General features: G+C 53.3%; 77 protein-coding genes. 48 read left to right on the top strand and 29 right to left on the bottom strand.

What is annotated here, in order from left to right:
• Positions 1-2: 2 nt before the first annotated feature.
• Entirely contained in the window at positions 3-260 is a 258-nt protein-coding gene (locus tag B880_RS26200; protein ID WP_157060591.1) for a zinc ribbon domain-containing protein, read from the top strand.
• 49 nt (positions 261-309) lie between these two features.
• Here B880_RS26200 and B880_RS25275 read toward each other — a convergent pair whose 3' ends face one another.
• Positions 310-498 carry a helix-turn-helix domain-containing protein gene (locus B880_RS25275; protein WP_036646437.1) on the bottom strand — a complete coding sequence of 63 codons (189 nt, stop codon included), beginning with the start codon at positions 496-498 and terminating at the stop codon, positions 310-312.
• Between the two features lie 63 nt (positions 499-561).
• Between B880_RS25275 and B880_RS25270 the strand changes: the two genes are divergently transcribed.
• The 7 genes from B880_RS25270 (at position 562) to B880_RS0119455 (ending at position 8,340) form a co-directional block, all read left to right on the top strand.
• Complete coding sequence (locus B880_RS25270) at positions 562-864, top strand: hypothetical protein (protein ID WP_017349139.1); 303 nt, start codon at positions 562-564, stop codon at positions 862-864.
• Between the two features lie 82 nt (positions 865-946).
• A complete protein-coding gene (eptA, locus tag B880_RS0119485) occupies positions 947-2,581 on the top strand; it encodes a phosphoethanolamine transferase EptA (protein ID WP_017349138.1) in 1,635 nt (544 codons plus the stop codon).
• Positions 2,582-2,765: 184 nt separating this feature from the next.
• Positions 2,766-3,089 carry a DUF1493 family protein gene (locus B880_RS0119480; protein WP_017349137.1) on the top strand — a complete coding sequence of 108 codons (324 nt, stop codon included), beginning with the start codon at positions 2,766-2,768 and terminating at the stop codon, positions 3,087-3,089.
• A 57-nt stretch (positions 3,090-3,146) separates the two neighbouring features.
• Positions 3,147-3,827, top strand: a complete 681-nt coding sequence (gene pmrA, locus B880_RS0119475) for a two-component system response regulator PmrA (protein WP_026042785.1) — start codon at positions 3,147-3,149, stop codon at positions 3,825-3,827.
• Positions 3,824-4,900, top strand: coding sequence for a two-component system sensor histidine kinase PmrB (gene pmrB / locus B880_RS0119470; protein WP_017349135.1), 1,077 nt, complete (start codon positions 3,824-3,826; stop codon positions 4,898-4,900). The genes pmrA and pmrB overlap by 4 nt, the downstream gene beginning before the upstream one ends.
• Positions 4,901-5,501: 601 nt before the next feature.
• A complete protein-coding gene (locus B880_RS0119460) occupies positions 5,502-6,833 on the top strand; it encodes an aspartate aminotransferase family protein (protein ID WP_017349133.1) in 1,332 nt (443 codons plus the stop codon).
• A gap of 10 nt (positions 6,834-6,843) precedes the next feature.
• On the top strand, positions 6,844-8,340 hold the full coding sequence (locus tag B880_RS0119455) for a CoA-acylating methylmalonate-semialdehyde dehydrogenase (RefSeq protein ID WP_017349132.1): 1,497 nt from the start codon (positions 6,844-6,846) through the stop codon (positions 8,338-8,340).
• Between the two features lie 41 nt (positions 8,341-8,381).
• On the opposite strand, the gene B880_RS0119450 is transcribed toward B880_RS0119455, so the two are convergent.
• Both B880_RS0119450 and B880_RS0119445 read right to left on the bottom strand, forming a co-directional pair.
• Positions 8,382-11,303 carry a dermonecrotic toxin domain-containing protein gene (locus tag B880_RS0119450; RefSeq protein ID WP_017349131.1) on the bottom strand — a complete coding sequence of 974 codons (2,922 nt, stop codon included), beginning with the start codon at positions 11,301-11,303 and terminating at the stop codon, positions 8,382-8,384.
• Between the two features lie 318 nt (positions 11,304-11,621).
• A complete protein-coding gene (locus B880_RS0119445) occupies positions 11,622-12,407 on the bottom strand; it encodes a DsbA family protein (protein ID WP_017349130.1) in 786 nt (261 codons plus the stop codon).
• 246 nt (positions 12,408-12,653) lie between these two features.
• Here B880_RS0119445 and B880_RS0119440 point away from each other — a divergent pair, with 246 nt between their 5' ends.
• From B880_RS0119440 to B880_RS0119400, 9 genes are all read left to right on the top strand, one after another.
• The gene (locus B880_RS0119440) at positions 12,654-13,445 is read left to right on the top strand and encodes an ATP-binding cassette domain-containing protein (protein ID WP_237761030.1); all 792 of its coding nucleotides are present in this window, start codon (positions 12,654-12,656) and stop codon (positions 13,443-13,445) included.
• Positions 13,445-14,233, top strand: a complete 789-nt coding sequence (locus B880_RS0119435; RefSeq protein ID WP_017349128.1) for an ATP-binding cassette domain-containing protein — start codon at positions 13,445-13,447, stop codon at positions 14,231-14,233. Before B880_RS0119440 ends, B880_RS0119435 begins: the two co-directional genes overlap by 1 nt.
• A gap of 74 nt (positions 14,234-14,307) precedes the next feature.
• Positions 14,308-15,813 carry an ABC transporter substrate-binding protein gene (locus tag B880_RS0119430; RefSeq protein WP_017349127.1) on the top strand — a complete coding sequence of 502 codons (1,506 nt, stop codon included), beginning with the start codon at positions 14,308-14,310 and terminating at the stop codon, positions 15,811-15,813.
• Between the two features lie 3 nt (positions 15,814-15,816).
• Positions 15,817-17,529, top strand: coding sequence for an ABC transporter permease subunit (locus B880_RS0119425; RefSeq protein ID WP_017349126.1), 1,713 nt, complete (start codon positions 15,817-15,819; stop codon positions 17,527-17,529).
• 304 nt (positions 17,530-17,833) lie between these two features.
• Positions 17,834-18,844 (top strand): 4-hydroxythreonine-4-phosphate dehydrogenase PdxA, encoded by a 1,011-nt coding sequence (gene pdxA / locus B880_RS0119420; RefSeq protein ID WP_017349125.1) that lies wholly within the window; start codon positions 17,834-17,836, stop codon positions 18,842-18,844.
• 34 nt (positions 18,845-18,878) lie between these two features.
• Entirely contained in the window at positions 18,879-20,597 is a 1,719-nt protein-coding gene (locus tag B880_RS0119415) for a four-carbon acid sugar kinase family protein (protein ID WP_017349124.1), read from the top strand.
• Positions 20,598-20,678: 81 nt separating this feature from the next.
• A complete protein-coding gene (locus B880_RS0119410; RefSeq protein WP_017349123.1) occupies positions 20,679-21,695 on the top strand; it encodes a 2-keto-3-deoxygluconate permease in 1,017 nt (338 codons plus the stop codon).
• Positions 21,692-22,048, top strand: a complete 357-nt coding sequence (locus B880_RS0119405; RefSeq protein WP_017349122.1) for a PTS glucitol/sorbitol transporter subunit IIA — start codon at positions 21,692-21,694, stop codon at positions 22,046-22,048. The genes B880_RS0119410 and B880_RS0119405 overlap by 4 nt, the downstream gene beginning before the upstream one ends.
• Positions 22,049-22,150: 102 nt before the next feature.
• Positions 22,151-23,017 (top strand): MurR/RpiR family transcriptional regulator, encoded by an 867-nt coding sequence (locus B880_RS0119400; RefSeq protein ID WP_017349121.1) that lies wholly within the window; start codon positions 22,151-22,153, stop codon positions 23,015-23,017.
• A gap of 42 nt (positions 23,018-23,059) precedes the next feature.
• Here B880_RS0119400 and B880_RS0119395 read toward each other — a convergent pair whose 3' ends face one another.
• A complete protein-coding gene (locus B880_RS0119395; protein ID WP_157060590.1) occupies positions 23,060-24,157 on the bottom strand; it encodes a glycosyltransferase in 1,098 nt (365 codons plus the stop codon).
• A 256-nt stretch (positions 24,158-24,413) separates the two neighbouring features.
• On the opposite strand from B880_RS0119395, the gene bla reads away from it, so the two are divergent.
• A complete protein-coding gene (bla, locus tag B880_RS0119390) occupies positions 24,414-25,247 on the top strand; it encodes a class A beta-lactamase (protein ID WP_051005717.1) in 834 nt (277 codons plus the stop codon).
• A 541-nt stretch (positions 25,248-25,788) separates the two neighbouring features.
• On the top strand, positions 25,789-26,478 hold the full coding sequence (locus B880_RS0119385) for an MBL fold metallo-hydrolase (protein ID WP_017349118.1): 690 nt from the start codon (positions 25,789-25,791) through the stop codon (positions 26,476-26,478).
• Here B880_RS0119385 and B880_RS0119380 read toward each other — a convergent pair whose 3' ends face one another.
• The 3 genes from B880_RS0119380 to pdxR all read right to left on the bottom strand — a co-directional run bounded on the left by B880_RS0119380 (position 26,479) and on the right by pdxR (position 29,399).
• Positions 26,479-26,763 (bottom strand): hypothetical protein, encoded by a 285-nt coding sequence (locus B880_RS0119380; RefSeq protein ID WP_017349117.1) that lies wholly within the window; start codon positions 26,761-26,763, stop codon positions 26,479-26,481.
• Between the two features lies 1 nt (position 26,764).
• Entirely contained in the window at positions 26,765-27,733 is a 969-nt protein-coding gene (locus B880_RS25265) for an Rpn family recombination-promoting nuclease/putative transposase (RefSeq protein WP_017349116.1), read from the bottom strand.
• Between the two features lie 154 nt (positions 27,734-27,887).
• Positions 27,888-29,399 (bottom strand): MocR-like pyridoxine biosynthesis transcription factor PdxR, encoded by a 1,512-nt coding sequence (pdxR, locus tag B880_RS0119370; RefSeq protein WP_017349115.1) that lies wholly within the window; start codon positions 29,397-29,399, stop codon positions 27,888-27,890.
• A gap of 109 nt (positions 29,400-29,508) precedes the next feature.
• On the opposite strand from pdxR, the gene gabT reads away from it, so the two are divergent.
• Positions 29,509-30,795, top strand: a complete 1,287-nt coding sequence (gabT, locus tag B880_RS0119365; RefSeq protein ID WP_017349114.1) for a 4-aminobutyrate--2-oxoglutarate transaminase — start codon at positions 29,509-29,511, stop codon at positions 30,793-30,795.
• A gap of 94 nt (positions 30,796-30,889) precedes the next feature.
• Positions 30,890-32,284: a GABA permease gene (gene gabP / locus B880_RS0119360; RefSeq protein ID WP_017349113.1), complete on the top strand. Its 1,395-nt coding sequence runs from the start codon at positions 30,890-30,892 to the stop codon at positions 32,282-32,284.
• 35 nt (positions 32,285-32,319) lie between these two features.
• On the opposite strand, the gene B880_RS0119355 is transcribed toward gabP, so the two are convergent.
• Positions 32,320-33,588 carry an OprD family outer membrane porin gene (locus B880_RS0119355; RefSeq protein ID WP_017349112.1) on the bottom strand — a complete coding sequence of 423 codons (1,269 nt, stop codon included), beginning with the start codon at positions 33,586-33,588 and terminating at the stop codon, positions 32,320-32,322.
• 252 nt (positions 33,589-33,840) lie between these two features.
• Here B880_RS0119355 and rluF point away from each other — a divergent pair, with 252 nt between their 5' ends.
• On the top strand, positions 33,841-34,713 hold the full coding sequence (gene rluF, locus B880_RS0119350) for a 23S rRNA pseudouridine(2604) synthase RluF (protein ID WP_017349111.1): 873 nt from the start codon (positions 33,841-33,843) through the stop codon (positions 34,711-34,713).
• A 12-nt stretch (positions 34,714-34,725) separates the two neighbouring features.
• Here rluF and ygbI read toward each other — a convergent pair whose 3' ends face one another.
• Positions 34,726-35,487: a DNA-binding transcriptional repressor YgbI gene (gene ygbI / locus B880_RS0119345; protein ID WP_026042780.1), complete on the bottom strand. Its 762-nt coding sequence runs from the start codon at positions 35,485-35,487 to the stop codon at positions 34,726-34,728.
• Between the two features lie 258 nt (positions 35,488-35,745).
• Between ygbI and ltnD the strand changes: the two genes are divergently transcribed.
• From ltnD to B880_RS0119320, 5 genes are all read left to right on the top strand, one after another.
• Complete coding sequence (gene ltnD / locus B880_RS0119340; protein ID WP_026042779.1) at positions 35,746-36,651, top strand: L-threonate dehydrogenase; 906 nt, start codon at positions 35,746-35,748, stop codon at positions 36,649-36,651.
• On the top strand, positions 36,648-37,913 hold the full coding sequence (gene otnK / locus B880_RS0119335; RefSeq protein WP_017349108.1) for a 3-oxo-tetronate kinase: 1,266 nt from the start codon (positions 36,648-36,650) through the stop codon (positions 37,911-37,913). Before ltnD ends, otnK begins: the two co-directional genes overlap by 4 nt.
• Complete coding sequence (gene otnC / locus B880_RS0119330) at positions 37,910-38,536, top strand: 3-oxo-tetronate 4-phosphate decarboxylase (protein ID WP_017349107.1); 627 nt, start codon at positions 37,910-37,912, stop codon at positions 38,534-38,536. The genes otnK and otnC overlap by 4 nt, the downstream gene beginning before the upstream one ends.
• Positions 38,536-39,321, top strand: coding sequence for an HPr family phosphocarrier protein (locus B880_RS0119325; protein WP_017349106.1), 786 nt, complete (start codon positions 38,536-38,538; stop codon positions 39,319-39,321). The genes otnC and B880_RS0119325 overlap by 1 nt, the downstream gene beginning before the upstream one ends.
• 115 nt (positions 39,322-39,436) lie before the next feature.
• On the top strand, positions 39,437-40,792 hold the full coding sequence (locus B880_RS0119320; protein ID WP_017349105.1) for a GntP family transporter: 1,356 nt from the start codon (positions 39,437-39,439) through the stop codon (positions 40,790-40,792).
• Between the two features lie 37 nt (positions 40,793-40,829).
• Here the strand turns inward: B880_RS0119320 and B880_RS0119315 are convergent, their stop codons facing one another.
• The 4 genes from B880_RS0119315 to B880_RS0119300 form a co-directional block, all read right to left on the bottom strand.
• Complete coding sequence (locus B880_RS0119315) at positions 40,830-42,452, bottom strand: gamma-glutamyltransferase family protein (protein WP_017349104.1); 1,623 nt, start codon at positions 42,450-42,452, stop codon at positions 40,830-40,832.
• A 118-nt stretch (positions 42,453-42,570) separates the two neighbouring features.
• Positions 42,571-43,443 (bottom strand): AEC family transporter, encoded by an 873-nt coding sequence (locus B880_RS0119310; protein WP_017349103.1) that lies wholly within the window; start codon positions 43,441-43,443, stop codon positions 42,571-42,573.
• A 78-nt stretch (positions 43,444-43,521) separates the two neighbouring features.
• Positions 43,522-44,976, bottom strand: a complete 1,455-nt coding sequence (locus tag B880_RS0119305; protein ID WP_017349102.1) for a Sapep family Mn(2+)-dependent dipeptidase — start codon at positions 44,974-44,976, stop codon at positions 43,522-43,524.
• Positions 44,977-45,062: 86 nt separating this feature from the next.
• Positions 45,063-46,265: an alpha-hydroxy acid oxidase gene (locus B880_RS0119300; RefSeq protein ID WP_017349101.1), complete on the bottom strand. Its 1,203-nt coding sequence runs from the start codon at positions 46,263-46,265 to the stop codon at positions 45,063-45,065.
• Positions 46,266-46,435: 170 nt separating this feature from the next.
• Between B880_RS0119300 and B880_RS0119295 the strand changes: the two genes are divergently transcribed.
• The gene (locus B880_RS0119295; RefSeq protein ID WP_017349100.1) at positions 46,436-46,744 is read left to right on the top strand and encodes a hypothetical protein; all 309 of its coding nucleotides are present in this window, start codon (positions 46,436-46,438) and stop codon (positions 46,742-46,744) included.
• A gap of 22 nt (positions 46,745-46,766) precedes the next feature.
• On the opposite strand, the gene B880_RS0119290 is transcribed toward B880_RS0119295, so the two are convergent.
• Positions 46,767-47,426, bottom strand: coding sequence for a DUF1345 domain-containing protein (locus B880_RS0119290; RefSeq protein ID WP_017349099.1), 660 nt, complete (start codon positions 47,424-47,426; stop codon positions 46,767-46,769).
• Between the two features lie 209 nt (positions 47,427-47,635).
• On the opposite strand from B880_RS0119290, the gene B880_RS0119285 reads away from it, so the two are divergent.
• Positions 47,636-48,529, top strand: a complete 894-nt coding sequence (locus B880_RS0119285; protein ID WP_017349098.1) for a LysR family transcriptional regulator — start codon at positions 47,636-47,638, stop codon at positions 48,527-48,529.
• 34 nt (positions 48,530-48,563) lie between these two features.
• Here the strand turns inward: B880_RS0119285 and B880_RS0119280 are convergent, their stop codons facing one another.
• Both B880_RS0119280 and B880_RS0119275 read right to left on the bottom strand, forming a co-directional pair.
• Positions 48,564-49,553, bottom strand: a complete 990-nt coding sequence (locus tag B880_RS0119280) for an aldo/keto reductase (protein WP_017349097.1) — start codon at positions 49,551-49,553, stop codon at positions 48,564-48,566.
• Between the two features lie 26 nt (positions 49,554-49,579).
• Complete coding sequence (locus B880_RS0119275; RefSeq protein ID WP_017349096.1) at positions 49,580-50,431, bottom strand: aldo/keto reductase; 852 nt, start codon at positions 50,429-50,431, stop codon at positions 49,580-49,582.
• A 340-nt stretch (positions 50,432-50,771) separates the two neighbouring features.
• Between B880_RS0119275 and atzF the strand changes: the two genes are divergently transcribed.
• The 8 genes from atzF to urtE all read left to right on the top strand — a co-directional run bounded on the left by atzF (position 50,772) and on the right by urtE (position 62,397).
• On the top strand, positions 50,772-52,568 hold the full coding sequence (gene atzF, locus B880_RS0119270) for an allophanate hydrolase (protein ID WP_017349095.1): 1,797 nt from the start codon (positions 50,772-50,774) through the stop codon (positions 52,566-52,568).
• A gap of 2 nt (positions 52,569-52,570) precedes the next feature.
• Positions 52,571-56,188 carry an urea carboxylase gene (gene uca, locus B880_RS0119265; protein ID WP_017349094.1) on the top strand — a complete coding sequence of 1,206 codons (3,618 nt, stop codon included), beginning with the start codon at positions 52,571-52,573 and terminating at the stop codon, positions 56,186-56,188.
• A 9-nt stretch (positions 56,189-56,197) separates the two neighbouring features.
• Positions 56,198-56,896, top strand: a complete 699-nt coding sequence (locus B880_RS0119260) for a GntR family transcriptional regulator (RefSeq protein ID WP_017349093.1) — start codon at positions 56,198-56,200, stop codon at positions 56,894-56,896.
• 28 nt (positions 56,897-56,924) lie between these two features.
• Entirely contained in the window at positions 56,925-58,193 is a 1,269-nt protein-coding gene (gene urtA, locus B880_RS0119255; protein WP_017349092.1) for an urea ABC transporter substrate-binding protein, read from the top strand.
• Positions 58,194-58,271: 78 nt separating this feature from the next.
• Positions 58,272-59,837 carry an urea ABC transporter permease subunit UrtB gene (urtB, locus tag B880_RS0119250; protein WP_017349091.1) on the top strand — a complete coding sequence of 522 codons (1,566 nt, stop codon included), beginning with the start codon at positions 58,272-58,274 and terminating at the stop codon, positions 59,835-59,837.
• Positions 59,837-60,913, top strand: coding sequence for an urea ABC transporter permease subunit UrtC (gene urtC / locus B880_RS0119245; RefSeq protein WP_017349090.1), 1,077 nt, complete (start codon positions 59,837-59,839; stop codon positions 60,911-60,913). Before urtB ends, urtC begins: the two co-directional genes overlap by 1 nt.
• Positions 60,906-61,697: an urea ABC transporter ATP-binding protein UrtD gene (urtD, locus tag B880_RS0119240; protein WP_017349089.1), complete on the top strand. Its 792-nt coding sequence runs from the start codon at positions 60,906-60,908 to the stop codon at positions 61,695-61,697. The genes urtC and urtD overlap by 8 nt, the downstream gene beginning before the upstream one ends.
• A 1-nt stretch (position 61,698) precedes the next feature.
• Entirely contained in the window at positions 61,699-62,397 is a 699-nt protein-coding gene (gene urtE, locus B880_RS0119235; protein WP_017349088.1) for an urea ABC transporter ATP-binding subunit UrtE, read from the top strand.
• Positions 62,398-62,438: 41 nt separating this feature from the next.
• Here the strand turns inward: urtE and hpaC are convergent, their stop codons facing one another.
• The 10 genes from hpaC to B880_RS0119185 all read right to left on the bottom strand — a co-directional run bounded on the left by hpaC (position 62,439) and on the right by B880_RS0119185 (position 72,927).
• Positions 62,439-62,948, bottom strand: a complete 510-nt coding sequence (gene hpaC, locus B880_RS0119230; RefSeq protein WP_017349087.1) for a 4-hydroxyphenylacetate 3-monooxygenase, reductase component — start codon at positions 62,946-62,948, stop codon at positions 62,439-62,441.
• An 11-nt stretch (positions 62,949-62,959) separates the two neighbouring features.
• A complete protein-coding gene (gene hpaB / locus B880_RS0119225) occupies positions 62,960-64,522 on the bottom strand; it encodes a 4-hydroxyphenylacetate 3-monooxygenase, oxygenase component (protein WP_017349086.1) in 1,563 nt (520 codons plus the stop codon).
• Positions 64,523-64,742: 220 nt separating this feature from the next.
• Positions 64,743-65,612: a 4-hydroxyphenylacetate catabolism regulatory protein HpaA gene (gene hpaA, locus B880_RS0119220; RefSeq protein WP_017349085.1), complete on the bottom strand. Its 870-nt coding sequence runs from the start codon at positions 65,610-65,612 to the stop codon at positions 64,743-64,745.
• On the bottom strand, positions 65,609-66,979 hold the full coding sequence (gene hpaX, locus B880_RS25260; protein ID WP_017349084.1) for a 4-hydroxyphenylacetate permease: 1,371 nt from the start codon (positions 66,977-66,979) through the stop codon (positions 65,609-65,611). The genes hpaA and hpaX overlap by 4 nt, the downstream gene beginning before the upstream one ends.
• Before the next feature lie 17 nt (positions 66,980-66,996).
• On the bottom strand, positions 66,997-67,794 hold the full coding sequence (hpaI, locus tag B880_RS0119210) for a 4-hydroxy-2-oxoheptanedioate aldolase (RefSeq protein WP_026042778.1): 798 nt from the start codon (positions 67,792-67,794) through the stop codon (positions 66,997-66,999).
• A 12-nt stretch (positions 67,795-67,806) separates the two neighbouring features.
• Positions 67,807-68,610 (bottom strand): 2-oxo-hept-4-ene-1,7-dioate hydratase, encoded by an 804-nt coding sequence (gene hpaH, locus B880_RS0119205; protein WP_017349082.1) that lies wholly within the window; start codon positions 68,608-68,610, stop codon positions 67,807-67,809.
• A gap of 17 nt (positions 68,611-68,627) precedes the next feature.
• Complete coding sequence (locus B880_RS0119200; protein WP_017349081.1) at positions 68,628-69,008, bottom strand: 5-carboxymethyl-2-hydroxymuconate Delta-isomerase; 381 nt, start codon at positions 69,006-69,008, stop codon at positions 68,628-68,630.
• A 52-nt stretch (positions 69,009-69,060) separates the two neighbouring features.
• Positions 69,061-70,131 carry a 3,4-dihydroxyphenylacetate 2,3-dioxygenase gene (hpaD, locus tag B880_RS0119195; protein ID WP_017349080.1) on the bottom strand — a complete coding sequence of 357 codons (1,071 nt, stop codon included), beginning with the start codon at positions 70,129-70,131 and terminating at the stop codon, positions 69,061-69,063.
• A gap of 61 nt (positions 70,132-70,192) precedes the next feature.
• On the bottom strand, positions 70,193-71,647 hold the full coding sequence (gene hpaE / locus B880_RS0119190; protein ID WP_017349079.1) for a 5-carboxymethyl-2-hydroxymuconate semialdehyde dehydrogenase: 1,455 nt from the start codon (positions 71,645-71,647) through the stop codon (positions 70,193-70,195).
• Positions 71,644-72,927, bottom strand: a complete 1,284-nt coding sequence (locus B880_RS0119185) for a fumarylacetoacetate hydrolase family protein (RefSeq protein WP_017349078.1) — start codon at positions 72,925-72,927, stop codon at positions 71,644-71,646. Before B880_RS0119185 ends, hpaE begins: the two co-directional genes overlap by 4 nt.
• A 344-nt stretch (positions 72,928-73,271) precedes the next feature.
• Here B880_RS0119185 and hpaR point away from each other — a divergent pair, with 344 nt between their 5' ends.
• Positions 73,272-73,724, top strand: coding sequence for a homoprotocatechuate degradation operon regulator HpaR (gene hpaR / locus B880_RS0119180; protein ID WP_017349077.1), 453 nt, complete (start codon positions 73,272-73,274; stop codon positions 73,722-73,724).
• Between the two features lie 177 nt (positions 73,725-73,901).
• Positions 73,902-75,521: an ABC transporter substrate-binding protein gene (locus B880_RS0119175; RefSeq protein WP_017349076.1), complete on the top strand. Its 1,620-nt coding sequence runs from the start codon at positions 73,902-73,904 to the stop codon at positions 75,519-75,521.
• 53 nt (positions 75,522-75,574) lie between these two features.
• Here B880_RS0119175 and B880_RS0119170 read toward each other — a convergent pair whose 3' ends face one another.
• Positions 75,575-76,777 (bottom strand): MFS transporter, encoded by a 1,203-nt coding sequence (locus B880_RS0119170; RefSeq protein ID WP_017349075.1) that lies wholly within the window; start codon positions 76,775-76,777, stop codon positions 75,575-75,577.
• Between the two features lie 103 nt (positions 76,778-76,880).
• On the opposite strand from B880_RS0119170, the gene B880_RS0119165 reads away from it, so the two are divergent.
• Complete coding sequence (locus B880_RS0119165; protein WP_017349074.1) at positions 76,881-77,786, top strand: LysR family transcriptional regulator; 906 nt, start codon at positions 76,881-76,883, stop codon at positions 77,784-77,786.
• Here the strand turns inward: B880_RS0119165 and B880_RS0119160 are convergent.
• A complete protein-coding gene (locus B880_RS0119160; RefSeq protein WP_017349073.1) occupies positions 77,783-78,049 on the bottom strand; it encodes a DksA/TraR family C4-type zinc finger protein in 267 nt (88 codons plus the stop codon). The genes B880_RS0119165 and B880_RS0119160 overlap by 4 nt on opposite strands.
• Before the next feature lie 67 nt (positions 78,050-78,116).
• Positions 78,117-79,796 (bottom strand): SgrR family transcriptional regulator, encoded by a 1,680-nt coding sequence (locus B880_RS0119155; RefSeq protein WP_017349072.1) that lies wholly within the window; start codon positions 79,794-79,796, stop codon positions 78,117-78,119.
• A 192-nt stretch (positions 79,797-79,988) separates the two neighbouring features.
• On the opposite strand from B880_RS0119155, the gene B880_RS0119150 reads away from it, so the two are divergent.
• From B880_RS0119150 to B880_RS0119115, 8 genes are all read left to right on the top strand, one after another.
• A complete protein-coding gene (locus B880_RS0119150; protein ID WP_017349071.1) occupies positions 79,989-80,693 on the top strand; it encodes a ribulose-phosphate 3-epimerase in 705 nt (234 codons plus the stop codon).
• A 44-nt stretch (positions 80,694-80,737) separates the two neighbouring features.
• Positions 80,738-82,675 carry a PTS fructose transporter subunit IIABC gene (locus B880_RS0119145; RefSeq protein WP_017349070.1) on the top strand — a complete coding sequence of 646 codons (1,938 nt, stop codon included), beginning with the start codon at positions 80,738-80,740 and terminating at the stop codon, positions 82,673-82,675.
• 27 nt (positions 82,676-82,702) lie between these two features.
• Positions 82,703-83,776 (top strand): Gfo/Idh/MocA family protein, encoded by a 1,074-nt coding sequence (locus B880_RS0119140; RefSeq protein WP_017349069.1) that lies wholly within the window; start codon positions 82,703-82,705, stop codon positions 83,774-83,776.
• A complete protein-coding gene (locus B880_RS0119135) occupies positions 83,776-84,618 on the top strand; it encodes a sugar phosphate isomerase/epimerase family protein (RefSeq protein WP_017349068.1) in 843 nt (280 codons plus the stop codon). Before B880_RS0119140 ends, B880_RS0119135 begins: the two co-directional genes overlap by 1 nt.
• Positions 84,615-85,409, top strand: a complete 795-nt coding sequence (locus B880_RS25680; RefSeq protein ID WP_017349067.1) for an alpha/beta hydrolase — start codon at positions 84,615-84,617, stop codon at positions 85,407-85,409. Before B880_RS0119135 ends, B880_RS25680 begins: the two co-directional genes overlap by 4 nt.
• A 177-nt stretch (positions 85,410-85,586) precedes the next feature.
• Complete coding sequence (locus B880_RS0119125; RefSeq protein WP_017349066.1) at positions 85,587-86,162, top strand: TetR/AcrR family transcriptional regulator; 576 nt, start codon at positions 85,587-85,589, stop codon at positions 86,160-86,162.
• A 693-nt stretch (positions 86,163-86,855) separates the two neighbouring features.
• Complete coding sequence (locus tag B880_RS0119120; RefSeq protein ID WP_017349065.1) at positions 86,856-87,332, top strand: nuclear transport factor 2 family protein; 477 nt, start codon at positions 86,856-86,858, stop codon at positions 87,330-87,332.
• Positions 87,333-87,541: 209 nt separating this feature from the next.
• Positions 87,542-88,549, top strand: coding sequence for an alpha/beta hydrolase (locus B880_RS0119115; RefSeq protein WP_017349064.1), 1,008 nt, complete (start codon positions 87,542-87,544; stop codon positions 88,547-88,549).
• The last annotated feature ends 119 nt before the right edge of the window (positions 88,550-88,668 follow it).

The raw sequence follows: 88,668 nt of genomic DNA, 5'->3' as shown, positions 1-88,668 counted from the left end.
CGATGCTCAAAACACAGCTGGAATACAAAGCGATAGCGCGGTCAGTGGTGTTTGAAGTGGTCAACGAAAGGTATTCCACCCAGGCGTGTTCGTGTTGCGGAGCCATCTCCGACAACAGTCCGAAAGGTAGAGCAGGCCTGCGAATAAGAGAATGGACTTGTTGTGAGTGCGGAATCACTCATGACCGCGACGTCAACGCCGCAAAGAACATACTCGCGGCAGGACATTGCCGTCTGGCTGCAGGAATCCCTGCACTTTAGGGCGGGGAGGATGTCAATCATATCAGCCAGTAGGGCTTTGCCATGCGCACTACAGTGGCAGGGAAATGCCGTACCCACCACTCAGTGAGGTAACCAGGCGATGGACTGTAGTTCGCGGCATAGCGGCAGCCCTGGCCAGCGCTGAAATAGATAAACCCTGTGGAAAATTCTCCAGAGTATGCAGGATCAGCGCCGTGCGGGCGATGACTTGCGAACTGGTTGGTTGGTCTTGTTGCATAAAGCCACACTCAATGCTGCTGTTTATCCACCTGGTGGACAGTATGGATAGATCACCGCGATTATGCAGCGTCATTTACCGCTGTTTATTTTCGGCGGTGTTATGCTCGGCTGTGGCTTTGGGTTTTCAATCCCGCTGGTCAATCATATGACCGTAGATTACAGCTCTGCGCCTCTGCGAGGGAAAAATCTGGCCCGGCTGGCGATGGCGATCTTCAGCGGGCAGTTCCTCGCAGCCTTTATGGTGTATATTCCGGGTGACAGTAGCCGGGTTTTCAGTGGCGCAGCGGTGCTGAGTCTGCTGGCGCTCATCGGCGTGATGCACTGGCAGCGAGTGAACAAGCGGGCAGCCAGCGACCTCCGTTAACCTGCCAACCTTAAGCTCCTTAAGGTTGTCTTAATCTGTACCGGGCAAGATAACGACCATTATTCATGATGGAAACTTGTCTATGTCCCGGATTACTTTGCGTCGACCTGCGCTTGGCCAGTTGCGCTTCTTAATGCTTTTCTCAGCGTATATCGCGCTGTTTCTTAATATTGCCTTTTATCGCCAGGCCGCTAGCCTGTTGCCGCTGCATCAGGGACACAGCTTGTTGGTCTTTCTTTCAATGCCGGTTGTGGCCTTTAGCGTCATCAATATTGTGGTGACGCTGGCTTCGTTTATTTGGCTGGATCGCCTGGTCATTGTGCTGTTTATTTTGGTCGCCGCCAGTGCGCAATATTTTATTCAAAACTATGGCATTGTGCTGGATCGCTCCATGATCAGTAACATTGTGGATACCACACCTGCTGAAAGTTGGGCATTGGTGACTCCGCAGATGTTACTGACGCTGGCATTTACTGCGGTAGTGAGCAGTCTGCTGGCCTGCTGGTTACAGGTAAATAGACCGGCTTCCGGCTGGCGTAGCTTGCGCAATCGCAGCCTCAGCGTGGTGCTTTCCTGCTGCGCGATCATTCTGGTGGCTTTGTTGTTCTACAAAGACTACGCCTCACTGTTCCGCAACAACAAAGAGCTGGTGAAATCTTTAAGCCCCTCTAACAGTATTACTGCCGTCTGGTCCTGGTATGTGCACCACCGGATGGATAACCTGCCACTGGTGCAAATTGGCCTTGATGCGCAGCAAAAACCCGCTTTCAGCAGCAATACCAAACCTAATCTGACGATTATGGTGTTGGGTGAAACCTCGCGCGCCAGTGATTTCTCTCTGGGTGGATACAATCGTGAGACTAATCCACGGTTGGCAAAAGATCAGGTGATCTATTTCCCTAATACTGCCTCCTGTGGCACGTCAACAGCGGTATCCGTACCTTGCATGTTCTCTAATATGCCACGCAGCCATTATGACGATGGTCTGGCCAGCCATGAGGAAGGGCTACTGGATATCGAACAGCGTGCCGGTATTCAGGTGTTATGGAATGAAAATGATGGCGGCTGTAAAGGCGTCTGTAACCGCGTACCGCACCAGGATATGAATGCACTGAACTTGCCGGGCATGTGTATTGAAGGTGAGTGCTATGACGAAGTGTTGTTCCACGGGCTGGAGCAATATATAGAAAGCCTGAAAGGGAACGCCGTGATTGTGATTCATACCATTGGTAGCCACGGCCCAACCTATAATCATCGCTATCAACCCGAGTTTGCGAAGTTTACCCCAACCTGTGAAACCAGTCAGATTCAGACCTGTTCGCAGCAACAACTGGTGAATACTTACGATAATACCGTGTTGTACGCCGATTATATTGTCGATAAGGCGATCAACCTACTGAAGGCGCATCAGAGCCAGTTCACCACCAGTCTGGTTTATCTCTCTGACCACGGTGAATCACTGGGTGAAGACGGCGTTTATCTGCACGGATTGCCTTACAGCATTGCCCCTGAAGCTCAGAAGCATGTACCGATGTTACTGTGGCTTTCGCCGGACTATCAGCAACGCTACGGTGTCAGCCAGACCTGCCTGGAGCAACGTGCAAAATCGGCGAATTTCTCCCAGGATAACCTGTTTTCCACTATGCTGGGCCTGACGGGCATTGCGACAAAGGAATATCGCCCGGCAGATGACATTCTTACCGGCTGTCGGAGTTAAGTTTCAGGTAAACAATGGCTTAATTCAGGATGCGAGGCTTGGGGAAACCTGGGCCTTATCATAAACTGCAAGCGTTTTTAGCGATAAATTAATTAGCGAAGGTCAGGGATAAAAATAGGGAGTTGTAGAATTCCGCCAAAAGCCTCTTGCGCCATCATCTTATGGTTCGACCTGAGGGAAAAAGATGAAATCTTTAGATGCGACGGTACTCAAATTTGTTAGAGATGAATTGCGTTGCAAAGAACTTGAAATCGATTCATCACTCAGCTCAGGTGAATTTCTCACCGTGCGTGAAGATGTGTATGAGCTGGTAGATAAATATGCCGAAGTTTTTGATGTTGACTGTAGTGCTATAAACTGGCGTCGCTATTTCCCTATACTTACATTGCCGTTTCTCCCAAACGTCATACTGCCTGAGCGTTTGCGCTCTGACAGACATGAGCCTGAAGCTTTTACAGTAGGAATGCTTATAGAATCAGCTAAAGCCGGACGCTGGATTTATGACTGAATAGACGTTATTTACGTGTTTTAAATGATGAATGGCCCGGCTGTCGGAGTACAGAGCATGAAAATATTAGTGGTTGAAGATGATGCCCTGCTGTTACAGGGCTTAACCCTGGCACTGAAAGGTGAAGGTTATGTTTGTGACGGTGTCACCACTGTGCGTGAGGCTGAAGCCGCCTTTCGCGAAGGCATGTATAGCCTGTTGGTGCTGGATTTAGGTTTGCCAGATGAGGACGGTTTACATTTTCTGCTGCGCTTGCGGCGGCAGAAAAATATGCATCCGGTGTTGATCCTTACTGCCCGTGATACGGTGCAGGAACGTATTGCCGGGTTGGATGCTGGGGCGGATGATTATCTGATCAAGCCATTCTCATTGGAGGAACTGCTGGCGCGCATTCGTGCGCTGATCCGTCGCCACGTAAATCAAGGGGATGAGCTGGTACAGGTCGGCAACCTGACGCTCAACATGACATTACGGCAAATTACATTAGCCGGACAGCGCCTGGATCTGACGCCAAAAGAGCACGCCATTCTGGCGCGGTTGATGCTTAAGGCCGGAAATCCAGTACACCGTGAAATCCTCTACAACGATATCTATAACTGGGAAACTGAACCCTCCACCAATACGCTGGAAGTACACATCCACAACCTGCGCGACAAAATCGGTAAATCAGCCATTCGAACCGTGCGTGGTTTTGGTTATGCGTTGGTTAATAGTGAGCAGCAGGACACCGTGTCATGAAACAACCGGCTAAAACGCGCAAAAGTACCACGCTGAGTTTTCGCCTGCTGTTGGCTATCGGCCTTATTTTGCTGTTCTGTCAGGTCATCAGCGTGTTTTGGCTCTGGCATGAAAGTAAAGAGCAGATTCAGTTCCTGGTGGATGCCGCTATCCAACATCGAAATGAGCATCGACACGTTGAGAAGGAGATTCATGAAGCGGTGGCGAGCCTGGCGGTGCCCAGCCTGGTGATGATTACGCTGGCGCTGGTACTCTGTTTGCAGGCCGTCAAATGGATCACCCGTCCTTTGTCCCACTTACAACAAGAGCTGGAAAACCGCAGCGATGACAATATCGAACCGGTGCGTTATCACAGCGCTATCCGGGAAATTGATGCCGTCACCCATTCCATCAACCAACTTGTTGGCCGCTTAACCAGCAACCTGGAACGTGAACGCCTGTTCACGGCTGATGTTGCGCATGAATTACGTACCCCGATTGCCGGGCTGCGCTTGCATCTCGAGCTGATTGAGAAATCGCATAATATCAGTATGAAGCCGCTGATTGATCGGCTTGACCATATGATGAACAGTGTCGCTCAGTTACTGCATCTGGCACGGGTAGGACAATCCTTTACCGCCGGAGAGTATCAGAGTGTGGCACTGGTTGAAGGCGTAGTGTTGCCTATGCAGGATGAACTGAAAATGCTGCTCGCACCACGCTTACAGCAGCTCCAGTTAGTGACGGAGAGTGAACCAACTGTAAAAGGAGATGAAACCTTAATTCGCATGTTACTGCGTAATCTGGTGGAAAATGCATCACGCTACAGTCCAAAAGGCTCCATCATTACGGTGACCATCAAGAATGAGCGCCAGGCAGAGTTGATCGTGGAAGATCAGGGGCCGGGTATTGATGAAGCGAAAAGCGGTGAACTGAGTAAAGCCTTTGTCCGGATGGATCGGCGCTATGGGGGTATTGGTTTGGGTCTGAGTATTGTTAGTCGTATTGTCCAGCTGCATAAAGGGCGTTTCCATCTGCAAAACCGGCAACCGGGGCCCGGTTGCCGCGCATGGGTGGAGTTCTCGTCGGATTAGGTGGTGAACCACACCGCCAGAAATCCCACGACCGCCACTGCGCTTAGCAGTAGGGTAAACATCTCGCACAATTTATCTTCAGCTGTTGGTTTGAACATCGTTCAACTCTCCTCGGGGAACACCCACTGATTTTCTCAGGGTAAGATTAAGGAGACATTAAGACGCGGCTCAGTGATGCGCTGAGTAAGAAAAAATGTCCGGCTGTAATTTTTTTGTCATCTCTGTCGTGCCATGGCAGCCGGTATTTCAAGCCCCAACGCGCGTAGATTCTGGTTGCTGTGCTGAAACAGCGACCAGATCTCACTGTCCACATGACTGTTTATTCAGCAACCCAGCAAGTGCTGCTTTGTTCAAGAGATATAATTTTCTTATTTTCACAATGTGAAATCGGTCAAATTACCTGTGCCAAAAGCAGTGTAATCCGCTGCCTCTCAGGCACTTATTCAGCATAAAAACATCCGCAGATCCAGGAGAGAACGACCGCATTATCGGCCAGGCTTATGGGTGAGTTTTTCTGTATCTAATGGTGTAATTATTGTGATTTAACTTACCTATGCTGTGGCGGCACACTGCATCCACACCTGTTGGAAGAGAGCCGACCATGTCTGATGCCATCAATACCGCTTCACTTAATCTGCAAGCACACTGGATGCCCTTCAGTGCTAACCGTAATTTTCAGCGTGACCCGCGTTTTATCGTGGCAGCAGAAGGCCGTTGGTTAACGGATGATAAAGGCCGCCAGATTTTTGACAGCCTTTCAGGATTGTGGACCTGTGGCGCGGGCCACACCCGCAGCGAAATTCAGGCCGCTGTGTCCAGACAACTCGGCACACTGGATTACTCACCCGGCTTCCAGTACGGACACCCGCTGTCGTTTGCGCTGGCAGACAAAATTGCCCAAAAGATGCCAGGCGATCTGAATCACGTCTTCTTCACCGGATCGGGTTCTGAATCTGCGGATACCGCAGTTAAAATGGCACGCGCTTACTGGCGTGCGAAGGGACAACCGGCGAAAACCAAATTCATTGGCCGCGCGCGCGGTTATCACGGCGTCAACATTGCAGGCACCAGCCTTGGCGGGATTGGCGGTAACCGTAAAATGTTTGGCCAGTTTATGGATGTTGACCATCTGCCACATACTTTACAGACGGATCTCCCTTTTACCCGCGGCATGGCCGAGACGGGCGGGGTTGCGCTGGCAAATGAGATGCTGAAGCTGATTGAACTGCATGATGCGTCCAACATCGCGGCTGTGATTGTTGAACCTCTCTCTGGCTCTGCGGGTGCGATCATCCCGCCACAGGGATATTTACAGCGCCTGCGCGAAATCTGCGATCAGCACAATATTTTGCTGATTTTTGATGAAGTGATCACGGGCTTTGGCCGCATGGGCCGCTGGACAGGAGCCGAGTATTTTGGCGTGACGCCGGATATCCTCAACTTCGCCAAGCAGATTACCAATGGGGCAATCCCGATGGGCGGTGTGGTCGCCAGCAGTGAGATCTATCACACCTTTATGTCTCAACCACTGCCAGAATACGCCGTGGAGTTTGGTCACGGTTATACCTATTCAGCCCACCCGGTGGCTTGTGCGGCAGCGTTGGCAACACTGGATCTGCTGGAGAAAGATGACCTGGTGACACAGTCTGCTGAACTCGCGCCGTACTTTGAAAACAGCCTGCACGCGCTGCGTAGCAGCCCGAATGTGGTGGATATTCGTAACTGCGGTCTGGTGGGTGCTATTCAAATCGCGCCGCGCGAAGGCGATGCCATTATCAGGCCATTTGAGGCCGGTATGGCGTTGTGGAAAGCGGGATTCTATGTGCGCTTCGGCGGCGATACGCTGCAGTTCGGTCCAATGTTTAATACCCAACCTGCTGAACTGGACCGCCTGTTTGATGCGGTAGGCGAAGCCCTTCACGCAACCGCTTAAGGAAACGATGATGACAGTAATCACACACTTAATTAACGGCGAAACACCGGCAGCAGCGGGGCGCAGCGTGCCGGTGTATAACCCGGCAACCGGTGAAGCCATTCGCCAGGTAGAGCTGGCAAGCCGTGCGACGGTCCAACAGGCGATTGATGCGGCTAAGGCCGCACTGCCAGCCTGGCGTGAGTTGCCACCGGCCAAACGTGCACAGGTGCTGTTCCGCTTCAAACAGCTGCTGGAAGAGAACGAAGAGCAGATTGTTACGCTGATCAGCGAAGAGCATGGTAAAACCCGCGAAGATGCCGCAGGCGAGCTAAAACGCGGTATTGAGAACGTGGAGTACGCCACGGCCGCACCAGAATTGCTGAAAGGCGAATTCAGCCGTAATGCCGGGCCAGGTATCGACTCCTGGAGTGACTTCCATGCCGTGGGTGTGGTGGCAGGCATCACCCCGTTCAACTTCCCGGCGATGGTACCGCTGTGGATGTATCCGCTGGCGATTGCCTGTGGCAACACGTTTATTCTGAAACCTTCTGAACGCGATCCAAGTTCCACCTTGCTGATTGCCTCACTGTTCCAGCAAGCGGGCTTGCCGAAAGGCGTGCTGAATGTGGTGAATGGCGACAAAGAAGCGGTTGATGCGCTGCTGGAAAGCCCGGATGTCAAAGCGATTAGCTTCGTAGGTTCGACCCCAGTGGCGGAATATATCTACAGTGAAGGCACAAAGCGTGGTAAACGCGTGCAGGCCTTGGGTGGTGCAAAAAATCACGCTGTGGTGATGCCAGATGCCGATCTGGATAATGCAGTGAATGCTCTGATGGGCGCAGCGTATGGTTCATGCGGTGAGCGTTGCATGGCCATTTCTGTGGCCGTGTGTATTGGTGATGCAGTGGCAGATGCGTTGATTGATAAGCTGGTGCCACGCATTCAGGCGTTAAAAATCGGTGCTGGCACAGAGTGCGGGCTGGACATGGGGCCTCTGGTCACTGCCGCACACCGTGACAAAGTCAGCGGTTATGTTGATGATGGCGTCAATGTCGGCGCAGAGTTAGTGGTTGATGGCCGAGCGTTGAAAATTTCAGGCCATGAGAACGGTTTTTTCCTCGGGGGCTGCTTGTTTGATCGGGTAACGCCGGAGATGCGGATTTATAAGGAAGAGATTTTTGGCCCGGTGTTGTGTGTGGTTAGAGCTAAATCACTGGAAGAGGCCATTGCGCTCATTAATGCGCATGAGTACGGAAACGGGACCTGTATCTTTACGCGTGATGGTGAAGCGGCACGGCAGTTTGGTAATGAAATTGAGGCAGGCATGGTGGGGGTTAACGTGCCATTACCGGTTCCGGTTGCCTTCCACAGTTTTGGCGGTTGGAAGCGCTCTCTCTTTGGTGATCTTCATGCTTATGGCCCGGACGGTGTGCGATTCTACACGCGCCGCAAAACCATTACCCAGCGTTGGCCGAAAGCGCAAAGCCAGGAAGCCGCGCAGTTCGCGTTTCCCAGCCAGCGTTAAGGTTTGATGAAATCAGGCGAGCGGCTGCTCGCCTGATTCTGTCAGGCAATGCGGTTAAGTTCCATATGGGTCCTTTTTGCATTGGCCAGCTGTTTTATATTTCCGGCTTCAAGCGGATGCTCTTTTGCCCATTGCAACACGGCATCTTCACCACCCGCTTGCGCGATACGTGCATCCCGGCGTAATTTATCGGCCGCAATCACCGCATCTTTTGTCATCAAACCGTTCCCTTTCAGTCGCTCCGTTGGCGGGTCAGAAAGAATTTCAAAGTTCTGATTAAACGCACTATCGGCACCGCCGCGGCCTTCTAACAACATATCCTGATAGGCCAGCATGTTGAGGGTTTCTTTGCGAATGGCTTCATTTTGACCAGCTCCAGCAATGGTGGCCACATCCTCCGGGTAAGGGAAGTTGGACAGGTCTTTACCCAGCTGTGGTAACGGACCGGAGTATTTTGCGCTTTGGCGAGTGTAAATATCTTCGCTCGCTGACTGCAGAATAAACGAGCGTTGGCCTTTCGCCGTGCTAAAGCCATCCAGATCTTTCGCGGTTCCCCAAAATCCGACGTCATAGGAAGCCCCGCGATCGAGAGCAACCATCTGCCAATCGCCGGTTGTCGACTTCGCGAAGCCCACGTTCTGTCCCCAGGTGTTAACGGTATCCAGCTCGCCGATGACCTGGTCATTCATAACGTGAGCCAGCAGTTGACGTTGTAGCCTGTCGGGCAAAAGTTCGTTGACGACTTCGGTGCGCAGTTCCCGCATTCTGGCGATTGACTCTTTCAGGGCATCATCTTGTGAGGTGTACCATTGTGGATCGTTGGCTTTGAGTTCATCGAACTGTGTTTGCAGTTGGCGCAACTCGGTAATTTTCCCTTGCAGCGCGGTTTTTCCTTGAGCACTTAACTTGCTGACGGCTAACTGGTCCTCCACGAAGGTGCTGTCGACCAGAATCTCACCCAGCTCACGGAAATTGTTGAGCGCTTTGGTTGCGACAAAGCTTTCTTCTATGCCTGCCGCGGATGTTTTTGTGCCAATAAACGCTTCAGGGGTGACATTCTCATGTAAGGCCTGCAAGGCCGTTTGTCGGGTTGCTGCAACCTCTCTCTGCGCAAAGAAACGCAGTTCATCCGCGTCAGGCATGCCTACAAAAGCCAGTTGAAACTTAGTGCCAATTTCTTCTCCTTTCATCAGGTACGTTATCGGCTTTTTAACAAAGAAATTTTGCCCATCGGGAAGCGTCCAGATACTGCCAGCATTGGCGGTACTGGTTATGGTATCCGCCTGATTTACTGCGCCAGTTAAATCCAGTTTAGGGTTACGACTCTGCGGCATTGCCGGGCTGGACATTGGCTGCAACTCAATATCGTTAGCATCTTCAACTTTAAACTTATCGCCAATGGCATCATGATCGATATTGTCAAAATTCACCTCCCATAATTCAGGAATATCTCTGGAAACCGGGATTTCCGATCCGAGAGAGAACACACCGTCGATTAAGCCAGTCAGGGTTGTGGCAATCCCCTGTTTACGGTCGGCGGTCCTCGCATTGTCAGTCATATCGTGCAGGCCAATTGCCGTTTCAGCGCCCGCGTCGATAGCAGCAGGTATAGCAAACAGTTCGGGTCCCAGTACCGCTAAGGGCAACAGGATGTTTTCTGCTGTTTTGAGTTCGTCGAGGTAGATCGCTTCCTGTACTTGCGCATTCGAAGTGACCAGCATGTCAGCATTCGAAGCCTGATCGGCTTTAGCCTGTTTGACGATGTGAGTAAACACATCCTCATTTAACGGTTTATCTTTAGTCAGCAAATATTTATACGGTTTCGTTTGGGGCCGCCAGGACGTATCGCCTGTATCAATACCTTCTAATACCTTTTTTACCCCGGCATAAGTGTTGCCATCCTGCTGGTTGTATAGTGTCCAGTGTTGCAGCAACGCTTCACGTTTTTTGGCATCTTTAGCCTGGTCCACCAGCCACTGACAAAGTGCATTTTTACTGTCGAATTCATGTAACTGGTGGGTGACAGGGCTATATAGCACTTGTTTACCACGGCCCTGTGCCTGATTTGGATCGCTGAAAATCAGCAAGTTAGACGGATAACCATAGACATCAAGGGGGCGCACTGCACCTTTTAGTGGATTTCGGGGTTGTAAGTCTTTGAGCGACAGTGCGTGACCAGCGTCATCAGCGTGGATATTTGACAGCATCAGGTCGGGGGACGCTGACCTGGTCACTAAACGGTAACCCGCTTCACTCAGGTTACCACTGTTACGCGCATTATCTGCCGCCGTGATAAATACAGCTTTTGCGATGACACGAGAATCATTGCTGTATTTGTGCCAGAAATCAGCACAACTTTTTTTATAAGCTCGCGAAAAATCGCTTGCTTCGAGTTTATTCATGAACTCTGATGGTAATAACTGAACTTCATTCTTTGCATTGTAACCTTGGGTGCTATTTTTTCCCGTATGATAAATGCCGCTATACAGGTCCATACCAGAAATTTTACCAAACTCAACCTCACCGGGAAGAAAGTTCCGCATGACCACTTCTGTCAGGCTATAACTACTATCAGGGGGATTGTTATGTTGCCAGCCGGTGAAGGAACGCGAATCACTGACGCTATCAGAAAAACGGTTCAAATAAACGCTATCGGGATCAAGATTTGGTTTATTTAACTGAATTAATATCTTTTTAGCGTAGTCATGCGCGGCCTGCTGAAGACCTGTTTTCACACGTGCCTGTTCAATCCCAATGGTGAGTGCATAGAAGGTTTTAGCATCCTTGACCCTTTGTGTTCTCGGGCTGGGTATGCCAATGCTGCTGATTTTTTCGCTGACTTCATTGATAGTATCAGCTGCTGCATAGTGCAGATTACTGATGAGCGGCGTTACATTGGGTTGGAGGTTAAGTGAATTAGGCAACGGGACAATTGAAAATGCAGTAGATGGAATTGTTGGCATAAATTTCCTGGTTGTTTTTTCGCGATCGCAGTTCTTGCCTCATTTATGGCTGTGAGGCTAAAGGTTTATTGTCGGACTGCTACCCACGCATTTAATTTTAGGTTTTATATTTTACTTTATTAAAAATAAAGGCCCAAGAGTTGACGGTGTCAAATCATATTGCCTGAGTTTAGTTTCGACTGTTTTTTGAAAGTTCGGGGGTATAAAAATTTTATTCTGAGATAAGTGATTGGATAAAAATAACTGTACAGAACATAAAGAGGATTCAATGATAAAACCTGCACCTAAGCGCAGGTTTTCAGACCGGAAATAAGGAAATTAGCCGCCAGCCGCTTTCTTAATGGCGGCTTCAATCGCTTGTTTGCTGGCAAGGCCAGGGAAAACGGTGGTGTTCTGGGCGTTTGCACCGGAAGTCGGTAATACAATCAAACCAGGCGTGCCGCTCAGCCCAATCTGTTGAGCCAGCTTATTGATCTCCACCAGCACGGGCTGGGTATCAGTGGCTTTACTGGCATCAAATTTCACCTTTTTAGCTGCCTGAGTAATATCATCCTGAGTCAGCTTGCCTTCATTGTGGCCGGTGGCATAGATACCGTTGTGGTAGGTGAGGTAAGCCTCAGCCCCTTTCTGCTGGTAAACCTGCAATCCGGTTTGCGCTGCGACTAATGAGTTTTCCCAACGATCGCCGAAGATTGGCCACTCTTTGAACACAAAGCGCGTTGTTGGACTCTCTTTCACCACCTGCTCCATCACGGGTGCAAGGCGACTACAGTAGATGCATTGATAATCAAAGAATTCAACCACAGCGACTTTCGCATTTGCCGGACCGTAGGTCGGGGTGTTTTTGTCGTTAACCAGCGCAGCCTGATTTTGAATAACGGCTTCTGTCATCGCGCCCATCTGCTGTTGTTCTTGCAACTGCTGCAATTTCTGGCTTGCCTGAAGCAACACTTCTGGGTGTGCCACCAGATAGTCAGAGGCGATTTGACCGATGCGGGCTTCCTGTTCTGGTGTGAAAGCCGGGGTGCTATCCGCAGCAACAGCCAGCATTGGCAGTAAAGCAGCACCGAGGGTAATTGCGAGAAGTTGTTGTCTCACCGACATAATTAAATCCTTGTGAATTGCAGTGGGTATAGCGAGAAAAATTCAACGTGCATTGTTAACTCATCTTAGGGGGATGTACAGCCTGGCGTTTGGTAACAGGGTTGATTAAGGCTTAAGAAAGTATGTCCTCAGGCTGTAAGACTTTACAAAACCAGGCAAGTGCGAAACGGTGTTGAAACATTTTGCATTACCCTGATTCATTTTGTTATGTTATCACATAACTTAACTCCGGTGGTGTACTGCGTTATGGCTGTTAAAACTCATCCTGTTCTTCCTTTGCTCAAGGTCCAGCAGCTATCTGTTGCGCTAAAGGGCGAAACCGTAATTCATAACCTGAGCTTTCAGCTGTATGCAGGAGAGAGGGTGTGTTTGCTCGGCGCTTCCGGGTCGGGAAAATCGTTAACCGCGCGTGCGATTGCCGGTTTCTTGCCTGCAACCGCCGTGAGCAAGGGTGAAATTTCCCTGCTGGATGAAGAGATACTCAACCGTAATGCCATGCAGCGCACCGCACGTAGCCGGGTGGCCTGCATGTCACAAGACAGCACCACGGCGCTAAATCCTCTGGTCAAAATTGGCCAGCAGTTTGCGTTAGTGCTGGCCACACGGGATAAAGCCGCTCTTCAGCAGACCCTACAAAAAATGAAGCTGGATGACATTCCTCATTTGCTGAGTCGTTATCCGGGGGAACTTTCCGGTGGGCAGCGGCAACGGGTTTGCCTCGCGTTTGCGCTGTTAAGTCGGGCAACGCTGCTGGTCGCTGATGAGCCCACAACGGCTCTCGATGTTTTGACGCAGCAACAGGTTCTACAGCAATTACAGCAGTTCACGCCACTCACACTGTTGTTCATCACCCATGATATAGCGATTGCTGCGCAGCTTTGCCAGCGTGGTCTGGTGATGCAGCAGGGGCGTATTGTCGAACAGGGCAGTATGCGGCAGTTACTTCACACGCCTCAGCATCCTTACACTCAGGCTCTGGTGGCATCCGCCCGCCGCAGTTGCCAGCGGTTACAGCCGCCAGTCGCGCTGGCGGGGTAATGACAATGCATAATGAACTTCCCTTCCTGCAGCTGGAAAACCTGCATTACCACCCACCGCGCCAGCATTACGGCTGTGCCTGTCCGGCCCTGTTTCAGGGGCTTTCGCTGGCGCTAGAACAACACCAGCGAGTCGGTTTGGTAGGGGGGTCTGGCTGCGGTAAAACCACCTTATTGCAGATTTTACTGGCGTTACAAGCGCCGCAAAGTGGCTCGTTACGTTGTGAGGGCCGTGAGATTAAGGTCCGGCCTCGCAGGGATCTCCAGCGCTACTGGCGGCGTGTGCAATACGTTCCACAGGATCCACTTAACGCGCTGGCACCTCGATTGAGCGTTGAACAATTGCTGGCAGAACCGCTGTTACGGCTTACAGGCATCAAGGCAAACCAGCATCATGTAAGTCAGACGCTTGATCAGGTTGAACTTAGCCTGCGCGTGCTGGAAAAACGTCCCGCTGAGCTCTCCGGCGGGCAGGCCCAGCGGGTGGCGTTGGCCAGAGCGTTGATCGTGGAACCTGATTTTTTACTCGCGGATGAACCGGTAAGCGGGCTGGACTTGCCGCTGCGTGAGGCCATGACGGCACTGCTGATACGCATCAGTGACAGCCGTAAGATGGGAATGCTGGTCGTTAGCCATGATATTACGCTGGCTGCCGATCTCTGTGACCGTCTGCTGGTAATGCAACAAGGCGAAATTATTGAAGATCGCCCGGTACAACAGGTGCTGAACCAACCGCATCAGGCTTATACCCGCCGACTGCTTCAGGCCGTCCCTCAACTCAACATTTAATCAAAAAATGGATGTTATTTTCCTCACCGCTGCATGCAGAGGCGGGGCTTTTACATCTCTACCAAGGGAAAAAGATGACTAAGACCGGTTATTTCGCCTCATTTGCTGCGCTAATGGGGGCTACATGGCTACTGACGGGCTGTTTTGATGACAGCAACCCGGCGGTGACCGATGTTCAAAACGATCGCATCCGGGTGGCGATGCTACAGCCGCCACGATCGGGGCTGACGCCACTCAGTGATGACGCTTTTAAGCTCTCCCGCTGGCGCACGGCGGAAACGCTGGTCACGTTGAACAGTGTCGGGGAGGCCCAACCCGCACTGGCGCTCAGTTGGCAGCAGATTACCGCCACGCGTTGGCAGGTAATTTTGCGGCAGGGCGTAAAGTTTCACGACGGGCAAGTGCTCAATGCAGCGGCGGTGGTGAATGCGCTGAAGGCGGCGAACAGTGCCGCTCCTAAGCCGCGTATTCTGGATGGGGTGAAGTGGCAAATGGCGACAGAGGGTGAATATACCTTGTCAATTACCACCCAGCAGCCAGACCCGCTGTTACCTCAGCGTCTCTCCAGCCCGCAGCTGGCGATTCTTTCCCCTCTGGCCTACGGCAGTGGTCATGGGGTTGATCCGGTGAATCATGGCAGCGGACCTTATGTATTGACCCATGTGGAAGGCACGAGCAGCGCAACCCTGGAGCGGTTTGCGGACTATTGGGGCGAAAAAGCTTCCGCCAGCGGGATTGATGTCAGTTTTGTGCCTGATGGCACCGCACGTGCAGCAGCATTGCGCAGCGGCAAGGCAGATATTGTGGAAGCGATTCCCGTCGCACAGGCTCCGCTGCTCGATCCTGAGCGGGTTCATGAAGTACCCATGCCGCGCACCAATACCCTGTATCTCAATACGCGCACCGGTATTACACAGGATCCGGCTATACGTGCGGCGATCCGCAGTGCCATCAATCGACAGCAAATTGTGGACAACGTCTATGAAAAACGCGCAGATATTGCCCAAGGATTGCTAGGGCCGGCGCTGCCTTGGGCAGCGGAACTGCGTACACCCCCGATCAATCGGGTACAACCCGCGGCTATTTCGGGCCAGCAAATTACGCTGGCAACCTTTAGCGATCGTACCGAGCTGCCTGAAGTCGCGGTCTATCTGGCACAGCAACTGACTGCTGCGGGTTTTAGCGTTAAGCAGGTGGTCCGCGAGTATTCGCAGATTGAGTCAGATGCGCTGGCGGGAAAATTTGATGCCTTTATCCTCTCCCGCGCCACCGTGCTGGATTCGGGCGATCCGCTGGCTTACCTGTACAGCGATTTCGCCTGCGATGGATCCTTTAACATTGCTCAGTTGTGTCAGCCAGCGATAGACGCGGCACTGAAGCAAGCCGCAGGGATCCCGGCGGGTCATGAACGCCGTGTGGCGATTATGCAGCTGGAAAATATGATTCTGGCGACAGATGCCGCCATTCCGATGCTGCATGAGCGCGTGATTCAGGGGGAGCGTCAGCGGGTTATCGCGGCTATCCGTGACCCGCGTGAGCGCAGTCTGATAGACAGTCAAACACGTATTCAGGCGGAGTAACTGATGTCAGCTATCGCCTGGTTATCCCGTGGGATTTCAGCTGTGGGCATTTTGCTGCTGATTGCATTGTTACCCTGGCTGTCGGGTCGCGATCCTGCATTAGCTTTGCTGCGTGCGCGTTCGGGGGAGCAGGAAGCCAGTGTGGAAACCCTGGCAGCCATTCGCACGGCATGGGGGCTGGATCAGGGGCCGTTCGCATTGTTATTGCAGTGGGCGCGCGGAATGCTCCGGGGGGATGCGGGCGTCTCCTGGGTCTCTGGCAAACCCGTGATGGCAGGGATGCTGCACGCGGGCAGTGTTTCACTTACCCTGATGTTTTGGTCACTGCTGGTGGCGGTTGCCGTCATACTCTTGCTGTCTCTGCCTGCGCTGTGGCGCGGTGTAGCGGGCCGACAGCCGGTGTCTGGCTCCGCTGTTGCGGTACTGCTGACGACTCTGCCTGAATTTCTTCTCGCAACCGTGTTGTTGCTGCTGTTTGCCGTCTGGCAGCCCTGGTTTTCCCCCTATGGCTGGCAATCTCCACGGGATGTGGTGCTGCCTGCACTGGCTTTGGGTTTACCCGCAGGGGGATATCTGGGGCGTCTGTACGCAGAGGCTATCGGCACGGCTTTCAGTGAGCGCTGGGTCATCACCTGGCGTATGGCGGGTGTAAGGCGCTGGGCAATTATCCGTGCAGTATGGCAACGGGGGCTCATCAGCTTGTTACCGGTGCTCGGTCAGGTGATCGTGGCCCTGGTGGGCGGGGCGATCGCCGTTGAGAAGGTCTTTGCGATACCCGGTATTGGGCGTGCCACATTAGGCGCGGCGATTGCTCAGGACCTGCCTGCATTGCAGTGTGGCATTCTGCTGCTGCTCTTATTCGCTATGTCAGTCAGCTGCGTTTGTCGCCTGATGCAATCGGTGTTGGCTGGCAGGGCGATGCGCAGCTTTAGCTTCTCCACACCCGAGTCCACCCAGCAGGCAAATCCCAGCTACTTGTTAGCAGGAATATCGCTGTTCCTGTTGGTTGCCCTACTGATGGCGGGTTTACCGCGTGACCCCTGGATGACCGCTTTCACGCGACTGGCGGCTCCTGACTGGGGATTGCCATTCGGCGCAGATGCTATGGGCCGGGATCTGTTGGCGCGTGTGGCCCATGGTACGCTGCACACTTGTCTACTGGCGCTCGGCGTGGCGCTGATTTGCCTGGTCACCGGTATGTTTGCAGGCATTTATCCTGGTGTGTTCAGCGGTCCGATGGAACTGGCTAACGCGCTACCCACCACGCTGGCGGGGATGATGGTGGTGGCGCTACTTGGGCCGGGAGAGAGTGGTGCTGTTCTGGCGGTGGTGCTGATAGCCTGGGCACCGTTGGCCGCACATAGCACTGCACTCGCCGCAGAAATTCGTGCACGACCCTGGCTCAGACTGCTGCCGTTAAGCGGGATTGGACCCATAAGGCGTGATTACTTCTATATTCTGCCAGCACTTGCAGGCCCACTGTTCAGACACGCCATGCTGCGTGTGCCCGGTATTGCACTGACGCTTACGTCACTGGGTTTCCTTGGCTTGGGGGCTGCACCACCGTCGCCGGAGTGGGGCCGAATACTGGCTGAAGGCATGCCGTATGTTGAGCGAGCCTGGTGGGGGGTATTGACCCCAGTGATCGCGATGACACTGCTGGCGTTGCTTGCAGTAAGCGGTGCCAGCCTGACATTCCGGCGATCATCAAAGTGAAGCCTCATCCCGCATAAGATGAAGCCGGAGCCACAGAAATGGCTTCGGCTTCATATCAAAAGTTCAAATATAATACAAATGAACGTTAGCGCTGATTCAGCCTCTCTCATCCCACATAGCCCTGTATATTCTCTGCCTATTCATCAATTAATCAAAACTATTGCCTCGGTCACAATTTGAATACGTGCTGGCTTTCTCCGTTGTAACTGTGATTTTGGTCACTTAATGGTGGGGTAAACATCCGTTATGCTAATGTTCATATGATTAACATGTGAACATTTGTTTGATCTAATCAGGAGTAATTATGACACTGGCAGAGAAGAAACCCGTAGTAGCAGTCACCATTGGCGACCCAGCAGGGATTGGTCCAGAAATTACACTCGCCACGTTGATGGACAAAGGTGTGTACGAGGAGTGCCAGCCATTCTTAATTGGTTCTGTACCGATTATCCAGCGGGCGATGAAAATTCTGAAATGTGATTTCCCGATCAACAAAATTTCAGAACCTGCCGAAGCAAAATTCACCTGGGGAACGTTGGATGTGCTGGAAACCGGCGACTATGACTGTGACAGCATCGAGTGGGGAAAAGTACAGCAGCTGGCCGGGAAAATGTCGCTGGACTATGTGATGAAATCCATAGAGCTGGGGATGGCAGGGAAGATTGACGCGGTGTCTACCGCCCCGATTCACAAAGAGGCAATCAAGCTGGCCGGATGTAAGTTGCCGGGCCATACCGAAATTTACCAGGTCGAAACGCGTTCTGATTATGGCTTAACCATGTTCCACGTGCAGAAACTGCGTGTGTTCTTTGTCAGCCGTCATATTTCACTCAAAGCGGCCTGTGACTATGCCAACAAAGAAAACGTATTGGCCTGCGTTCAGCAGATCCATCATGAGTTCAATGACCTGAACATCAAAAATCCGCTGATTGCTGTCGCAGCACTGAATCCACACGCTTCAGATAACGGCCTGTTTGGACATGAAGAACAGGACAACCTGATCCCGGCGGTGAAAGCCGCGCAGGAACTGGGCATTAATGCCATTGGCCCGATCCCGGCAGACTCGGTGTTCCACCTTGGCAAACAGGGCCGTTACGATGCCATCCTCTCGCTTTATCACGATCAAGGCCACATCGCCTGCAAAACGCTGGATTTCGAAAAATCGATCACGATTACCTTCGGTCTGCCATTTATGCGCAGCTCGGTCGATCACGGCACCGCTTTTGACATCGCCGGGACCGGCACCGCGGGCTCGGTCAGTATGCTGGAATCGACGCTGGTGGTTGCGCGTTACTGGAAGATGAAACAGCACTAAGCCCCCTCTCTGCCGCAGGTTAAAAGGAGTGTGTATGGATAACTATCTGTTGATCGGCAAAGGGGGTAAAGGTTGGGGCGGGCCACTCCGCATCAGCCTCAACCAGTCCAAAAAAATTGCCTATATCACGGGCGGGCAGCGTCCAGCCGTGGTAGATCGCCTGTGTGAGCTAACCGGATGGCCATCAGTCGATGTCTTCAGGCATGGCGAACCCGCGGCAGAAGAGATTGGCATTATGGTGATTGATTGTGGTGGCACATTGCGCTGTGGGCTCTATCCCAAACGCGGGATCCCCACGATCAATCTACACCCTACGGGGAAATCAGGCCCGTTAGCCGCCTTTATCCATGAAGATATCTACGTTTCGGGTGTCACCCCGGCCAGTATCGAGCGGGTTTATCCGCAGGGTGAGGGTGGCAAACTGGGGATCGTGGCAGATGATCTGACAGGGGCAACCACTGTCGGCGTCTTACTGGCACACAATGGGTTAAAAAGTGCTGCCTTCTTTGATAGCGACACTTTCGCGGCCAATGATGCTGTTTATCCGGCGATGGTGGTCAGCAGTGACAGCCGGCCTTTACCCAAAGCGGAGGCACAGCAACGGGTCACGGTAGCGGTACAAAACCTGAAGGCGCGCGGCGCACACTACTTCACGAAGAGAATCGATACCACGCTACGTGGTGGGATTGGCTATGAAATTGATGCCATGCTGGCTCAACTGCCGCAGGAGACACTGGCAATCGTGGTTCCGGCGATGCCGCAGTCGCGACGTATTCTGGTGGGAGGCTATTCCGTCATTGATTCGGTAGCTCTCTCTTGTACTGATGTGGCACGGGATGTGCGTACGCCTGTCACAGAGTCCTGGATACCGGGTTTGCTGGCGCGACAAACCCAATTCTCGGTCGGGCATATTGCGCTGGCGCAGGTATTACAGGGAGAAGCAGGAATCGTCCCGGCGTTACAGGCGCAGCAGCAGGCGGGCAACCGGGTAGTGGTGGTAGATGCGATTACGCTGGACGACATTGATGCCATTGCCTGTGCAGTGATCGGATTAAACTGGAATGTCCTGGCGGTGGATCCCGGCCCTTTTACCGAACGTCTGGCGGCAAAGCGTGGCCTGATGGGGCATTTACATTCCGTCTCACAGCAGGAAAACAGTGCACAGGCTGAATCCGGATCTATTTTGATTATTGCAGGCAGTGCGACTGCGGTGACACGAAAACAATTAAGCCATTTAATTGCTCACGATCGGCGTGTTTGTCATATTCCGGTTGATGCTGAATTATTAATTGACCGTCAACATGCCGCCGGAATTGAAATTGAACGCGTAGTAAAGTTTGCCCAGCAAAGTATGTTGCAAAATAAAAACGCCCTGTTTGTATTTGAATCTGCATTAACCGGGACACTGTTAGATTTACCCCATGAAGAAGAGAAATTTTCTCTTAACCCAGGCCAGGCCGCAGAAAATATCAATCACGGTTTGGCCAGTATTGTGCAGCAATTGCTGGCACTCACGGGTGATGAGATTAAAGGGCTGTATTTGACTGGCGGTGACACTATGGTCCATGTAGTCAAAGCGTTAGGTGCCAGTGGCATCGAGATGATTGACTACGTTATCCCGCAAACCGACATGGTGAAGATCATCGGTGGCCGCTATGACGGATTGATCTGTGTAGGCAAAGGAGGGCTTACCGGACCGGAAGATATTGTCAGCACTATTATTAGTCGTATTTATCGCGAAGCAGAGCAATAACCACACTCCAGCACCTATCTACGCGGCTGAAAAGTCGCGTAAGGGGATGCTTATGTCCAGTTTCTTCAGGCGAGCGAATCTATGAATATTAATATTCTCGAAAAAATGAATAAAGTGCCAGGTGGCTTAATTATTATTCCTCTGATGGCAGCCATACTGATTAATACCTTTTTCCCCCAGGCGTTGGCACTTGGCGGCCCAACGACGGCGTTATTTAAAGTCGGGTCCAGTGCCATGATGGGCATCTTCCTGTTGATCTGCGGTAGCTCAATTAATATTCGTCAGGCGGGATTACCCTTGTATAAAGGCTCGGTACTGCTGATCCTGAAATGTGTGGCGGGCGCCTTGGCGGTCTGGGCTGCGGGCTATTTCTTCGGCGCAGCGGGTTTCTTTGGCATCTCAACCATGGCACTCGTCGCCTGCCTCACCAGTTCAAACAGTTCATTGTATATTGCGCTGTGTAGCAATTACGGTGATGCCAGTGATGCGGGCGCTATCTCAGTCTTTTGCATCAAGGATGGCCCTTTTGTCACGATGGTGGTGCTTGGCGTCAGTGGATTAGCCAACATTCCTTTCGCTGCGCTGCTCTCCATGCTGGTGCCGTTAGTGATTGGTATGCTGTGGGGCAACCTCGATGAGCGTTTCAAAAGCTTGTGCAGTGCTGCGCAGCCGCTGGTGATCATTCTGATGTCGTTTGCGATTGGTGCCAATTCCAGCATTGGCACCGTCTTCACCGCCGGGCTTTCAGGTGTGGTGCTGGGGTTAATCTCAGCGGCAACCGGCGTGCTGTTCTATTTTATTTATAACCTGTTCCTGAAAAAGAAAACGGCACTGGGTGCTGCATTAGGGACTACGGCGGCGAACTCCGCTCTGACGCCTGCGATGGTTGCGCAGGCTGACCCTTCACTGGCCAGCTACGTAGACGCGGCTACGGCGCAGTTGGCGACAGCCAGCATTATCACCATGCTGCTGGCACCGCTGCTGGTCGGCTGGTTCGATAAGCGCCTGCGGGCTAAAGCGCCGCAACCCGAAATGGTTGTCAGAGAGAATCCCGGTTATCCTGTCTCTTCCCGTACCGTGGCGAATAAAAATAAATGAAGCAGCCCTTTGAGATCATCGCCGTGGGTCAGTATGTCGCCGAGTTTTTGCGTGAGGGGAAAGTGATACTTTTTTCCCAACCGCTCCCTCAGGATCTGGCTGATTATTGTGTGGTGATCAACAGGCTGCCTGATGGCGAAACATTATATCCGGGCCGGTCGTTACAGATCGGCCAGCAATGGAGAGAAATTAGCGCAGTGGGTGAGGTGGCAAATGCAAACTTCACCCGGTTAGGACATGTTACGTTGAGCTTTGACGGTGCTAACCAGGCAGAGTTACCCGGCACGGTGCATTTAACTGGCCCCGTGCCTGAATTTTTGCAGGTCGGCGATAAAATTCGCCTGTCCAGTTAACACCCGAGGATTTAAGCGGTGTTAACCACGCCGCAGCTTTGGTAAAGTCAGCATATTCCGCCGGTAAACACCTTACCGCCTTGTGCCGAGAACCTGTTTTGTATGAACCTTCGTGACAAAATTACCAGTCAGTTCAGCCAACTTTCGCCTCAACTTCAACATGCCGCTGAGTTTTCCCTGCAAAATGCCAATCAGTTGGTTGTGGAGTCGATGCGTACCTTTGCCGTGAGTGCAGGAGTACAGCCGGCTACGCTGATGCGTTTGGCACAGCGTCTCGGCTTCCCCGGCTGGGGGGATCTGAAAAATGCGTTCATTGATGAACTAGGGTTAAGAAATGATACATATGTATCAAGAGCGGAAAAACTGGTAAATAGTGAAACCAAACAAGACCTGTACCATGAGGTCTTTAATGCTCAAGCCAGTAACCTGGAACACACCAAAGTTGAGAACCATGCCGCGATGCAGCAGGCGGTTGAGTTGCTGGATAATGCGCGTCACGTTTATATCTGCGGTTACCGCGCCAGTTTTCCCATTGCCTGGTCACTGTTCTATGTTTACCGCCTGTTTAATCCCCGCGTCACGCTGATTGATGGCCTTGCCAGCGGCAGTGAAATTTACAGTCGTGAACTCACGGCAGATGACTGCGTGCTGATTGCCAGTTTCTCTCCCTATTCACGAGAAGTACTGAAGCTGGTGAATGCGGCAGTTAAAGCGGGCAGTAAAATTATTGCTATAACCGACTCACCCGTTTCGCCCGTGGCTCAGAAAGCCGCTTGTTCACTGTACTTCAATACGGACGGGCCCTCATTTTTCCCTTCGATTGTGTCAGGCATGGGGATTGCGGAATGTTTGTTAGCCCTGTTAGTAGCAAAACATGGCCAGCAGGCGGTGGCACGGATTGAGAATGCAGAACACTATCTCATCGATTCTGGAGCTTATGTTATTTCACGTAAGCAGCGCTCAGAGTAGCCTCTGAGCACTAAGGCACCGGGCGGTGTTGCCCGGTCCCGCTTAATTGAGAGCCAGGTACTGTTGGCAGACTTTTTGTGTCTCAAACTGGCTGAAATCGACAGCGGAAACGTCAGGCGGGTTTGTCACAACCTCACGAATCTTCTCTGCCAGCGCAGGTGCATTAGCCTCCGCCAGGCCACGCTCTAAATCACCCTTGAGCAACGCGACGGTCCCCGTTGCACTGCGCGTGCTGATCACGGGGGTGCCACATAACATGGCTTCCAGTGCGGCGTCACCGAACCCTTCTGTGTCTACACTTTGAACCAGCGCTTTTGCCTTACGCATCCACGGGTAGGGGTTAGCACAGTAGCCCTGGAAAATTATCCGGTCTTCAATGCCTAACGTCTGCGCCTGTGCTTTAAGCGTGCCCAATTGTGCAGTTTCACTTTCCCCTAATAGCACCAGCGGAAGCGTAACACCTGAAAGGGCATACGCTTCTAACAGACGATCGTGCCGCTTATTCTGATCAAGCCCCCCAACATGCAGCAGATATGCCTCTTCAGGGGGTGTGAATGGTTCATTCATCTGACTTTGAATTTCAGTGATGTTATAAGGATTACCAATTATCGCGCTGCGTGCCGGTTCAATTTGATAGGTCTGTTTAATATCGTCCAGGATTGATTGTGACACTGCGATAATATTACGCTGCTGATAAACACGCTGAATACTTTTTTTATTAATACGTCCTGAATAGCCTGAACGCGATAGATCAGACGAAATCGAGAGCATTTCATGCAGGCAAAACCAGACTTTATTTTGGTCCAGTGAACGGCAACGTGCCACGATCTTGTCGCTGTTATATAAATGTGAGATGACTAAATCATAATCACCTTCGAATTTCTGCGTTCGGCTAATAATCTCGTCCAGATGCTGCGCGCGACGTTTAGATTCATTAATGTTTAGCCATGACGAACGATGCTTGTCAGTAATTACCTGATAAACAACTCCCTCGGGGAGAGTATAGTGGCATACGCTGCGGAGTGAAAAAATGGCGACATGGTGTCCCAGAGCAACAAGGCCGCTGGCCAGCGTTAACACTGCCTTTTCCGCGCTACCTGTTGGTAAGCCGTCAACCAGCATAAGAATTCTTTTTTTCATACGTTCTCATTAATTGTTTATACCGGCAGTGAATTGCTGTCGTGCGTTATTACAATTTCGCCAGGTGATCAAAGAGTTAAATCATTGTAAATAAACCCCCAAACGTGATCTGTACGGGGGCGTTACTTGTCATTTTAATCTATTATATCGTTTTTTATGACACTAATACATGACGCATTTCTTTAGCTAATATTACAGAATAGGAAGCATAGAATTGAGAGTTGAAAATAAAGGTTATTTTCGTGTTTTTATCCTGATGCTAACGGCGCTTGCAGTGAGTGGTTCTCATGCGGAATCCCGCTCTGAGAAAATTCAGCAGCAGCTGCGCCAACTTGAAACGCAGTCGGGGGGAAGGTTGGGTGTAGTGCTGATTGACAGTGCGGATAACAGCCAAATTCGCTACCGCGCCAATGAACGATTCCCGATGTGCAGCACCAGCAAAGTCATGGCCGTGGCAGCATTACTCCAGCAAAGCGAAAAGAACAGCGCGGTGTTACAGCAGCGGTTGGCCATTAACGCCAGCGATTTGGTGAACTACAACCCCATCACCGAAAAGCAGGTTGGCAGCAGCATGACGCTGGCCGAGTTGAGCGCGGCAACATTGCAATACAGTGATAACGCAGCGATGAATCTGATACTTGACCATCTTGGGGGACCAGGAAAGGTCACCGCATTTGCACAAAAAACAGGTGACAGGGATTTTCGTCTCGATCGAAGAGAACCTGAGCTTAACAGCGCCATTCCAGGTGACCCGAGGGATACTACCACGCCTTTATCTATGGCTCAGAGCCTGCAAAAGCTTACCCTGTGTAAGGCACTTGCCGCTCCCCAGCGTGAGCAACTGGTACAGTGGATGAAGGGCAATACGACCGGGAGTCAGAGTATAGCCGCAGGGTTGCCCTCAGGCTGGCAAGTGGGCGATAAAACTGGCTCGTGTGATTACGGTGGGACTAACGATATTGCGGTGATCTGGCGTGAAAAAGGGGCTCCGTTGATCCTGACGACCTTCTTCGTACAACCTCAGCCTGATGCTAAAAGCCGTCGCGATGTACTGGCCGCAGCAGCGAAAATTGTGACTGCCCAATATTGATCGACAATCGCCGGGTACGTGCCCGGCTCCAGCTGCAACTTCTGGTTATGACCCTGGTAGTGGTTACCTGATGGTGCCAGATTTTGCAACTACGCCTTACTACAAGGGAAATTGTCATGACAATTACAGCAGAGTGGCTAAATAAACATCGATCCTTCCATAACAAAAACAATTAATTTCATTGGTTTTTTTAATTTTCATTGCTGATATTTTTTTGATTAAAATCAGGGTGTTGTGTTTAAATTAATAGCAATAACATAAATTTTTCATTAATTTTGATAATCTAACCTCATGAGTTTGATGTTTATCTGAACAAGATGATACCGTTTAAAGGGTTCTCCTCGGGTGCGAAGAACGGTGCTCAACGACAAGATGATAAAGCGGAGATGTGATATCTTCCCAGCCGCAGGGTAAAGCCTGCCGTTGTCAAACAGCGGCCTGCTAGCAGACATGGGTGAACAGTAAATTGGGCACGCCACAGCATAACTGCCTGTATGTGAGACATGCAGGTGATGAATTCTAAGAAAACAGGGAATCTATAATGACAGCCAGTGAGGATGCAGGAATCCAGGTCATCACGATAAAAGTGGCTCAGGGGAAATTTATTAACAACTGCTATCTGGTGATTAATTGTGCTAACCGGGCTGCGGTTATTATCGATCCTGCGTGGCAGTTAGACAAAATCCAACAGATTATGCAGCAGTGCCAGGTTGATTTGCAGGGGATTCTGGTGACTCACGCCCATGACGATCACATTAATCTGGCGCAGCCATTAGCGGATAGATACCACTGCCCAATTTGGCTCTCTCAGCAGGAAGCCGAACATTCGGGTTATTACGCCGAGCAGCTACAGCTTTTCAACGAGCAGGTGCTTGAAATCGGCGGCATGGCAATTCAAACGATCATCACCCCTGGTCACACGCCCGGCAGTAGCTGTTTTCAGATAGGTCACAACGTTTTCACTGGTGATACCCTGTTTGCCGAAGGGGTGGGGCTCTGCCCGGATCGGGAAGCGGCCACAACGTTGTTCAATAGCGTGCAACAACTCAAGCAGAGACTGGCTGCTGATGCGCTGATTTATCCTGGCCATACCTTTGTTAAGACACCAGGTCAGCGCATGGATCATTTGTATAAGATGAATATTTATCTGGCGCTGGATGAATGCGAAACCTTTGTGAATTTCCGCATGCGGCCCAATCAAGATAAATCCCGCTGGATGGCGTTTAGTTGATTACCGATCGTGCGCGGCCTGCGTACGATCGGCCACCATCCCCGCCAGACTGCGAGAATCAATACCCGTTAACCGAATGATACGGTCTTGCTCCTCACCTTCATCCAGCATTTTTTGGGCAATAGCCAGCATCAGATTCTGACTGCCGATTCGTTCACCTTTCATCAGGCCTAATTGTTCACCCTTCACCAGGCCTAATTGTTCACCTTTCACCAGACCTAATTCTTCACCCTTCATCAGGCCTAATTTCTCACCTTTGGCAATTAACTGCTCCGCTAATGTCATCTCAATGACCTTGATCAGTTGACAGACCAGCAGTCATCATTTCAGCCAGCCGGCACGAAGCAATACCCGTCAATCGAATAATACGGTCTTGCTCCTCACCTTCATCCAGCATTTTTTGGGCAATAGCGATCATGAGGTTCTCACTACCGATTCGTTCACCTTTCACCAGACCTAATTGTTCGCCTTTCACCAGGCCTAATTTCTCACCTTTGGCAATTAACTGCTCCGCTAATGTCATTAATGTCTCCTTCCGTTGTGGCAGTTTTTCTGCCAACGTTGCTAATACCGCATCGACGTCTTCGATACTGCTGGTGCTCAGCATGTACTGAATTAATCGACGAAAATGCGTAGCGGTGATGTGGTGGCGTTGCAAAATAGCGACAAAGTCATCCATTACCTGCATTAAATCCCGCTGTTGAACGTGTTTATGCAGAAACGTCAGTGCCGCCATTTTGCGCTGCGTCGCGATTTCCGCATCGGGCATTGTCGTTACATCGACCAGCGGAAAATCACGGTTATAGACTTTGGATGCCAGTTCCGGGTCCTCAAAACCGTCTAACCAGCGGTTCGTATAAGGGTACGGAGTACGTTTACCTGCGTAATAGAGAACAGGCACGACCAGCGGTAAACGGGTATTTCCGGCATCCAGGTGGCGTTGCATCACGGCCACTGCGTAACGCATTAATCTGAATGCCATATGCGGATCGGCAGTACTTTGATGTTCGATCAGCACATACACATATCCCATGCCGTATTGGGTGTTGAGGCTATACAAAACATCACTATTGCAAGCACGCAGGTTCTCTTCGATAAATGAACCTGATTCCAGTTTAAGGCTGTCTAACTGGCAAATTTTAAGAAACTCTGATGGCAGGTGTAGTTGAATAAAATCCCTGGCAATTTTGTCGCAGGAGAGTAGCTGCCGGAATATGGCATCATGCGGCGTTGAAGTAGTGGCGGGCGTATACATTTCTCTGCTCCTTGAGTGGACCAGCGAAAAGTAACACACGAATTTACTGGAATCATTTGGAATCTACAGGAAAGTCAATAACCAAGTCAAGTCTTGATTTTCGGCTTTCCTGTTTCATCAGGGTGTGGCGTCAAGTTTGGCGTGAATGCTGAATCTAGCGTGCAAAAACGGAAGTATTGCGTGGACGGATACCCGCATCCGCCAGGCAGGCTTTGAGAATACCAAAGGCGTCCTGGCACTGACGCTCATCGACACAGGCATAACCCATAAGCAGGCCGCGTCTTGACTGTGGCAGCATGTAGTATTGCGACAGTGCACGGACTTTAACCCCCCGCCGCAGTGCCGATGCGGCAATAGCCACATCATCGCAGCCGTCAGGCAGGTTCATCACCAGATGCAACCCGGCATCATGGTTAACCACCGGCAAAAATTCGGGTCCCAGATAGCGTTCAATCAATCCGTACAGAAAGCGTCTCCGCTGGCTGTACAGCAGTCGCATACGGCGAATATGCTCACTAAAGTGCCCAGCCTGGATAAACTCGGCCAGCGCGCGTTGTATTAACAGATGCCCACCGCGATAGAGCTCAGCCGCTGCAATCCGCATCGGTTCGACCAGATTCCTGGGGACCACCATGTAACCAATGCGCAGCGCGGGGTAGAGCGTCTTACTGAAGGTTCCCATGTAAATCACCGGCGCATCGGGTTCCAGGCCTTGCAGTGAAGGGTGAGGGTGACCGGAAAAACGGAACTCACTGTCATAATCATCTTCCACTACCAGGCTGTTATGGCGACGCGCCAGGGCCAGCAACTGCTGCCGCCTTTCAAGGCTCAGGTGGACACCGAGAGGATATTGATGTGACGGTGTCACAAATATCAGTTTTGGCGCTTTTGTCCGGGGTGGTAAATCAGCGATTAAGCCTTGCTCATCCACCGGAACGGCACGAATTTTCAACCCGTTGATGCGCAACAGGTTACGGGTTCCCCAATATCCCGGCTCTTCAATCCAGGCAGTATCTCCCTGATCGCTTAATACCCGTGAAATCAGGTCCACCGCCTGATGTATGCCTTCAGTGATGATGATTTGTTCGGCATCAGCGCGTACCGAGCGCGCAACACGTAAATAACCCGCCAGGGCATGGCGCAGGTCAGGGCAACCACCACCGCTGCTGTAAATCAGGCGATGGACATCCGGTTCACGGCTTAATCGCGCCTGAATCTGACTAAACAACTTGTGAGGAAACGCAGCCACATCCGGCGCTCCGGGAACAAACGCGCCCCATTGGTAGGGTGAGGCTGTGGCATGGCCCAGTAACGTTGCACCGCGGCGCGAAATCGTCGCCTGCTTGCTGGGTAACGTTTGCGTATCTTGAGGGGCTAATGGGCTTTGTAAGCACCCCTCTGGCAGCGCTTCGGCGATCCAGGTTCCGCTACCGGTACGTGCAATCACATAGCCTTGCGCCATTAAATTTTCATAAACGTTAATCACGGTATTGCGCGAAACTTTTAATTCACGTGCCAGTTCACGCGAAGCAGGAAGCCTGCTGCTGCGCGGAAAAATCCCTTCGATAATCGCGGATTGCATGCAGGTCAGCAGGCGCTGTTGCAGCGATCCTTCGGTTAAAAACTGTAAACGTTCTAAAACATGATCGGCGTAGAGAGTACGCAATTGGCTCCATCCTTCTGTACTGAATTGGCTCTGGCAAGTCACCTGGCCCCACGGCTAAATAACCGTGTTTACTGTGATTTGTAAAGACGCATCTGACTGAGGAAAGGGTATGAACGGAAAAAACGCGCAGCTACAACAACGTAAAAATGCAGCATTACCACGCGGCACTGGCAATCTTTGCCAGTGGTATGTGGAACGTGCTGAAAATGCAACGCTGTGGGATATCGAAGGGCGTCAATGGACTGATTTTGCCGGTGGGATTGCCGTATTAAATACCGGGCATCGCCATCCACGCATCGAAAAAGCAGTTGCAGAACAGCTCGCAAAATTTACCCACACGGCGTTCCAGGTCACTCCCTACGAGAGCTATGTGGCATTGGCTGAACGCATCAATGCCCGCGTACCGGTGGCCGGAACGGCCAAAACCGCCTTTTTCTCCACGGGTGCAGAAGCGGTAGAAAATGCTGTGAAAATTGCCCGTGCCGCCACGCGTCGCCACGGCATCATTACCTTCGGCAACGCTTTCCATGGCCGTACGTTCATGACGATGGCGATGACCGGCAAAGTCGCACCTTATAAACGCGATTTTGGTCCGATGCCGGCCTCTGTGTGGCATGCCCGTTATCCGAATGCGCTGCAAGGTATCAGCATTGATGATGCGCTCAACAGCTTACAGGACCTCTTTACCCAGGATATCGCCCCGCAAGATGTGGCCGCGATTGTGCTTGAGCCGGTTCAGGGGGAAGGTGGCTTCCATGTTGCACCGGTTGAGTTCTTTAATCGTCTGCGTGCGCTGGCCGATCAGCACGGCATTCTGTTGATTGCTGATGAAGTGCAAAGTGGTTTTGCTCGTACAGGCAAACTGTTTGCTATGGAACACTACCCGGTAAAAGTTGACCTGATCACCATGGCAAAAAGCCTGGCGGGGGGAATGCCGCTTTCAGCAGTAGCTGGACGTGCTGAGGTGATGGATGCGCCAGGCCCTGGTGGTTTGGGTGGCACCTACGCCGGTAACCCATTGGCGATTGCTGCCGCTCACGCGGTGTTGGATGTGATCGACGAAGAGCAGTTATGCCAGCGTGCGGTGCAATTAGGGGAGCAACTCACTGGTTTTCTGCACCATGCCAGTGAAAAGTACGCAGCCATCACTGATGTACGTGCACTGGGCTCAATGATTGCAGTGGAGTTCACCGAAGCCGCGCTCGCCACCGCCATTCAGCAAGAGGCGATGGAGCAGGGGCTACTGCTGCTGACCTGCGGGCCAAAAGGAAACGTGATTCGTTTCCTCTATCCGCTCACCATTCCTCAGGCACAGTTTGATCAGGCGCTGGAAATTCTGGCTCAGGTCATGGAAACCTGCGTGGCAAATCCACAGGTTGGCACTGTTTCTGCATAACACCCCGGCCCGCATGGTGCGGGCCAATTCCTCCTCTTCTGTGAAGACCAGGTGGCCAGCAGTACCGGCTAAGCATTGATGACAAGGAAAACAGATGACAACACATAAAGAGCGTGATGCGCTGGCCCAGAGCCTGAAACCACGCCATGTACGTATGCTTTCAATCGGCGGTGTTATTGGGGCCGGACTCTTTGTGGGTTCCGGGCATGCGATTGCGGAAGCCGGGCCTGCGGTACTCCTCGCCTACATCGCAGCGGGTGCGCTGGTCGTGCTGATTATGCGTATGCTGGCTGAGATGGCCGTGGCCTCACCGGATTCCGGTTCTTTCTCCACCTACGCAGAGAAGTCTCTGGGGCGTTGGGCAGGTTTTACGATAGGTTGGCTTTACTGGTGGTTCTGGGTATTGGTGATTCCACTTGAGGCGAATGCCGCTGGCACCATTCTTCATGCCTGGATCCCGCAAGTGGCAATCTGGCAGTTCACTTTACTCATTACCCTGTTTTTAACTATCAGTAATTTATTCAGCGTGAAGAACTACGGTGAATTCGAGTTCTGGCTGGCCATCGTCAAAGTCGTGGCCATCGTGGCCTTTATTTGTACTGCAGGGTTGGCCGTATTTGGCTTTATTCCGGGCAGTTCAACCAGCGGCGTTTCGCATTTGTTTGATACCCAAGGCTTTATGCCGAACGGTATTGGCGCTGTAGTGGCAGCTATTCTCACTACTATGTTCTCGTTTATGGGGACCGAAATTGTCACTATCGCAGCAGCAGAGTCAAAAAATCCGGGTGCACAGATTATTAAAGCGACCAACTCGGTGATTTGGCGTATTGCGCTGTTCTACCTGCTGTCGATTTTCCTCGTCGTGTCATTAGTACCGTGGAATTCGCCTTCACTGATCAAAGTCGGTTCATATCAAACCGCGCTGCAGCTGATGAACATCCCATATGCGCGTCAGATTGTTGACCTGGTGGTGTTAACGGCGGTGTGCAGTTGCCTGAACTCGGCCCTTTACACGTCATCGCGTATGCTTTACTCACTGGCGAAACGTGAAGATGCGCCTGCTGCGGCCGCACGTACCAGTCGTAGTGGTACCCCGTGGGTTGCCGTTCTGCTCTCTACAGCAGCGGCGTTCCTTGCCGTCATCGCTAACTACCTTGCGCCGGACGCAGTCTTCAATTTCTTACTGGCCAGCTCAGGGGCAATTGCACTGCTGGTGTATCTGGTGATTGCCATTTCTCACCTGGTACTGCGTAAGAAACGCGAAGCGGCGGGTGAAAAGATGGCGTTCCGTATGTGGCTGTTCCCTGGCCTGACGTGGGTCACAATTGCCTTTATTATCGGCGTGTTAGGGATCATGCTGTTTAATCCCGTACACCGGGTTGAGGTGCTGGCTACCGGGCTGTTAACGTTGATTGTGGTGGCGTTGAGTCGGGTGGTACATCGCAAGAAACAAGGGCAGCAGGATCGCGCGGCGGTTCGTAGCCACTGAGTGTGATAACGCGCCCCGATGGGGCGCGTTTTTTATCAGAAGTTGTATTGCAAGGTCACACGGTTCTGCCAGAAGCTGCTATCCGACGTCGACACGGTCTGCACGCCAAACTGATCGGTCAGGCTCAACCCTTTCAACACGCCATCAAAGCTGTACGTCCCGTACACCAGATACTCTGACTGATTGCTGCTGCTTGCGCCTGCGCTGGCAGTCAGATCCATGAACGAGTACTGCGCACCCAGAGAGAGGGTTTCGCTGGTGGTCCAGTTCAGGTTAGTGGAGTAGGCGTTGCCGCTGCCCAGGTCCTGGGTGCTGGTGAAGAATGGCTGAGCAAAGTACGGACCTGAAGAAATATTGTGCGCATAAGGGGTAACCAACGCGCCATTGCCGTAGGCATTGCTGTTTGCTGCGATATGGTCATAGTTCAGTGACCACTGGACGGCAGGCGACAGGTTCATGCTGAACTGCGCGCCGTAGCTGGTGCTGTTGACTTCACCGGCCAGGGCTTTGCCATCACTCACACCGCGAATGAACTGCACACCGATTTTAGGTTGCGCAGCGTTATCGGTCCATGACAGGAAGCTGTCAGCATAACCAATGCGGGTATAGTCGGTATAGGTTTCAGACCACAGCTGTCCGGTCAGCTTTTTATTATCCAATTGCACCGCACGACCTGCACCCAATGCCCACATGCCATTGGTTCTTTCATCGCCATAGGCGGTTGTGCGCAGGAACTGATCGTCACCCCATGGTTTATAGCGTGTGACTTTGGTGGCGTGCAGGAAGTTCTCTGCGTCACCGTAGTTGGCATCTACACCACGGAACAGGCTCGGGGTGATACGCCAGTCATAATCACCGACGAAAGGCAGGTTAAGATGTTGATCGCCAGCGGTAATGCGGAAATTCTGATAGTGCCAGCTCAGGTAAGCTTCGCCTACACCGGTCTCATTATCAGCCAGTTCGCTGACCAGGTGATCCTGGTTATGGGCGATACCGCGCTGGAAGATGCCACTCACACCAAGGCTAAATCCTTCATATTTAGCGGTAGAGTATTTGACGCTGCCACCGTAGCTGATGGTGTCCTGGCTCACGCCATGTGAGAAGTAGGCATTGTGCGTGGAGTAGTAAAGAGAACGCAGGCTGCCATGTACCGAGCCGCAGCTGAACATTTCAGTCAGTGAATCGACTGAATCGGCGTTGCAAGCTGCAGAAGAAGAGAAAGTCGCCGCCTGAGCCTGACCCAGTAAACACGCTTGAGAAATCACCCCTGCCAGCAACGTCAATGCGACGTTAAATTTTTTCATTTTCATTCCAGTCTTGCTTGGTGTTAAAAGCCTGTCTTAACAGACAGGAAAAATGCCCGGCGGAGCCAAGTGCAGAAATGCAATCGATTGCTTCACGCCTGAAGTTGGGCGGGGGGATAATAGTTATTTTCGCCCGCCAGTCAATAATTACGACCGGTACGGTTTTATTGGCGTGATGTCGTGTCTGCGACGTTAAAAAAGCGTTTTCGCCACATAATATTGCTGTATAGTCCGTTTTTTTTCGGAGGAATCATGCTGACTAACTCATCCATACGCCTGAACAAATATATCAGTGAGAGCGGTATCTGCTCACGTCGCGATGCCGATCGCTACATCGAACAAGGCAACGTATTTATTAACGGTAAACGTGCGACGGTCGGCGCGCAGGTGTTCGCTGGGGATGAGGTAAAAGTTAACGGTCAGCTGATTGAACCGCGCGATGAAGAAGATCTGGTCCTGATTGCTCTGAACAAGCCGGTGGGTATCATCACCACCATGGAAGAGGGCGAACGCGATAATATCAGTGACTTCGTGAATCACAGCAAACGCGTGTTCCCGATTGGCCGTCTGGATAAAGATTCGCAAGGGCTGATTTTCCTGACTAACCATGGCGATCTGGTGAATAAGATCCTGCGGGCCGGTAATAACCATGAAAAAGAGTACGTGGTCACGGTCGATAAGCCGATCACGCAGGAATTTATTCTGGGGATGGGCGCAGGCGTTCCTATGCTCGGGACAGTGACGAAAAAATGTAAGGTCAAGATGGAGTCGACCTTTGTTTTCCGCATCACCCTGGTACAGGGACTGAACCGTCAGATCCGTCGTATGACCAAGCATTTCGGCTATGAAGTGACCAGGCTGGAACGTACGCGCATCATGAACGTCAGCCTGAAAGGGATCCCGTTGGGCGAATGGCGTGATTTGACCGACGATGAGCTTATCGATCTGTTCAAACTGCTGGAAAGCTCCACCTCTGAAGATAAGCCGAAAAAGAAGACCCCAGCCAAAAGTGCGCCAGCGAAGAAACCGGCGGTAAAAAGCCCGGCTCAGGCAGATAAACCGGCTGCAAACGCAGGCAATCGTAAGCGTTTCACCCAACCTGGCCGTAAGAAGAAGGGACGTTAACCCGGTGGCGGGCTACTCCGCTAGCACCAGTTCCCATTTGCCTTTGCTTAAGGCGGTCTGCGCTGCGCCACTCAGACCGCTGTCCGTCACGATGGTGTCAAAGCTGTTTAGCGGTAGCGCCAGATAGGTCGCAATCTTGTTGTATTTCGAACTGTCGCTCAGTAAGACCCGCTTGCTGCTGACCTCACAGACGGTCTGTTTGACCGTCACTTTATCTTCATCGGGCGTAAACAGCCCGCGTGGACCCCAGCAGGAGGCGGAGATAAAGGCGATATCGATGGCCAGGTTACGTAAGCTGCGCGCGGTGCTCTCTCCTACGCAAGAACGGTTTTCACGGCACACCGTGCCGCCAGTGTGGATCACACGGCAGCGACTCTGCTCCATCAGTAGATTGACCACCATAAAGTCATTGGTCACCACCAATACATCCTCACGCTCCAGCAACTCGCGGGCCAGCGCCAGCGTGGTAGTCCCGGCATCAATATAGATGCAACTGTTGAGCGGGATATATTGCGCCGCGTAACGACCAATCGCATCTTTCTCCGCGTTATACAGCGACGTCTTTGCCAGATGTGAAGGCTCGCTGGCTAGCCGGTCGGCAGAACGTACGCCTCCCGATACCGAAAGCAATGAACCTTGCTCCTCCAGTTTTTGTACATCGCGTCTGATGGTCATATGCGAGACGCCGAGGCGATCGGTGAGTTCAGCAAAGCTCACTACACCACGCTCTGCCACCATGGCTAATATCTGTTGATGTCGTTCGACTGGAATCACGTATGCCTCTGCGCGCGTTATCAATTTTTCACATTGTAAAACAATCTTGCGCATACGCGTACAGAAAAAAGGGCCTTGTCAGAGATGAAATCGGCCGAAATGCCCGGTGAGACAGGCGGTGACGTGAAATGTGAATTTTTGTTATGTGTGTTCTTTTGTGTGAAAACTGTGATACCTGGCACATTTCGGCTGCGGATAAGCTGGCAGGATTAACAGTATCGAACAAATAATCACTTAATTTAACAGCGGAGGCCGACAGTGCCACTCTCAAATGTCTGTGTTATCGGTTTAGGTTCTATGGGAATGGGGGCTGCAACCTCTTGTATTCGCGCAGGTTTAAACACCTGGGGTGTAGACCTGAACCCGGTAGCGCTGGAAGCACTGCGTCAGGCTGGCGCGCGTGATGCGCAAACCTCAGCAGACAGCTTCGTTGATCAGTTGGATGCGGTGCTGCTGCTGGTGGTTAACGCCGCTCAGGTAAAAGGCATCCTGTTTGGTGACAACGGGTTAGCAGCGAAATTAAAGCCAGGCACGGTCGTGATGGTTTCTTCCACCATTTCCGCTCAGGATGCGCAGCAGATTGAACAGCAGCTGGCACAGCATCAGCTGCTGATGCTGGATGCCCCGGTTTCTGGTGGTGCGGCAAAAGCAGCAACCGGCGATATGACAGTGATGGCTTCCGGTAGTGATGCGGCCTTTGAACGCCTTCAGCCGGTGTTGGATGCGGTGGCGGCAAAAGTTTATCGCGTAGGAAGCGACATTGGCCTTGGCTCCACGGTAAAAATTATTCACCAACTGCTGGCAGGCGTGCATATTGCCGTGGGTGCCGAAGCGATGGCCCTCGCCGCGCGTGCTGGCATTCCGCTGGACACTATGTATGACGTGGTCACAAACGCCGCAGGTAACTCATGGATGTTTGAGAACCGTATGCGTCATGTGGTTGATGGCGATTACAGCCCGAAATCAGCGGTTGATATCTTTGTGAAAGACCTGAACCTGGTCGCGGAAACGGCGAAATCGCTGCATTTCCCGCTGCCACTGGCGTCTACCGCACTCAACATGTTTACCGAGGCCAGCAATGCCGGCCACGGCCGTGAAGATGACAGCGCTGTGATTAAGATTTTCAGCGGGATTACTTTGCCACAAGGCAAGGAGTCAGCATGACACGCTTAGGAGTCATTGCCGACGACTTTACCGGCGCGACCGACATCGCCAGCTTCCTGGTGCAAAACGGGCTATCCACCATCCAGTTCAACGGTGTGCCGCAGCAGCATGACACCCTGACGGCGGAAGCTATCGTCATTAGCCTGAAGTCGCGTTCTAATCCGGTCAATGAAGCGGTGGAGCAGTCGCTGGCAGCCTTACGTTGGTTGCAGGCACAAGGCTGTGACCGTTTTTACTTCAAATACTGCTCTACTTTCGACAGCACTGAAAAAGGCAACATTGGCCCGGTAACCGATGCGTTATTAGCGGAGCTGGGCGAGACGCAAACGGTGATCTGTCCGGCGTTGCCGGTGAATGGCCGTACTGTTTATCTCGGTCATCTGTTTGTCGGTGAACAGCTGCTGTCTGATTCGGGTATGCGTCACCACCCCGTGACGCCAATGACCGACAGCAACTTGCTGCGATTGATGGAGCGTCAGTCACAGGGTAAAGCCGGATTGATCGCGGCTCCGATCCTGGATCAAGGCGTGGAAGCCGTCCGCACCAGGCTTGCCGAGTTGAAAGCGCAGGGGATTAACTATGTCGCGCTGGATACGCTGAACGAACAGCACCTGTTGGTTCAGGGGGAAGCCCTGCGTGATATGCGCCTGGTTACGGGAGGATCGGGTCTGGCGATTGGTCTGGCGCGTCAATGGGCGCAACCTGGCAGCAATAGCCGGGCTGCTGAGAATGCTGGCCGTCCACAGGGTGCCCGCGCCGTGGTCATCTCTGGGTCTTGCTCCCAGATGACCAACAAACAGGTTAATGCCTATCGTCAACAGGCACCCGCTCATGAAGTGGATGTGGTGCGCTGCCTGGAGAATGCCTCCGCGTATGCTCAGGAACTGTGTGACTGGGTGGTTGCCAACAGCGACCAATCGTTGGCCCCGTTGTTGTTCGCTACCGCAGATGCCCAGCAATTGCAGCTGATCCAGCAGCAATACGGAGCCGAGCGTAGTAGTCATGCAGTTGAACAGTTATTTGCTGCAGTGACCCGCGAGTTGCAGGCAAGAGGCTGGCAGCGCTTTATCGTCGCCGGGGGAGAAACCTCTGGGGTGGTGGCGCAGAGTCTGGGCGTCACCGCTTTCCACATCGGCCCGACCATCTCTCCTGGGGTTCCCTGGGTGCGTGATATTCACCAGCCGCTGTCGCTGGCATTGAAATCGGGCAATTTTGGCGATGAGCAATTCTTCCGCCGCGCACAAACGGAGTTTTCACAGTGACCGAACAACAAGCTCGTCTGGAAATGGTGAAGCTCGGTGCCTCATTTTTTGATCGCGGCTATGCCACCGGCTCGGCAGGAAATCTGTCGCTGTTGCTGGAAGATGGCAATCTGTTAGCGACGCCAACCGGGTCTTGTCTTGGTGAGCTGGAAGCCGATCGCCTGTCCAAAGTGACACTACAGGGCGAATGGATTTCCGGCGATAAACCCTCGAAAGAGATCGCCTTTCACCGTGCGCTGTATCTGAACAATCCAGAATGCAAAGCGGTGGTGCATCTGCACAGCCACTATCTGACGGCGCTCTCCTGCCTGGAAGGGCTGGACACTGAAAACTGCATTCGTCCGTTTACCCCTTACGTGGTGATGCGCGTAGGCGATGTGCCTGTGGTGCCTTACTACAAGCCAGGTGATGACCGACTGGCGCAGGATCTGGCGCAGTTGGCCAGCCGCTACAGCGCCTTCTTGTTAGCGAATCATGGTCCGGTGGTCGTGGGTAAATCCCTGCGTGAAGCGGCCAACAATACGGAAGAGCTGGAGGAGACGGCGCGACTGATGTTCACCCTGGGTGACCGCGCGATTCGTTATCTCACCCCTGAAGAAGTTGCGGAATTAAGGAATTACTGATGCCAAAGTTTGCAGCCAATTTATCCATGATGTTCACGGAAGTGCCGTTTCTTGAACGTTTTGCCGCCGCAGCCGCAGCGGGTTTCACCGCGGTCGAATTTCTGTTTCCGTATGACTATCCCGCTACGCAGTTAAAACAGCTGCTGGATGACAATCAGCTGAAGCTGGTGCTGTTTAACACGGCACCGGGCAATGTTGCCGCTGGAGAGTGGGGGCTGGCGGCGACGCCTGGACGTGAAGCTGATGCCAGAGCGGATATCGATCGCGCCCTGGAATATGCGCTGGTATTAGGCGTACCGCAAGTTCACGTGATGGCTTCTGTGGTCCCCGAGGAGGCTTCGCGTGAGGCCTACGTAGAGACCTTTATCAGCAACATGCACTATGCGGCAGAACGCTTTGCACCGCATGGTATTGCACTGCTGCTTGAAGCGCTGAATCCGAAAACCAAACCGGGTTATCTCTATGCCAGCCAGTATCAGACGCTGGATATTGCCGCGCGTATCGACCGACCGAATGTGTTCACGCAGCTGGATCTGTTCCACGCCCAACTGGTGGATGGCAACCTCAGCCGTTTGATCCGCGATAACGCCGGTCGTTATCGCCACATCCAGATTGCCTCCGCGCCGGACCGTCACGAGCCTGATGAGGGCGAAATCAATTATCCATGGCTGTTTAAGCTGCTGGATGAAGTGGGCTACAGCGGCTGGATCGGCTGCGAATACATCCCACGCACCACCACGCTTGAGGGGCTCGGCTGGTTCCAGCCGTGGGCAAAAAAAGCCTGACCGAAAAGTGTGCTGATACCGGTGTTAACGCACCGGTCTGTTTGTAACCTCTGCCTACACCAGGGCGCTCTGTACCCGATTGATTATAAAACGATAACGATACCCGAGGTTTACCATGTCCACCGCGTTGCTATTAACCATCGCGACCGCCAGCATATTTATCCTGCTGTTGTTGGTCATTAAAGCAAAAGTCCATCCGTTTGTTTCGTTGTTAATTGTGAGTTTGTTAGTGGCCCTCGCCACTGGCATTCCGACTGATAAGATCATGGAAGTGATCATGAGTGGCATGGGTAATTTACTTGGCCATATCGCGATTATTATCGTGCTGGGGGCGATGCTGGGCGCAGTGATCGAAGCCTCCGGCGGCGCGGAATCACTGGCGCAGCGTTTCAGCAAGTCGCTGGGCATTAAGCGCACCATTGCGGCGCTGACGATGGCGGCATTTATTCTTGGCATTCCGGTGTTCTTTGAAGTGGGCTTTATCATCGTGATCCCACTGATTTACGGTTTCGCCAAAGTGGCACGCGTCTCGCCGATCAAGTTCGGTCTGCCAATGGCGGGCGTGATGCTGACGGTTCACGTGGCATTGCCGACGCACCCAGGGGCTGCCGCGGCCGCCGGGATCTTACATACCGATATGGGCTGGCTGATGCTGTTGGGCATTGCGGTATCGATTCCCGTGGGTGCTGTGGGTTACTACGTCGCTAAAGGAATGAACCGTCGTAATTATCAACTCTCGGTGGAAGTGCTGGAGAACCTGCAACTGGCGAAACCAGAAGGTGTGGTGGAGAAAGATCAGCCTAAACCACCGGGTGCGCTGACGATTGCTGGCCTGATCGTTATCCCGATTCTGTTGATTGTGCTGGGAACGGTTTCTCACTCGGTGTTAGCCGAAGACTCTGTACTGCGTAAAGTGATGACCGTCATTGGCACACCACCGATTGCTCTGCTGATTGCGCTGGCGCTGGCAGCATGGCTGTTGGGCGTGCGCCGTGGCTGGAGCAAAGACAAACTGGAAGATCTGACGGGTCGTGCGATCCCAGGTTCCGCCAGTGTGATTCTGGTTGCGGGTGCGGGCGGTGCCTTCGGTAAGGTGCTGGTGGAGTCTGGCGTGGGTAAAGCGCTGGCCGTCACGTTGGAAACGCTGCACCTGCCTCTGGTACCCGCTGCATTTATCCTCTCTCTGGCGCTGCGTGCTTCACAGGGGTCTGCAACGGTGGCCATTCTCACCACCAGCGGGCTGTTAACCTCAGCGGTGAGCGGTGTCAACGATATGGAGCGCGTGCTGGTGACGCTGGCGGCCTGTTTTGGTGGCCTCGGTCTGTCACATGTAAACGATGCTGGTTTCTGGGTAGTGACCCGTTACCTCGGCCTGTCTGTGGCCGATGGCCTGAAAACCTGGACCGTACTGACCACGATCATGGGCATTACCGGTTTTGCCCTGACCTGGCTACTGTGGGCGTTCCTCTAAGTGTTTTCCACGTCCCTGCCTGATGGCAGGGACGACGTTAAAATCCTACGGCCTGCCCGTCACGTCGGCTGTCACTGGCCGCAACATAGCCACGCTCAGGGTCCTGTGACAATCGCCAGATAAACTGCCCTGAACCAAAGTCCATGTAACTGTCATAGACTGACTTTAATTCATGTCCTTGTTGACGCAAGGCGTCTCCCACCGCAGGGTCAAACCCCTGTTCCAGATCGAGAGTGAAATCCCGATTAACCTTCCAGCGAGGGGCATCGCAGGCGGCCTGTGGTTGCTGTTGATAATCCAGCATTCGCACCAGGGTTTGCACATGACCCTGTGGTTGCATGTCTCCGCCCATCACCCCGAAGCTCATTTGTGGCTGTCCGTCCTTAAACAAAAAACCGGGGATAATGGTGTGGAAGGGGCGCTTCCCGGCGGCTAAAGCATTTGCGGATTTAGGATCGTTTGAGAAGCCCGCACCGCGATTCTGTAAGCTGATACCGTATTCCGGCACCACGACACCGGAGCCGAATCCCATGAAATTTGACTGGATAAAAGAGACCATCATGCCACTTTCATCCGCGGTGGTGAGGTAGACGGTTCCGCCGCTGGCAGGCATACCCGGTTGGGGCCGTGCAGCCTGATGTAAATTAATTTGCCTTGCTCGTCGGGCCAGATAGTCAGGTTCCAGCATTTGCTCGGGTGTGATGGCCATACTGCGTGGATCGGCGACGTAGCGATATAAGTCGGCAAAAGCGAGTTTCATCGCTTCGATTTGCAGATGCTGTGAGGCCGCACCATCCAGCGGCAGACTCCTGAGATCAAAGTGCTCCAGAATCCCTAGCGCCATCAGGGCTGCAATCCCCTGGCCGTTTGGCGGTAGCTCAAACAGGTCATAACCGCGATAGCGCTGACCGATCGGATTCACCCACTCCGGCTGATAACCCGCCAGATCTTCCAGCGTTATCTGTCCCCCGGTTTTTCTTGCCCAACTGACTATCGCTTCCGCTGCTTCTCCTTGATAAAAATCGCGGTAGCCACGATCGGCCAGAAGCCGCAGTGTTCTGGCAGCACCCGGCATCACAAACTTCTCGCCGGTACGCGGTGCGCGCCCATCAGGGAGAAATGTGTCCGCATAACCGGGTTGATCCGCCAGCAGTGGGGCGGCGGCCTGCCACTTTTGCGCCACCCGTGGGGCGATGGTGACTCCGCGTTCAGCGATTTCACAGGCAGTTTCCATTAGCCGGGAAAACGGCAACCGGCCAAAGCGATGATGCAGCGCACCCCAGGCTGCCACCGCACCGGGAACGGTGACGGTGTCCCAACCGCGCTGCGGCAATTTTGCCAGGGCCTGGCCATCTCTGCCGTAACGTTGTGCAAATCCTTCCAGCGACCAACTGGCTGGGGCGGGACCAGAACTGTTAAGACCATGCAGCTGCTTGCCATCCCAGACCATAGCAAAAGCATCGCTCCCCAGCCCGTTTGAGACGGGTTCAACCACCGTAAGCGTTGCGGCTGCGGCGATCGCGGCATCGACGGCGTTGCCGCCACTGAGCAGAGCGCGAGTCCCCGCCTGGGCCGCCAGAGGGTGAGAAGTCGCAACCACATTACGTGCGAATAACGGGGTACGTACGGAGGGATAGGGATTTTCCCAGTTGAATGCCATGCATGAATCTCCACATCAGTTGCCCGCACCGTTGTTCTGCGCAGGATTGCAGGCAGTAAAACGGCTTTACGCCTGAGCGGAAAACAAATAATTCTGCTGAGTTAATGCAAGATCAAGCTTAGGCCGCCAGCAGCCGGGCGCCAATAATCGCCAGCGAGTAAAGCGCAATCGCCACCAGGCTAATGCAGGTACCGCAAGTGATCATACTGGCAGAGCGCCCGGTGCCGAGGTAGTGGGTTTCCAGCACGATGATATTGGCGGCAGGCGGCAGCAGACAGAATAAATAGAGCACGGCGGCGTTATCGGTTATCAGCGCGAAATGACCGATGCGGGCGCAGACATAAAGCAGTGAAACAAGAACAAACACGGTAGCGGCACGTTGCAGAAAGGCTTTCAGTTCCACGCCGATATTGCCTCGGTTCAAGGGCGTTTTTGCCAGCCAGATACCCAGCACCGCCATACCGAGGAAACTCATCAGAAATTTGGCGAGCTGATAAATGCCGTCAACGTATTGGGTTATCCAAGGGCCAACAGGAATCAGAAGAATACCGATAGCCAGTGCAATGACGGGCGGCGTCTGGACGATTTTTTTCAGGCTAAAAGCATCACTGGCAAGCATGCTGGCACCCAGCGAATTACCGACTAAAGAGCTGCCAACATAGGCGGCAATAATAATCGCTGCGGCATCATTGCCAAACAGGGCGCTGGCAATCGGCAGGCCCAGCCAGCCAATATTGAGATAGGCAAAGCACATCGCTTTCACTGCATCACCCCAAAGCCAGCGGGCCAGCATCAGCATCAATACCATCGCCAGCGCGGTGACGACAATAATGCCTGCCATGCTCCTGAAATGGGTGGAGAGATTGTAGATAATGACCAACGGAATAATAAAACGCGTTAACAGCCAGGAGGCGGGAGTTTTTACATTCCAGTGGGTTTTACCGCAGAGCCAACCCAGCAGTAAATAGGCCAGGGGTAGTAGCATTGTCATTATGTTTACCTGAGTCCGTGGAGAGCGTCTTTATCCATATGCTCATCACTTCATCATACTTTCGCCATGAAATCTGCCTTATTTTTGCCGGTGATGGTGTAACCATGCATCCAGCCGAATTAATGCAATCACATAGTGAGGTAAAGCCTGCAACAGCGAGGGCAGATGCAGGGTTTCATCTGCCGCATGGGGGAAACCGTGGCCCGGCGGGAGAAAGTCAGGGGTGTTTTCAGCGGTTGGTTGATAACCGGGGCCAAAGGTTATCGCGCGGGGGAAAACTTTCGAGTAGGTCAAACCGCCCATGGCATAGCTGGGATCATCACGTCCGCTGAGCGCATTCCAGCTCTCTTGCAACAGTGAAATAACCGGATGGGTCGCGGGCAGATAAAACGGTGCGCTATCCTCCCATTGATCTTCCAGCGCCAGTTCAGAGCCTGCAATCTGCGTTTGTATCAGCGCGATAATCTCTTCACCTCGCCAGGTGACAGGGTAACGAACATCGCAGGTGATGCGTAACGTCTCTGAACCATCGCCTTGCCATAATCCGGCGTTAAGCGTCAGTTTACCTGAAGCCTCGTCTTCCAGACGGAGATTAAAACCGGCCCCGTGGGGGGAGGCAAACAGGCTGACGAGCTGCTGTGCCAACTGCTGTTCCCGCACGGGTAAATAATCCAGCAACAGTGGGGCGCTCAGCAGTCGTAGTGCGGCGTTGGTGGAACCCTCGGGCCATGCGGCATGCCCGCCACTCCCCTGGGCTCGTACAATATTATGTGACAATGTCACGTATTGGTGTCTGTTTTTTTGCTGAGCGACGAGTTTATTTATCCTTTCTTCGTCAACGATCAACTCCGCGTTGGCGGGAATTGAATTACTGGCGCTGCCTGCGCGTATGGCAGCCAGTTCGCCGGCATCTTCCAGCCGCAGGGTGAAGGTCAGCTGTCCTTTTTGCGCATGATTCACCGGAAAAAAGCCATCGGTGACCAGTGAATACTCGGGTATCGCCGCGTGCTGCTGATACCAGATAAGGTCAGCCATGTTGGTCTCTTCAGCCACGCCATAAATCAACCGCAGGTTATGATGCAGCGGGACGTTAAGGTCACGCAGTAACCGCAGCAGATACAGGTTCATCAGGGCCGGGCCTTTATTATCGCCAACACCGCGTCCCGTGAGGAAATCTCCGTGTTGCGTGAGCTGGAACGGCGGAAATGTCCAGTTATCGCCTGCGGGCACCACATCCAGATGGGCGATCAATCCAATCTCGTACTGCTGTTGGCCGTAAACCACGGTTCCGGCATAGCCCTGGTGGTTTTCAGTGCGAAAGCCAGCCGTTTGTGCCTGAGCTAAGACGTCCTGCAACAGTGCGGCACATGCCGGGCCGAACGGGGCACCAGGTCGGGACAAATCGGCGCGGCTGATGCTGGCATGAGCAATCCAACCGGCGAGATCGGCAATAAACTGTGGGCGATGCTGGTTGATCCACTGCTCAATCAGCGGCAGTAACGCCTTTTCAGATGGACTAAGCGCAGCAGGCATCGGTCATCTCCCCGAAAAACACGGATACCTGAAGCATAGTTGCTGACCTCACTGGCTGGGTGAAAGATAGATGACGATCTCAGGACTTAACGCAGCGGCACTAAAATATCCGGGCTGAGTTCACTCACGTTATTCAGCCCGTTGAGTGCAAGAGTGGTTTCCAGTTCACGGCGTAGTATGGAAAGCGCCTGCGTCACGCCAGCAGTACCGTCTGCCGACAAGCCGTACAGCGTTGCTCGCCCGGACAGGACAGCATCGGCACCCAGCGCGAGGGCGATTGCTATGTCGCTGCCGCGTCGAATGCCGCTATCAATAAAGATCGTCAGATCTTGCTGCACCGCCTGGCGGATTGCCGGTAGAACCTCCAAAGGTGAAACCACCTGATCAAGCTGTCTCCCGCCATGATTGGTGACCACAATGCCATCCACGCCTTTATCACGTGCGATAAGTGCATCTTCCGGGCGCAAAATGCCTTTCACCACCAGTTTTCCCGGCCAGAGGGTGCGGATGTACTCAATATCTTTCCAGCTTAAGCCTGGGTTTTTATGCTGATTGATCCACTGCGCCACATCCTGGAGGGTTTGTTTACCCGGTTCGAGGAACTCCAGCAGATTAATAAAATTGGGACGCTTGCGATTACGCAGCATGCGCACTCCCCATGTGGGGTGCAGCAGCATATCCAGTTTGCTTCTGAGAGAGAGGTTTTTTGGCGAGCTGTAATTTTTGCGATCCCAGCTGCGGTTGCCGGTAACCGGTAAATCCGTGGTCACCACCAGCGTTTCACTGCCACTTTCTCGCGCTCGTTCAATCAGCCGGGAGTAAATGTCTGGCGTGCCGTAGCAATAGAGCTGGAACCAGTGGCGCAATCCCGGTACTGCGGCGACATCGGCAATGGATGACATCGACACCGTGCTTTGCGTCATAGGCACGCCAGCCAGCGCAGCGCCTTCAGCGAGACGCACATCGCCATCGGGCCAGAACAGCCCGGCCAGGCCTGTAGGGGCGATCGCCAGCGGCAATTCCGTCTGCTTGCCGAACAGCGTTATCCGTGTATCGGGATGGGAGACATCACGTAACGTATAGGGAGCGAAGCGCTGCTGGCTGAATACGTCGAGATTGTGACGCAAAGTGATCTCGTCATCTGCGCCCCCGGCAATATATTCATAAACGAAATTGGGAAGCTGTTTCTGCGCCAGATGCTGTAAATCACTCAGGGTCGTGGCCTGGCGGATATCCGTGCCACTAAAGCGTTTGCGACGACGGTTAATTTCAAGGTATCGGTTATACATGCTGAATGTGATGTCGGGAATCAAGGCAGATACTTTAGCTGCGACCGTCCTGTCTTATTAAGATGAATAAGCGCAAAGGATATTCATTGAGCTGCATTGGGTTTTACCGCACGGTTTTTGCAGTAACTGCGCTACACTGTGGCGGTGGATCCCCCTGGAGTGAAAACGTAATGAACGACAAGAAAATGATTTCCATCGATCAGTTCACCCCCGATGAACGCCTGGTCGTTGAAGAGACGCTCAACGGGCTGGTGGAGAAATTCCGTCAACGCAGTGGCAAGGAGCCTGACGATAAGAAACGTAAAGAGTTGAGTGCCGAAGCAAGGCAACAGATCATGGCGGTGAAGCTGGCAAAAGAGAAAGCGGCCGCAGAGAAAAAGAACAAGCCGGTACGTAAGAAAAAGCCTGCCTCACTGGCGGCGAGTGAAGTCTCTGACTTTAGCTGGTCCGCTTCCATTAATAAGGGCCGCCGCCAGTAATCCTTTAAAACGGGCTGGCCGGTTAACTGAGCAAACTGGCCGCCACATTGACGGACAGCCCAAGGATCGCAAGATTAAAGACAAAAGAGACCACCGATTGCAGCAGGGTGATTCTGCGTATGTCACGAGTGCCTGTTGCCACATCAGCGGTTTGGGAAGCCACCGCAATGGTGAAAGCGTAATAGAGAAAGTCCCAGTAATTGGGATCTTGCGGGTTCTCCGGGAAGCGCAGCGGCACCACATTTTCACTGCGGTGCAGGTAATGATGGTGCGCGTAATGGATGGCAAAAGAGCTTGGCAGCAGCGTCCACGAAACGATTAACGTGGTAGCCGTCAGGATAATATGCAGCACGCGCGGCGTACCCGTTAATGATTTCAGCGATGAAAGCTCAAGTAATATCGCCAGCACGCTGACCAGGCAGGCCAGAATAATCACACTCAACACCAACGACGCGCTTTCATCCTGTACTCTGGCGATATGTTCAATATGCCCGGTTTTGGCATGGAGCATGCGAAACCACTGCGAAACCAGATACAACCACGCCAGAACGTTCCAGCCAATCAGCAACCTTTGCAAATAGCCCAGTTTGTCCGGCAGCAGCAGGAAACAGAGCATTCCAGCCATAATCGCCAGGATAAGCCAGAGGCGGGCGTGCAGATGTGTCCTTAACGAGGTGCGCATAAATCGATGCCATTGGAGATACCATCAATTAACTGTAGTGCCTCGTTTGGCAATCGGAAAATATCCTGTTTCCGCCTGTTTTTTGTCCTGTCGCTTTAGCGCACACATTCAACTATTGCGCAGTTGAGGCAAGTCCGTAAAATTTAAACCTAACAGACACCCATTCATGAATGTGCATTGGAGGGAACGTCTCCACAAGGAAATTGTCGATGCTCAAAGAAAACTTCAACGAACTGCAAATCTTTCTGGTAGTTGCAAGGGAACGAAGTTTTACCAAAGCAGCGGGCAAACTGGGCGTTTCGCAGTCTGCACTCAGCCATGCGATAAAGGCACTGGAGGAAAGGCTAAATATCCGACTTCTGACCCGTACAACCCGCAGCGTTGCGCCTACAGAAGCGGGGGAGAGAATTATTGCCTGTCTTGAACCTCGTATTGCCGATCTTGAGCAGGAGTTGGAATCACTACTTCAACTGGACGGGAGTGCCTCCGGCAATATCCGTTTATCGGTCGGGGAACATGCCGCGCGCAGTCTGGTATGGCCGAAGTTAAAACCCTTCCTCCGGCAATATCCGGAAATTAATCTCGAGCTGGTGGTTGATAACGGTTTTGTTGATATTGTTGAGGGGCGTTTTGATGCCGGGATCCGTCTGGGCGAAAGTGTGGAAAAGGATATGATTGCGGTGAGGATTGGACCGGAAATGCGCATGATAGTGGTGGGAGCGCCATCCTACTTTGCCGCTAACCCCGTACCCGAAACACCGCACGAGCTACAAAACCATCGGTGTATCAATATGCGCCTGCCGACTGCTGGTGGACTTTACCACTGGGAGTTTGAGAAGGAAGGGAAGCCTTTACGGGTCAGAGTGGAAGGGCAGGTGACGTTTAATCTGCAGGCGGAAAGGATCGATGCGGCGTTATCCGGTTTTGGCCTCGCCTGTATACCTGAAGACAGAGTGCAGGGTTATATCAAGTCAGGAGAGCTTATTCAGGTTCTACAAGACTGGTGTCCGCCTTTCCCCGGTTATTATCTTTACTACCCGAGCCGTAAGCAGCATCCGCCCGCTTTTGCGCTGATGATTGATGCTCTACGTTACCGGGAGTAACGGGGCCGCCATTTGTGGTGGACCCGTCCGGTTATTAACGCCCCACGCGAGCCTGGTGCTCAGGAGAATAACGTTCGCCGACGATTTTAATCGTTTCAAGCGCCTGAGTTAACTGCTGTAAGTCATCCCGCGACAGGATGATGTCAGCAGCCCCCAGGTTCTCTTCCAGCCGGTGAAGCTTCGTGGTCCCAGGGATGGGAGCAATCCACGGCTTTTGTGCCAACAGCCATGCCAGAGCGATTTGCGCAGATGTTACACCCTTCTCTGTAGCCAGCTCACCCAACAAGGAAACCAGTTTTTCATTAGCTTCAATCGCCTGTTCGGCGAAGCGTGGCACAGTGCTGCGGTAATCATCCTTACTAAACGTTGTGCCTGGTCTAATTGATCCCGTCAGGAAGCCTTTACCTAATGGGCTAAAGGGAACGAAACCAATGCCCAGCTCTTCAAGCAACGGCAGGATCTCCTGCTCAGGTTCTCGCCACCACATGGAGTATTCGCTTTGCAGTACAGTAACGGGTTGTACAGTATGCGCACGACGAATAGTTTGTGCGCCTGCTTCGGACAGACCGAAATGCTTAACTTTGCCTTCCGCTATCAGGTCTTTCACGGTCCCCGCGACATCTTCAATCGGGACATCCGGGTCGACGCGGTGTTGATACAGCAGATCAATGACATCTGTCTTAAGACGGCGTAATGATCCTTCCACCGCTTCGCGAATATGCTCTGGACGGCTGTTTAGTATCTGCTGCTTGTTGTCATCGCCAAAGGTAAATCCAAACTTGGTAGCAATAACCACACGGTCACGAAACGGCTTTAAAGCTTCCCCGACAACCTCCTCATTAAGGAAGGGGCCGTACACTTCAGCGGTATCGAAGAATGTGACCCCACGTTCAACCGCTGCGCGAATGAGTTCGATAGCCTGACGGGTCTCGGTCGCTGGGCCATAACCGTGGCTTAAGCCCATGCAGCCGAGTCCAATAGCGGATACTTCGAGTCCGGATTTCCCCAGATAACGTTTTTGCATTGAATAAACCCCGTTTTTATTGCGAGTTAAACATCAAGTTTGCGGCCAGTCAGCCATTCGACCATTGCCGGATCGCGGTGAGAGAAAAAGGCGCTGGTTGCGGTGTCGAGGGCGGCAATTTGCCGCATGTCTTCCGCACTGAGTGCAAAATCGAGAATGTTGATATTCTCTTCCATACGTTGTTTCCGCACCGATTTAGCGAGTGAAATGATGCCCCGCTGGAAAACCCAGCGTAGTACCACCTGGCCCACACTTTTGCCGTACTTTTGACCTATCGCGGTTAACACCGGATGCTGAAACAGACCATTTCTGCCTTCAGCAAACGGTGCCCAGGCTTCCGGCTGAATACCACGGCTTTGCATCCACGGAGCGGCGTGCAACTGCTGGTTGAAGGGGTTAACTTCAATCTGGTTTACCGCAGGAATAACCTTGTTGAAGGCCATAAGGTCGGCCAGTCGGTCTGGATGGAAGTTACTGACGCCAATAGCGCGAATTTTGCCTGCCTGCTGCAGTTCTTCCATGGCGCGCCAGGCTCCATGCACATCGCCGTAAGGCTGGTGAATCAGATACAGGTCAACGTAGTCAAGTTGCAGCCGATTCAGGGAGCGTTCGAACTGGGCTTTAGCGCCCGCGTAATTTGTATCTTGCAACCAAAGTTTGGTGGTAACAAAAAGCTCACTGCGTGCAATATCCGCCTGTTGCAGAGCCTTCCCGACCTGGGTTTCGTTCTGATATGACGCGGCGGTATCAATCAGGCGGTATCCGGTATCGATGGCATCTGTCACGGCGCGCTCGCATTCAGCGGCATCAGACATCTGAAATACACCAAAGCCCAGCAGGGGCATTTCAACACCGTTGTTCAGTTTTACGGTTTGCATCACGTTATCCTTAAGCTGTCGTGTGGAAAAAGCATAACGCGAAGTAATTTATTTGATTAGACGGGGTAATTAACTAGGGTTTATTAGATCATCTCATCAATTGCAGTGGAATTGGGTCACCACCATTCTGCTGTAACGTCACTCGTATTCCGCCCAAGGTTATTACCGCTTTAAAGCGATCCCTTCAGCTTATTTTTGGTGCAACGGTTGCACCACCCTCTGGCGATAATGCGTTCAATCCTTACTGAGTAAATATAAAAACAATACAATTCAATCGGTTAAAAAACTGGCAAGCCAATTGCAATACAAATCCCATCTTGTATACCAGTTGGAATTCATTATGGCCTCTACCTTTGGTTTGACCCTGAAAGACTGGCAACTGCTGTATCAACATCAACCTGAAGCGATCGGTAATGTGCTGGCCGCCCACCTTGACGCTATAGACGCGCAAGACAATGCCTGGCTCTATCTCGCCACACCGGCGCAGTTACAGGCACAGATTGAGCCCCTGCTGGCGAGTTACCTGCGTAACCCTTCAGCACTGCCGCTGTTTGGGGTGCCGTTTGCGGTAAAAGACAATATTGACGTTGCGGGCTGGCCCACCAGTGCGGCTTGTCCGGCTTTCACCTACACCGCCGAAGTTGATGCTTTTGTGGTGGCGCAGTTAAAAGCGGCGGGTGCGGTGGTGATAGGGAAAACCAACCTCGACCAATATGCAACGGGCTTGGTGGGCACGCGTTCTCCGTTTGGCGCAGTGAGCAACACCTTTGATCCTGACTATGTCAGCGGCGGTTCCAGTTCGGGCTCCGCCTCGGTGCTGGCGCGCGGCCTGGTTGGCTTCTCTCTCGGCACCGATACCGCCGGTTCCGGTCGCGTACCGGCAGGCTTTAACAACATCGTTGGATTAAAGCCGACCAAAGGCTGGTTCTCGGCCAGCGGTGTGGTGCCTGCCTGTCGCCTGAATGACACCATCTCGGTGTTTGCTTTAACAGTTGAAGATGCCTTTGTCGTGGCGACTGCCGCAGGCGGCTACGACGCGGGTGATGCCTACTCGCGCAGCAACCCGCACACTGCGCCAGCCAGCTTTAAGGCGCAGCCAGATTTCGCTATCCCGGCCTCACCAGAATTCTTTGGGGATAAGCAGGCCGAAGCTGCCTGGCTGGCGGCGCTAGAGCAGCTGCAAGTGGGCGGTGCCGTGCTGCACCCGATTGATTTCACTCCGTTCCATCAGCTTGCCGAACAACTCTATTACGGCCCCTGGGTGGCAGAACGCACCGTGGCGGTCGGCGAAATGATCAACCGCCCGGAAGAGATGGACCCCGTGGTGTATGGCATCGTCAGCAGCGGCCTGAAATACACCGCCGTCGAGGCTTATCAGGCCGAATACCTGCGTGCTGAGTTAACACGCCAAATCCAACACACGCTGGCGCAGTTTGATGCCGTTGTGGTGCCGACTTCTCCCACTATCCACACGCTGGAAGAGATGAAGCAGGAACCGGTGCATTACAACTCACACTTCGGCACCTACACCAACTTCACCAATCTCGCCGATCTCAGCGCACTGGCGCTGCCTGGCCCATTCCGCAACGACGGCCTGCCTGCCGGGATCACCGTGATCGCACCGGCCTGGCAGGATCGCGCGTTGGCCGGTTTTGGCCTGCGCTGGCAGCATCAGATGGCGCTGACGTTAGGGGCCACCGGCAAAGCTCCGCCGATCCCACCTGGCGCATTACCGGTTTCTACCGATCATGTGCGCGTGGCGGTGGTTGGGGCGCACCTCACTGGTATGCCGCTCAACTTCCAGCTCATCACCCGCAACGCCGTGCTGGTGGAAGAGACGCAAACGGCCAACCACTATCGCCTGTTTGCCCTGCTTGATGGGCCGATCAAAAAACCGGGCCTGCTGCGAGACAGCAGCGGGGCCGCCATCACCGTGGAACTGTGGGATATCCCGCTGGCGCGCTTTGGCGAGTTCGTGGTGGAAATCCCGGCACCGCTCGGCATTGGCTCACTGACGCTGGCTGATGGTCGGGTAGTGAAAGGCTTTATCTGCGAACCGGCGGTGCTGTCACAGGCGCTGGAAATTACCGAATTCGGTGGCTGGCGCAACTGGCTGGCCTCTCAGGGGAGTAAATAACCATGTTCAGCACCGTTCTGATTGCTAACCGTGGCGAAATTGCCTGCCGCGCGATCCGTACCCTGAAACGCCTTGGTGTGAAAAGCGTCGCGGTCTATTCCGATGCAGACCGGAATGCACGCCATGTGAAAGAAGCGGATGTGGCGATTGCGCTGGGTGGGGATAAGGCCAGCGACAGCTATTTGCGCATCGATAAAATTTTAGCCGCCGCTAAAGAGAGCGGCGCAGAAGCCATCTGGCCGGGCTACGGTTTCCTGTCTGAGAGCCTGCCGTTTGCCGCCGCCTGCGAAGAGGCAGGGATGGCATTTGTAGGTCCAACCGCACAGCAGATTGGTGAGTTTGGTCTGAAACACCGCGCGCGTGAACTGGCCGCCAGCGCAGGCGTGCCGATGACGCCGGGTACACCGTTACTGAACTCACTGGAAGACGCGCTCAGCGCTGCTGAAAACATCGGTTATCCCGTGATGCTGAAAAGCACCGCGGGCGGTGGCGGTATTGGTTTAACCCGCTGTGACGACCCTGAAGCGCTTCGAAACGCGTGGGAAAGTGTGCGTCGTCTCGGCGAACAATTCTTCAGTGACGCAGGCGTGTTCCTGGAGCGCTTTATCGACCGTGCGCGCCACGTTGAAGTACAAATTTTTGGTGACGGCAGCGGCAAAGTGATCGCCCTGGGTGAGCGAGACTGTTCACTCCAGCGCCGCAATCAGAAAGTGGTGGAAGAGACGCCAGCGCCCAATCTTCCTCAGGCCACGCGTGAAGCACTACTGGCTTCGGCGGTGCGTCTGGGCGAGCTGGTGAGCTATCGCAGTGCCGGAACCGTGGAATACATCTATGACGCCGAACAGGACGCGTTCTACTTCCTCGAAGTGAACACCCGTTTACAGGTGGAACACCCGGTGACGGAGTGTGTCACCGGCCTCGATCTGGTGGAGTGCATGCTGAAGGTTGCCGCAGGTGATGCCATTGACTGGGCGCGTCTGCAACAGGCACCCAAAGGCGCGTCGATTGAAGTGCGTATCTACGCAGAAGATCCGCTGAAAAACTTCCAGCCAAGTCCAGGCGTGCTGACCGGTGTCAGTTTCCCGGAAGACGTGCGGGTGGATGGCTGGATCGATACCGGTACGGAGGTTTCGGCGTTTTACGATCCGATGATCGCCAAACTGATCGTTCACGCCGACACGCGCGAAGCGGCGCTGGCGAAAATGCAGCAGGCGTTGGATGCCACGCAACTGCACGGCATTGCCACCAATCTCGACTATCTGCGCCAGATTGTCGCCACGGAAGCGTTCCACAGCGGCAAAGTGTGGACGCGTTTCCTCGACAGCTTTACGCCAACTGCCAGTGTGATTGAAGTACTGCAACCGGGCACCTTCAGCAGCATTCAGGATTTCCCTGGCCGCCTTGGCTACTGGGATATCGGCGTGCCGCCCTCTGGCCCGATGGATGATTATGCCTTCCGCCTCGCTAACCGCATTGTCGGCAACCACGACAGCGCCGCCGGGCTGGAGTTTACCCTACAGGGGCCAACGCTGCGTTTTCACAGCGATGCGGTGATTGCCCTTGCCGGGGCTGATTGCCCGGCAGAACTGGATGGCGAGAGTCTGGATTACTGGCAGCCGGTCGGCGTTAAAGCAGGGCAAACCTTGACCCTTGGCCGTGCTCACAGCGGTTGCCGCACCTATCTGGCGGTTCGTAACGGTTTCGATGTGCCGGAATATCTTGGCAGCCGTTCGACCTTCTCACTGGGGCAGTTTGGCGGCCATGCCGGTCGCACCCTGCGTATCGCGGATATGCTGCCGATCTCTCAGCCGCTGCTGGCCGCCTGCACCACGCCCGCGCCGATCAGTGAACCGCAAGCCCTCGATCACGCGCTGGTGCCATATTACGGCACTGAATGGCGTATTGGTGTGCTGTATGGACCCCATGGCGCGCCAGATTTCTTTACGCAAGCCGCGATTGATGAGTTCTTTGCCAGCGACTGGCAGGTGCACTACAACTCTAACCGCCTTGGCGTGCGCTTAGTGGGGCCAAAACCGACCTGGACGCGCGCCAACGGGGGTGAAGCCGGGCTGCATCCTTCCAACGTTCATGACTGCGAATATGCGATTGGGGCAGTGAACTTCACCGGTGATTTCCCGGTGATCCTCACCCATGACGGCCCAAGCCTTGGCGGCTTCGTCTGTCCTGTGACTATTGCTAAAGCAGAACTGTGGAAAGTCGGCCAGGTAAAACCCGGCGACCGCATTCGTTTCTATCCAGTCAGTGCGGAAGAAGCGGTGGCCCTTGAAAAAGCGCAGGCTGAGTCGGTCGCCACGCTGCGCAGCCATCACGCCAGGTCGTTTGCTGTGCCGTCATTAGCGACCACGGCGTTCGGCTCTGCAACCTTGCTGGCTGCACTGCCCGCGACAGACACCACGCCTGTAGCCGTCTATCGCCAGGCCGGGGATAAATACGTGCTGATTGAGTATGGCGATAACGTACTGGATCTGGCGCTGCGCCTGCGGGTACACCTGTTAATGCAAGCGCTAAGTGAGCGCGCGGTGCCGGGTGTTGAAGAGCTATCGCCCGGTGTACGTTCGTTGCAAGTACGCTATGACAGCCTGATCCTCAGTCAAAAACAGCTGATGAATCTGCTGCTGGAACTGGAAGCCGGGCTCGGCGATGTCAGCCAGTTGAAAGTTCCGTCGCGCGTGGTCTGGATGCCGATGGCATTTGAAGACAGCGCTACGCTGGGTGCCGTCGAGCGCTACCAGGAAACCGTGCGGACTACCGCGCCCTGGTTGCCCAACAACGTCGACTTTATTCAGCGCATCAACGGACTGGAGAGCCGTGAAGCGGTCCGTGACACGATTTTCGATGCCAGCTATCTGATCCTCGGACTGGGTGATGTCTATCTGGGCGCGCCTTGTGCGGTGCCTGTTGATCCCCGTCATCGTCTGCTCAGCTCCAAATATAACCCCGCCCGCACCTTTACTGCGGAAGGCACGGTGGGTATCGGCGGGATGTATATGTGCATCTACGGCATGGACTCTCCCGGCGGTTATCAACTGGTGGGCCGCACGCTGCCGATCTGGAACAAATTCCTTAAAAACGATCAGTTCGCGGCGGATGAACCCTGGCTGCTGCACTTCTTCGATCAGGTGCGTTTCTATCCGGTGACGGAAGATGAGCTTACCCAACTGCGAGATGACTTCCGCGAGGGGCGCGCCACGGTGTGCATCGAAGAGACGCTGTTTGATTTCGCTGCCCACCAGCAGTTCCTGACGGAAAACGCCGACTCGATTGCCGACTTCCGTCAGCGTCAGTCCGCCGCTTTCGAACAGGAAGTGATGCTGTGGGCGCAGGAAGAGCAGAACGCGCCGCTAACCCGTGAAGAGACGCTGGTTGCACCGGAAGCCGATGACGATGCGCGGGCAGTGTGCGCGGATATGAACGGCAATATCTGGAAAGTGCTGGTGCAGCCGGGTGACGCGGTGGAAGCCGGTCAGACGCTGATCATCGTTGAAGCCATGAAGATGGAACTGGCCATTGTCGCGCCGCAGGGTGGCACGGTGAAACGCATTGCCTGCCAGTCCGGGCGTCCGGTGAGTCCGGGCGACACTCTGTTGTGGCTGGAATAAGGAAATCCCATGAACCAAAGCCCACGCAGTAAAGGCCGCCCGGAAGCGCTGGCGGAGAAGGTGTATCAGGCACTGAAACAGGACATTTTTGAGTTTCGCCTCATGCCCGGTGACCGCTTCAGCGAAAACGAAATCGCTGAGCGGCTGGAGGTGAGCCGCACCCCGGTGCGTCAGGCGCTGTTCTGGCTGGAACGCGAGGGCTATGTCGAAGTGTGGTTCCGCAGTGGCTGGCAGGTGAAGCCGTTCGACTTCGAGTACTTCGAAGAGCTGTACGACTTCCGTACCGTTCTGGAGCGTGAAGCGGTGCGCCGCCTGTGTGCGCTGCCGCCGCTATCCTGCGCTGAGACCCTCAGCGCGTTGAAAAGCTTCTGGATGGATGCGGCCCGGTTGGAAGACGGCAAAGCGGTGTCGCTGCAAGACGAAGCGTTTCATATGGCCCTGGTCGCCGCCGCTGGCAATCAGGAGATGGCGCGCATCCACGCCGAGTTGACCGAAAAAATCCGCATTATCCGCCGTCTCGATTTCACGCGAGATGACCGGGTCGATGCGACATACCGTGAACATGCCCAGATTTTACGGGCGATTTTTCAGCAACACACCGAGGAGGCGCAACGCATTTTAACTGACCATATCGCGGTCAGTAAGGCAGAGGTCAGAAAGATCACATTGCATATGTTACAGCAGGCCAGGCTTCAACCCATCGAATAAAAACATCAACATTTTTAGGGGTTTAACAATGAAAAGACGTTCGTTGCTAAAAGCTTTTGCGCTCACCGCTACCGTGGCAAGTCTGGGGTTTACCTTTGGTGCCCAGGCCGCTGACACCATCAAGGTTGGCATCCTCTCTTCACTGTCCGGCACCATGGCGATTTCAGAGACACCGTTAAAAGACATGGCGTTGATGACCATTGATGAGATCAATGCGCAAGGCGGTGTGTTGGGCAAGAAGCTGGAACCGGTGGTGGTCGACCCGGCGTCAAACTGGCCGCTGTTTGCCGAGAAAGCACGCCAACTGCTGACGCAAGACAAAGTCGCTGCGGTGTTTGGTTGCTGGACTTCTGTTTCACGCAAGTCGGTGTTACCGGTGTTTGAAGAGCTGAACGGCCTGTTGTTCTACCCGGTGCAGTATGAAGGGGAAGAAATGTCACCGAACATCTTCTATACCGGTGCTGCGCCTAATCAGCAGGCCATTCCGGCGGTGCAATACCTGATGAGTGAAGACGGCGGGGCGGCCAAACGCTTCTTCCTGCTGGGTACTGATTACGTCTATCCGCGCACCACCAATAAGATCCTGCGTGCGTTCCTGCATAGCAAAGGGGTGCAGGATAAAGACATCGAAGAAGTCTATACCCCGTTTGGCTACAGCGATTATCAAACCATTGTTTCTAATATCAAGAAATTCTCTGCTGGCGGTAAAACGGCGGTGATCTCCACCATCAACGGCGATTCCAATGTGCCGTTCTACAAAGAACTGGCTAACCAGGGCATCAAAGCCACGGATATTCCGGTGATTGCCTTCTCGGTCGGTGAAGAGGAGCTGCGTGGCATTGATACCAAACCGCTGGTCGGCCAGTTAGCGGCGTGGAACTACTTTGAGTCCGTGGATAACCCCACCAACGCCAAATTTGTTGCGGATTATCGCGCCTACGCTAAAGCACACAACCTGCCGAATGCAGACACCGTGGTGACCAATGACCCGATGGAAGCGACCTATGTCGGCATTCACATGTGGGCCCAGGCTGTCGAGAAGGCGGGGACCACGGATGTGGATAAGGTGCGGGCGGCGATGGCTGGCCAGACGTTCAAAGCGCCAGACGGTTTCACTCTGACCATGGATAAAACCAACCACCATCTGCATAAGCCGGTGATGATTGGCGAAGTCGAGGATAACGGCCAGTTCAACGTGGTGTGGCAGACCGATAAACCGGTCCGCGCGCAGCCGTGGAGTCCGTATATCGCAGGCAATGATAAGAAGCCGGATTATCCGGTGAAATCGACCCAGTAATAGGCAAAGTGCGTGCTGATGCCCTCACCCACAGTGTGAGGGCGTCAAGCCGCACCAACGACAAACAGGATCATCACCATGACAATCCGCCGTTATCTTTGCTGTCTGCTGCTGCTCCTGCCGTGGCTCGCCCGGGCGGGCGATGGCGCTGACTTTGCCGCCGCCAGCCGGAATCAACAGGCGACGCTGCTGCAACAATGGGCCGCGTCTCCACAGGCCAGCCGCGTGCCACTGTTACAGGCACTGCGCAACGAAAGCGTCGTCATCGACCAAAACAAACAGCCGTTCGATAAACAGGCTGACAAACTGCTCCCGTTGGACAGTGCTCAGCAACCCACGGGCGAAACGAAAAAACTGTTTATGAATAACCGGCTGCGCCAACTCATTGCCAGCGCGCTCGCGGCGCATCAGTTGGTAAGCCAAGACCCAGCCGTTCGCCTCCGCGCCGCCCAACAGCTGCAAAACGATGGCGCTGCCGATCAACTCCCGCTTATTCAACAGCGCCTGGCGACAGAAAAAGATCTCGAGGTTCATCGGGTGCTGGCGATGGCAGCGGCCAATCTGCAACTGGCCAGCCCGGATGCTGCCGTACGCCTTAACGCCGTCACCCTGTTGGGGGCGTCGAGCGACCCTAATATGCAGGCCAGTCTCAATCGTTTAACCCAGGCCAGCAATGAGCCTGACGCCCAGGTTCGCGCGGCGGCTAGCCACAGTCTTCAACAGATCAAACATCGCCTGATGTGGGGCGACTGGCTAGGGCAGGCGTTTACCGGTCTCTCCCTCGGCTCCATTTTGCTGCTTGCTGCACTTGGCCTTGCGATTACCTATGGTCTGCTTGGCGTGATCAATATGGCTCATGGCGAGATGCTGATGCTGGGGGCCTATGCAACGTGGATGGTGCAAAGCCTGTTTCAGCAATTTGCCCCCCAGTGGCTGGCCTGGTATCCGCTTCTGGCCCTGCCGGTGGCATTCCTGGTCACCGCTACGATGGGCATGCTGCTGGAGCGCCTGATTATCCGCCATCTGTATGGTCGCCCGTTAGAGACGCTGCTGGCGACCTGGGGCATCAGCCTGATGCTGATTCAGTTAGTCCGCGTGATGTTCGGTGCACAGAACCTCGAAGTCTCTAATCCTGGCTGGCTCTCTGGCGGCTGGCAGGTGTTGCCAAATCTGGTTCTGCCTTATAACCGCATCGCGGTGATTGGTTTCGTGTTTGTGGTTCTGGCACTGACCTGGCTGCTGCTGAACAAAACCCGACTTGGCCTTAGCGTACGTGCTGTTACTCAGAACCGAACCATGGCGGGCTGTTGTGGCGTGCCGACCGGGCGCATCGATATGCTGGCATTTGGCCTGGGTTCCGGGATCGCCGGCCTTGGTGGCGTTGCGCTGTCGCAACTGGGCAACGTCGGGCCGGAATTGGGGCAGGGTTATATCATCGACTCCTTCCTGGTAGTGGTACTGGGCGGTGTGGGGCAACTGGCGGGTACGGTGGTTGCCGCCTTTGGTCTGGGCATTCTGAATAAAGTGCTGGAGCCACAGATTGGCGCGGTGCTGGGCAAAATCCTGATCCTGGTGTTGATCGTCCTGTTTATTCAAAAACGTCCGCAGGGATTATTTGCCTTTAAAGGGAGGGTAATCGACTGATGAGCCAGCCACTGACATTAACACTCGCCCGTAAAGCGCCACGACTGAGCTGGTGCTGCGGGATCATCATCACCCTGATGTTGCTGGTGATGCCGTTTCTGGCACTTTTACCGGCCAGCCATCCGTTGGCGATCTCTACCTATACGTTGACGTTGGTCGGCAAGATCCTCTGCTATGCCATTGTGGCCGTGGCGCTGGATCTGGTGTGGGGCTATGCCGGTCTGCTTTCGCTGGGCCACGGCCTGTTTTTTGCCTTGGGTGGCTATGCAATGGGCATGTACCTGATGCGCCAGGCGGCAGGGGACCAGCTCCCGGCGTTTATGTCTTTTTTATCGTGGGACAAATTACCCTGGTTCTGGGTGGGAACCGAGCATTTCGCGTGGGCGCTGTGCCTGATTGTCCTGGTGCCCGGCGGTTTAGCGCTGCTATTCGGCTTCTTTGCGTTTCGTTCGAAAATCAAAGGGGTCTATTTTTCCATCATGACCCAGGCGCTGACGTATGCCGGAATGCTGCTGTTCTTCCGTAATGAAACGGGGTTTGGTGGTAACAATGGCTTCACGGGTTTCACCACCCTGCTGGGGTTTGAAATCACCGCCACCACCACCCGTATTGGCCTGTTCGTCTGTACCGTGTTGCTGTTGTTAGCAAGCCTCGGCGTTGGGTTTGCCCTGGCGCGCAGCAAGTTTGGTCGTGTGTTGACGGCGGTGCGGGATGCAGAAAACCGTTTAATGTTTATTGGCTACGATCCCAAGGGGTTCAAGCTGTTTGTCTGGACGCTATCCGCCATGCTGTGTGGTCTGGCGGGGGCGCTGTATGTCCCGCAGGTAGGCATAATTAATCCGGGAGAAATGTCGCCGACTAACTCCATTGAAGCTGCGATTTGGGTGGCGCTGGGCGGTCGCGGTACTTTGATTGGCCCGTTGCTGGGGGCTGCGATTGTGAATGGGGCCAAGAGTTGGTTTACCGTGGCTTTCCCGGAGTATTGGCTGTTCTTTCTCGGACTGATGTTTATCCTCGTCACGCTGTTCTTACCGCGTGGTGTAATTGGCCTGCTGCGCCGGAGGCGTAATGACTGAACCGCTATTTACACAACCCCATCCAGCCGACCGCTACCGCGATCAGCGTGATCCGGTGCTGCAGCTGGAGAAGGTGAATGTGTCGTTTGATGGTTTTCGCGCGCTGACCGATTTGTCACTCAAGATCGGTGTCGGCGAGTTGCGTTGCGTGATTGGTCCCAACGGGGCGGGCAAAACCACACTGATGGATGTGATCACCGGGAAGACCCGACCAGACAACGGCCTGGTTATCTATGACCAGGACACGGATCTCACTCGCCTGTCATCGGTGGAGATCGCGCGGGCAGGCATTGGCCGTAAGTTTCAGAAACCCACGGTATTTGAGGCGCTAACGGTATTCGAGAATCTGGAAATTGCCTTGAAAACCGATAAGTCGGTATGGGCCAGTTTGCGCGCCAGGCTCAACGGCGAACAGCACGATCGCATTGATGAGGTGTTGAAACTGCTGCGGCTGGGCGGCGAACGGCAGCGTATGGCCGGTTTGCTCTCCCACGGGCAAAAGCAATTTCTGGAAATTGGCATGTTACTGGTGCAGGACCCGCATCTGCTGCTGCTCGATGAACCGGCGGCAGGCATGACCGACGCAGAAACCGAGTACACCGCAGAGCTGTTTCGCAGCCTGGCGGGCCAGCATTCACTGATGGTGGTGGAACACGATATGGGCTTTGTCGAAACCATTGCCGATCACGTGACGGTACTGCACCAGGGGCAGGTGTTGGCGGAAGGATCGTTACGCGAAGTACAGGCGAACGATCGGGTTATCGACGTTTATTTGGGGCGCTGACATGTTACAGGTTTCTGAACTGAATCAATATTATGGCGGTAGCCACATTTTGCGCGGCCTCTCATTTGAAACCCGACCGGGAGAAATTACCTGCTTGCTGGGGCGTAATGGGGTAGGAAAAACCACCTTGCTGAAATGCCTGATGGGATTGATTCCGGCTAAATCCGGCGAGATCCGCTGGCAGGAGAAGGTGATTAACCAGCGCAAATCCCATCAACGGGTGCAGGCGGGCATGGCTTATGTGCCACAGGGAAGAGAAATCTTCCCCCGGCTGACGGTGGAAGAGAACCTGTTACTGGGGCGAGCGCGCTTTACCGGCCGTGCAGCGAAACACGTCCCCGAGGAGATCTACCAACTGTTTCCGGTGCTACAGGAGATGAAACTGCGGCGCGGTGGCGATCTCTCCGGCGGGCAACAGCAGCAACTGGCGATTGGCCGTGCGCTGGCCTGCCAGCCACAATTGCTGATTCTTGATGAACCCACAGAGGGCATTCAGCCTTCGGTGATCAAAGAGATTGGGGCGGTGATTCGTCACCTCGCGCAGCGGGGAGACATGGCGATTCTGCTGGTGGAGCAGTTTTATGATTTTGCCGCTGAACTGGCCGATCACTATCTGGTGATGTCTCGCGGTGAAATTATTCAGCGCGGCAGCGGCAAAAACATGGAGGCCGACGGCGTCAGGCAATTGGTGGCGATCTGACGCCATAAAAAAACCCGGCTGAGCCGGGTTTGTGTCAGGTATCAAGCCGGTACGCTGTGTGGCGTAGCGTGAAACTCACGTTTGAAGTAGATCAGTCCCTGGCCTTCACTGGCCAGCGTAATCTGCTTCACTTCCAGCAGATAGACGCGGTGAGTGCCGATGGTCTGAATCTGCTGGATTTCCCCTTCCAGGCTCGCCAGCGCCTGTTGCAGAATCGGCTGTTGCAGCGTGCCTTCACGCCAGCCATCCAGGGTAAAACGCTGCTCCATCGTCAGTTCGGTCATGCCCGCAAAGTGGCGGGCCATCTCTTCCTGTTGGTGATTCAGCACGTTAACGCACATTCTGCCATTCTCCTCAAAGACCGGCACCATGGCGCTACGGTTGTTAATACATACCAGTAGCGTTGGAGGAGTATCGGTCACCGAGCAGACGGCGGTCGCGGTAATCCCACACCGTCCTGCGCGGCCTTGGGTCGTGACGATGTTCACCGAAGCAGGCAGGCTTGCCATTGCGTCACGGAAATTCAGACGATGCTGTTCTTGCGTAGACATATCTACCTCTCTTACTTCAGTAAACGATCAAGCTGATTGATATCGCTGTTGTTGTGCAGATGTGGCACCGTCCAGCCGTCACGGTCGTAGTCCGCCAGGCAGCGATCCACCATCTCCATCATATTCTTCATGTTGCCGGAACCCTGGGCATGACGCAGACATTGCAGGCGCACCTCATCCTGGCTTCCGGCGTAGTTGATTTCGTACAACTCATGGCGGCCACCAAACTCGCTGCCCATTGCATCCCACATCAGTTTGAGGATCTTGATACGCTGCTCATGATCCATGCCGTTGGAACCGCGCACATATTGTGCCAGGTACTGATCAATCTCAGGGTTTTGCAGATCGCGTACGCTGGAAGGTAAGTAGATCAGGCTGCTGGTGACGTTGCTTTCGATGATATTTTTAATCTTCGCGTAGGCCATCGGCGCCATCACGCGATAGGTTTGCATCGCCTGCATATCCGGCAGCCACGCGCCGTTTTTCCACGGCTGCGCCTCGGCGGCCATGGCGTCGCTCAGTGACCAGAAGAGATTACGCCAGGCGACCACTTCACCCAGCGATGCCTGCACGCCACGGAACTCCATCACGCCTGAGCATTCGAGGCTTTTTTGCAGCAGCGCGGTGACAAAATCGAGTTTCACCGCCAGGCGAACACAGGCCTGCATCGGGTAGAGGCGGGCGAAACCGGCTTCGACGCTCCAGCGGCGACAGCGATCAAAGTCACGGTAAATCAGCACGTTCTCCCACGGGATCAAGACCTTGTCCATCACCAGGATCGCGTCATTTTCATCAAAACGGCTGGAGAGCGGGTAGTCAAACGGGCTACCGGTGGCACCGGCGACCAGCTCATAAGAGGCGCGGGAGATCAGCTTCACGCCATCGGCATCCATTGGCGCAACAAACATCAGGGCGAAATCGGGGTTATCGCCCATGACCTGCGCGGAGCCAAAGCCGATAAAGTTGTAGTGGGTCAGCGCTGAGTTGGTGGCAACCACTTTCGCGCCGCTGACGATAATGCCTGCATCGGTCTCTTTCTCGACCTTGATGTACACATCTTTCACTTCATCAGCAGGTTTATGGCGATCGATCGGTGGGTTAACAATCGCGTGGTTAAAGTACAGGCCCGCTTCCTGAATGCGCTTATACCAGTGGCGCGCGTTGTCTGCGTATTCACCGTAGAACTCCGGGTTAGCGCCGAGCGAGCAACCAAACGCCGCTTTGTAGTCTGGCGTACGCCCCATCCAGCCGTAAGTCAGGCGGGACCAGTCGGCGATAGCGTCACGTTGCAGGCGAATCTCATCCGCTGAACGGGCGAAGCGGAAGGTGCGGTGGGTATAGCCGCCGTTGCCGGTATCGGTTTGCCAGCACAGTTTGTCGTGGCTTGCAGGGGCGTGCAACGCATCGTACAGCGTGGAGATCGAACCGGCCGCATTGCGAAACGCCGGATGCGTGGTGACATCTTTAACCCGTTCACCATAAATATAAATTTCACGGCCATCTTGCAGGCTGTTAAGAAACTCTTTGCCGGTGAAGGGGCGGTTAGTCGCAGCGCGATGATCTTCAGGTTTCATGATATTACCTCACAAAAGGGTGACGCTTCGGGTACAAACGCCGGGTTGTTATATGAATGTGTTTTTCCTGTTAACCGATTTAAGCGCTGGATCGACGCTGTCGGAAGAGACGTTTCAGGGGAAAGCCGGTACTTTTCACCAGCGCGGGAGAAAGTGAGATCGACGTCAAATGAAAAAAGCGACGAGGGGGAAACCTCATCGCTTTATGGCGGGAAAGAAACTACTGCTGGCGAAACTGCGTCGGGGAACAGCCCGCCATTCGATGGAAAAAACGTGCGAAATAGGCCGGATCTTTATACCCCAGCGCGTAGGAGATCTGGTTGACGCTTTCGCTGCTGTAACGCAGCTGGCGCTTGGCTTCACGCAGCACGCGTTCAAAGATCAACTTTTTGGGCGATTGATTAGCGAACCGGCGGCACATTTCAGTGAGCCGGGATTCGCTTAGCCCCAGCTCGCGCGCGTAGTCCGGCACCGTGAGATGCTGGCGGAAGCAATCATCTATCATGCGGTTAAAGCGCTGGAACTGGCGCATCTCCCCGCGAATACCGCAGACGGCAATCTCCTCGGGGGGCGTTTCACGCAGTACCAGGGTAAACACCGCCTGGGCCAGTGCGTTCAGCAGCAGCTCCCGGCCCGGGGAATTTTGCTGAAACTCCGCCGCAATCAGCGGCCAGTAGTGGTGCAGTGCCTCCAGTGTCGCCGGGGCTGACTCCAGCGACAGGCAAATGCCAGAGCGGTTGATCGCATCGGCTTTACCCGGCCACAGCTTCTCCACCAGCGGCCAAATCAGCTCCTGGCGCACGGTCAGCACGTGACCATCACTGTCTGATTCGGTGATAAACGCGTGAGGCACTGAAGGCGGCGTGAGGACAAACAGCGGCGCCTTCAAATCATAAAAATGTTCATCCAGTTGCAAAGTGATCTTCCCGGTGACCAGAACGTGCAGCTGAAAAGAGCGATCGTGCCAATGGGGATGCATATCACGGCCAAAGAAGCTGGCGAGGCGGGCAAAAGTTTCGTAATGCACCTCCTCGCTGGCGTGGTCGGGTTGATATACCTTGCCAATATCAATATTTTCAAAGCTGCTCATTGCGTCTCCTGGGGAATGGAGCCCGGCTGTTGCGCAGAGGAGACGGGGGAAGGTTTGCGCACGTTCATCGGTATTTTGGTTAACACCAGCGCCCCAAGCACCAGCAGCCCAGCGACAAACCACAACCCCGCATTGAAACTGCCTGTCGTGTCACGCAGGATGCCAATCAGCAGGGGGCTAACAGCAGAACCGACATTCCCCATGGCATTGATCACCGCCAGTGCTAACGCCCGTGCGGTAAAGCTGATTGCCTGGTCCGGGGTGGTCCAGAAGATCGCCATTGCGGTAAAGGCAGCAGAGGAGGCAATCACAATACCCAACAGTTGTAGCAGCGGATGGGCACTTGCCGAGGCCAGCAGCCAGCCGACTGCCGCCATCAGGTAGGGCAAAATGGTATGGCGCTTGCGCTCCTGCAAACGGTCTGAGCGGCGGCTCCACCAAATCATGCAGAGGATGGTGCAGAGCTGAGGGATTGCGGCCAGCACGCCGATCACGATATTACTGCTGCCTTCGTTGAAGCTTTTCAGGATCTGCGGCGTCCAGATATTGATCGCACTCAAGGTATTGGTCAGGCAAAAGTAAGCCAGCGTGTAGAGCAGCACCGTAGGGGTCAGGACTTCACGCCACAGCGGTTTACGGGTGGCAAAATTAGGCTTAGCAATTTCCCGTTCACGATCCAACATGGCGATCAGCGCCCGTTTCTCATCACCGTCTAACCAACGCGCCTGGGTGGGTTTATCATCCAGAAAAAACCAGGTCACAATGCCCAGCAGGACTGAGGGCAAGCCTTCCAGCAGGAACAGCCACTGCCAGCCTTTAAGATCCCACAGGCCATCCAGCGCGAGAATATAACCAGAGAGCAGCGAGCCAATCATCATGGTGACCGGCATTGCAATCATAAACAGCGCATTAGCCCTGGCGCGATAATACGCCGGGAACCACCAGGTAAGATAAACCAGAATGCCCGGCAGAAAGCCTGCCTCGGCAATCCCTACCAGCATGCGCAACAGATAGAGCGTATGGGCATCGGTGGCAAACAGCGTGCAGGTGGACGCGATGCCCCACAGCACCATGATGCTGGCAATCCAACGGCGTGCGCCAACAATGCCCAGCATGATGTTACTGGGAATACCGCAGATCACGTAGGTGACATAGAACAACGTGGCCGCCAGACCGAACATAGTGGACGTCAGACCGAGGTCTTTACCCATGGTCAGCCCGGCAAAGCCGATATTGATGCGGTCAAGAAAGGAGAAAACAAACAGGACGAATAAAAACACAATCAGACGCCGAAAGAGCTTTTTCACAACACGTTGTTCAGTGGCAGAAACGTTAGCATCAAAGGATTGTTGCGTTGAAGTCGTCATGGTTTTCTCCCGGTAGCTTAGTAGACTGACTGCTGACCGTCGGTTGACTGTGAAAGGGAAGAGGTAAAACGGGCTGCCAACGCTTCAGCACTGCGTGCTAATAGCGTGGTATCGACGCCGACCGCAACAAACAGCGCCCCCCGTTGCAGATAGCGCTGAGCCAGCGCTTCATTCGCCATCAGGATGCCCGGTGCTTTGTTGGCTGCCAGAATCTTTTCAATACACCGGTCAATGGTGGCCTGAACTTCAGGATGTGCCGGATTGCCCATGTAGCCCATGTCGGCACTGAGGTCCGCCGGGCCGATGAACACCCCATCGACACCCTCTACGGCGAGGATTTCATCGAGATTAGCAACGCCTTCACGGGTTTCGATCTGCACCAGCACACACATCTCATCATCGGCCCGTTGCAGATAGTTTGGCACCCTGTTCCAGCGCGAGGCGCGGGCGAGGGCGCTGCCTACGCCACGGATGCCGCGCGGCGGATAATGACAGGCCTTTACCGCATTACGCGCGTCTTCCGCGTTCTGGATCATCGGGATCAGCAGCGTTTGTGCGCCGGTATCCAGCAGCTGTTTGATGATCACCGCATCGTTCCACGGCGGTCGCACGACCGGCTGACTGGTGTAGGGGGCTATCGCCTGAAGTTGACCGAGCACGGAACGCACGTCGTTGGGCGCATGTTCGCCATCAATCAACAACCAGTGAAATCCGGCACCGGCCACCACTTCAGCACTGTAGCTACTGGCAAGGCCAAGCCACAGGCCAATTTGCGGTTGCTTCGCCGCCAATGCTTGCTTAAACGTATTGATTATCATCGCTTTTCCTCAAACGAAGCGGCAGCTGATGGCACCCATCACGCCGTAATCTACGTGGAAGGTGTCACCTCTGCGCGCGGCAACCGGACGGGTAAATGAACCCCCTAAGATGATCTGCCCCGCCTCCAGCTCCACGTCATGCGGGGCCAGTTTATTGGCCAGCCAGGCCACACCGTTGGCCGGATGGTTCAGCACGGCAGCGGCTACGCCTGACTCTTCAATGACGCCATTGCGATACATCAGCGCTGAAATCCAGCGCAGGTCGAGTGCATCCGGTTTGATCGGACGGCCGCCCATCACTACTCCGGCATTGGCGGCGTTGTCTGAGATGGTGTCGAATACTTTACGCGGGCGTTGGCTTTCCGGATCGATACCGTGGCAGCGTGCATCAATGATCTCCAGCGCCGGGATGATGTAATCCGTGGCGTTGTAGACATCAAACATCGTGCAGTTGGGGCCGCGCAGCGGTTTGGCTAAGACGAAAGCCAGTTCGACCTCAACGCGCGGAACAATGAAACGATCAATGGGAATATCGCTTCCGTCGTCAAAGAACATGTCATCCAGCAAGGCACCGTAATCCGGTTCGCTGATTTGTGAACTGGCTTGCATGGCCTTGGACGTCAAACCGATCTTGTGGCCTTTCAGTACCCGGCCTTCGGCAATTTTAGTGGCAACCCATTGACGCTGAATGGCATACGCATCGTCGAGCGTCATGTCGGTGTGACGCAGAGAAAGCTGGCGCGTCTGCTCACGTTTCTGCTCCGCCTGGTGCAGTTCGTGGGCCAGCGCTTTGATGGTGGCGTTATCTAACACGGGAGATTCCTTACAGGTTAGCGAAACAGCGCATGGACGTTGTTATGCTTGAAGTTCAGCACCGGATGCAGCTCTTCCAGCACCAGCGAAAGTGCCAGATAGCGTTCTGCGCTCAGCGCCGCAAAGTGTTGTTTTATCTTTTCAAACAGCGCGGCAATCACGGGCTGTAGCTCATCCAACTGACGGCCATGACCGATCTTGAGTGTCATATGCACAAAGGCGTAATCGTGTTTGCCATCCGCCATCTGCCAGGTATCGATCCAGTGGGCGCGACTGCGGATGCCACCCAGTGGAAAAATTCCGCTGTCGGCAAGGTGGCGGTTAACCTCAGCAAACAGGCCAGGAAGATCGGCCTGCTGGCGAATGTTTTCAGTACACTCGGCAATAAAGTGGGGCATAGCGAACTCCTGAAAGAAAGGGGCTGCGGTGGACAGGACCGCAGCCTGGGGATTAGAGCGTGTTACCGAGCTTATAACCGGCTTCTTCATCCCCTTTGCGGGTATAGGAGAAGCCATCGGCACCGATGGTCACGGCCATTTCGCTGGTGTGTTCACGTTCACGCACCGGTTGCGGCTTACCATCGAGGTCCAGCACCAGTGAGCCGTCGGTGTACCAGCTTGGGACCACGGGCGTTCCCCACCAGTCACGACGCTGATTGTCATGCACATCCCAGCTCACTACCGGGTTGTCTGGATCGCCGGTGTAGTAATCCTGGGTATAGATCTCAATGCGGTGCCCGTCTGGATCGCGAATATAGAGATAGAAGGCGTTAGAGACGCCGTGACGGCCTGGGCCACGCTCAATCATGTCTGATTTACGTAGTGCCCCGAGCTTGTCGCAGATCGCCAGAATGTTGTGTTTCTCATGGGTAGCAAAAGCAATATGGTGCATACGGGGGCCTGCACCGCCGGTCATCGCGGTATCATGTACCGTTGATTTACGGCGCACCCATGCGGCATACACGGTGCCTTTATCATCACGGATATCTTCGGTGACGCGGAAACCCAGCCCCTCGATGTATTCCAGTGCACGCGGTACATCTGGCGTGATCTGGTTAAAGTGGTCGAGACGGACCAGTGCGCCTGGGGTATACAGTTCATAGCGCCACGCCAGGCGTTCTACGTGCTGTACGTCATAGAAGAATTCGTAAGGGAAGCCGAGCGGGTCTTCAACACGCACGGAGTCACCAATACCTTTCACGAAACCGTTCACACGACGTTCGGTTTTGCATCCCAGCGCCTTGTAGTAAGCCTCAGCGCGATCAACATCTTCCGGGCTGCGAACGCGGAAAGCGAAAGCGGCAACGGCAGCCACCGGGCCTTCACGTAGCACGATATTGTGATGGATAAACTCTTCCAGTGAACGCAGATACAGCGTCTTGTCATCTTCTGCGGTCACGTGCAGACCGAGAATATCCACGTAAAATTCGCGCGATGCCTTCAGGTTCGTGACCTGAATTTCCATATAGGCGCAGCGCAGTACATCAGGCGCGGGTAGGCCGGTAGTTAATTTTGTTGTCATCGTAAAACTCTCTGTAGGGTAACAATGAGCCCCTCCAGCGCGTGGAGAGGCTGAACCGGGATTAGATGCCCCATTTCGGGATCGGGTGGTCGCCGAAGGAGATGCAGACGTTCTTCATCTCAGCAAACACTTCGAAGCTGTATTCGCCGCCTTCACGTCCGGTTCCCGAAGCTTTTACGCCGCCAAATGGCTGGCGCAAGTCACGGACGTTCTGGGTGTTGACGAAGACCATGCCCGCCTCAATGCTGCGCGAGATACGCAGGACTTTGCTGACATCCTGAGTCCAGAGATAAGAGGCGAGGCCATATTCAACGTCATTGGCCAGACGCAGGCCTTCTGCTTCATCTTTGAAGGGCAGCAGGCAGGCAACCGGACCAAAGATCTCTTCCTGTGCGATGCGCATACGGTTGTCCACATCAGCAAACACCGTAGGGCGCAGATAGTTACCCTGGCTCAGGCCTTCTGGCTTGTCCGGGCCGCCCGCTAACAGGGTGGCACCTTCTTCGATACCGAGACGGATATAACCGGAGACTTTTTCCCAGTGCTGCGGGCTGATCAACGCGCCAACCTGGGTTTCAGGATTGGTTGGGTCGCCGACGCGCAGGCGATTGGCACGCTCAGCGAAACGACGGACAAATTCCGGGTAGATACTCTGCTGAATAAAGATGCGAGAGCCTGCGGTGCAACGTTCACCGTTGATGGAGAAGATGGTAAACAGCGCCGCATCCAGGGCGCGATCGATGTCTGCATCTTCAAAAATCAGCACTGGGGATTTACCGCCCAGCTCCATCGAGTACTTTTTCAGACCTGCGGTCTGCATGATTTTCCGGCCGGTTGCGGTGCCACCGGTAAAGGAGATCGCGCGCACGTCATGGTGGCGCACCAACGCATCTCCCGCTGTGTTGCCATAACCTTGCACCACGTTGAGTACGCCCGCCGGAATACCGGCCTCAAGCGCCAGTTCACCCAGACGGTCAGCGGTCAGCGGTGAAAGTTCTGACATTTTTAAGACGGCGGTGTTACCCAGCGCCAGGCAGGGCGCGGTTTTCCACGTGGCGGTCATAAACGGCACGTTCCACGGCGAGACCAGCGCACAGACGCCCACCGGCTGGATCAGCGTGTAGTTCATCATCTTGTCGTCAACCGGATAGGTACGACCGTTCATCTGCTGGCAGATTTCTGCGAAGAACTCAAAGTTGTGCGAGGCGCGCGGGATCAGCACGTTTTTGGTCTGATGGATCGGCAGACCGGTATCAGCGGTTTCCATCGCCGCGATTTCTGGCACGTTTTTATCGATCAACTCACCGAGGCGGTTCATCAGACGCGCGCGCTCTTTCATTGGGGTGTTGGCCCATTTCGGGAACGCATTTTTGGCAGCTTCGACGGCCTGATGAATCTCTTTTTCCCCGCCCGACGCCACTTCGGCTAACACTTCGCCATTGGCAGGATTGACGGTAGTGAAGTAGTCGTTGCTGGCGACGCTTTTGCCGTCAATCCAGTGGTTAATCTTTTTCATTTCAGGCTCTCCTCAAACGCTTTCTCACTGACAATCCGGTTGGTTAAACGGCCTACGCCTTCAACTTCCACCACCACTTCGTCGCCGGGTTTCACATCCGCCAGCCCTTTTGGCGTGCCGGTGGCAATCATGTCGCCTGGCTGTAGCGTCATGAAGCTGCTCAGATACTCAATCAGGTAGGCAACGTCGAAGACCATGTCATGGGTGGTGCCGGACTGGGTCAGTTGGCCATTAACAAAGGTTTTGAGTTGCAGGTTCTGTACGTCCGGGATGGCGTCACGCGGCGTAATTTTGGGTAACAGTGGCGTCAGAGTGTCGCGACTTTTTACGCGCAGGTTAGGGCGGTAGTAGTTTTCCAGGTAGTCACGTACCGCGTAGTCGTTGCAGACGGTGTAGCCCTGTACATACTGCAATGCTTCGGCGCGGCTGACGTTGCGCGCGGTTTTGCCGATCACCACCACCAGTTCGGCTTCGTAGTGCATATATTCGAGATTGTCCGGGCGCACGCTAACGCTGTGATCGCCCGTTATGGTGTTGGCTGCCTTGATGAATACCAGCGGCTCTTCTGGCGCTTTGAAGTCCAGTTCACTGGCGTGATCGGCGTAGTTCAGGCCCAGAGCAAACAGTGTTGGCTGACCGTTCGGCTGGCTGGCAATCACGGTATCAGCGGTAAAGCTAGTGTGCAGCGAAGGCAGCCCGGCTGCGCTAATCACCACTTCATCACCCGGCGCTAACTCAACGCGAACCTGTGGGGTGCCCAGCAAAATCACGTCCCCGGCTTGCAAGGTGGCGAAATCGCTCAGCGCGGCAATTAATTCGGCCGCATTACGGTGCAACTCGGCGGTAGACCAGCGCTGGCGCTCGACGCCATTGACGGTGGTGAGGATTTGAACATTACTGACGTCCTCCAGCGTTGCCACTTCGCCAATCGGGCAGAAGCCATCACGGCATTTCGCCTGAATGGCAGGGCGATAGAAGCTCTCTTCCGCCAGGCTGACATCATTGGCCAGCGCATACCCGGCGATAAACTTCGCGGCATCGCCCACGGCAACTTTACGTGCCGTTTGGCTAATCACCACCGCAAGAGTTCCGCCGCTGTAGGTGGTTAACTGCGGCGGCAGTTGTACGGCATCACCGTTAGCCCGCAGGGTATTGCGCGGTTTAATGAACCAGACCGGGGTTTTCGGCGGCGTTTTATAGGGAGCTTCATGAAAGCGTTCATCCCAGGCTGCTGTTTGCGAGCCATGATTGAGCGCAACAGCAAATACGGACCTTTTCATTGCGATTCCTTGTAGCTGTGAGGGCATCTACGCCACATCGTTAACATGTTAATGAATTATTATTAGATCGGAGTTGTGGAGGTGGTCAAGACGGTGCAAAAGGGGGTTAAATTGAATTTTTCAGACAAAAAACAGGATTATATTACTAATAATCATGTGGTTATGATTTTGGTAAGTCTGGGTGTGTTATTTTTTTGTTAATTTATTTGTGATGGCGATCACTTTATTAAGTTGTTAACATTATGCTTTTGTGAAGCTGTGTCATTATTTGCAGATAGGCATGTGAGTTGCATCACCCTATACTGCGTAACTCATCCTTAAACCAATCCTGAACGGTGCTGAATATGTATGATTCCCTGACCATTGCCTTGCTCCAGGCGCGTGAAACGGCGATGGGCTACTTCCGTCCGATTTTGAATCGCTACAACCTGACGGAGCAGCAATGGCGCATCATTCGTATTCTGGCGGAACACCGGTCACTGGATTTTCACGACCTGGCGCAGCAGGCCTGTATTTTGCGCCCCAGCCTGACCGGCATTCTGACCCGGCTGGAACGTGATGGCCTGGTGTTTCGTCTCAAACCGCTGAACGATCAACGCAAACTGTTTGCCTCACTGACGCCAGGCGGCGTCGAGTTGTACCAGCAAGCGTGTAGCGAAATAGACGCGGGTTACCAGCAGATTGAGCAGCAATTTGGGCCGCAACAGATGCAGCAGCTTAAAGCGTTATTACACACGTTTAATACCTTGCGTCCTGAAGAGTGGGAAGAGGGCAAGCCGCAGGCGATCAATGGCTAAATAGCTCGTCATATTTAAGCACAATGCTGTTTATTATCCATTCTATGCAGGTATTGTGATTTTACTCTGTCAACGCTCTCATCAATAATCGTTCGTCATTTTTCCATTCATATTAGACATTTTTAATCTGGATAATGACCCTCCGGGATTATTTCGCAACCTGTCGATGAGAGTATTATGAAATATTCACTAAGTGCTATTGCACTGTTGGTTATATCTGGCTTTCAACCCCTCTACGCTGCCGATAATGCTGCTGAAAAACCGCAGCAGGGCGGTGATTTCGTCTGGGGGATTGAAACCAATCCCACCACGCTTAATCCACAGTTTAATGGTCAGACGAAAGTGGAGCTGGTGCAGCGTGCGGCGTTTGAGTCCCTGCTGGCGCGCAAAGCAGATGGTAGCTATATTCCCTGGCTCGCTACCGGCTATGAAATCAGCAAAGATAATAAGACATACACGTTCCACTTACGTCAGGATGTGACGTTCTCTAATGGCGAAAAGTTTAATGCGGCTGCGGTTGCTGAGAATTTCCATAATCTACAAAACCTGACGTATTGCGCAGGCTCAACCATGTGCGTGATTGGTTCACGCATTGCAAGTATCACTACCCCTGACGAATATACGGTGAGCGTGACGTTAAAAGAAGTCTATAGTCCGTTCCTTTCATATATTAGCTGGCTAAAATTACTCTCGCCTTCGTCATGGAAACAGCCAGATCTGAAACAAGGCGGACCGGATATTTATGGCACTGGGCCATTTATCCTGAAACGCTGGGATAAGAATCAGCAAATCGTTTTTGTGCGTAATCCAAATTATCACTGGTCTTCCGGTAATGCTCATCACCAGGGACCGGCGTATCTCAACAGCATTACCTATCGTATTTTACCGGAGTCTTCGGTGCGAACCGGCGCGCTGTTATCCGGTCAGGTTGATGCCATTGAGGGCATCTCAGGGAATGATGCGGGTGAATTTATCGATAATCCCGATTTTAGCTACCAGAGCGCACCCAACACGGGGACGCCTTACACCCTGTTCCTGAATATCAAAGACGGGCCAACCAAAGAGTTAAATGTGCGACAAGCATTGCTCCAGGGGCTGGATATCGACAGCATTATCAAGTCGATTTACCGTGGTCATCGCGTACATAGCTGGGGGATCACCTCACCGATTGATCCGCTGTATGACAAGAGCATTGAGGGCAAATACGGTAATAATCCTCAGCTTGGCAATAAATTGCTGGATGAAGCGGGCTGGAACCTCAAGGGCAGCGATGGCATCCGCGTGAAGAATGGCGAGCGGCTGAGCATTCTGGTGGTGCAATCACAGGTTACGGTGCGCGATCAGCGAGATGTGTTGCTGGAAGCGGTGCAGGCGCAGGCCCGCCAGCGTTTAGGCATTGAGTTGAAAATCCGCTATGTCGATCCCGGCACCTATTTTCAATACATTAAAAATGGCAATTACGGCTCCATTCCGAATTCTCACGACGATACGGACGGCCTCGATCTGGAAAATCACTACCTGCCGATCGATGCCGGTGGCGCGATCAATTACAGTCGCACCGATGCACCGCAAGTCTCTGCCTGGCTGAACGAAGCCGCACACACGCTGGACGAAACCAAACGCAAAGCCATCTATAGCGAACTGCAAAATTACGCCATTCTTCAACAGGCGCTCGCTATCCCGCTGTACGCTCCGGATGATGAAATCGCCGCCGCGTCACATGTCCATGGTATCGGTTTCCGCACCTTCCGTCAGATCCCAGAAAATGCCTACGATGTGTGGGTAAGCAAAGATTAAGAAGGCTAAGGGCAGGGACGCCCTTTGGCGCTCAGTGGATTAAAAACCAACGGCTAACTTTGCATGGCTGAAGGTTGAAACCGTTTTGCCAGTTTCTTTTGCAGAATAATCACGACAAGCGGGAAGCTTGATGCGCTCATTGCGCTTATCGTTAGCAAGGTATTTGTGTCTCGCGGTGTCATGCTGTGTTCAGGGAATAGCAGCGAGGAAAGTAAAAATGCAACGGTGGTCATTAAATACATTATTGATGTCTGCAATGAAGAGAATCCTGCCCGCTGTCCGCTATCCGGAAATTGCATCGTTAGCGTGGAAGAGGCCACCAGGCGGCTATAAGCTGCGCCAAGAAACAGGGTGATGAATAACGCCGCCTGCTGATAGCCCAGGAGGGGAATCAGCAAACTCAATATAAAGATGCTGGTTGAACCTGTTGCCAGAATGAAAGCGGAAAAACGCGAGGTCAACATACCGGTTACTTTTGTTGCCAGATAACCTGTAACACCGCCGCCAAAGAACAACCAGGGTAGCTGGTCTGGCGCAGCCCCCAACTGCTGTAGCATTAAGGGAACCAACACCGGCATGACCAGCATCGGGCTAAACTGTACCAGCGCATTACTGGAGGCAAACAGTAAGGTATCCGCATTGAGACGCTGCATGTAGCTCCTGTCCGTAGAGACAGGATCTTGGGGTACGGTAGAGACAATCAATGGCAATGCTAACCAGCAAAGTGCACTTATCGACCACAACGCGAGATGCCATCCAGAGTGGGTACACAGAAATAAAATAGCAGGAATTCCAACAATACTGACCAGTGCAAATGATGCAATCACCGTAGCCATCACTTTTCCGCGCATATCGGCCGGGGCGTTATTGATGATAATGCTGATTCCCACGCCCATTGTGGTCCCGCCAACGACTCCTGCACAGAATCGCAGCGCAAGCAGAAGATGAAAACTGGTCGTGAATGTCGTCAAAAGTGTCAGCAGGCCCAACAGTGCCATATTAGCGATTAAAAAACGTTTCTTATTGCAACGTCCAATCCAGTAAAAGGCGATAATTCCCGAAAGGACCGCGCCGAACGTGTATATGCCGGACACGTAGCCGGAAAAAGAGATCGGGACGGCGAAATCGGCCGCCATAAAGGCAAACACAGGGTTGAACACCATATATTCCAGCGCATTAGTGAACTGGATAAACGCGATGACAATGGCTATTCGCATTAGCGAGCGATGATTAAAAGTCGGTGTAATAAGCGGCATAACAAGTAATCCAGGGATGAAAGAGATGCGAGTTTAATTACTATCAAACATGTTAACTACATGGTAAAAATGGCACTTACTCTTATCAAAAATGGGATAGCCGATGCGCCCGGCTCTGGATTTTAATAGCCTTAAAGTGTTTGTTGCTGTCGTTGAAAAAGAGAGTTTTGTTGGGGCTTCGAAAGCTCTTGAAATGCCAACATCCAACGTCAGTCGTTGTATTGCTCAGTTAGAAGAAAAGCTGCACCTCCAGCTTATCGAGCGCAGCACGAGGCATATGAAACTCACCGCTGCGGGGCAGTTGCTCTATCGTCGGGCGAAACCACTACTGGAGGCACTGGAGCAAACCGAAACAGAGCTCACCTTGCGGCAAATGCAACTCAAGGGCCCCTTACGTATCTGCATCCCCAATGAAATAGGACCGGCATTACTGGGTTCTGTCATCGCTGACTTCGCCTGTCAGTATCCAGATCTGGAGATCAGCTGCGTTACAAATTTGTCCGGCTTTGAATCGCTACGAGATGACCTGGATCTAGCGATTATAGTTACCCGAGGTCAGATGGATGACAGTGATTATATCGCTCGCCATCTGGTGACGATTCCTTGCACGGTTGTGGCCTCACCCTCCGTTATTCAGCGCTATGGCACTCCCACGCATATCCGTCAACTGGAAGCGTTACCCTGTATTACCACCGTAAGTGCACTGAAAGGGGCACCGTGGCAGTTCGTCAATGTTAGAGGGGGATTCGACACCGTCAAGGTGAATGGACATTATCGTGTTAACAGCGGGGAGATGGCGGGAAGGGCTGCGATTGCGGGTGTTGGTTTTGCTATTTTGTCGCAGCAAGCCTGCCAGCCTTTCATTAGCGAGGGACGTTTAATTGAGATTGCGTTTGAACAGGCGGTCGCCCCACTGCAATTATTCGCTATTTATTCAGGTCGGCGCTTCTTGCCTGCCAAAACAAGAGCGCTGATTGATTTTATCCATGAGCGATTGAGCGCGGATTAACGCAACTGGCTGTCCTTGCTGCCGCGCCGGTTGTATCCGCTGTGGCTGGCTTCGCGCTTATCGATTTTCTCCTGACAGTTGACGCAATATTGCACGCCCGGCAAAGCGCGACGTCTCGCTTCGGGAATCGGTTCGCCACAGTCCTCGCAGAATTCTGCACTCTCGCCGTGACCGAGATTGCTGCGCGCGCGTGCGATTGCATCATCGACCGTTGCATCGATCTGTTTCTGTACTGCACCATCTTCAGACCAGCCGCCTGCCATAACTGCCTCCCGAGTAATGTGAATACCACTAACTATAGGCTACGGGATGTGCTGAAGAGAACAGGCATTATTCAATCCATACCTGGCTAAAGTCTGGCCACCCCAGAGTGTTGGAATCCCGCCAGGTAAAAGCTGAATCAGATTCGTAATCCAGCCAGTGGTGGAACAGGGGAATGATCCACTTTCCACGGGTAATACTCCCGAAACAAGTTTCCAGCGCCTGATGGAAGGTGTTGAAAGGTTGTTGTGCTGATGCGGCGATACACACGTCCAGATTGTGACGTAACGCATAGGGCAGCCTTTGCAGTGTGGGATCAACAACCAGCCAGTTTTTGTATGCACCGACGTCCTCAAAATCAACCATAAAGTTGGTGAGCCACAGATCAACATTAGGGGCAGAGGATGTCATGTACGCCAGATATGAAAACTCTTCGACCCGACATTCGATACCTTTCTCATGCAATAGTGTGGCAATTCCCGCCGCAAGTTGGCTGAGTTCGGGTTGCCTGAAGGTCGCCAGAACAACAGGGCGGTTGAGACCAAAAGCGGGGTTGGTCATGTTGTAGTCAATTTCGCGGTGATTCCACCCCGGTAACATACCCGAAGAAAATGAGAGTGCACGGGCATAATCTTGCTTTAGCGCACTGCGCCGCAAAATATCCACGGGCTGGAGGAGGTCGTTGAGGAATTTACGCCACGCCGTTTCGGCACATTGGCCGTCAGCGTCGATCAGTAGGAAACTGGCGCCCTGTTCGAGTTTTCGTTCTCTGGGTTTGTTGATCGCTTCCGGCTGGGTGGTGCGCAGCAGAGGAATGAAGCTCATGTTGATATCCTGGGTATCAAACCGATACACATTGACTTCATCTATCATTGGCGCAGCAAGGTGGTAATGTCGGTTTTTACGGATGCAAAGTAGCTTGTCCGAATGCTCGGCAATCGAAAATGGTCCGGTGCTAATGAGCTTGCCGTTTTGCGTTTTGAAAATTTTGGCGGGGATGGTTGCCAGTAATTCGGGTAGATGATTCAGTGGATGTCTGAGCTGGAATATAACCTTAAGATCGCCCTCGGTGGTTATTTCACGAATATCAGTGAACATCTCGCGGAATACCAGCGACATGCGCGCATTATCAAGACAGCGTTTGATGTGTGCAGCAGTGATCGCGCTGCCATCAGAGAAATGCAGCCCTTTGCGTAAAAAGAAGTGCCATTCCCTGTCGCCATTATGGCTGAGCCAGTAGTGGGCCAGGTCGGGAACCGCCTGAGCCTGGAAGGCATCGTAGCGTGACAGACCACAAAAGCATTGCCGAATAAGATGTCTTTCGGTGCGTCTTCGGGGCGACAGCGGCGTAAGTGTATCTACGGCACGGTAGTAGGGAATACGAATACTGACTCCCTGGCTGGTCACAAAGGTGCCAAAATTCTCCCGTACCAGTTCTTTGAGCCGCTTTTGACTGGACTCAAGCCGCTTCGCTGGAAACACATCGCGATCATCATCGATATATTCTTCGAGCCGGTTTTGCTCGATTTTCTGCGGCGTGACCAGAAAGCGTAATGTCGACTTTTTTCCGCGCCCGCGCGCCGGAACCCACTCCAGCCAGCCTCTTTCACTCATCTTGCTCAGAACATTTCGGGCATTGCGCTTACTGCTGCTGATAGCGGTCGCAATGTCATCGATTCTTAACGATTGCGCTTCATTGCCAGCAAACAGCAGATAAATGCGCTGGAAGTGATGATCAACACTAGGCATAAGTTTCCGCTTTTCATTTTTTCCGCTTTTAGTGCCTCTGAATGTAACCAAAATGTGATCTTTTTCAACTTTGCTTCCTATTTTATGCAATGGCGGAAGCTATTTTCCCGTTGTGAGGCGGCTTTTTATCGGCCCGTAGGCGAGCCAGTATAAATCCTGAAAACACAATCTCCTTCAATAACAGGAATCTGTATGACGCATGCAAAAGTTCGCTTCGATATGAAAACCCTTCCTGCTGAACGACTGATGGCAGAACTCTCGTTGTGGTCAGCGGATTTGACCCGCTTAGCCGATGAGATTACCCGTGTTGATGAGTATGCCGACATCTATCACATCGACGTTTCCGATGGTCACTTTTCCCCTGCGTTTCTGTTTTTCCCCGATGTTGTCGCGCAGATCCGTCAACTCACTCGCAAGCCGCTACATGTGCATCTGATGGTTGACGATCGCATTCTGCTGGAGCAAATAGACCAGTTCGCAGAAGCCGGTGCCGACATCATTTCAGTCCATGCAGAAAACCAGCAGCTTGATCAGGCCTTAACACGCATTGAAGAGTACGGATGTGTACCGGGTCTGGTCCTTCAGCTTCCGACGCCGGTTTCAGCGGCTGAAACGTGGTTGCCTCGCGTAGGCATTCTCACCCTGCTTGGCACCTTGATGGGGGTGAAAGGTCAGGACCTCAGCGAGCAAGCCTGTGGCCGTTTGCATGAAGCGCGCCAGCTGATTGGCCGTTGCGGTGCGGAACATAAAATCCTGCTGGCTGCCGACGGAGCGATTCGTAGCCACACCGTGCCCGCACTGCGCGAAAGCGGAGCTGACACCGTAGTGATGGGATCGCTGGCATTCAACGCCTCTGACTACCGCGAAACGATGCTCTGGTCTCGCGCGCTGCGTTAATCGCCTTTCGATGCGTTAAACCCTACAAAAAACGAGGCAACAGAATGATAAATACATTGCTGAGTAAAGAACTGATTCACCTGAACCTGAAAGCGCAAAACAAGGCCGATCTCCTGCGCGAGATGGCACTTATCCTGCGCAATGCGGGCAAGGTTGCAGATGAAAACCAGTTTTTAAAAGACGTGCTCTCCCGTGAAGAACAAGGCTGTACAGGCTTTGAGGAGGGGATTGCCATTCCTCATGCGAAAAGCCGTGCCGTGACTGCGCCCGCAGTGGCGATTGGTGTAAGCCGCAGCGGTATCGATTACGGCGCAGAAGACGGTGAACTGAGCCACTACTTTTTCATGATTGCCTCGCCAGACAACGCAGATGATACGCACATTCAGATACTCGCTCAGCTTGCTTCACGCTTTGTTGAAGAGCGTTTTATTAAGCAGCTCTCTTCAGCCACTTCGCCTGAAGAGGTGTTGGCGCTTTTCCAGGGGCAGGAAGAAGAGGCTGTTGCTCCGCAGCAAAGCCGGGGATTCCTGATTGGGGTGACCGGTTGTCCCACTGGCATCGCGCATACCTATCTGGCTGCTGAAGCGCTGGAGAAAGGGGCCAGAGAACTGGGTTATGACATCCTGGTGGAGACAAATGGCTCTATCGGGGTGCGTAACTCACCGACAGGTCAGCAGATCGCACAGGCAGAAGCGATCATTGTCAGCAGTGATAAACCGATTGATACCGATCGTTTTGCCGGCAAAAAAGTGATTTACACCAGCGTCAAAGCACCTATTCGCGGCGCACGGGAGGTGATTAATCAGGCTCTGGCCGCCCCGATCTGGCAACCAGAGAGTAAGCCGGGTAAGAGTACAAATTCGCTGATGGACTCGGCCGGTGCGGGAAAAAATATTTATCGATCCATGATGAATGGCGTATCTCACATGATCCCCTTTGTCGTCACGGGCGGGCTGATGATTGCGCTTTCCCTGACGATTGGTGGTGTGCCCGGCCCCCACGGGCTGGTGATTCCGGAAGGGAGTATCTGGAACACCGTACTTAGCGTCGGGGCGGTTGCGTTTCAGCTCATGATTCCGGTGCTGTCCGCTTACATCGCTTATGCCATCGCTGAGCGACCCGGTCTTGCGCCCGGTTTTATTGGCGGATGGATTGCGAACACCGGCAGTTTTTATGGCGCGGCGGCGGGGACCGGGTTTATTGGTGCCATTCTTGCCGGGTTTATTGTGGGCTACGCGGTGCGTTGGCTGGCGCGACGAGAATGGCACAAGGTGATTCAGCCATTAGTACCGATTCTTATCGCGCCTTTGCTCGGCACTATCCTGATTTCCGGTTTATTTATCTTCGTGATTGGCGCTCCTATTGCTGATTTGATGCAGTCACTCAACAAGATGCTGGTTTCATTGAGCGGCGGAAGCCTGGTGCTGTTGGGGATCGTGATTGGCGGGATGGCGGGCTTTGATATGGGGGGCCCCTTTAACAAGGTCGCATTCCTGTTCTGTCTCGGCATGATGACTTCCGGCCATCCTGAATATTTGGGTGCCATCGCCTGCGCCATACCTGTTGCTCCGCTGGGGATGGGGATTGCCAGCCTGGTTGCGCGAAAAAGCGGGTTGTTTACGCCAGAAGAGCATGAGGCCGGGAAAGCCGCTATCGCTATGGGGATGATGGGTATTTCAGAAGGGGCAATTCCTTTTGCCGCTCGCGATCCGCTCACGGTGATCCCGGCGAATGTGGTGGGCAGTATGTTGGCATCCGTGTTGGCCTTCCAGATTGGGATCACCAATAACGTGGCGCACGGTGGCCCTGTAGTGGCGCTTTTGGGTGCCATGAATAAACCCATTTTTGCCTTCTCAATCATGCTGTTGGGCGCAATGCTTACCGCTGTTGTCGCTATTTCGCTGAAATATATTCGCAGCCGCAAACAACACGGGGCCACAGCCCAACCTTCCGCTATCAGTCAAAAAGCCATTACACGCTGAATCAGCCTATTTCTAAGGAGTTTTACCATGCCTGAAGTACAGAAAAAATTACGAGTGGGTGTTTTAGGCTGCGGGCCAATCTCGCAGGCAGGGCACTTTGAAGCGTGCACGAAGGCCTGTAATGCAGAGCTTTATGCAATTTGTGACAGCGCCGACGATCTCCGCGAGCGTATGTCGGCGATGTGGGCGCCGCAAAAAGCGTATGCGGACTATCAGCAGATGCTGGACGATGAGCACGTTGACGCCGTCATCATTGCCACAGCGGATGCGTTTCACGTTCAGTTAGCCATCATGGCGTTACGGGCCGGTAAACATGTGCTCTGCGAGAAACCGCTGGGTGTGACGGTAGAAGAGTGTGAGGAACTGCTGCAAATTTCACGTTCAACGCGTCGCATCTTTCAGATTGGCCATATGAAGCGTTTTGATGGCGGCATTCAGTCGGCGCGGGAATTCATTCAGCAGGAGATGGGAGAGCTGGTGGCCTATAAAGGCTGGTATTGTGACAACAGCCATCGCTATACGGTGACGGATGCCGTACAACCGCAGATCGTTAAAAGCTTATCTCGCCGTAAACCGGCCATCGACCCTAAAGCCGACCTGCAACAATATTATCTGCTGGCGCATGGCAGCCATCTTATCGACACCGCCATGTTCCTTGCCGGGGAGATCACAGAAATTGAAGCGCGTTTTCTCCATCGCGGTGGCGTGCATTGCTGGTATATGGACGTTGCATTTGCGAATGGGACGCTTGGCCATCTCGACCTCAGTGTGGGTGTCAGAATGGACTGGCATGAAGGATTTCAGATCTATGGGGAAAACGGCAGCATCCTGGGCAAAACGTTTAATCCCTGGCTGTACAAATCAAGTGAAGTGGATATTTTCCATGAGAAAACCGCATCATGGAGCCGCGCCCTGGCGGCGGATGGCCAATTCTATCGCCGCCAACTGGAGTCATTTGCTAATGCCGTATTGAGTGAAAGCGCAGTGGCAGGAACGGGCGTTGAAGAGGGATTACTCATCGTCAAAGCAATGGCGGCGATACAGGCTTCCGTGCGCACCGGTAAATCTGTTCAGGTGGCGGCAGCAAAAGGGGCGATCTGATGAATAAAGGTATTTTCTCTAAAACCTTTCCCACGCAATCTGTGGATGAGAATTTCCAGTTGATCCACGCATTGGGCTATCAGGGTACTCAATTCAATTTTTCCAGTGCTGGGCTGAACGCATTACCACATTTCATTCCTGATAGCGTGCTGGAAGAGGTTAAACAGGCCAGCCAGAGACACCGGGTGTGCCTGGAGGCCATCTCCGCCACTTTTAACATGACTCACCCTGATTCTCGCGTGATTAAGCAGGGGTTGATATCGCTGGAAACGGTGTGTGAGGCAGCCGGGAGACTCAATTGCCCGGTTGTCACTTTGTGTACCGGCTCGCGGGATCCGGACGATCAGTGGCGTTTCCATCCAGACAATCTGCAGCCAGAAAGCTGGAAACTCCTGCAAAAAACAATGGAAAATGCACTAAAAGTCGCCGAAAAACATGATGTTGTTTTGGGTATTGAACCCGAGCTGGCAAACGTTGTTAATTCATCGATGAAAGCACGACAGCTTATTGATGAGATGCAGAGCCGTTTTCTCAAGGTGATTCTGGACCCCGCCAATCTTTTTGAGATTGCGACACTCCACGAGCAACACAGTTTGGTAGCAGAGGCGTTTGATTTGCTGGCCGATGAGATTGCTATCGCTCATGCGAAGGACAGAAACCCAGATGGAACTTTTACCACCGCAGGGCGAGGCGTGTTGGATTATCACTTCTACCTTCAGCAACTGCGTCACTCAGGTTTCACGGGTTGTGTGGTGACACACGGGCTGGAACCCGAAGATGCAGCGGAGGTTTCATTGATGCTTGATAAGCATTTGAAGCTGCTCGAAGGGAGTGTGGCATGATCAGGACGTTTAACCATCAAGGCGTCAGCTTACGTTACTACGACAACCAGGCAGAGGGGCCGGTGCTGGTTTTCCAGCACGGCTTGACCGGTAATGCCGATCAGACCCGGGGGACGTTTACCAACCAAAACTGGCGTCTGATCACGCTGGAGTGCCGTGCTCACGGGGGATCAGAGATGGGCCCGCCTGAGGATCTCGGCATTTTGACTTATGCGCAAGATCTCCTCGCCTTACTCGATCACCTCGAAATTGATAAAGCCCCGTTGGCTGGAATATCCATGGGAGCGGCTGTTTGTGCCTGTATAGCGTCGCAGGCCCCTGATCGTGTGCTTTCGTTATCCTTAGTGCGTCCCGCGTGGGGGCTGAGAAGCTCGCCGGAAAATTTGCAGATTTTCTCCGTCGCCGCGGGCTATCTTAACCTCTACGGCGCCATAGAGGGGAAGGCCAGATTTGTGGAGAGCGAAGTCTTCAACGCGTTGCAACAGGGATCTCAGGACAATGCGAACTCTATTTTGAATCTTTTCGCTTTAGATCCGGCGCAGACTGTCTCTCTGTTAAATCAGATGATATGCAGCCAGACCGGACTTCGCCCGGAGGTTATCCGGCGTCAGGCGATCCCGGTTCAGATTATTAGTAACGCTCAGGACGTTATCCATCCCGAGAGCCGCGCCTCAGAGCTGATGGCGTTACTGAGCGTGCATAACGTGGTAACTGTCTTCCCGAAAAATCAGGACAAAGCCCGACACGTAGAGGAAGTTACCGCGAGTTTAGTGACATTCCACAGAGCGTAAGCAATTGACGGCGGAGTTTCAGAAAACGGTAAGGCGAGCAGGAATTTCTTTTTGTGTTTCTCCGGCGCGTAGTGATCGTGAGGGCGGGCAATTTTTGCCTTCACGTCACGGTTTTATTTATGAAGGTTATTTCAAAAAACAGTTGACTGAGTAGAACGACAATTCTACTTTTATCGCATGAACAAGAAAACAAATGACACACGCGAAAAAATCCTGACAACCGCCGAGCAGTTGATCTATCAGAATGGGATCCACGCCATGGGCATGGACCTACTGGTCAAGACTTCTGGTGTTGCAAGAAAGAGCATCTATCGGCATTTCGCCAACAAAGAAGACGTGGCCTCAGCCGCGTTGTGTGAGCGTGATGAACGGTGGATGGAATGGTTCAGAACAGAGTCTGACAAAGGTAAGACACCCCAGGAACGTATTTTGAATATGTTCAGCGTTCTGAATAGCTGGTTTGAGTCTGACGGCTTCCGGGGTTGCGCGTTTATTAACACGGCCGGAGAGGTTGGAGATCCTGATGATCCCGTTCGCCAGATAGCAAAGATGCACAAGCAAAAGCTACTGGATTACGCCCTCGAACTTTCCGGACAGTTGAACCATGAGCATCCGGAGATTCTCGCCAGGCAGCTACTCATTCTGTTGGAAGGTGCCATCACAATGGCCTACGTAATGGGTGACAGCAGTGCCGCTGACAACGCACGGGAGATGGCGAAACTCATGCTGGAACGAACCTCATCTGATAACTGATGGCCATGAGTGTTTTTTGAGGCAGGTTAATTTACAAAAGTTCACCCGACATTTTTCGTTGGGTGAACTCTTTACTGTGCGGCTGGTTTTCCGAAATTTCTCTTTTCTGGCTCTATGGCTCACCCGACGTTCGCTGGCAAGTTCTTAAACCATCAGTAACTGAATATCTCATTTAAAACCCCTTCACCGTGACACTTTGCCGCGGCAATTTTTTCAATCTTCAGTTGGCTGTTCTGCTCCCTGCAGGATGGCAAATAGCTATGTCGTCAGTGTGGCTTGCCCGCTGTTTGCGTTCACGGTGAATTTCCGTTTCGCGCCTACATTTATCTTTTTTATCAGAAATTCGCGAATTTAAATAAATATTAATCTAATTAAAACAATTATTTAAATGATTTTTGAGGCGATCCATTTCTGATCCTGGAATTATTTTCAGAAAAAATCATTGACGAGGTAGAACGATCGTTCTACCTTTAAGCCACAGACAAGGCACCCCGTGATAGCGGGGGAGAGTGACAGAATCTGGTGAACGACTTACTGATCAGAACAGCATTTATGCCAGCGGCGTGAGCATTCTGGTGAAGTGATCAAAATAGAGGAATTTGTCGCGAAAGTTATGCCGGAACAGGGCCTCAACTCATCCCTGTATGACGAGAATAATTTTTAACCTAAACCGAAATTTACAGGAGTTTTACCATGACTAATTCACAAGTACGCCCACCGCTTCCTCCTTTCACTCTGGAAACGGCCATTGAGAAAGTGCGGCTGGCTGAGGATGGCTGGAACAGTCGCGATGCTGAAAAGGTAGCGCAGGCTTACTCGCTGGATACCAAATGGCGTAACCGTGCCGAGTTCGCAAACAACCGCGAAGAAGCGCAGGGCTTCCTCGACCGTAAATGGAAAAAAGAGCACGAATATCGCCTGATTAAAGAACTGTGGGCGTTTGGCGGTAACCGCATCGCCGTCCGCTATGCCTATGAATGGCACGATGACTCCGGCAACTGGTTCCGTTCTTATGGAAACGAAAACTGGGAGTTTGGCGCTGATGGCCTGATGGAACGCCGCTTTGCCTGTATCAACGACATGCCGATCAAAGAAAGCGAGCGGAAATATTTCTGGCCGCTGGGCCGTCGTCCGGACGATCATCCAGGCCTGTCAGACCTGGGGCTGTAAGGCAGTGTTTGTTATCCCGCTGGAAATTCAAGGCGGTCATTTTATCCGGGGTTCTACTCAGCCAGCCAACATTAAAGAAACGAGCTGGTGAGGCGGGGCAAGTGACTGTCTTGAGGGTGTACAGCCATCACGATGCGGGAATGTCTGGGGATTTTTCACATTCCGATCGTGAGCATTAGAATCCTATTCAATATTAACAGGGTCGTATTATGAATATTAAATCAGTGTTACTGACTGCTGCTATCGCCACCGTTTCTGCCAACAGTTTTGCCGACGCATCTCAGCCAGAGCGACACGTGCAGGAGTTCCTGAAAGCGCTTAATAGTGGCAACGGTAAGCCTATCGAGCAGCTGTCTCCACAGGATGCACGACAGGTGCTGATCAACGCTCAGAAAGGCGTAAAACTGCCAGTGGCAGACGTCACGGAAAAAACCATCAATGTGGATGGGAATGTAATCAAACTAAACATCGTGAAACCCCATAATGCGCAAGGCACTCTGCCGGTGTTTATGTTCTTCCACGGTGGTGGGTGGATCCTGGGCGATTTCGCAACACATGAACGTCTGGTTCGCGATCTGGTCACTAAATCCGGTGCCGCAGCGGTTTTTGTTAACTACACGCCTTCACCGGAGGCTCATTTCCCGGTTGCCATTAATCAGGCTTATGCGGCAACTCGCTGGGTAGCTGAACACGGCAGCGAAATCGGCGTCGACGGAAAGCGCCTGGCTCTGGTGGGTAACAGCGTCGGCGGCAACATGGTTGCGGCTGTGGCGCTGCAGGCAAAGCAGTATAAAACGCCCGCCATTCGCTATGAGGTGATGCTCTGGCCTGTGACTGATGCCAATTTCAATACCGGTTCTTATAACCAGTATGAGAACGGATACTTCTTGTCGCGCAACATGATGAAGTGGTTCTGGGATGCCTATACCACGAAAGAAAGCGATCGTAACAACATCCTGGCATCGCCGTTGCGCGCAACATCTGAGCAGTTAAAAGGGCTGCCTCCGACGCTGATCCAGACGGCAGAACTGGACGTACTTCGCGATGAAGGGGAGGCGTACGGTCGCAAACTTGACGCCGCCGGTGTTGATGTGACAGTTACTCGCTACAATGGTTTGATTCATGATTATGGTCTTCTGAACGCGCTAAGCGACGTCCCTGCAGTCCGTGCTGCGCTGGACCAGGCTGCTTACGAACTGAAAGAACACCTGAAATAACGGCCAGATGGCCGGCCGTTTTAAGCGGCTGGCCACGGAAGACCTTTGAATGTATCTACAGAATCTTAATTTAACATAATCAACGTTGTGCGCACTGAAGCTGTAAATGCTATTTGATA

This window comes from Pantoea sp. A4 (genome assembly GCF_000295955.2).
GTDB classification, from domain to species: domain Bacteria; phylum Pseudomonadota; class Gammaproteobacteria; order Enterobacterales; family Enterobacteriaceae; genus Pantoea; species Pantoea multigeneris.
The sequence above is the reverse complement of the archived record's forward strand: the minus strand, read 5'-3'. Positions and strand labels throughout refer to the sequence as shown.

Coding starts and splice junctions, on each gene's coding strand:
- urtB (WP_017349091.1), top strand. CDS start 58,272: ATGACAATCCGCCGTTATCTTTGCTGTCTGCTGCTGCTCCTGCCGTGG.
- pmrA (WP_026042785.1), top strand. CDS start 3,147: ATGAAAATATTAGTGGTTGAAGATGATGCCCTGCTGTTACAGGGCTTA.
- B880_RS0119400 (WP_017349121.1), top strand. CDS start 22,151: ATGAACCTTCGTGACAAAATTACCAGTCAGTTCAGCCAACTTTCGCCT.
- B880_RS0119120 (WP_017349065.1), top strand. CDS start 86,856: ATGACTAATTCACAAGTACGCCCACCGCTTCCTCCTTTCACTCTGGAA.
- B880_RS0119460 (WP_017349133.1), top strand. CDS start 5,502: ATGTCTGATGCCATCAATACCGCTTCACTTAATCTGCAAGCACACTGG.
- B880_RS0119280 (WP_017349097.1), bottom strand. CDS start 49,553: ATGCAAAAACGTTATCTGGGGAAATCCGGACTCGAAGTATCCGCTATT.
- gabP (WP_017349113.1), top strand. CDS start 30,890: ATGACAACACATAAAGAGCGTGATGCGCTGGCCCAGAGCCTGAAACCA.
- B880_RS0119305 (WP_017349102.1), bottom strand. CDS start 44,976: ATGCCTGCTGCGCTTAGTCCATCTGAAAAGGCGTTACTGCCGCTGATT.
- B880_RS0119355 (WP_017349112.1), bottom strand. CDS start 33,588: ATGAAAAAATTTAACGTCGCATTGACGTTGCTGGCAGGGGTGATTTCT.
- B880_RS0119325 (WP_017349106.1), top strand. CDS start 38,536: ATGCCAAAGTTTGCAGCCAATTTATCCATGATGTTCACGGAAGTGCCG.
- urtE (WP_017349088.1), top strand. CDS start 61,699: ATGTTACAGGTTTCTGAACTGAATCAATATTATGGCGGTAGCCACATT.
- B880_RS0119385 (WP_017349118.1), top strand. CDS start 25,789: ATGACAGCCAGTGAGGATGCAGGAATCCAGGTCATCACGATAAAAGTG.
- B880_RS0119150 (WP_017349071.1), top strand. CDS start 79,989: ATGACGCATGCAAAAGTTCGCTTCGATATGAAAACCCTTCCTGCTGAA.
- hpaB (WP_017349086.1), bottom strand. CDS start 64,522: ATGAAACCTGAAGATCATCGCGCTGCGACTAACCGCCCCTTCACCGGC.
- B880_RS0119140 (WP_017349069.1), top strand. CDS start 82,703: ATGCCTGAAGTACAGAAAAAATTACGAGTGGGTGTTTTAGGCTGCGGG.
- B880_RS0119275 (WP_017349096.1), bottom strand. CDS start 50,431: ATGCAAACCGTAAAACTGAACAACGGTGTTGAAATGCCCCTGCTGGGC.
- hpaX (WP_017349084.1), bottom strand. CDS start 66,979: ATGACGACTTCAACGCAACAATCCTTTGATGCTAACGTTTCTGCCACT.
- B880_RS0119315 (WP_017349104.1), bottom strand. CDS start 42,452: ATGGCATTCAACTGGGAAAATCCCTATCCCTCCGTACGTACCCCGTTA.
- B880_RS0119455 (WP_017349132.1), top strand. CDS start 6,844: ATGACAGTAATCACACACTTAATTAACGGCGAAACACCGGCAGCAGCG.
- B880_RS0119115 (WP_017349064.1), top strand. CDS start 87,542: ATGAATATTAAATCAGTGTTACTGACTGCTGCTATCGCCACCGTTTCT.
- B880_RS0119295 (WP_017349100.1), top strand. CDS start 46,436: ATGAACGACAAGAAAATGATTTCCATCGATCAGTTCACCCCCGATGAA.
- B880_RS0119165 (WP_017349074.1), top strand. CDS start 76,881: ATGCGCCCGGCTCTGGATTTTAATAGCCTTAAAGTGTTTGTTGCTGTC.
- B880_RS0119425 (WP_017349126.1), top strand. CDS start 15,817: ATGTCAGCTATCGCCTGGTTATCCCGTGGGATTTCAGCTGTGGGCATT.
- pmrB (WP_017349135.1), top strand. CDS start 3,824: ATGAAACAACCGGCTAAAACGCGCAAAAGTACCACGCTGAGTTTTCGC.
- hpaD (WP_017349080.1), bottom strand. CDS start 70,131: ATGACAACAAAATTAACTACCGGCCTACCCGCGCCTGATGTACTGCGC.
- B880_RS0119290 (WP_017349099.1), bottom strand. CDS start 47,426: ATGCGCACCTCGTTAAGGACACATCTGCACGCCCGCCTCTGGCTTATC.
- B880_RS0119435 (WP_017349128.1), top strand. CDS start 13,445: ATGACAATGCATAATGAACTTCCCTTCCTGCAGCTGGAAAACCTGCAT.
- B880_RS0119155 (WP_017349072.1), bottom strand. CDS start 79,796: ATGCCTAGTGTTGATCATCACTTCCAGCGCATTTATCTGCTGTTTGCT.
- B880_RS0119430 (WP_017349127.1), top strand. CDS start 14,308: ATGACTAAGACCGGTTATTTCGCCTCATTTGCTGCGCTAATGGGGGCT.
- hpaA (WP_017349085.1), bottom strand. CDS start 65,612: ATGAGCAGCTTTGAAAATATTGATATTGGCAAGGTATATCAACCCGAC.
- B880_RS0119170 (WP_017349075.1), bottom strand. CDS start 76,777: ATGCCGCTTATTACACCGACTTTTAATCATCGCTCGCTAATGCGAATA.
- gabT (WP_017349114.1), top strand. CDS start 29,509: ATGAACGGAAAAAACGCGCAGCTACAACAACGTAAAAATGCAGCATTA.
- otnK (WP_017349108.1), top strand. CDS start 36,648: ATGACACGCTTAGGAGTCATTGCCGACGACTTTACCGGCGCGACCGAC.
- B880_RS0119415 (WP_017349124.1), top strand. CDS start 18,879: ATGGATAACTATCTGTTGATCGGCAAAGGGGGTAAAGGTTGGGGCGGG.
- B880_RS26200 (WP_157060591.1), top strand. CDS start 3: ATGCTCAAAACACAGCTGGAATACAAAGCGATAGCGCGGTCAGTGGTG.
- B880_RS0119450 (WP_017349131.1), bottom strand. CDS start 11,303: ATGCCAACAATTCCATCTACTGCATTTTCAATTGTCCCGTTGCCTAAT.
- pdxA (WP_017349125.1), top strand. CDS start 17,834: ATGACACTGGCAGAGAAGAAACCCGTAGTAGCAGTCACCATTGGCGAC.
- urtD (WP_017349089.1), top strand. CDS start 60,906: ATGACTGAACCGCTATTTACACAACCCCATCCAGCCGACCGCTACCGC.
- B880_RS0119380 (WP_017349117.1), bottom strand. CDS start 26,763: ATGACATTAGCGGAGCAGTTAATTGCCAAAGGTGAGAAATTAGGCCTG.
- B880_RS0119405 (WP_017349122.1), top strand. CDS start 21,692: ATGAAGCAGCCCTTTGAGATCATCGCCGTGGGTCAGTATGTCGCCGAG.
- B880_RS0119125 (WP_017349066.1), top strand. CDS start 85,587: ATGAACAAGAAAACAAATGACACACGCGAAAAAATCCTGACAACCGCC.
- B880_RS0119285 (WP_017349098.1), top strand. CDS start 47,636: ATGCTCAAAGAAAACTTCAACGAACTGCAAATCTTTCTGGTAGTTGCA.
- urtA (WP_017349092.1), top strand. CDS start 56,925: ATGAAAAGACGTTCGTTGCTAAAAGCTTTTGCGCTCACCGCTACCGTG.
- B880_RS25275 (WP_036646437.1), bottom strand. CDS start 498: ATGCAACAAGACCAACCAACCAGTTCGCAAGTCATCGCCCGCACGGCG.
- B880_RS0119310 (WP_017349103.1), bottom strand. CDS start 43,443: ATGACAATGCTACTACCCCTGGCCTATTTACTGCTGGGTTGGCTCTGC.
- uca (WP_017349094.1), top strand. CDS start 52,571: ATGTTCAGCACCGTTCTGATTGCTAACCGTGGCGAAATTGCCTGCCGC.
- atzF (WP_017349095.1), top strand. CDS start 50,772: ATGGCCTCTACCTTTGGTTTGACCCTGAAAGACTGGCAACTGCTGTAT.
- B880_RS25265 (WP_017349116.1), bottom strand. CDS start 27,733: ATGTATACGCCCGCCACTACTTCAACGCCGCATGATGCCATATTCCGG.
- hpaC (WP_017349087.1), bottom strand. CDS start 62,948: ATGTCTACGCAAGAACAGCATCGTCTGAATTTCCGTGACGCAATGGCA.
- hpaR (WP_017349077.1), top strand. CDS start 73,272: ATGTATGATTCCCTGACCATTGCCTTGCTCCAGGCGCGTGAAACGGCG.
- B880_RS0119320 (WP_017349105.1), top strand. CDS start 39,437: ATGTCCACCGCGTTGCTATTAACCATCGCGACCGCCAGCATATTTATC.
- bla (WP_051005717.1), top strand. CDS start 24,414: ATGCTAACGGCGCTTGCAGTGAGTGGTTCTCATGCGGAATCCCGCTCT.
- B880_RS0119135 (WP_017349068.1), top strand. CDS start 83,776: ATGAATAAAGGTATTTTCTCTAAAACCTTTCCCACGCAATCTGTGGAT.
- B880_RS0119260 (WP_017349093.1), top strand. CDS start 56,198: ATGAACCAAAGCCCACGCAGTAAAGGCCGCCCGGAAGCGCTGGCGGAG.
- hpaE (WP_017349079.1), bottom strand. CDS start 71,647: ATGAAAAAGATTAACCACTGGATTGACGGCAAAAGCGTCGCCAGCAAC.
- rluF (WP_017349111.1), top strand. CDS start 33,841: ATGCTGACTAACTCATCCATACGCCTGAACAAATATATCAGTGAGAGC.
- B880_RS0119200 (WP_017349081.1), bottom strand. CDS start 69,008: ATGCCCCACTTTATTGCCGAGTGTACTGAAAACATTCGCCAGCAGGCC.
- B880_RS0119160 (WP_017349073.1), bottom strand. CDS start 78,049: ATGGCAGGCGGCTGGTCTGAAGATGGTGCAGTACAGAAACAGATCGAT.
- B880_RS0119175 (WP_017349076.1), top strand. CDS start 73,902: ATGAAATATTCACTAAGTGCTATTGCACTGTTGGTTATATCTGGCTTT.
- B880_RS0119145 (WP_017349070.1), top strand. CDS start 80,738: ATGATAAATACATTGCTGAGTAAAGAACTGATTCACCTGAACCTGAAA.
- B880_RS25680 (WP_017349067.1), top strand. CDS start 84,615: ATGATCAGGACGTTTAACCATCAAGGCGTCAGCTTACGTTACTACGAC.
- eptA (WP_017349138.1), top strand. CDS start 947: ATGTCCCGGATTACTTTGCGTCGACCTGCGCTTGGCCAGTTGCGCTTC.
- B880_RS0119300 (WP_017349101.1), bottom strand. CDS start 46,265: ATGTATAACCGATACCTTGAAATTAACCGTCGTCGCAAACGCTTTAGT.
- B880_RS0119480 (WP_017349137.1), top strand. CDS start 2,766: ATGAAATCTTTAGATGCGACGGTACTCAAATTTGTTAGAGATGAATTG.
- B880_RS0119445 (WP_017349130.1), bottom strand. CDS start 12,407: ATGTCGGTGAGACAACAACTTCTCGCAATTACCCTCGGTGCTGCTTTA.
- B880_RS0119185 (WP_017349078.1), bottom strand. CDS start 72,927: ATGAAAAGGTCCGTATTTGCTGTTGCGCTCAATCATGGCTCGCAAACA.
- B880_RS25270 (WP_017349139.1), top strand. CDS start 562: ATGCAGCGTCATTTACCGCTGTTTATTTTCGGCGGTGTTATGCTCGGC.
- B880_RS0119410 (WP_017349123.1), top strand. CDS start 20,679: ATGAATATTAATATTCTCGAAAAAATGAATAAAGTGCCAGGTGGCTTA.
- B880_RS0119395 (WP_157060590.1), bottom strand. CDS start 24,157: ATGAAAAAAAGAATTCTTATGCTGGTTGACGGCTTACCAACAGGTAGC.
- B880_RS0119440 (WP_237761030.1), top strand. CDS start 12,654: ATGGCTGTTAAAACTCATCCTGTTCTTCCTTTGCTCAAGGTCCAGCAG.
- urtC (WP_017349090.1), top strand. CDS start 59,837: ATGAGCCAGCCACTGACATTAACACTCGCCCGTAAAGCGCCACGACTG.